Annotated in this window: 101 protein-coding genes and 1 pseudogene (2 of these 102 running past the window's edge); 63 read left to right on the top strand and 39 right to left on the bottom strand. The window is 67.5% G+C overall.

What is annotated here, in order from left to right:
- Together AC1Q7H_RS06015 and AC1Q7H_RS06010 are read right to left on the bottom strand one after the other, a co-directional pair.
- Positions 1–392, bottom strand: the 5' portion of a protein-coding gene (locus tag AC1Q7H_RS06015) for a Fe(3+) ABC transporter substrate-binding protein (RefSeq protein ID WP_211980812.1). 646 nt of this gene lie to the left of the window's left edge; 392 of the gene's 1038 nt are visible here — the first part of the coding sequence; its start codon is at positions 390–392; the stop codon falls past the left edge of the window.
- 172 nt (positions 393–564) lie between these two features.
- Positions 565–903: a hypothetical protein gene (locus AC1Q7H_RS06010; protein WP_013955813.1), complete on the bottom strand. Its 339-nt coding sequence runs from the start codon at positions 901–903 to the stop codon at positions 565–567.
- 256 nt (positions 904–1159) lie between these two features.
- Between AC1Q7H_RS06010 and AC1Q7H_RS06005 the strand changes: the two genes are divergently transcribed.
- Entirely contained in the window at positions 1160–2260 is a 1101-nt protein-coding gene (locus tag AC1Q7H_RS06005) for an NAD(P)-dependent alcohol dehydrogenase (RefSeq protein WP_211980811.1), read from the top strand.
- A gap of 16 nt (positions 2261–2276) precedes the next feature.
- Here the strand turns inward: AC1Q7H_RS06005 and AC1Q7H_RS06000 are convergent, their stop codons facing one another.
- From AC1Q7H_RS06000 to AC1Q7H_RS05990, 3 genes are all read right to left on the bottom strand, one after another.
- The gene (locus AC1Q7H_RS06000; RefSeq protein ID WP_013955811.1) at positions 2277–2714 is read right to left on the bottom strand and encodes a hypothetical protein; all 438 of its coding nucleotides are present in this window, start codon (positions 2712–2714) and stop codon (positions 2277–2279) included.
- 8 nt (positions 2715–2722) lie between these two features.
- A complete protein-coding gene (gene lolA, locus AC1Q7H_RS05995) occupies positions 2723–3358 on the bottom strand; it encodes an outer membrane lipoprotein chaperone LolA (RefSeq protein ID WP_153954852.1) in 636 nt (211 codons plus the stop codon).
- A gap of 147 nt (positions 3359–3505) precedes the next feature.
- Entirely contained in the window at positions 3506–5842 is a 2337-nt protein-coding gene (locus AC1Q7H_RS05990) for a DNA translocase FtsK (RefSeq protein WP_153954853.1), read from the bottom strand.
- 234 nt (positions 5843–6076) lie between these two features.
- Between AC1Q7H_RS05990 and trxB the strand changes: the two genes are divergently transcribed.
- The 3 genes from trxB (at position 6077) to AC1Q7H_RS05975 (ending at position 8495) form a co-directional block, all read left to right on the top strand.
- Positions 6077–7042, top strand: a complete 966-nt coding sequence (gene trxB, locus AC1Q7H_RS05985) for a thioredoxin-disulfide reductase (protein ID WP_010813000.1) — start codon at positions 6077–6079, stop codon at positions 7040–7042.
- A gap of 123 nt (positions 7043–7165) precedes the next feature.
- Positions 7166–7840 (top strand): Smr/MutS family protein, encoded by a 675-nt coding sequence (locus AC1Q7H_RS05980; RefSeq protein ID WP_013955808.1) that lies wholly within the window; start codon positions 7166–7168, stop codon positions 7838–7840.
- A gap of 13 nt (positions 7841–7853) precedes the next feature.
- Positions 7854–8495 (top strand): trimeric intracellular cation channel family protein, encoded by a 642-nt coding sequence (locus AC1Q7H_RS05975; protein WP_013955807.1) that lies wholly within the window; start codon positions 7854–7856, stop codon positions 8493–8495.
- A gap of 63 nt (positions 8496–8558) precedes the next feature.
- On the opposite strand, the gene glnK is transcribed toward AC1Q7H_RS05975, so the two are convergent.
- From glnK to AC1Q7H_RS05960, 3 genes are all read right to left on the bottom strand, one after another.
- Complete coding sequence (glnK, locus tag AC1Q7H_RS05970) at positions 8559–8897, bottom strand: P-II family nitrogen regulator (RefSeq protein ID WP_006162803.1); 339 nt, start codon at positions 8895–8897, stop codon at positions 8559–8561.
- Positions 8898–9147: 250 nt separating this feature from the next.
- Entirely contained in the window at positions 9148–10107 is a 960-nt protein-coding gene (locus AC1Q7H_RS05965) for a GlxA family transcriptional regulator (protein ID WP_153954854.1), read from the bottom strand.
- Between the two features lie 92 nt (positions 10108–10199).
- Positions 10200–10613, bottom strand: coding sequence for a hypothetical protein (locus tag AC1Q7H_RS05960; protein WP_013955805.1), 414 nt, complete (start codon positions 10611–10613; stop codon positions 10200–10202).
- A gap of 248 nt (positions 10614–10861) precedes the next feature.
- Here AC1Q7H_RS05960 and AC1Q7H_RS05955 point away from each other — a divergent pair, with 248 nt between their 5' ends.
- The gene (locus tag AC1Q7H_RS05955; RefSeq protein WP_153954856.1) at positions 10862–11851 is read left to right on the top strand and encodes an SLAC1 anion channel family protein; all 990 of its coding nucleotides are present in this window, start codon (positions 10862–10864) and stop codon (positions 11849–11851) included.
- Positions 11852–11854: 3 nt separating this feature from the next.
- Complete coding sequence (locus AC1Q7H_RS05950) at positions 11855–12181, top strand: DMT family transporter (RefSeq protein WP_153954857.1); 327 nt, start codon at positions 11855–11857, stop codon at positions 12179–12181.
- Between the two features lie 67 nt (positions 12182–12248).
- Here the strand turns inward: AC1Q7H_RS05950 and AC1Q7H_RS05945 are convergent, their stop codons facing one another.
- A complete protein-coding gene (locus AC1Q7H_RS05945; RefSeq protein ID WP_013955802.1) occupies positions 12249–14297 on the bottom strand; it encodes an NAD(+) synthase in 2049 nt (682 codons plus the stop codon).
- Positions 14298–14486: 189 nt separating this feature from the next.
- Between AC1Q7H_RS05945 and AC1Q7H_RS05940 the strand changes: the two genes are divergently transcribed.
- Complete coding sequence (locus AC1Q7H_RS05940; RefSeq protein ID WP_153954858.1) at positions 14487–15734, top strand: GNAT family N-acetyltransferase; 1248 nt, start codon at positions 14487–14489, stop codon at positions 15732–15734.
- A gap of 16 nt (positions 15735–15750) precedes the next feature.
- Here the strand turns inward: AC1Q7H_RS05940 and AC1Q7H_RS05935 are convergent, their stop codons facing one another.
- Positions 15751–16323: a cytochrome b gene (locus tag AC1Q7H_RS05935; protein ID WP_153954859.1), complete on the bottom strand. Its 573-nt coding sequence runs from the start codon at positions 16321–16323 to the stop codon at positions 15751–15753.
- Between the two features lie 124 nt (positions 16324–16447).
- Complete coding sequence (ppa, locus tag AC1Q7H_RS05930; protein ID WP_013955799.1) at positions 16448–16975, bottom strand: inorganic diphosphatase; 528 nt, start codon at positions 16973–16975, stop codon at positions 16448–16450.
- A 204-nt stretch (positions 16976–17179) separates the two neighbouring features.
- On the opposite strand from ppa, the gene AC1Q7H_RS05925 reads away from it, so the two are divergent.
- The 5 genes from AC1Q7H_RS05925 (at position 17180) to AC1Q7H_RS05905 (ending at position 22062) form a co-directional block, all read left to right on the top strand.
- Positions 17180–18616 carry an aldehyde dehydrogenase family protein gene (locus tag AC1Q7H_RS05925; RefSeq protein ID WP_153954860.1) on the top strand — a complete coding sequence of 479 codons (1437 nt, stop codon included), beginning with the start codon at positions 17180–17182 and terminating at the stop codon, positions 18614–18616.
- Positions 18609–18851 (top strand): hypothetical protein, encoded by a 243-nt coding sequence (locus tag AC1Q7H_RS05920; protein ID WP_013955797.1) that lies wholly within the window; start codon positions 18609–18611, stop codon positions 18849–18851. Before AC1Q7H_RS05925 ends, AC1Q7H_RS05920 begins: the two co-directional genes overlap by 8 nt.
- Before the next feature lie 61 nt (positions 18852–18912).
- Positions 18913–19671 (top strand): SDR family oxidoreductase, encoded by a 759-nt coding sequence (locus AC1Q7H_RS05915; protein ID WP_153954861.1) that lies wholly within the window; start codon positions 18913–18915, stop codon positions 19669–19671.
- 61 nt (positions 19672–19732) lie between these two features.
- Positions 19733–21040 carry an MFS transporter gene (locus AC1Q7H_RS05910; RefSeq protein WP_013955795.1) on the top strand — a complete coding sequence of 436 codons (1308 nt, stop codon included), beginning with the start codon at positions 19733–19735 and terminating at the stop codon, positions 21038–21040.
- Between the two features lie 248 nt (positions 21041–21288).
- Positions 21289–22062 carry a hypothetical protein gene (locus AC1Q7H_RS05905; protein WP_153954862.1) on the top strand — a complete coding sequence of 258 codons (774 nt, stop codon included), beginning with the start codon at positions 21289–21291 and terminating at the stop codon, positions 22060–22062.
- A gap of 150 nt (positions 22063–22212) precedes the next feature.
- Here the strand turns inward: AC1Q7H_RS05905 and AC1Q7H_RS05900 are convergent, their stop codons facing one another.
- The 6 genes from AC1Q7H_RS05900 to AC1Q7H_RS05875 form a co-directional block, all read right to left on the bottom strand.
- Positions 22213–28053, bottom strand: coding sequence for a hybrid sensor histidine kinase/response regulator (locus AC1Q7H_RS05900; RefSeq protein WP_492381043.1), 5841 nt, complete (start codon positions 28051–28053; stop codon positions 22213–22215).
- 145 nt (positions 28054–28198) lie between these two features.
- The gene (locus tag AC1Q7H_RS05895) at positions 28199–30412 is read right to left on the bottom strand and encodes a methyl-accepting chemotaxis protein (RefSeq protein WP_153954890.1); all 2214 of its coding nucleotides are present in this window, start codon (positions 30410–30412) and stop codon (positions 28199–28201) included.
- A 105-nt stretch (positions 30413–30517) separates the two neighbouring features.
- Entirely contained in the window at positions 30518–31075 is a 558-nt protein-coding gene (locus tag AC1Q7H_RS05890; RefSeq protein ID WP_013955791.1) for a chemotaxis protein CheW, read from the bottom strand.
- A 55-nt stretch (positions 31076–31130) separates the two neighbouring features.
- Positions 31131–31502, bottom strand: coding sequence for a response regulator (locus tag AC1Q7H_RS05885; RefSeq protein WP_010813015.1), 372 nt, complete (start codon positions 31500–31502; stop codon positions 31131–31133).
- Positions 31503–31545: 43 nt separating this feature from the next.
- The gene (locus tag AC1Q7H_RS05880) at positions 31546–32037 is read right to left on the bottom strand and encodes a response regulator (RefSeq protein ID WP_249221249.1); all 492 of its coding nucleotides are present in this window, start codon (positions 32035–32037) and stop codon (positions 31546–31548) included.
- 331 nt (positions 32038–32368) lie between these two features.
- A complete protein-coding gene (locus tag AC1Q7H_RS05875; protein WP_010813017.1) occupies positions 32369–32539 on the bottom strand; it encodes a rubredoxin in 171 nt (56 codons plus the stop codon).
- Between the two features lie 241 nt (positions 32540–32780).
- Here AC1Q7H_RS05875 and hemL point away from each other — a divergent pair, with 241 nt between their 5' ends.
- The 4 genes from hemL to AC1Q7H_RS05855 all read left to right on the top strand — a co-directional run bounded on the left by hemL (position 32781) and on the right by AC1Q7H_RS05855 (position 36199).
- A complete protein-coding gene (gene hemL, locus AC1Q7H_RS05870) occupies positions 32781–34073 on the top strand; it encodes a glutamate-1-semialdehyde 2,1-aminomutase (RefSeq protein ID WP_013955789.1) in 1293 nt (430 codons plus the stop codon).
- Positions 34074–34173: 100 nt separating this feature from the next.
- Positions 34174–34800, top strand: a complete 627-nt coding sequence (locus AC1Q7H_RS05865) for a LemA family protein (RefSeq protein ID WP_013955788.1) — start codon at positions 34174–34176, stop codon at positions 34798–34800.
- A gap of 13 nt (positions 34801–34813) precedes the next feature.
- The gene (locus AC1Q7H_RS05860; RefSeq protein WP_013955787.1) at positions 34814–35677 is read left to right on the top strand and encodes a TPM domain-containing protein; all 864 of its coding nucleotides are present in this window, start codon (positions 34814–34816) and stop codon (positions 35675–35677) included.
- 18 nt (positions 35678–35695) lie between these two features.
- On the top strand, positions 35696–36199 hold the full coding sequence (locus AC1Q7H_RS05855) for a TPM domain-containing protein (protein ID WP_211980807.1): 504 nt from the start codon (positions 35696–35698) through the stop codon (positions 36197–36199).
- A 7-nt stretch (positions 36200–36206) separates the two neighbouring features.
- Here AC1Q7H_RS05855 and AC1Q7H_RS05850 read toward each other — a convergent pair whose 3' ends face one another.
- On the bottom strand, positions 36207–36383 hold the full coding sequence (locus tag AC1Q7H_RS05850; RefSeq protein WP_492381042.1) for a hypothetical protein: 177 nt from the start codon (positions 36381–36383) through the stop codon (positions 36207–36209).
- Between the two features lie 178 nt (positions 36384–36561).
- Here AC1Q7H_RS05850 and AC1Q7H_RS05845 point away from each other — a divergent pair, with 178 nt between their 5' ends.
- A complete protein-coding gene (locus AC1Q7H_RS05845; RefSeq protein WP_371827389.1) occupies positions 36562–37125 on the top strand; it encodes a methyltransferase family protein in 564 nt (187 codons plus the stop codon).
- Positions 37126–37210: 85 nt separating this feature from the next.
- On the opposite strand, the gene AC1Q7H_RS05840 is transcribed toward AC1Q7H_RS05845, so the two are convergent.
- Positions 37211–38479: an MFS transporter gene (locus AC1Q7H_RS05840; protein WP_013955783.1), complete on the bottom strand. Its 1269-nt coding sequence runs from the start codon at positions 38477–38479 to the stop codon at positions 37211–37213.
- 81 nt (positions 38480–38560) lie between these two features.
- On the opposite strand from AC1Q7H_RS05840, the gene AC1Q7H_RS05835 reads away from it, so the two are divergent.
- The 4 genes from AC1Q7H_RS05835 to AC1Q7H_RS05820 all read left to right on the top strand — a co-directional run bounded on the left by AC1Q7H_RS05835 (position 38561) and on the right by AC1Q7H_RS05820 (position 43356).
- Positions 38561–39535 (top strand): LysR substrate-binding domain-containing protein, encoded by a 975-nt coding sequence (locus tag AC1Q7H_RS05835; protein ID WP_211980804.1) that lies wholly within the window; start codon positions 38561–38563, stop codon positions 39533–39535.
- Between the two features lie 1297 nt (positions 39536–40832).
- Positions 40833–42209 (top strand): sigma-54 dependent transcriptional regulator, encoded by a 1377-nt coding sequence (locus AC1Q7H_RS05830; protein WP_211980803.1) that lies wholly within the window; start codon positions 40833–40835, stop codon positions 42207–42209.
- Positions 42210–42235: 26 nt separating this feature from the next.
- Positions 42236–42970, top strand: coding sequence for a class I SAM-dependent methyltransferase (locus AC1Q7H_RS05825; RefSeq protein WP_492381041.1), 735 nt, complete (start codon positions 42236–42238; stop codon positions 42968–42970).
- Positions 42967–43356 (top strand): GtrA family protein, encoded by a 390-nt coding sequence (locus tag AC1Q7H_RS05820; RefSeq protein WP_492381040.1) that lies wholly within the window; start codon positions 42967–42969, stop codon positions 43354–43356. Before AC1Q7H_RS05825 ends, AC1Q7H_RS05820 begins: the two co-directional genes overlap by 4 nt.
- Positions 43357–43374: 18 nt before the next feature.
- Here AC1Q7H_RS05820 and AC1Q7H_RS05815 read toward each other — a convergent pair whose 3' ends face one another.
- Together AC1Q7H_RS05815 and AC1Q7H_RS05810 are read right to left on the bottom strand one after the other, a co-directional pair.
- A complete protein-coding gene (locus AC1Q7H_RS05815; RefSeq protein WP_492378894.1) occupies positions 43375–44397 on the bottom strand; it encodes a glycosyltransferase family 2 protein in 1023 nt (340 codons plus the stop codon).
- 64 nt (positions 44398–44461) lie between these two features.
- On the bottom strand, positions 44462–46000 hold the full coding sequence (locus tag AC1Q7H_RS05810; RefSeq protein WP_492381039.1) for a glycosyltransferase family 87 protein: 1539 nt from the start codon (positions 45998–46000) through the stop codon (positions 44462–44464).
- Positions 46001–46388: 388 nt separating this feature from the next.
- On the opposite strand from AC1Q7H_RS05810, the gene AC1Q7H_RS05805 reads away from it, so the two are divergent.
- From AC1Q7H_RS05805 to AC1Q7H_RS05730, 16 genes are all read left to right on the top strand, one after another.
- A complete protein-coding gene (locus AC1Q7H_RS05805) occupies positions 46389–47858 on the top strand; it encodes a hypothetical protein (protein ID WP_492378896.1) in 1470 nt (489 codons plus the stop codon).
- A gap of 1369 nt (positions 47859–49227) precedes the next feature.
- Complete coding sequence (locus tag AC1Q7H_RS05800; protein WP_013955771.1) at positions 49228–49416, top strand: Flp family type IVb pilin; 189 nt, start codon at positions 49228–49230, stop codon at positions 49414–49416.
- A gap of 93 nt (positions 49417–49509) precedes the next feature.
- The gene (locus AC1Q7H_RS05795) at positions 49510–49683 is read left to right on the top strand and encodes a Flp family type IVb pilin (protein WP_211980798.1); all 174 of its coding nucleotides are present in this window, start codon (positions 49510–49512) and stop codon (positions 49681–49683) included.
- 55 nt (positions 49684–49738) lie between these two features.
- Positions 49739–50272 (top strand): A24 family peptidase, encoded by a 534-nt coding sequence (locus tag AC1Q7H_RS05790; protein ID WP_211980797.1) that lies wholly within the window; start codon positions 49739–49741, stop codon positions 50270–50272.
- 86 nt (positions 50273–50358) lie between these two features.
- Positions 50359–51777, top strand: a complete 1419-nt coding sequence (locus AC1Q7H_RS05785; RefSeq protein ID WP_211980796.1) for a DUF8689 domain-containing protein — start codon at positions 50359–50361, stop codon at positions 51775–51777.
- Positions 51778–51818: 41 nt separating this feature from the next.
- On the top strand, positions 51819–52661 hold the full coding sequence (gene cpaB / locus AC1Q7H_RS05780) for a Flp pilus assembly protein CpaB (protein WP_013955767.1): 843 nt from the start codon (positions 51819–51821) through the stop codon (positions 52659–52661).
- A 65-nt stretch (positions 52662–52726) separates the two neighbouring features.
- Positions 52727–54580, top strand: coding sequence for a type II and III secretion system protein family protein (locus AC1Q7H_RS05775; protein WP_211980795.1), 1854 nt, complete (start codon positions 52727–52729; stop codon positions 54578–54580).
- Positions 54581–54614: 34 nt separating this feature from the next.
- Positions 54615–54950: a hypothetical protein gene (locus AC1Q7H_RS05770; protein ID WP_211980794.1), complete on the top strand. Its 336-nt coding sequence runs from the start codon at positions 54615–54617 to the stop codon at positions 54948–54950.
- A 24-nt stretch (positions 54951–54974) separates the two neighbouring features.
- On the top strand, positions 54975–56237 hold the full coding sequence (locus AC1Q7H_RS05765) for a pilus assembly protein TadG-related protein (RefSeq protein ID WP_211980793.1): 1263 nt from the start codon (positions 54975–54977) through the stop codon (positions 56235–56237).
- Positions 56238–56246: 9 nt separating this feature from the next.
- Complete coding sequence (locus AC1Q7H_RS05760) at positions 56247–56756, top strand: TadE/TadG family type IV pilus assembly protein (protein ID WP_211980792.1); 510 nt, start codon at positions 56247–56249, stop codon at positions 56754–56756.
- Positions 56753–57211, top strand: a complete 459-nt coding sequence (locus AC1Q7H_RS05755) for a TadE/TadG family type IV pilus assembly protein (RefSeq protein WP_211980791.1) — start codon at positions 56753–56755, stop codon at positions 57209–57211. The genes AC1Q7H_RS05760 and AC1Q7H_RS05755 overlap by 4 nt, the downstream gene beginning before the upstream one ends.
- A gap of 23 nt (positions 57212–57234) precedes the next feature.
- On the top strand, positions 57235–58428 hold the full coding sequence (locus AC1Q7H_RS05750; protein WP_211980790.1) for a CpaE/TadZ family protein: 1194 nt from the start codon (positions 57235–57237) through the stop codon (positions 58426–58428).
- A 61-nt stretch (positions 58429–58489) separates the two neighbouring features.
- Complete coding sequence (locus tag AC1Q7H_RS05745) at positions 58490–59860, top strand: TadA family conjugal transfer-associated ATPase (protein ID WP_013955760.1); 1371 nt, start codon at positions 58490–58492, stop codon at positions 59858–59860.
- Between the two features lie 45 nt (positions 59861–59905).
- Positions 59906–60883 carry a type II secretion system F family protein gene (locus AC1Q7H_RS05740; RefSeq protein WP_013955759.1) on the top strand — a complete coding sequence of 326 codons (978 nt, stop codon included), beginning with the start codon at positions 59906–59908 and terminating at the stop codon, positions 60881–60883.
- 77 nt (positions 60884–60960) lie between these two features.
- Entirely contained in the window at positions 60961–61935 is a 975-nt protein-coding gene (locus tag AC1Q7H_RS05735; RefSeq protein ID WP_013955758.1) for a type II secretion system F family protein, read from the top strand.
- Between the two features lie 210 nt (positions 61936–62145).
- Positions 62146–62931 (top strand): metallophosphoesterase, encoded by a 786-nt coding sequence (locus AC1Q7H_RS05730; protein ID WP_211980789.1) that lies wholly within the window; start codon positions 62146–62148, stop codon positions 62929–62931.
- Positions 62932–63047: 116 nt separating this feature from the next.
- Here AC1Q7H_RS05730 and groL read toward each other — a convergent pair whose 3' ends face one another.
- Both groL and groES read right to left on the bottom strand, forming a co-directional pair.
- Positions 63048–64691, bottom strand: a complete 1644-nt coding sequence (gene groL / locus AC1Q7H_RS05725) for a chaperonin GroEL (RefSeq protein ID WP_013955756.1) — start codon at positions 64689–64691, stop codon at positions 63048–63050.
- Positions 64692–64736: 45 nt separating this feature from the next.
- The gene (gene groES / locus AC1Q7H_RS05720; protein ID WP_010813047.1) at positions 64737–65027 is read right to left on the bottom strand and encodes a co-chaperone GroES; all 291 of its coding nucleotides are present in this window, start codon (positions 65025–65027) and stop codon (positions 64737–64739) included.
- Between the two features lie 347 nt (positions 65028–65374).
- On the opposite strand from groES, the gene AC1Q7H_RS05715 reads away from it, so the two are divergent.
- The 3 genes from AC1Q7H_RS05715 (at position 65375) to AC1Q7H_RS05705 (ending at position 69557) form a co-directional block, all read left to right on the top strand.
- Positions 65375–67126, top strand: a complete 1752-nt coding sequence (locus AC1Q7H_RS05715; protein WP_153954875.1) for a SulP family inorganic anion transporter — start codon at positions 65375–65377, stop codon at positions 67124–67126.
- Between the two features lie 297 nt (positions 67127–67423).
- Positions 67424–67834 carry a hypothetical protein gene (locus AC1Q7H_RS05710; RefSeq protein WP_492381038.1) on the top strand — a complete coding sequence of 137 codons (411 nt, stop codon included), beginning with the start codon at positions 67424–67426 and terminating at the stop codon, positions 67832–67834.
- Positions 67835–68015: 181 nt separating this feature from the next.
- Complete coding sequence (locus tag AC1Q7H_RS05705) at positions 68016–69557, top strand: MltF family protein (protein WP_492378897.1); 1542 nt, start codon at positions 68016–68018, stop codon at positions 69555–69557.
- Positions 69558–69635: 78 nt separating this feature from the next.
- Here the strand turns inward: AC1Q7H_RS05705 and AC1Q7H_RS05700 are convergent, their stop codons facing one another.
- The 3 genes from AC1Q7H_RS05700 to AC1Q7H_RS05690 form a co-directional block, all read right to left on the bottom strand.
- Positions 69636–69923, bottom strand: coding sequence for a helix-turn-helix domain-containing protein (locus AC1Q7H_RS05700; protein ID WP_013955751.1), 288 nt, complete (start codon positions 69921–69923; stop codon positions 69636–69638).
- A gap of 189 nt (positions 69924–70112) precedes the next feature.
- Positions 70113–70487 (bottom strand): cupredoxin domain-containing protein, encoded by a 375-nt coding sequence (locus AC1Q7H_RS05695; RefSeq protein WP_013955750.1) that lies wholly within the window; start codon positions 70485–70487, stop codon positions 70113–70115.
- A 12-nt stretch (positions 70488–70499) separates the two neighbouring features.
- Positions 70500–71378, bottom strand: a complete 879-nt coding sequence (locus tag AC1Q7H_RS05690; RefSeq protein WP_211980785.1) for a metallophosphoesterase family protein — start codon at positions 71376–71378, stop codon at positions 70500–70502.
- A 179-nt stretch (positions 71379–71557) separates the two neighbouring features.
- On the opposite strand from AC1Q7H_RS05690, the gene AC1Q7H_RS05685 reads away from it, so the two are divergent.
- Positions 71558–72190, top strand: coding sequence for an RNA polymerase sigma factor (locus AC1Q7H_RS05685; protein ID WP_153954878.1), 633 nt, complete (start codon positions 71558–71560; stop codon positions 72188–72190).
- Positions 72177–72980, top strand: a complete 804-nt coding sequence (locus AC1Q7H_RS05680) for an anti-sigma factor family protein (protein ID WP_153954879.1) — start codon at positions 72177–72179, stop codon at positions 72978–72980. The genes AC1Q7H_RS05685 and AC1Q7H_RS05680 overlap by 14 nt, the downstream gene beginning before the upstream one ends.
- A 36-nt stretch (positions 72981–73016) precedes the next feature.
- Here the strand turns inward: AC1Q7H_RS05680 and AC1Q7H_RS05675 are convergent, their stop codons facing one another.
- Positions 73017–75275, bottom strand: coding sequence for a xanthine dehydrogenase family protein molybdopterin-binding subunit (locus AC1Q7H_RS05675; protein ID WP_492381037.1), 2259 nt, complete (start codon positions 75273–75275; stop codon positions 73017–73019).
- Positions 75276–75291: 16 nt separating this feature from the next.
- Complete coding sequence (locus tag AC1Q7H_RS05670; protein WP_010813052.1) at positions 75292–75756, bottom strand: (2Fe-2S)-binding protein; 465 nt, start codon at positions 75754–75756, stop codon at positions 75292–75294.
- A 332-nt stretch (positions 75757–76088) separates the two neighbouring features.
- On the opposite strand from AC1Q7H_RS05670, the gene AC1Q7H_RS05665 reads away from it, so the two are divergent.
- The gene (locus AC1Q7H_RS05665) at positions 76089–77177 is read left to right on the top strand and encodes an acyltransferase family protein (RefSeq protein ID WP_492378905.1); all 1089 of its coding nucleotides are present in this window, start codon (positions 76089–76091) and stop codon (positions 77175–77177) included.
- Positions 77178–77186: 9 nt separating this feature from the next.
- Here AC1Q7H_RS05665 and AC1Q7H_RS05660 read toward each other — a convergent pair whose 3' ends face one another.
- Both AC1Q7H_RS05660 and AC1Q7H_RS05655 read right to left on the bottom strand, forming a co-directional pair.
- Positions 77187–78074 carry a c-type cytochrome gene (locus AC1Q7H_RS05660; RefSeq protein ID WP_013955744.1) on the bottom strand — a complete coding sequence of 296 codons (888 nt, stop codon included), beginning with the start codon at positions 78072–78074 and terminating at the stop codon, positions 77187–77189.
- A 99-nt stretch (positions 78075–78173) separates the two neighbouring features.
- A complete protein-coding gene (locus AC1Q7H_RS05655; RefSeq protein ID WP_013955743.1) occupies positions 78174–78572 on the bottom strand; it encodes a nuclear transport factor 2 family protein in 399 nt (132 codons plus the stop codon).
- Positions 78573–79422: 850 nt separating this feature from the next.
- Here AC1Q7H_RS05655 and AC1Q7H_RS05650 point away from each other — a divergent pair.
- From AC1Q7H_RS05650 to AC1Q7H_RS05615, 8 genes are all read left to right on the top strand, one after another.
- The gene (locus tag AC1Q7H_RS05650) at positions 79423–82806 is read left to right on the top strand and encodes a diguanylate cyclase (protein WP_492378899.1); all 3384 of its coding nucleotides are present in this window, start codon (positions 79423–79425) and stop codon (positions 82804–82806) included.
- Positions 82807–82852: 46 nt separating this feature from the next.
- The gene (gene hutC, locus AC1Q7H_RS05645) at positions 82853–83599 is read left to right on the top strand and encodes a histidine utilization transcriptional repressor HutC (protein WP_211980779.1); all 747 of its coding nucleotides are present in this window, start codon (positions 82853–82855) and stop codon (positions 83597–83599) included.
- 134 nt (positions 83600–83733) lie between these two features.
- On the top strand, positions 83734–85476 hold the full coding sequence (hutU, locus tag AC1Q7H_RS05640; RefSeq protein WP_492381046.1) for a urocanate hydratase: 1743 nt from the start codon (positions 83734–83736) through the stop codon (positions 85474–85476).
- 83 nt (positions 85477–85559) lie between these two features.
- A complete protein-coding gene (locus tag AC1Q7H_RS05635; RefSeq protein ID WP_211980777.1) occupies positions 85560–86858 on the top strand; it encodes an MFS transporter in 1299 nt (432 codons plus the stop codon).
- A gap of 543 nt (positions 86859–87401) precedes the next feature.
- On the top strand, positions 87402–88712 hold the full coding sequence (locus AC1Q7H_RS05630) for a dicarboxylate/amino acid:cation symporter (RefSeq protein ID WP_492381036.1): 1311 nt from the start codon (positions 87402–87404) through the stop codon (positions 88710–88712).
- A gap of 166 nt (positions 88713–88878) precedes the next feature.
- Positions 88879–90828, top strand: coding sequence for a sensor histidine kinase (locus AC1Q7H_RS05625; RefSeq protein ID WP_492381035.1), 1950 nt, complete (start codon positions 88879–88881; stop codon positions 90826–90828).
- Entirely contained in the window at positions 90818–92137 is a 1320-nt protein-coding gene (locus AC1Q7H_RS05620; protein WP_492381034.1) for a sigma-54-dependent transcriptional regulator, read from the top strand. Before AC1Q7H_RS05625 ends, AC1Q7H_RS05620 begins: the two co-directional genes overlap by 11 nt.
- A gap of 494 nt (positions 92138–92631) precedes the next feature.
- Positions 92632–93228, top strand: coding sequence for a helix-turn-helix domain-containing protein (locus tag AC1Q7H_RS05615; RefSeq protein ID WP_013955733.1), 597 nt, complete (start codon positions 92632–92634; stop codon positions 93226–93228).
- Positions 93229–93276: 48 nt separating this feature from the next.
- On the opposite strand, the gene ocd is transcribed toward AC1Q7H_RS05615, so the two are convergent.
- The gene (gene ocd / locus AC1Q7H_RS05610; RefSeq protein ID WP_492381033.1) at positions 93277–94374 is read right to left on the bottom strand and encodes an ornithine cyclodeaminase; all 1098 of its coding nucleotides are present in this window, start codon (positions 94372–94374) and stop codon (positions 93277–93279) included.
- A gap of 34 nt (positions 94375–94408) precedes the next feature.
- Positions 94409–95287 carry a dimethylarginine dimethylaminohydrolase family protein gene (locus AC1Q7H_RS05605; RefSeq protein ID WP_492381032.1) on the bottom strand — a complete coding sequence of 293 codons (879 nt, stop codon included), beginning with the start codon at positions 95285–95287 and terminating at the stop codon, positions 94409–94411.
- A 163-nt stretch (positions 95288–95450) separates the two neighbouring features.
- On the opposite strand from AC1Q7H_RS05605, the gene AC1Q7H_RS05600 reads away from it, so the two are divergent.
- Positions 95451–95870, top strand: coding sequence for an Lrp/AsnC family transcriptional regulator (locus AC1Q7H_RS05600; RefSeq protein ID WP_013955729.1), 420 nt, complete (start codon positions 95451–95453; stop codon positions 95868–95870).
- 8 nt (positions 95871–95878) lie between these two features.
- On the opposite strand, the gene AC1Q7H_RS05595 is transcribed toward AC1Q7H_RS05600, so the two are convergent.
- The gene (locus AC1Q7H_RS05595) at positions 95879–97636 is read right to left on the bottom strand and encodes a chloride channel protein (protein WP_492381031.1); all 1758 of its coding nucleotides are present in this window, start codon (positions 97634–97636) and stop codon (positions 95879–95881) included.
- A gap of 136 nt (positions 97637–97772) precedes the next feature.
- On the opposite strand from AC1Q7H_RS05595, the gene AC1Q7H_RS05590 reads away from it, so the two are divergent.
- From AC1Q7H_RS05590 to AC1Q7H_RS05565, 6 genes are all read left to right on the top strand, one after another.
- On the top strand, positions 97773–98912 hold the full coding sequence (locus tag AC1Q7H_RS05590) for an HPP family protein (protein WP_013955727.1): 1140 nt from the start codon (positions 97773–97775) through the stop codon (positions 98910–98912).
- 581 nt (positions 98913–99493) lie between these two features.
- Positions 99494–100651, top strand: coding sequence for an AI-2E family transporter (locus tag AC1Q7H_RS05585; RefSeq protein ID WP_013955726.1), 1158 nt, complete (start codon positions 99494–99496; stop codon positions 100649–100651).
- Positions 100651–101340: a paraquat-inducible protein A gene (locus tag AC1Q7H_RS05580; protein ID WP_153956884.1), complete on the top strand. Its 690-nt coding sequence runs from the start codon at positions 100651–100653 to the stop codon at positions 101338–101340. Before AC1Q7H_RS05585 ends, AC1Q7H_RS05580 begins: the two co-directional genes overlap by 1 nt.
- A complete protein-coding gene (locus AC1Q7H_RS05575; RefSeq protein WP_013955724.1) occupies positions 101337–102089 on the top strand; it encodes a paraquat-inducible protein A in 753 nt (250 codons plus the stop codon). The genes AC1Q7H_RS05580 and AC1Q7H_RS05575 overlap by 4 nt, the downstream gene beginning before the upstream one ends.
- Positions 102076–103731, top strand: a complete 1656-nt coding sequence (locus AC1Q7H_RS05570; protein ID WP_492381030.1) for a PqiB family protein — start codon at positions 102076–102078, stop codon at positions 103729–103731. The genes AC1Q7H_RS05575 and AC1Q7H_RS05570 overlap by 14 nt, the downstream gene beginning before the upstream one ends.
- Complete coding sequence (locus tag AC1Q7H_RS05565; RefSeq protein ID WP_211980768.1) at positions 103728–104333, top strand: PqiC family protein; 606 nt, start codon at positions 103728–103730, stop codon at positions 104331–104333. Before AC1Q7H_RS05570 ends, AC1Q7H_RS05565 begins: the two co-directional genes overlap by 4 nt.
- Before the next feature lie 281 nt (positions 104334–104614).
- On the opposite strand, the pseudogene AC1Q7H_RS05560 reads toward AC1Q7H_RS05565, so the two are convergent.
- Both AC1Q7H_RS05560 and AC1Q7H_RS05555 read right to left on the bottom strand, forming a co-directional pair.
- Positions 104615–105268 (bottom strand): annotated as a pseudogene (locus AC1Q7H_RS05560) (IS110 family RNA-guided transposase); the annotation flags it as partial.
- Positions 105269–105499: 231 nt separating this feature from the next.
- Positions 105500–106060, bottom strand: a complete 561-nt coding sequence (locus AC1Q7H_RS05555; protein ID WP_193351047.1) for a nucleoside 2-deoxyribosyltransferase — start codon at positions 106058–106060, stop codon at positions 105500–105502.
- Between the two features lie 177 nt (positions 106061–106237).
- On the opposite strand from AC1Q7H_RS05555, the gene AC1Q7H_RS05550 reads away from it, so the two are divergent.
- The 5 genes from AC1Q7H_RS05550 (at position 106238) to AC1Q7H_RS05530 (ending at position 109893) form a co-directional block, all read left to right on the top strand.
- Complete coding sequence (locus AC1Q7H_RS05550; protein ID WP_492381029.1) at positions 106238–107179, top strand: 2-hydroxyacid dehydrogenase; 942 nt, start codon at positions 106238–106240, stop codon at positions 107177–107179.
- A 71-nt stretch (positions 107180–107250) separates the two neighbouring features.
- On the top strand, positions 107251–107445 hold the full coding sequence (locus tag AC1Q7H_RS05545; protein WP_013955718.1) for a DUF1059 domain-containing protein: 195 nt from the start codon (positions 107251–107253) through the stop codon (positions 107443–107445).
- 211 nt (positions 107446–107656) lie between these two features.
- On the top strand, positions 107657–108430 hold the full coding sequence (gene modA, locus AC1Q7H_RS05540; protein ID WP_211980766.1) for a molybdate ABC transporter substrate-binding protein: 774 nt from the start codon (positions 107657–107659) through the stop codon (positions 108428–108430).
- 18 nt (positions 108431–108448) lie between these two features.
- Positions 108449–109159 (top strand): molybdate ABC transporter permease subunit, encoded by a 711-nt coding sequence (gene modB / locus AC1Q7H_RS05535; RefSeq protein WP_013955716.1) that lies wholly within the window; start codon positions 108449–108451, stop codon positions 109157–109159.
- An 11-nt stretch (positions 109160–109170) separates the two neighbouring features.
- Positions 109171–109893, top strand: a complete 723-nt coding sequence (locus AC1Q7H_RS05530; RefSeq protein WP_035821992.1) for an ATP-binding cassette domain-containing protein — start codon at positions 109171–109173, stop codon at positions 109891–109893.
- Here the strand turns inward: AC1Q7H_RS05530 and AC1Q7H_RS05525 are convergent.
- The 4 genes from AC1Q7H_RS05525 to fabI all read right to left on the bottom strand — a co-directional run.
- On the bottom strand, positions 109863–110402 hold the full coding sequence (locus AC1Q7H_RS05525) for a class IV adenylate cyclase (RefSeq protein WP_013955714.1): 540 nt from the start codon (positions 110400–110402) through the stop codon (positions 109863–109865). The two genes, AC1Q7H_RS05530 and AC1Q7H_RS05525, sit on opposite strands and share 31 nt — an antisense overlap.
- Positions 110403–110419: 17 nt before the next feature.
- Positions 110420–111019, bottom strand: a complete 600-nt coding sequence (locus AC1Q7H_RS05520; RefSeq protein ID WP_013955713.1) for a LysE/ArgO family amino acid transporter — start codon at positions 111017–111019, stop codon at positions 110420–110422.
- Positions 111020–111113: 94 nt separating this feature from the next.
- Positions 111114–111908, bottom strand: coding sequence for a TOBE domain-containing protein (locus tag AC1Q7H_RS05515; RefSeq protein WP_013955712.1), 795 nt, complete (start codon positions 111906–111908; stop codon positions 111114–111116).
- Between the two features lie 88 nt (positions 111909–111996).
- Positions 111997–112413, bottom strand: the 3' portion of a protein-coding gene (gene fabI / locus AC1Q7H_RS05510; RefSeq protein ID WP_013955711.1) for an enoyl-ACP reductase FabI. Its footprint extends 363 nt past the window's final position; 417 of the gene's 780 nt are visible here — the last part of the coding sequence; its start codon lies beyond the right edge, outside the window; the stop codon is at positions 111997–111999.

Genomic DNA, 112413 nt, shown 5'->3' with positions numbered 1-112413 from the left:
CGGCCGCGCGCCGAGAAGCCGAACCATTCGCCATTGGCGTCCCGGTAGTTGGCCGGGATGCGCGATTCCAGCACCTTCGACTTTACCGGCGCAAACACGCCAGCCTGCTGGGCGCGCCACAGGCGGCCGATATCCACCGTGATGAACACGTCCGCCGGGCTGTTGGCGCCTTCATTGCGGATGCGCTCCAGCAGCGGGTCTTCCTGGCCTTCGATGCGGTTGATCTTGATGCCGGTCTGCTTGGTGAAGTTGGTGTACAGCGCTTCGTCCGTCTGGTAGTGCCGCGCGGTGTAGAGGTTGAGCACCTTTTCCTGCGCCGCCGCGGCGAGCGGCAGGGTCAGCAGGGCCAGCGCCGCAGCGCGCGGCAGCAAGGTTCGGATAGTGGTCTTCACGCGGATGGCTCCCCAGCATGGTTTGGGCAGCCGCCGGGCACCCCGGGGCCGCCCGGTTATTGGATTCCGGTCAGCGGGAAACAATATTGATTCTTGTTCAGACCGTCAAATTACAATTCCGTCATGTTGGCGGCAGTTGACAGATCAATGCCCGCAGGATGCGCGCCCGGCCTCAGCCGCGGCGCACCCAGACTACCTTGCCGGCCTTGACGCCCAGGGTGCGGCGCTGCGGGTTGTAGTCCATGGTGCCGGGGAACTGCTGGCCGTCGCGCTCGCCCAGGCGCCACGCGCAGCCCTGCAGCAGGCCGATGACCTCGGCCTCGGTCTTGCCGACCAGGGCATCGTCGGCCAGCTTGTCGGCGGCACAGCCCTCGGGCGTGCCACGCGCGCCTTGCGGGCCGGTCGGCGCGGGCGCCGGCGGCTGCGCCGCGCAGGCTGCCAGCAGGACCCCGCCCGCCGCCAGCGTGGCGGCCTGGCGCGTCCAGCAGAGGATAGTTCGCATCGCAATCATGTTGTTCTCCTGATGGGTATGGCGAGTATGAGGACGCTGGGACCCGCGGCATACCGCAGCGTTCAGCTTCCTTGCACACCGATATGAAACTTTTGCCGGATTGCCATGTATTGTGCACATTTTCCGTGTGGCCTCGGCTTGATCTGGATAAACCGGGCTATAACCCATGCGTGCTATCAGTGAGTAAGCGGGCCGGCAACATCCCGCCCCACTCCACCCACCGCGCATCCCCTTGCGCCTTCCCTGGGAGCAACGCATGACCGCAATGATGAAAGCCGCCGTTTTTGTCGAGCCTGGCCGGATCGAACTGGCAGACAAGCCCATCCCGGATATCGGCCCCAACGATGCCCTGGTGCGTATCACCACCACCACCATCTGCGGCACCGACGTGCACATCCTCAAGGGTGAGTACCCGGTGGCGAAGGGCCTGACCGTGGGCCATGAACCCGTCGGCATCATCGAAAAGCTCGGCAGCGCGGTTACGGGATACCGCGAAGGCCAGCGCGTGATCGCCGGCGCAATCTGCCCCAACTTCAACTCGTACGCGGCGCAGGACGGCGTGGCCTCGCAGGATGGCAGCTACCTGATGGCCAGCGGGCAGTGCGGCTGCCACGGCTACAAGGCGACCGCCGGCTGGCGCTTCGGCAACATGATCGACGGTACCCAGGCGGAATATGTGCTGGTGCCCGACGCCCAGGCCAACCTGGCGCCGATCCCCGATGGCCTCACCGACGAGCAGGTGCTGATGTGCCCCGACATCATGTCCACCGGCTTCAAGGGCGCGGAAAACGCCAATATCCGCATCGGCGACACCGTGGCCGTGTTCGCGCAGGGCCCGATCGGGCTATGCGCGACCGCCGGCGCGCGGCTATGCGGCGCCACCACCATCATCGCCATCGACGGCAACGACCACCGGCTGGAGATCGCGCGCAAGATGGGCGCGGACGTGGTCCTGAACTTCCGCAACTGCGACGTGGTGGACGAGGTCATGAAGCTGACCGGCGGGCGCGGCGTGGATGCCTCGATCGAGGCGCTGGGTACGCAGGCAACCTTCGAGCAGTCGCTGCGCGTGCTCAAGCCCGGCGGCACGCTGTCCAGCCTGGGGGTCTACTCAAGCGACCTGACCATTCCGCTGTCGGCCTTCGCCGCAGGGCTGGGCGACCACAAGATCAACACTGCGCTGTGCCCCGGCGGCAAGGAGCGCATGCGGCGGCTGATCAATGTGATCGAGTCGGGCCGCGTCGACCTGGGCGCGCTGGTGACGCACCAGTACAAGCTGGACGACATCGTCGCGGCCTACGACCTGTTCGCCAACCAGCGCGACGGCGTGCTGAAGATCGCCATCAAGCCGCACTGACGGCGGCGCCCCAGGTTCAGCCCTTGGCCCGGGCGGCCAGCGCCTGCATGGCGTCGGCCGGCAACGGGCCGTGGCAGGTGCGCTCGCCGCCGGACTCGCTGACCACCAGCCATACCTCGCCGGGCTTGTCCTTCGGGTGCAACAGCCAGGCCGGGCCGCGCGCGCTGCTGCTCGGCGGCAGGTCTTCCAGTACGCCGGTGCTGGCCGATTGCAGCATCACCGCGCAGTCGGTGGCAGGCACGCGCGTGGCCTTGAGGAAGGCCCCATTGCCCAGTACTTCGGGCAACGCCGAGTCCGATGCGCGCAGGAAGGAATCGACATCGAACTTGCTGGCGCCGCCGCCGCTGCTGGCGCATGCCGCCAACAGCAGCGCGCCGGCACTGGCCAGCAGCACGGCGCGCTGGCGGCGCCGGGAACGGATGGTGACTGCGGGACCTTCCTGCGGATCGTTCATGGCGGGCCTCACTGCTTCATCACATCGGCGCCCTTGGGCACCGTGAACCGGAATGCATCGGCCGCCAGCGGCGGGTTCTTCTGCATGCCCGTGAAGGTCAGCAGGGTGGTGTTGCCGAACGCGTCGCGCAGCTCCATGGCCTCAAGATTGCCGGCCTTGAAGCCGATGCCGATGCGCTCGAACTGCGTGTCCTTGGCCTTGGGCGTCAGCTCCAGCCACTCTACGCCATCGCGCGTCGCGCCGTTCTTGACCACGAAGTTCTTTTCCAGGTCATTGCTGCCGAACAGGATCGCCGCCGGGCTGGAGCCGAGCGCGCCGTCGAGCTTGCGCTCGGTGACCTGGTTCAAGTCCTTGTCGTAGATATACAGGGTCTGGCCGTCGGCCTGCAGCAGCTGGTCGTAAGGCTTGGTATAGCGCCAGGTGAACTTGCCCGGGCGCGAGAACACAAAGGTGCCGCTGGAGGTGCCGGTCACCTTGCCGTTGGCGCCCTGCCCCTTGACCTGGCGCTGCGTGAACTCGCCGCGCGCGCTCTTCACGCCGGTGACAAAACTCTGCAACTGGTCGGTGGCGGCGGCATGGGCCGGCGCCTGGAGGGCAAACATCGCCAGCGCGGCGCAAGCCGACACGAGGATGCGGTTTCGCATGGTTCGGGTCCTGGTAGTTGTAGGTGCGTTGCCTGCGCCGCGTCGGGCACGGGCAACCTGTCCTTTTAGAGCCGCCGGCGGCCCGGGGATTCCGCGCACCGCACGTCGGCGGGTAACCGGATATTACGAGGGCTGCGCGAGCGGCGCTCAGTCATCTTCGCGGGCAGCACCCGCGCCCTGCACCAGGATGTCGCGGTTGCCGTTGCCCGACATGGCCGAGACCATGCCGGCCTTTTCCATGTCTTCGAGCAGCCGCGCGGCACGGTTGTAGCCGATGCGCAGGTGGCGCTGCACCAGAGAGATCGACGCGCGCCGGTTCTTCAGCACCACCTCGACTGCCTGGTCGTACAGCGGATCGGCCTCGCCACCGCCACCGCCAATGCCGGCACCGCCGCCAAACCCGTCGCCGCCGCCGGCGTCCTCGGTCAGGCCGCCTTCGAGGATGCCCTCGATGTAGTTGGCTTCGCCGGATTCCTTGAGCTTTTCCACCACGCGGTGGACTTCCTCGTCCGACACAAAGGCGCCGTGCACGCGCACCGGCAAGCCGGTGCCCGGCGCCAGGTAGAGCATGTCGCCCATGCCCAGCAGGGCTTCGGCACCCTGCTGGTCGAGGATGGTGCGCGAGTCGATCTTGCTGCTGACCTGGAACGCGATCCGGGTCGGCACGTTGGCCTTGATCAGGCCGGTGATCACGTCCACCGACGGGCGCTGCGTGGCCAGCACCAGGTGCAGGCCGGCCGCGCGCGCCTTCTGCGCGATGCGGGCGATCAGCTCTTCCACCTTCTTGCCGACCACCATCATCAGGTCGGCCAGCTCGTCGATGACGATGACGATGGTGGGCAGCCGGTCCAGCGGCTCCGGGGCGTCCGGGGTCAGGCTGAACGGGTTGGGGATCTTCTCTTCGCGGGCCGCGGCCTCATCGATCTTCTTGTTGTAGCCGGCCAGGTTGCGCACGCCCAGCTTGCTCATCAGCTTGTAGCGGCGCTCCATCTCGCCGACGGCCCAGTTCAGGGCATTGCCGGCCTGGCGCATGTCGGTCACCACCGGGCACAGCAGGTGCGGGATGCCCTCGTAGACGCTCATTTCAAGCATCTTCGGGTCGATCAGGATCAGGCGTACGCTTTCCGCCTTGGCCTTGTACAGCAGCGACAGGATCATCGCGTTGATGCCGACCGACTTGCCCGAGCCGGTGGTGCCGGCCACCATGCAGTGCGGCATGCGGGCCAGGTCGGCCACCATCGGCTTGCCGGCGATGTCCTTGCCCAACGCCATGGTCAGGCTGGACGCGCTCTCGTTGTAGACCTGCGAACCAAGGATTTCCGACAGGCGCACGGTCTGGCGCTTCGGGTTGGGCAGCTCCAGCCCCATGTAGTTCTTGCCCGGGATGGTCTCGACCACGCGGATCGACACCAGCGACAGCGAGCGCGCCAGGTCGCGCGCCAGGTTCACCACCTGGCTGCCCTTGACGCCGGTGGCGGGCTCGATCTCATACCGTGTGATGACCGGGCCCGGGTAGGCCGCCACCACCTTGACCTCGACGCCGAAGTCCTTGAGCTTCTTCTCGATCAGGCGCGAGGTGAATTCCAGGGTCTCGGCGCTGACGGTTTCCTGGTGCGGCGGGATCGGGTCCAGCAGCGACAGCGGCGGCAGGTCAGAGTCCTGGATATCGGCGAACAGCGGCTGCTGCTTCTCGCGCTCGACGCGCTCATGCTTGGGCACCGCCTGCGGGCGCACGATCTGCACCGGCGCTGCTTCTTCGATGCGCACGCGTTGCACCTCGACGGTTTCCTTGCGCTCGGTCTTGGCGGCCTCGCCGATAATGCGGTCCTGCTTGCTCTCGCGGCGGGCCTTGAAGCCCAGGAACAGGGTCTCGACAAAGCCGCCGACGTGCTCGGCCACGGTCAGCCAGGAGAAATGGAAGAACAGTGACAGCCCGATCGCCAGCAGCAGCAACAGCAGCAGGGTCGCGCCGGTGAAGCCCAGCGCCACCTGCAGCCAGCCGCCCAGCAGATCGCCCAGCACCCCGCCCGGCGCGCGCGGCAGCGCGGCGCGCAGCGGGTACATGCGGATCGCCTCCAGGCCCATGCTGGAGAACAGGGTCAGCCCGAAGCCGATCCAGCTGACGGTCACGCCCTGGCGGTGCAGGCCGTGGTCCGCGCGCTCGGGCAGCTCGGCGGTCAGCGTGCGCCAGCCGCGCCAGCAGCGGCGCACCAGCAGCACCGCCAGCCAGTAGGCGGAAAAGCCGAAGATAAAGAACAGCACGTCGGCCACCCAGGCGCCGACGCGGCCGCCCAGGTTGTGGATATCGGCCACCTGGTTGGCATGCGACCAGCCGGGATCGGTCTTGCTGTAGCTGGCCAGCACGCACAGGAAGCCCAGCGTGACGGCCAGCAGCAGAAACCAGCGGACCTCGCCCAGCAGTTTGCCGATGCGGGATGGCAAGGCTGAGGGATCGGTGCGGGTGGTCGTGGTAGCTCGGGCCATGCCTGGTTAAGACTCGCGTGTAAGGTGATTCCGGATGCGTTTCGGGCCGATGCCGGCATCGGTCAGTGGTCACTCACCGGGTGGCTGACGGTCATCGTGGCGGCCATTTTAACGTGGCCCGAGACTATCGCACTCATTGGAATTTGCAACAGTGAGCAAATGCGGCTCCTCTTATAATGTCGCTTTCGAGCAATGCCGGTGGGCAGCATGCCGCACCGGCCACAGGAACGCATCATGGCAAAACACGCAAAAGTGCTGATTCTCGGTTCTGGTCCCGCCGGCTACACCGCCGCGGTCTACGCGGCCCGCGCTAACCTGGAGCCGGTGCTGATCACCGGCCTGGCACAGGGCGGCCAGCTGATGACCACCACGGACGTCGAGAACTGGCCGGGCGATGCCAAGGGCGTCCAGGGTCCTGAACTGATGCAACGCCTGCTGGCGCACGCCGAGGAATTCAAGACCGAAATCATCTTCGATCACATCCACACTGCCAAGCTGGTGGACGACAACGGCCAGCCGGCCCGCCCCTTCCGCCTGATCGGCGACGCCGGTGAATATACGTGCGATGCGCTGATCATCGCCACCGGCGCCTCGGCGCAGTACCTGGGCCTGCCGTCCGAAGAGTCCTTTATGGGCCGCGGCGTGTCGGCCTGCGCCACCTGCGACGGCTTCTTCTACAAGAACCAGGAAGTGGCCGTGGTCGGCGGCGGCAACACCGCCGTGGAAGAGGCGCTGTACCTGTCGCATATCGCCAGCAAGGTCACCGTGATCCACCGCCGCGACAGCTTCCGCGCCGAGCCGATCCTGGTCGACCGCCTGCTGCAGCGCGAAAAGGAAGGCCGCGTGGTGATCCGCTACGACAGCGTGCTGGACGAGGTGCTGGGCGATGAATCCGGCGTGACCGGCATCCGCGTCCGCGGCACCAAGACCGGCCAGGCCGAGGACCTGAAGCTGGCCGGCGTGTTCATCGCCATCGGCCACAAGCCCAACACCGACCTGTTCGAAGGCCAGCTGGCCATGGAAAACGGCTACCTGGTGACCAAATCGGGCCTGCAGGGCGACGCCACCGCCACCAGCGTGCCGGGCGTGTTTGCCGCCGGCGACGTGCAGGACCATGTCTACCGCCAGGCCATCACCAGCGCCGGCACGGGCTGCATGGCCGCGCTGGACGCCCAGCGCTTTGTCGAAGCCCTGAAGTAAGCACAGCTCCCTCCGCCGGCCGGGCCGTCACGGCCCGCCGGCGCGTCCCCTTTGGCACCTCGTGCCGCCCTCCTGCTGCCCCGCCAGTCGATATAATCGGCGCCGAGCCCCCGGAGATTCTCAATGACGCACGGCGCCCGCAAACCCGACCGACCGCCCCAACGATTCGGCCTGAACGACCTTGCCAGGCTGCGCGACACCCTCAAGGCCGATACCGAGCGCCGAGAAACCGAGCGCGTGGCCGCCGAGCAGGCCGCCCAGCGCGCCCGCGAGGAGGCCGACGTCTTCCGCACCAGCGTGGGCCAGGTCAGCCAGCTGCGCGACCGCAACCGCGCCCCCGTGCCCGCCAGCAAGCCCGCCCCGGTGCCGGTGCAGTCGCGCCGCAACGACGAAGCGGTGCTGGCGGCCTCGCTGTCCGATGATTTCGACGTGGAAAGCCTGCTGGAAACCGACGAGACCCTGTCGTTCCGTCGGCCCGGCATCGGCATGGACGTGATCCGCAAGCTGCGCCGCGGCGAATGGGTGCCGCAGGACAAGGTCGACCTGCACGGCCTGCGCAGCGACGAGGCGCGCGAGGCGCTGGCCGAGTTCCTGCGCCGCTCGGTGCGCAACGGCGTGCGCTGCGTGCGCGTGATCCACGGCAAGGGCCTGGGCTCGCCCGACAAGCAGCCGGTGCTCAAGGGCAAGGTGCGCAGCTGGCTGGTGCAGAAGGAAGAAGTGCTCGCCTTCGTGCAGGCGCGCGAGGCCGAAGGCGGCGCCGGCGCACTGATGGTGCTGCTGCGCCAGCCGCGCACCTGACGCCTCGCCGCGGATGCACGTTCCGCTTGACTTGCTGATGGGGCGGCTGCCCCTGATCCTCCACATCATGGAGGTGATCGGCGTGCTCGCCTTTGCGGTTTCGGGCGTGGTTGACGCGCGCAAGCAGCGCCTGGACGTGGTCGGCACCTTCGTGGTGGCGTTTGCCACCGCCTTTGGCGGCGGCACCGTGCGCGACGTGCTGCTGGACCGGCGCCCGTTCTACTGGGTCGACCACGAAGGCTACGTGCTGCTGATCTTCGTGATGTCGTTCGGCGCCTCGTTCGTGCTGCGCGTGGTCAGCCGCGTGGCCTCGGACCGGGCCATGATCGTGGCCGACGCGATCGGGCTGGGGCTGTTCTCGGTGACCGGCGCCTCGCTGGCGCTGGTGGCGCAGATGACGCCCACCGTGGCGGTGATGATGGGCATCATCTCGGCCGTGTTCGGCGGCGTGGTGCGCGACGTGCTGTGCAATGAGGTGCCGATGATCCTGCGCGACCGCTCGCCCTACGCCACCTGCTCCTTTATCGGCTGCTGGATCTATGTCGGCATGAGCTGGCTGGCGGTGCAGCAGGAAGCGGCGCTGCTGACCGGGGCAGTGGCGATCATCGCCATGCGGCTGGTGTCGGTGCGCTACGGGTGGAAGCTGCCCAGCTGAACGCCACCCCGCCAACAAAAACGCCGCCTCGCAAGGCGGCGTCTTTCTGTCCTGGCCCGTGGCTCAGACCGCGGCTTCGTCCTGCTCGCCGGTGCGGATGCGGATCACGCGCTCGATCTCGGTGACGAAGATCTTGCCGTCGCCGATCTTGCCGGTGTGGGCGGCCTTGACGATGGCGTCCAGCACGGTGTCCAGCTGGTTCTCGGCCACCACCACTTCGATCTTGATCTTGGGCAGGAAGTCGACCACATACTCGGCGCCACGGTAGAGCTCGGTATGCCCTTTCTGGCGGCCAAATCCCTTCACTTCGGTCACCGTCAGCCCGGTCACGCCGACGTCGGCCAGGGCTTCACGCACCTCGTCGAGCTTGAACGGTTTGATGATGGCGGTAATCTGCTTCATGACTGGCCCCTGTTTATCGTTTGTTCACGCGCCTGGCGGCGCATCGCCGCGGTCGCGGCGCTCTCCGGCTGGCATTTTACCAGTCATTGGCGCCACGTATTCCCCGCTATCCCTCGCCCGGCGCGGCCAGAACGTTCGCCAGTGCGCACCGCGTGGCGGCCCGCCGGCGCCCAAGGCTGTGGACAACCCTGTGGATACCAGACCGGAAAACCTGTGCAAAGCCTGTGCAAGCCCTGTGCACAGCACTTGCTCAGGCCTCGCCGCGAAAGCGGCGCCGGTAGTCCGACGGTGCCACCCCGACCCGGCGCAAAAAGGCGCGGCGCAGGTTGTTCGGATCGCTGAAGCCGGCCAGCGCCGCCACGCGCTTGAGCGGATGGCGCGAGCCCTCCAGCAGCCGACGCGCGGCATCGATGCGCGCGGCCTCGACAAAATCCGCCGGCGTCACCTGGCATTCCTGCTTGAAGATGCGGGCAAAGTTGCGCGCGCTCATGCCGGCATGCGCCGCCAGCGCCTCCACCGACAGGTTGCCCGCCAGGTTCTCGACCACCCAGCCCTGCACCTCACGGATCGCGTTGCGCTCGGCGGTCTGCGCCGCCAGGTGGGCACTGAACTGCGACTGCCCGCCCGGACGCTTGAGGAACATCACCAGCTCGCGCGCCACGCGCAGCGCCACGGCGCGGCCGAAATCCTCCTCGACCAGAGCCAGCGCCAGGTCCAGGCCCGCGGTCACGCCGGCCGAGGTGTACAGGTTGCCGTCCTTGACATAGATCCGGTCCGGTTCGACCTGGACGCCCGGAAACAAGCGCGCCAGGCGGTCGGTGGTGTTCCAGTGCGTGGTGACGCTGCGCCCGTCAAGCAGGCCCGCATGCGCCAGCACCATCGCGCCGGAGCAGACCGACCCCATCCGCCGCACGGTCCGGGCCTGCCGTGCCAGCCAGGCGCTGACGGTCTCGTCCTGCTGCTGCTGCCGCAACCCCGGGCCGCCTGCGACCAGCAGCGTGTCGATATCGTCACTGCAAGTATCGAGCGTCGCGTCCGGCTCGACGCGCATGCCGTTGGAGGCAGTCAGCAGACCCGGGACCGGCGCGATGATCTCGAACTGGTAGGCGTCAGGCTGCCCGGCCTGGCGGGCACCTTCGTGGAACACGTCAATGGGGCCGGCGAGGTCCAGCATCTGGAAGCCGGGGAAGGCAACGACGGCAATCTTCATGGCAGCAAGGCAGGGGACCGGGGCGGTGGCCGGCGGTTGGCTGGCGCGTGGCTGATATTGGCAGTCTAGGCAGATTCCGCCAGCGCGGAGGGTCAGCGGTAACGCACGATGGTGATCTCGACGATGCGCTGCGACTCCGCCAGCGCGGTGTGACTGCCGGCGCGCTGCAGCGCGACCACTCGGCTGCGCTGGTCGCCGAGCAGCGCAGCGTCGCCGCCCGCTTCGCGCACGCGGCTGGCCACCCGCTTCAGCAGGAAGCGTTCGCCGATCCAGCCTTCCGGCGTTTCCACGCTGGTGTAGGCCAGCACCTCGTAGGGCCGCGGCGGTTCGCCGCGCATCCAGATATCGACCCCGTCGACATGCTCGCGTGCACCGCCCTGCCCGTGCCGCAGCACGGGTTCGCCTTCGTGGCGCCGGATCGGCGCCTGGATGCAGGCCGCGAGGCCCAGGCAGCACGCCAGCAGCAATCCAGCCATGCTGGCTCTTTTCATGTTTCGTCTAGTCATTCCTGTCTTTCCTCTCACTACGGATCAGAACCGGGGCGCAGTCTAGGCAGGAATTCCGGCGCTGCGCGGGCGCTGGCAGACATCGCGATTGGTTTGGCTGGATTTGACGTGTCTAGCGCCTTTCGGCCAGCAAGAGCGGCAACCATAATTCCTTTCACCAGGCCCCGTCCGATCCAGGACGCGGCCCCGGCAACCCTCCCGCCAGGCACGCCAAGCCGGCGCCCCCACTGAAAAGCAGACCCACCCCTATGACTCTTGCAGCCCATCCCGCGGCCACCCTGCCGGCGCCGCGCAGCTCGGTGAAACACCTTCCGGTCAACCTGTTCGGCGCCGTCATGGGCCTGTCTGGCCTGTCCATGGCATGGCGCGGCGCCGGCTCCGCATTCGGCGTCAGCCCCGTCATTGGCAACGCGGTTGGCGTGGTCGCGGTGCTCGCCTTCCTGGCGCTGGCCGCCGGCTACCTGGCCAAGTGGCTGCGCTACCCGGACGCGGTCAGGGCCGAGTTCAGCCACCCCGTCGCCGGCAACTTCTTCGGCACCATCGCGATTGCGATCCTGCTGCTGTCGTCGGTGGTCGGCGCGCATCACGAGACTCTGGGCCAGACGATCTGGACGCTCGGCACCGTGATCACCGTGGGGCTGACTTTTGTCATCGCCGGGCGGCTGCTGCACGGCCGGACCGAGGCGGCGAACGTGGTGCCGGCGTGGCTGATCCCCGGCGTGGCCACACTGGACATCGCCGTGGCCGGCGGCACCATGCCGATGGCCTGGGCGCATGAAGTCAACCTGCTCGCCGTCGGCGTCGGCACCGTGATCGCGCTGGTGTTCTTCACCATGATCATCTCGCGCCTGATCCACCACGATCCGCTACCGGCCGGCATGGTGCCGTCGCTGATCATCCTGATCGCGCCGTTCGAGGTGGGCTTCCTGGCCTACGTCAATATGACCGGCAGCGTCGACATGTTCGCCGGCATGCTGTTCTACTTCGGCCTGTTCCTGTTCCTGCTGTTGTCGTGGCGCGTGTTCCGCCGCCCGGCGCCGTTCGCGCCGTCGTGGTGGGCCATCAGCTTCCCGATGGCGGCGCTATCGAACGCGGCGCTGAAGTACGCCGGGCACGAGCAGTCCGCCGTGCTGGCCTGGCTGGCGGGACTGATCCTGCTGGTGCTGACGACCGCGATCGTGGTGCTGTTCGTGCGCACGCTGCACAGCCTGTTCACGCATCGCCTGCTGGCCGCCTGAGAGATGTCCTGGACCCTGTTGGCCGTTGCCGGCCTGCTTGAAATCGCCTTCGCCTTCGGCATGAAATGGTCGGCCGGCTTCAGCCGGTTCTGGCCCAGCGTCTATACGGTCGCCACCGGGATGGCCAGCATCCTGCTTCTGACGCTGTCGCTGCGCGTGCTGCCGGTGGGCACGGCCTATGCGGTGTGGACCGGTATCGGCGCGGCGGGCACCGCGATGCTCGGGATGCTTTGGCTGGGCGAGCCCGCATCGCTGGCGCGCATGGGCTGCATCGCGCTGATCCTGGGTGGCGTGGTGGGGCTGAAACTGGTTTCCGGCCCGGCGCCATGACAATCACGCAGTCAGAAAAATGGCCCGCTCGATGCGGGCCATTTTTCTTATCGGCAAGAAACGGTCATCAATCCGGCACCTTCTCCAGGTCCGCCAGCCACACCACCGACTCTGAATCGCTCGGCGCACGCCAGTCACCGCGCGGCGACAGTGATCCGCCCGAGCCCACCTTGGGCGCGTTCGGGATGCACGAGCGCTTGAACTGGCTGGTGCGGAAGAAGCGGTCCAGGAAGATCGCCAGGTTGCGCTTGATCTCCGGCAGCCCGTACTGGTTGCGCACCACATGCGGGCCGTTGGGCCATACGCCGCGCTCGCGGTCGCCCCAGGCGTGCAGCGCCAGGAAGGCGATCTTGGACGGCGTGAAGCCGAAGCGCAGCGTGTAGTAGAGGTTGAAGTCCTGCAGCTCATACGGGCCGATGGTGCTCTCTGTCTTCTGCTCGGGGCCGTGGTTGCTGTCGCCCGGAACCAGCTCGGGGCTGATGTCGGTGTCGAGCACGGCCAGCAGCACGTCGGAACCGCCCTCGCCCACCTGCCCGGTCTCAGCCACCCAGCGCACCAGGTGCGAGATCAGCGTCTTGGGCACGCTGGCGTTGACGTTGTAGTGCGACATGTGGTCGCCCACGCCATAGGTGCACCAGCCCAGCGCCAGTTCACTCAGGTCGCCGGTGCCGATCACGATGGCATGGTGGAAGTTGGCCAGCCGGAACAGGTGGTTGGTGCGCTCGCCGGCCTGCACGTTCTCGAAGGTCACGTCATAGACCTTCTCGCCGGCGGCGTACGGGTGGCCCAGGTCCTTCAGCATGGCCAGGCACGACGGGCGGATATCGATCTCGGTCGCGGTGCAGCCCACCATCTGCATCAGCTGGCGCGCCTGCAGCAGCGTGCGGTCGCTGGTGGCAAAGCCCGGCATGGTGTAGGCCAGGATATTGGCGCGCGGCAGGCCCAGGCGGTCCATCGCCTTGGCGCAGACCAGCAACGCGTGAGTGGAATCCAGCCCGCCCGAGACGCCGATCACCACCTTGCTGATCTTGCTGGCCGACAGGCGCTGCACCAGCGCCTGCACCTGGATGTTGTAGACCTCCATGCAGCGTTCGTCGCGCTGGCGCGGATCGGCCGGCACGTACGGGAAGCGCGCCACGTTGCGCGCCAGCGGCAGCGATTTTTCCAGGGTCAGGTCGAGCGGGAAGCGCACCACACGGAACTTGTCCACTTCTGCCTTGTGCCGGCGCACCGAGTGGCCGAAGGTCACCTGGTGCATGCGCTCGCGCGACAGCCGCTCGACATCGATATCGGCGCAGAGCAGGTGCGAGGTATCGGCAAAGCGCTCGGATTCGGCCAGCAGCTCGCCGTTCTCGCAGATCAGCGCCTGGCCGTCCCAGGCCAGGTCGGTGGAGGACTCGCCCTTGCCGGCCGAGGTGTACAGGTAGGCCGCCAGGCATCGCGCCGACTGCTGCGAGACCAGCTGGTGCCGGTAGCCGGCCTTGCCGACCACGATATTCGAGGCCGACAGGTTGACCAGCACCGTGGCCCCGGCCAGCGCCGCGAACGACGACGGCGGGATCGGCACCCAGACGTCTTCGCAGATTTCCGCATGGAAGCGGAAGTCGGGGATGTCTTCGACATCGAACAGCAACCCGGCGCCGAACGGCACGTCCTGGCCCAGCAGCCGGATGGACTCGACCGCGGCGTTGTCGGCGGCGCTGAACTGGCGCGCCTCATAGAACTCCCAGTAGTTCGGCAAGTAGGACTTGGGCACCACGCCCTGGATACGCCCGCGCGCCACCACCACGGCGCAGTTGAACAACTGGTGCTCGACCCGTAGCGGCATGCCGACGATCAGCGCCGCCGGCAGCTTGCGCGAGGCCTCGACGATGGTGGCCAGCGCCGCCTCGCAGGCGTCCAGCAGCGCGCGCTGGTGGAACAGGTCGTCGCAGGTATAGGCGGAGATGCCCAGTTCCGGGAACGCCACCAGCACGGCGCCCTGCTGTGCCGCCTGCGCCGCCAGGGCAATGGTCTCGGCCGCGTTGAAGGCCGGGTCGGCCACCCGGCAGACGGGCACGCCCACCGCGACACGCGCAAAGCCGTGGGAATACAGGTTGAAAAACGGGTTCTTCATATCGGGCCTTGGTTATCGGACGGACCATGCCGCGCGCAGGCGGGCCGCCTGAAGCATCCCGGGATGCTTCGGCAGCACTGGTGACGAGGATGCTCCATTTTACGACGGCCGCCCCGCGCCTGCCGCGGGCACAGCAACGGCGCATCGTTTCCGGTAGACTCGCTCGATCCACAGACGGAAACTGGTGCAATGCAGTCTGAATCATGCGTGCCTGGCAAGGACCAGCGCCAGCCGGCACAGCACAAGCGCAAGGCGGCGGGCGACCCTGCGCAGGAATACCGTACCGAGATCATCTCCGACCTGGGCGAGATCGATGCCGCCGCCTGGGACGCCCTGGTGGCGCACCACGCGGATGCCACGCCGTTCCTGAAGCACGCCTTCCTGCATGCCCTGCACGCCAGCGGCAGCGCCTGCGCCGAAACCGGGTGGAACCCGCGCTACCTGACGTTATGGGCGCCGGGCAAGGACGGCCACCCGGAACGGCTGGCCGCGGCCATGCCGCTCTACGCCAAGGCGCATTCCTATGGCGAGTATGTCTTCGACTGGGCCTGGGCCGACGCCTATGCCCGCAACGGGCTCGAGTACTACCCCAAATGGCTGGCGGCAATTCCCTTCACGCCGGTGCGCGGCGCGCGGCTGCTGGCCGAAGACGCCCATGCGCGCCGCCTGCTGCTGCAGATGGCGCTGGCGCTGGCCGCCGAAAGCCAGATGTCGTCGCTGCACATCCTGTTCCCCGACGAGGCCGAGGCCGCCCTGATGCAGCAGGCCGGCATGCTGATGCGGCACGGCGTGCAGTTCCACTGGACCAACGACGGCTACGGCAGCTTCGACGACTTCCTCGCCACGCTGTCGCAGAAAAAGCGCAAGAACATCCGCGCCGAGCGCCGCCAGGTGGCGCAGGCCGGCATCACTTTCCGGCGCCTGCGTGGCGCGCAGATCGACAACGATGCGTGGAAGTTCTTCAACCGGTGCTATCGCCAGACCTACCGCGAGCACCATTCCACGCCCTACCTGAACCTGGATTTCTTCCGGCGCATCGGCGCCGCCATGCCGCAGCACCTGCTGCTGGTGATCGCCGAGCGCGAGGGCCAGCCCATCGCCAGCTCGCTGCTGGTCTATGACGATACGCCCGAAGTCAGCACGCTCTACGGGCGCTACTGGGGCGCGCTGGAGTACCACGCCTGCCTGCACTTCGAAACCGCGTACTACCAGCCGCTGGAATTCTGCATCGAGCAAGGCATACGCACCTTCGAAGGCGGCGCCCAGGGCGAGCACAAGATGGCGCGCGGCTTCCTGCCGGTGGCCACGCGCTCGGCCCACTGGCTGGCGCATCCCGCTTTTGCCGATGCCGTCGAGCGCTTCCTGGAACGCGAGCGCCAGGGCATCGACGCCTACCTGGACGAGCTGGGCGAGCGCAACCCGTTCGCCCGCGCCTGAATACGCGAGCCGGCGCTCAGCGCCACATCCGCCGCAGCGTATTGTCGCCCAGCATGTAGTGGTGGAACAGCGACGCCATCGCATGCAGCCCGATCACCAGGTAGAAGGCGGTGCCCAGGGTCTCGTGGATTGCCTTGACGGTGTCCTTCAGCGCCGGGTCGGCTGCCACCAGCGCTGGCACTTCTATCCCCAGCGAAGGCAGCACCAGCAGGTGGCCGCCAGCGTTCATCGCCAGCAGCCCCAGCAGCGGCTGGGCCAGGATATACAGGTAAAACACCCAGTGCATGGCCTCGCCGACCAACTGCATCCAGCGCGCGCCCGGCTCCAGCGCAGGCGCGCCGCGCACCAGGCGCCACAGCAGGCGCGGCACCGCCAGCACCAGCACCAGAGCGCCCGCCCATTCATGGACCGTCATCGCCAGCGCGCGCGGCGGCGTGCCCTTGGCAAAACTGCCCTTCAGCTCGATCGCGGCATAGGCCAGCGCCACCAGCAGGAATACCGCCCAGTGGAAGCACACCGCCAGCCGGTCATAGCGGCGCGACGGCGACAAGGCCTGCGGCGATGCCTGGATTTCGGTGATGGAATGCATGGGGACTCCTCTTGTCAGCACCCGCACAGCGTAGCGCAAGGCACTTGCCCAGGTACTGCGGTGCGTCAAGCGCGCGGCAACAAAAAACCCCGCCGGAGCGGGGCTTCTTCAGCGGAGGTTCAGCTTACTTCTTGTAGTTGGCCACGCCGTCGGTGATTTCCTTGTGGGCTTCCTCGATGCCGGCCCAGCCTTCGACCTTGACCCACTTGCCGGCTTCCAGTGCCTTGTAGTGCTCAAAGAAGTGCTTGATCTGGTCCAGCTGATTCTGCGGCACGTCCGACAGGCCCTTCATGTAGGCGGTGGCCGGCGACAGCTTATCCAGGGGTACGGCCACCAGCTTGGCGTCCACGCCCGACTCGTCGGTCATCTTCAGCATCCCGAGTGCACGGCAGCGCACCACGGCGCCGGCCAGGATCGGGAACGGCGACAGCACCAGCACATCCACCGGGTCGCCATCGCCCGACAGCGTCTGCGGGATGTAGCCATAGTTGGCCGGATAGCGCATGCCGGTGCCGATAAAGCGGTCGACGAACAGCAGGCCGGTTTCCTTGTCTGCCTCGTACTTCACCGGATCGCTCTGGGCCGAGATCTCGATGATGACGTTGAAATCGTTGGGGATGTCCTTGCCCGGGGACACGAGATTGAAGCTCATGCGATTCTCCAGATGCCTGCGGTGTGTTGTTGGATGGCGGGCATTATAGCGGCTCGTGCCTGACCGCAGGCTGACAACTGGGCCAGGCACGGCGCATTGCACGCTGGCCGGTGTCGGCGATAATGGCGCATTCTTCAGCCGTCACTGAATAGTGCAGCCGCCGTGCTGCCCCCCCCTGTTGCACCTGCTGCCCCGGAGCCACCCATGCACGCCCAGCACTTCGTCGCCAACCGCCTGATCGCGCCCGACAACGGCCTGCGCATCAAGGTCTTCGATCCGTCCAACGGCGAGCCGTTCGCCGAGATCGCACGCGGCAACGCCACCGATATCAACGTCGCCGTCCATGCGGCCCGCCAGGCCGCCGAAGGCGCCTGGGGCCAGATGGCGCCAGCCGAGCGGGTGCGCCTGCTCAACCGCGTCGCCGTGGCGCTGATCGCCCACGAGGACGAGCTGGCCGCGCTCGAGGCCCGCGACACCGGCAAGCCGCTGCGCCAGGCGCGCGCCGATGCCCGCGCCGTGGCCCGCTATTTCGAGTTCTACGCCGGCGCGGTCGACAAGCTGCACGGCCAGACCATCCCCTACAACCCCGGCTACACCGTGCTGACCGTGCGCGAGCCGCACGGCGTAACCGGCCACATCATCCCTTGGAACTACCCGCTGCAGATCTTCGGGCGCAGCGTGGGCGCGGCGCTGGCCACCGGCAACGCCTGCGTGGTCAAGCCGGCCGAGGACGCCTGCCTGTCGCTGCTGCGCGTGGCCGAGATCGCCGCCGAGGCCGGTCTGCCCGAAGGTGCGCTCAATATCATCACCGGCTACGGCCATGAAGCCGGCGCCGCGCTGGCGCGCCACCCGGGCATCAACCATATCTCGTTCACCGGCTCGCCCCAGACCGGCAAGCAGGTGGCCCAGCTGGCCGCCGAGAACCACGTGCCGGTCACGCTGGAGCTGGGCGGCAAGTCGCCGCAGATCGTCTTTGCCGATGCCGACCTGGATACGCTGGTGCCGGTGGTAGTCAACGGCATCGTGCAGAATGCCGGCCAGACCTGCTCGGCCGGCAGCCGCCTGCTGGTGGAGCGGCCAGTCTATGACGCGCTGCTCGACCGACTGGCGTCGGTGTTCGAGTCGCTGCGCGTGGGCCCGTCAGAGCTGGACCTGGAATGCGGCCCGCTGATCAGCCGCAAGCAGCAGCAGCGCGTGTGGGATTTCGTTTCCGATGCGCAGCACGCCGGCGTGTCGGTGATGGCTCAGGGCCAGATCGTGGCCGAGGCGCCGGAGGCCGGCTACTACCAGGTGCCGATGCTGTTCCGCGACGTGCCGCCGGCGCACCGGCTGGCGCAGGAAGAAGTGTTCGGCCCGCTGCTGGCCGCCATGCCGTTCGACACCGAGGCCGAAGCCATCGCACTGGCCAACGGCACGCCCTACGGGCTCGTGGCCGGGGTCTGGACGCGCGACGGCGGGCGCCAGCTGCGCCTGGCGCACAAGCTGCGCGCGGGCCAGGTCTTTATCAACAACTACGGTGCCGGCGGCGGCGTGGAGCTGCCCTTCGGCGGCACCGGCCAGTCCGGCTACGGCCGCGAGAAGGGCTTCGAGGCCCTGTACGGATTCACCACCCTGAAAACCATCGCCATCCAACATGGGTAACATCAATTTCCTGTCCGTCGCCTTTGCCATCTTCTTCTTCTGGATGGCGTGGCATGTGCGGAACAAGCGCGCCACCAATCCTTCCGGCATGCCGCGGCTGCAGGTCTTCAAGCGCAAGTGGGGCGACGTCGTCGGCGACCGCGTGCACTGGTGCCTGTATGTGGCACTGCCCTTCCTGCTGGCACTGATGATGGTTGCCAATGCACTGCGCGGCCAGGGGCCGTTCTCGCATTAGGCATTGAGACCCCTCGCAGCACTGATCACCAGAACATAACCACAACACCAGGAGACAAGCCATGAGACTGGCCAACAAGGTAGCGATCGTCACCGGCGGCGGTTCCGGGTTCGGCGAAGGCATTGCCCACACCTTCGCGCGCGAAGGCGCCAACGTGGTGGTCGCCGACCTGCGCGAGGAAGCCGCCGAACGCGTCGCCGCCGCGATCCGCGACGCCGGCGGCCGGGCCCGCGCGGTGCGCGCCGACGTCTCGCGCGAAGCCGACACCGAAGCCATGCGCGAAGCCGCGCTGGCCACCTTCGGCGACGTGCATATCGTGGTCAACAACGCCGGCACGACCCATCGCAACAAGCCCATCCTCGAAGTCACCGAGGAGGAGTTCGACCGCGTCTACGCCGTCAACCTCAAGAGCATCTACTGGTCGGCGCGCGCCTTTATCCCGCACTTCCGCCAGCGCGGCGGCGGCGTGTTCGTCAATATCGCCTCCACCGCCGGCATCCGGCCGCGCCCGGGCCTGGTCTGGTACAACGGCAGCAAGGGCGCGGTGATCACCGCCAGCAAGGCCATGGCCGCGGAACTCGGCAAGGACAATATCCGCGTCAACTGCGTCAACCCGGTGATCGGCGCCACCGCACTGCTCGAAGAATTCATGGGCATGCCCGATACGCCCGAGAACCGCGCCAGGTTCCTTGCCACCATCCCGATGGGCCGCATGTCGACCCCGCAGGACGTGGCCAACGCCTGCCTGTACCTGGCCTCGGACGAAGCGGCCTTTATCACCGGCACCTGCATCGAAGTGGACGGCGGCCGCTGCGTCTGAGCCGGTCGTACCGTAGCTGTAAAACGCGTCACACAGAAGCGCCATATCCTCAGGAGACAGCATGACAACGACCGCAGTGAGCCCCGGCGTCAGCGACGCCGCCTTTGAAGACGCCACCTACCGCAAGGTCAGCTGGCGCCTGGTGCCCTTCCTCTTGATGTGCTACGTGGTGGCCTACCTGGACCGCGTCAACGTGGGCTTTGCCAAGCTGCAGATGCTCAACGACCTGCAGTTCAGCGAGACCATCTATGGCTTGGGCGCCGGCATCTTCTTTATCGGCTACTTCCTGTTCGAAGTGCCCAGCAACGTGATCCTGCACAAGGTGGGCGCGCGCATCTGGATCGCGCGCATCATGATCACCTGGGGCGCGATCTCGGCGGCGATGATGTTCGTCACCACGCCGACCATGTTCTACGTGCTGCGCTTCCTGCTGGGCATTGCCGAGGCAGGCTTCTTCCCCGGCATCATCCTGTACCTGACCTACTGGTACCCGGCCAACCGGCGCGGGCGCACCACCACCTACTTCATGACCGCGGTCGCGCTGGCAGGCGTAATCGGCGGGCCGCTGTCAGGCTGGATCATGCAGTCCTTCCACGGCCACAACGGCTGGTCCGGCTGGCAATGGATGTTCCTGCTCGAGGGCATTCCGTCGATCCTGGTGGGCCTGTGGGTGCTGGCCTACCTGGACGACCGCATCGCCCACGCCAAGTGGCTGTCGCCGGAAGAGAAGGCGCTGCTGGAGCGCAATATCGCTAGCGAGGATGCGCACAAGGAAGACCCGCCGATCCGCACCGTGATGTCCAGCCCGCGCGTCTGGCTGATGAGCGCGATCTACTTCTGCTTCGTGATGGGCCTGTACGGCGTCAGCTTCTGGCTGCCGACCATCATCAAGCAGACCGGCGTCAAGGGCGCGCTCGATATCGGCCTGCTGACCGCCATCCCCTATGGCTGCGCGGTGGTCGGCATGGTGCTGGTGGCCTACAGCGCAGACCGCAGCGGCGAGCGCCGCTGGCATATCGCGCTGCCCGCGCTGGCCGGTTCGCTGGGCCTGCTGCTGTCGGTGCAATGGCATAGCGACACCACGCTGGCAATGGTGGCGCTGACGCTGGCCACCATCGGCATCCTGACCACGCTGCCGCTGTTCTGGAGCCTGCCGACTTCCTTTCTGGCCGGCACTGGCGCGGCCGCGGGCATCGCGCTGATCAACTCGCTGGGCAACCTTGCTGGTTTCCTCAGCCCCTATGCGGTGGGCTGGCTCAAGGACCTGACCCACAGCACCGATTCGGGCATGTACCTGCTGGCCGCGTGCCTGGTGGTGGGCGCGGCGCTGACGCTGTCGGTGCCCAAGCGGCTGGTGAGCCAGAAATAACCCGCCCGCCAGGATCACGCGCCGTCAACGGCCCTTCCCCTGCGGGAAGGGCCGTTTTTCTTCCGGTACCTGCGAAGTCGCTCGCACGCCGCCTGCGGGCCACAATGCGCCGTCGGCTGACGCGGATGTAGGACCAACCCCGGCACTGTTGCCCACCCTTGAGCCCTAGGATGGAAAAGAGAGACCCGAAGTGATCCCACGGGGTCCTCCGGGGCATCTGATTCCGAAGCTCGCCCAAGGAGGCCACGATGCCGCAACTGCTCCCGTTTGCCCCTACCCGTTCGCTGGAAATTGTCGAAGCGCGCTTGGCACGCCGCTCGCGCGTCAAGCGCCTGGTGATCGCGCTCAGCGCCGGCGTGGTCGCGCTGCTGGCCCTGGTGCCGGCTGCCAGCCATGCGCAGGCGCCGGTGGTAGACACCAACCCTGCACCTGCCGCCCCGGCGCCAGTTGCCCCGGGCAGCACCATGGCGCCGACCCCGGGTGCCACGATGCCGGCCGCGCCGCCGGCCGACACCATGCCCCCTGCCACACAGCCCGCACCGGGCATAGCGGCGCCTGCCACGGCAGCACCGCCGCCGATGGCATCCCCGGCACCCGCGCCCACCGGCACGCCACCAGCTGCGCCGGCGCCACCGCCGATGGCAGCGCCCGCGCAGCCACGCCCGCCGCTGACCACGCCGCCCCCGCCGCCGCCGCGTGATGCCATGGTCCAGCGTACGGCCGGCTCGGTCGCCTATATCTGCGGCGGTGTCGCCGAAGACGAGCAGGTCGCGCTGCAATCGCAGGCGCGCAAGTACAACATGAGCCTGCTGTTCACGCAGGGCGCGCGCGGCGAGTACCTGTCCGACGTGGACGTCAAGCTGATGCGCGGCGGCAAGGAGGTCGCCAGCTTTATCGCCGACGGTCCGCGCTGCTTGCTGAAGGCGCCGTCGGGCACGTACAACGTGCGGGCGACTTACCAGGGCCGGACCAAGACCGCGACGGTCACCACCGGCGGCAAGAACGCGCAGATGCGCTGGTAATCAGCCGGGACGGCGCGCCGGTGGAGGGAAAAAAGGCTCGGCATCTTGCGATGTCGAGCCTTTTGCATGGCAGACCCTTGAGCGCGCCGCTGCCCTTTGCATGCCAACTGCATGCTCCCTCTCCCGCAAGCGGGAAAGGGGAGCAAACCGTCAGCCCGCCTGGCCGTCCCCCAGCATCTGCGCCACCGACCCTGCCGTACCGGCCGCCCGCTCACCCAGCAACCGATGCAGCGTGCCCAGCAGTTCATCCTCGTTGTAAGGCTTGCCCAGGTACACGTTGACGCCGATCTCCTCGGCATAGCGGCGGTGCTTGTCGGCCGTGCGCGAGGTGATCATCACCAGCGGCATATGCGCGGTGCGCGCGTCGGAGCGCACGTTTCGCGTCAGGTCGAAGCCGTCCATGTGCGGCATCTCGATGTCGACCAGCATGGCGTCCGGCATGACATCCTGCAGTTGCTTGAGCGCATCCACACCGTCGCGCGCCAGCACCACCTGGTAGCCGGCGCGGCCCAGCAGGCGCTGGGTGGCCTTGCGCACGGTCAGCGAGTCATCCACCACCATCACGGTCGGCTGCACGGCCAGGCCACGCACCGGCTCGGTGGTGCCGTCGCTCGCCAGTTCCGCGACCGCGCCCATCTGCGCCTGCACGGCAGGTAGCGCCGGCGTCTGCGGCAAGGCCTGCGGCACCAACTGGCCGCGTTCGCGCACCAAGCGCTGCGCCAGCACCACCGGGTTGTAGATCAGCACGATCTCGCCATCGCCCAGCGTGGTCGCGCCGGCAATGCCTTCCAGCCGCGCCAGGTGCGGGCCGATGTGCTTGACCACCACTTCGCGGTTGCCGACCACATCGTCCACATGCACCGCCACGCGCTCGGCGCCGCTGCGCACCAACACCACCGGCGAATACTTGCGCCCGGCCGCGACCGCGTTGCCTTCCTCCAGCAGCGCGCCGAAGTAGAAGAACGGCACCTCGGCGCCAGCCACAGTGAGGCGGCCCTGGTTGTAGGCATCCAGCAGCGCCGGGGCGCGCAGCTGCTGGACCTGGTCGATCATGCCACTGGGCACGGCATAGCGCCGTGCGCCCAGCGAGATCACCAGCACCTGCGTGATTGCCGTGGTCAGCGGCAGGTGTACGGTGAAGGTGGTGCCCTGCCCCGGCTTCGACTCCAGCGTGATGCGTCCGCCCAGCGCCACGGTCTCGGCGCGCACCACGTCCATGCCCACGCCGCGGCCGGCCAGCTCCGACACCGCGTCGGCAGTGGAGAAGCCCGGCGCAAAGATCAGCTCGGTCAGGCGCGCTTCGCTGGCGTCGTCGTCCGGCGCCAGCAGGCAGCGCTCGACCGCGCGCGCGCGGATGCGCGCCAGGTCCAGCCCGCCGCCGTCATCGACGAAATGCAGCACCACCTCGTTGCCTTCCTGCTGCACCTCCAGCGTCAGCGCGCCGGTGGCGGCCTTGCCCGCGGCGCGGCGCGGCGCGGCGGCTTCGATGCCGTGCACCACCGCATTGCGGATCAGGTGCTCGATCGGGCCGGCCATGCGGTCCAGCACCGAGCGGTCGATTTCCACGGTGCCGCCCTTGATCAACAGGCGCACTTCCTTGCCGGTCTCGGCCGCGGCCTGGCGTGCCACGCGATAGAGGCGCTCGGCCAGCGCGTCGAACTGCACCATGCGCGCCTGCATCAGCCCGCGCTGCATGCCGCGCGTCAGGCGCGCCTGCGCGGCCAGGTCGCCGGCGGCGCGGTCAAAGCCGCGCTGCAGGTTCTGCTCGACGGTGGCCACGTCGTTGACCGACTCGGCCATCATCCGCGTCAGCTCCTGGAAGCGCGTGAAGCGGTCGAACTCGAGCGGATCGAATTCCTGCTTGTGCTGCGCGTCGGCAATGCGCGACGCCATCTGCGATTCAGCCTGGATCTCGATTTCGCGCAACTGCCCGCGCAAGCGCGCGACGTTGTCGTTCAGTTCGCCCAGGTAGGCGCGCATCGCCTCCAGTTCGCTGTCCAGGCGTGCGCGCGTGGCGCCGACCTCGCCGGCTTCATTGATCAGCGTGTCGAGCGCGCGCGCCTGCACACGCACCAGCGCGCGTTGCGGCTCGGCGGGCACGGCCGGCGGCATCGCCACCATCACGTCTGCCGGCCCCGGCATGGCGGGCAGGCTGGCGGCGGGCACCGCCTCGACCACGGCATCTGCCTGCGGCAGCGGCGCATCGGCCTGCGCGTCCTCCGGCACCTCGGCCAGGCCGTTGACCACGTCCGGGTCGTCCGCGGGCAGCAGGCGGCCGGACGGCAGCGCCTCGACATGCGCCAGGATGCGGTCGTACCAGGCATAGAGCCGCTCGAACAGCTTCGGCCCGACGGCCTGCTGTCCCTGCCCGCGCAGGCTGGCGTCGAGCAGCGTCTCCATTTCATGCGCGGCCTGGCCCAGTGCCATGGCACCTGCCATGCGCGCACTGCCCTTGAGCGTATGCAGCGCGCGCAGCACCAGGCCGCCGTGGCGCGAGTCTTCCGGCGCGGCTTCCCAGCCGCGCAGCAGCTTGCCCAGCTCGGGCAGCGTGCCTTGTGCCTCTTCCAGGAAGATCTGGACCAGCGCCGGATCCGGGGCGCCGCCCTCGTCCGATACCGGCGCAAGGGGCGCCCGGTGCGGGGTCGGCAGCGCGATAACGACCGCGTCATGCGGCGTGGCCAGTGGCTGTGCGGCCTCCGGCCCGGGCGATGCCGCCGGCTCCGGCTGGTCTTCCTGCGCCGGCGGCAACTGGCCCAGCAGCTGCGCGACCGAGCCATCCGGCTCGGCGGGCACCGCCACGCGCGGACGCAGCAGCGCGCGCTCGCCAAACTCAACCAGGCTGCGGCGCAGGCCGGCATCGGCATCCGGCCAGACGCCCGCGGCAAACTGGTGGAGCATGCCACGCAGGCGCTCGACCGCCTGCTCCAGCAGGCGGAAATCGCCCGGGTGCATCGCCACCGGGTGCGAGCCCAGCTGCAGCAGCAGGGCCTCCAGCGCCTCGGCGATCTCACGCACGGGTTCCAGTCCGACGGTGGACGCACTGCCCTGCAGCGTGTGGGCGACGCGCAGCCCCAGTTCGCTCGGGCACGGATGGCCTTCATGCCGCCATTCGGAGATATCGGTGGCGAACTGGCGCAGCAGGTCGTCGGCCTCCTGCAGGTAGACGTTGTAGAGCGCCAGGCCGATGCGCACCGGTCCGATGACCTTGTAGTGGTCGTCCTCGTCCGACAGGCCGCCGGACAGGCGGAACGGGATCACATTGTCTTCGCCGTGCCCGGCGGCATCGGCGCCGGTGTGATCGGCAGTCTCGGCGGCCGGCTCGGGCGGCGCTTCAGCAGCCGCTCCGGGCAACACTGGCAGTTCGTCCGCGGCCTGCGCGGCGGCCGGGTCGCGCACCGCCTCGGCGGCTGCCACCAGCGGCGCGATGTCGTGCCAGGTCGCCGCATCGCGATGCAGCTGTGCGACCCACGCCGACAGCTCGGCATGCGCGCGGCGCAGCAGCGACAGCAGCGCCGGCACCGGCTCGCGCGCCTCGGCAATCCATAGGTTCATGACCTGCTCGACCGCCCAGGCCGCTTCGCCATAGCGATGCAGGCCGACCATGCGGCTGGAGCCCTTGAGCGTATGGAAGGCGCGCCGCACGCGGCTGAGCGTATCGGCATCGTGCAGCGCCTCAACGCCCGAGCCGAGGTCGCCGGCGATGCCACTCAGCACCTCGTCGGCTTCGTTCAGGAAGATGTCGAGCAGTTCGGCGTCCAGCGCCGCCTTGTCACCGGCAGCCGGCAGGCCTTGCGCCGCGGCCGGCGCGGCCGCGGGTGCCGCAGCCCCCGCCGGCTCGGCCAGTGCCAGTGCCAGCCTGCCTGCGGCATCATCGCTGCCGGCCAGCCAGGCATTGCATTGCATGGTGGCTTCGGCGGCCTGGCGGCGCAGCGCGGCATCGTCGTCGATGGTGGCCTGGTCGGCCAGCGCCTGCAGCGCGGCACGCAGGCGCTGCACGGGCGGCGCATCGGGCACGGGGCCGGCCTGGATCGCCTCGGCCGCGGCGGCGCGCGCGGCGGCCAGCGGATGCTGCGCGGCGCGCGGCGCATCGGGCTCGCCGGCGTCGGCAAGCGTATCGGCCCGCCGCACGCGGCCGAATTCCAGCGCATCGGCAAAGGCATGGACCGCGCCCAGCTCTGCCGCGACTTCGCCCAGCAGCGCGGCGCGCGCACTGGCATCGGCGAGTTCGCCCGGATCGGCCAGCCGCGCATTGACGGAATGCACCGCGGCGGCGGCCTGCGCGGCATCGTCCACCAGCGCTGCAGGCAGCGCGGCGGACGACTGCAAGTGCGCCAGCGTGGCGCCAAGCGCGGCAAAGGCCTGGCACGCATCGCGCAGGTGGCCGGCGCCTTCGGCGCGGGCCGCGTTGCGGTCGAAGCTGTCCAGCCACGATTCGCCGCTGTCCAGTTGCGCCCGCAGCTGCGTCACGGCCTCGCTGCGCAGCGCCTGGGCGCGCGCCTCGTCGACCATGCCCGCAAGCCACGCGGGCGCGCTCGCGGCGGGATCGGCTAGGCATGTCGCCAGCGCCTCGCACTGCGCGGCAAAACGCGCCGCCGCCGGATGGGCGGATTGCCCGTGCACGCGCCACGGCAACGCCAGCGCGCGCGCCAGAAACAACGCGATGCCGGAGGCGCCGAGTGCCTCGCCACGGTGATGCTGCCCGCCGTGCATGGCCGCCTGCGCCAGGCAGCGCTGCAGCGCCGGCTGCCCAAGCGGCTGCGCGGCTTCGGCCAGCGCGGCCAGCGCGGTTTCCCAGCCGGTCGGTTCGCCGGCGGCGGCGTGCTCCAGCCCGGCGGCGGCCTGCTGCAGGTTGCGCGTGTCGATCGGGTCGAGCCAGCCGTAATAGCGCTGGCGGAAGTCCGCATTGGCAAGCGCGTGTGCGGGGTCGAGGCGGAACGCCGCGAGCGTGCGCGCAATATCGGCACGCGGCGCAGCCAGGCCATCGCCGTCACCGGCCCCGTCGCGGGCCAGGCCGGTGCAGACCAGCAGGAACACCGCGTCGTTGAGCAGCGCCTGCGGCACGCGCACATGGCCCTGCAGGTACTGGCGCAGCAGCAGGTTGGCGCGGCCGGCAAAGCGCTTGGCCAGCAGGTCGGAAGGCAACAGGCCAAGGCCCAGCGCGCGGAACACCAGCCCCAGCACATGCCAGACCCCGCGATCCGGATGATCCGCCGCGCGGCGCGCCTCCTGCTCATTGGCGCGCACCTCGTCCAGCGCCGCGCACAGCGGCAGCCAGGCTTCGCGCAGCAGCGCCGCGTCGGGGCACGGCGCAGGCAGGCGCAATGCCTTGAGCAAGGCTGACTCAAACTGCTGGCGCGCACGCATGACCGCCGCCGGACCTCTCGCCGGCAGCAGCATGCCGGGCAGCATCTGCAGCTCATCGAGCCACAGGTCGGCCGGATGCACGCGCTCTTCGCCCAGGTGCGCCAGCACGCCCGCATAGGGCTGGAACAGGCGCAACGGCGCTTCATCGTCGCCGGCCATCAGGTCGTCGACATACTCGGCCAGCGCCTGCACGCCGGCGCGGAATACCGCCAGCGCCTCGGGGCCGGCGGCAACGGTGCCGGCGTCGATGGCTTCGAGCAGGCGGCGCAGGGCCTGGCAATACGGATCGGTGCCGCGCAGCCCGACGATATGCACCGCGCCGGCGGCCTGGTGCAGGTGCTGGCCGGCCAGCCGCAGTGAGGTGGTATCGCGCGCGCCCAGCGCTTCGGGCGCTTGGCGGACCTCGTCGACATAGTGGCCAAGCTCGGCGGCGGCGTCTTCCAGCGCGCTGCGCAGGCTCGGCGCAAGCCACGCCAGGCCGGACAGGTCGCGCGCGGGGGCGCCTGGATCGGAAACAGCTGGCGCGCTCGCGGACGGCGGCGCGGGAGCCGGCTCAGGCACGGCGCCGGCGTCAGCCGGTGCGCCGGCTGCGGCGCCATCGCGCGGGACAGGGAAATTCAGGGACATGACGGCTTCCAGTGCGGCGCCCGGAAGGCGGCCGCGGGCGACCTGCCGCAACAGGCGGCAGGCGCGGAGTTGGCATGGAGCGCGTGGCCGCTAAGCCCGGTAAGGCCGCGGTGCGCGGAAGCGGTCGCAGGCGTCATCCGGCCACTCAGGCGATCTTGAATCGCGACACGGAGTTACGCAGCTCTTCGGTCAGCAGCGTCAGCTGGCGCACCGACTGCGCGGTCTGGCGCGTGCCGGTGGTGGTCTGCTCGGTAACCTGCAGGATGCGCTCGATATGGCGGGCCACGGTGGTGGCCAGGTCAGCCTCGTGTGAGGTGGACTGCGAGATCTGCTCGATCAGCTCGGCCAGCTGGCGCGACACGCGCCCGATCTCGACCAGTGCGGCACCGGCGTTGTCCGACAGCCGCGCCCCCTCCACCACGCCCTGCGTGCTGCGCTCCATGGCGTGCACCGCGTCCTGGGTATCGGTCTGGATGGTGCGGATCAGCGCGCCGATCTGCTTGGTGGCCTCGCCGGAGCGTTCGGCCAGCCGCTGCACTTCTTCGGCCACCACCGAGAAGCCGCGCCCGGCTTCGCCCGCGGACGCGGCCTGGATGGCGGCGTTCAGTGCCAGCACGTTGGTCTGCTCGGTAATGTCCGAGATCAGCTCGACGATTTCACCGATCTCCTGCGACGACTCGCCCAGGCGCTTGATGCGCTTGGAGGTTTCCTGGATCTGCTCGCGGATATCGTTCATGCCGGCGATGGCGTTTTGCACCGCCTGCTGGCCCTGCTCCGCGGCAGACAGCGAGGCGCGCGCCACGTTGGCGGACTCGGCCGCGCCGCGCGACACCTGCGTGATGCGGTCGGCCATGTCCACCACCGATTCGCCGGTCTGCCGGATCTGGCGCGACTGCTCTTCGGTGGTTGACACCAGCTGGGTCGAGGTGGACTGCACCTGCCCCGACGCCTGCGTCACCTCGCCGGCGGTCTGCTGCACCCGGCCGACCAGCTCGCGCAGTTCTTCCACGGTGTAGTTGACCGAATCGGCAATGGCGCCGGTGATGTCCTCGGTCACCGTGGCCTGGCGCGTCAGGTCGCCGTCGGCGATGTCCTGCAGCTCGTTCATCAGCTGCAGAATCGCCTTCTGGGTGTTGTCGTTGTTGCGCTTTTCGTCCAGGCGGCGGGACTCGGCCTCGCGCTCGCGCGCCTCGGCTTCCAGCGCGCGCATGCGTGAATCGCGCAGGTACAGGGCCGCCAGGCCCACCAGGCACAGCAGCGTCATGGCCGCCGACACCACGGTCGCGCCCAGCGTCACCGGGCGGACGCGCGCCGACTGCGCGTAGGCACGCTGCAGCGCCGAGAGCTCGCCGCGCAGCGCCTCGTTGTCGTTGAAGATCTGCTGTTGCGCGCGCTTGGCGGCAATCAGGCCCGGCAGATTCTGCAGGATGGTCTGCGTGGTCTTCTGCACCGCTTCAAAGCGCTGCGACAGCTGCTTCAGGTAGCCGCGCGTTTCTTCGTCGGCGGCCGCCGACAGGCGCAGCGCCTCGCTGCCGTTGAGCAGGCCGTCCAGCGTTTCGCGGAAGGTGTTGGTGTCCTTGCCCAGCAGGAACGCGGTTTCGGGGTTGACGCCTTCGCCGGCCAGGAACTCGTTCAGGTTCTTGCCCAGGCGCTGCGTCAGCATCACCAGCTGCGCCGAGGCCGCCACCTCGCGCGCGTTGGCGCTGGACTGCAGCTTAATTGCCGCGACCTGTTCGGCGGACTCCAGCAGCTCAGGGTTGGAGGCGTTGAAGATCTGCAGCGTCTGGCCAATGGTGTTCAGCACCGGCTGCTGCGCCAGCACGTCGGCGGCGCTTTTCTCGGAGCGCTTCCACGATTGCATCGCGGTCTCGAGCAGCGGTTCGGCCGCGCCGCTGGTGGCGCGCACGCGCTTCTCGTCGCTGCCTTCCTGCAGCGCCTTCAGGTCGCCTGCCAGCGCGTCTTTCGACTGGCGCAGCTGCGTGAAGGCCTGCGCATTGCCTAGCAGCGCCACCGGCACCGCCTTGCCCAGGCGCTGCGAGTGCATCAGCATGTCGCCGGCGATCTCGATCTGCGCGGCGGCGTTGTTGGCGATGCGGTTGTCCAGGTACACCGAGCCAAGCAGTGCCACCAGCGACACCACCACGCCCACCGTTAGCAGCCGCTGCTGCGACGAGAACGGCATGCGCCCAAGCCAGCGCGTGACATGCTCCATTGGCGTGGCGCCCAGGCCGTCGGCGGATGGGGGTGCCGGTGCGGGTTCCGGGCCGCCGGCATAGGCCATGCCGGGCCCGCCCGCCAGGCCGCTGGCTGCTTCGGCTGCCGGCGTGCGCCGGCCCAGGCTGAATTTCTTGAAACCCATGGCACCCTCTTCCGTTTTTTTCGTTGTCATGCCCGGCGGCTCGTGCCGGGTGCCGCAGGCCGTGGCCTGCGCGTCATTCTTGTATCTTGTAATTGGCGGCGGGCCTCAGGCCGCAACCCGTCCCACCTGCAGAAAGGCCGGCGCGTCCAGCAGCGCGCGCACGTCCAGCACCTGCCAGTCACGCCCGTCGCGGTCGGCAAAGCGTTGCCCTTCCCATGCCGGCGTGCCGGCCGGTGGTGGCGCATCGCCGTGCGGCAGGCTCAGGTCGGCGGCATGGCGCAAACCCGCCACGCGCGTGGCCAGGATCGCGCAGGCGCGCTCCACCTGGCGCGACAGCACCACGATCTTGCTGCCGGGCTGCAGCGGCGTTGGCGCGCCGCCGCAGAACAGGCTGAAATCGATCACGCCCAGCAGGCTGCCGCGCGCATTGACCAGGCCGCTGTACCACGGCTGCGTCAGCGGCACCGGGCTGGGCGGGCGCATGTCGAGCACCTCACCGGTATCGGCCAGCGGCAGCAGCCAGTTGCGCGCGCCCACCTGCAGCGCCAGGTAGCTGTCGGCCGCGGGCAGGCTGCGCGCCTCGCGCAGGCGCCGGGCCAGCATGGCCTGGTAGTCCTGCAGGCGGGTCTGGCGGGCGCGGAGGTCTTGGCGTGGCGCATTCATCTGGCGGTCCCCGGAACAGGTGGCAGTGGCTTCCCGTACGGCCTGCGCTGGCAGCTCAGTGCGCCAGCGCGGCGATCTTGCCCAGCAGCTCTTCGCCGTCGACGGGCTTGACGATGTAGTCAGACGCGCCCTGGCGCATGCCCCAGATGCGGTCGGTGTCCAGGCCCTTGCTGGTGCACATGATCACGGGGATGTCCTTGAAGCGGTCGTCGCGCTTGATCGCGCGGGTGGCCTGGTAGCCGTTCTGGCCGGGCATCACCACGTCCATCAGGATCAGGTCGAAGCTCTCGGCCTGCAGGCGCGCGAAGGCCTGGTCGCTGTTGCTGGCAACCGAGACCTTGAAGCCGCGCTTGCCGAGCAGGTCGGACATGAACAGGGCTTCGGTGGGGGAGTCGTCGACGATCAGGATCTTGTTGATGGCAGTCATGAGGTTTTCCTTCGATTCGTACATGGCGTCGCGTGCATGCGCTTCAGGCAGGCAGCACGTGGCCCGCGGCCTGGCATGGCAGGCAGGCCTGCACGGCGTGCAGCAGCGCTTCGCGGGTAAAAGGCTTGGCTAGATGGTCGTGCGCGCCGACCAGGCGGCCGCGCGAGCGGTCGAACACGCCGTCGCGCGAGGACAGCATGATCACGGGGATGGCGTGAAAGCGCGGACTCTTCTTGATCAGGGAGCAGGTCTGGTACCCGTCCAGGCGGGGCATCAGGATGTCGCAGAAGACCAGGTCCGGGTGCAGCTCGCCCACCTTGGCCAGCGCCTCGAAGCCGTCTTCGGCCAGCACGACCTGGTATCCCGCCTGCGACAGGAAGATCTCCGCGGTGCGGCGGATGGTGCTGGAATCATCAATGACCAGCACCTTGCGGCGCGGCGGCGCCGTGGTGTCCGGAATGGAAACGCCAGGCGCCACACCCTGGGCGCCGGCGGTATTGACCCGCTGGTTTTCTTCTGTTTGAGCGACCCGCATTGTTGTTCCCGCGACCAGCTGCCCCTTGCGGAGCGCCGGCAAGCACTAGAGAACACCCGTGCGGAGCAGCGCGACCCCATGCGCGCCCCGACGGACCCCCGACAATTTTTGTTTCCCTTCCAAGGCCGGGCTGTGCCCGGCAGCGGCGGTGCGTGGAACCCGCACCTGCCTACCGTCCTCCCAGCCAGAGGCAGAGGGACGGGCAGTCATTTTGCAACAGAGTGTGACAAGACGCCGGGGGGCCGTCAATCCGGTCCGGCCGCGGCCGGCCGGCGTTCTGTCGCATCGGCGCGACGCGCGCCCGGTAATTGTTCTTCTGGGGGACGCCGCCTCAGATGGCGACCATCTCGAAATCTTCCTTGCGCGCACCGCATTCCGGGCAGGTCCAGTTGATGGGCACGTCTTCCCACCGGGTTCCGGGGGCGATGCCGTCTTCCGGCGCGCCTGCGGCTTCATCGTAGATCCAGCCGCAGATCAGGCACATCCAAGTCTTGTATTCCATAACAGGCTCTGGCCACTCTCCATTAAAATCCAGCGCAGATGGTACCGAAACCGTGCCGCCGGCGCCAGCCGGCGGCCGCCAGAATCGTGCCAGATCCGCCGTGTTCGCGCATGTTAGCGCCCTGTTAGCGCCTGATTGGCCGGCAATTGCAGTGAATTTCCGCTGTTTTTGCTGCATGTCAACGATAAGGCCCGGGCCCGCCGCACACGATCCCTGCAGTCCTTGTCCTCACCTCAACGCCATGTCCCGTAATCAGCAGCTCTTCGACCGCGCCCAGCAGACCATTCCCGGGGGCGTCAACTCGCCCGTGCGCGCCTTCCGCTCGGTGGGCGGCACGCCGCGCTTCATCACGCGTGCCGAAGGCGCCTATATGTGGGACGCCGACGGGCAGCGCTATATCGACTACATCGGCTCCTGGGGCCCGATGATCGTGGGCCACGCCCACCCGGAAGTGGTGCGTGCGGTACAGGAAACCGCCGCGCACAGCTTCTCGTTCGGTGCCCCGACCGAGGCCGAGATCACCATGGCCGAGGAAATCTGCAAGCTGGTGCCGTCGATCGAGCAGGTGCGGCTGGTCTCCTCCGGCACCGAAGCCACCATGAGCGCACTGCGGCTGGCGCGCGGCTTCACCGGCCGCGACCTGATCATCAAGTTCGAAGGCTGCTACCACGGCCACGCCGACAGCCTGCTGGTCAAGGCCGGCTCCGGCCTGCTGACCTTTGCCGACACCACCCAGAACGCGCCGTCGTCAGCCGGCGTGCCGGCCGACGTGACGCGCCACACCATGGTGCTGGAGTACAACAACGTCGAGCAGCTGGAACAGGCCTTCGCCAGGCATGCCGGCGAGATCGCCGCGGTGATCGTCGAGCCGGTGGCCGGCAACATGAACCTGGTGCGCGCCACCGATGCCTTCCTGAAGGCCATGCGCGACCTGTGCACCCGCGACGGCGCGGTGCTGATCCTGGACGAGGTCATGACCGGCTTCCGCGTGGCGCTGGGCGGCGCGCAGGCGCACTACGGCATCCGGCCCGACCTGACCTGCCTGGGCAAGGTGATCGGCGGCGGCATGCCGGCGGCGGCCTTTGGCGGGCGCCGCGACATCATGGCCAAGCTGGCGCCGCTGGGCGGCGTCTACCAGGCCGGCACGCTCTCGGGCAACCCGCTGGCGGTGGCCGCGGGCCTGGCCACGCTCAAGCTGATCCAGGCACCCGGCTTCTATGAGCGCCTGGCCACCCAGACCCGCAAGCTGGCCGACGGCCTGGCCGAGGCCGCCAAGGCCGCGGGCGTGCCGTTCGCGGCGGATGCCATCGGCGGCATGTTCGGGATCTACTTCCGCGACGGCGTGCCGTGCAGCTTCGCCGAGGTAACCAGGAGCGACACCGCGCGCTTCAACCGCTTCTTCCACGCCATGCTGGATCACGGCGTCTACCTGGCGCCGTCGGCCTTCGAGGCCGGCTTTGTCTCGGCGCAGCACGACGACGCCATCCTGGCGGCCACGCTCGACGCCGCGCGCAAGGCGTTCGCGGCGGGCTGAGGCCATGCCAGGCAGGGGGCGCCCCGGTGCGCCGCCTGCCCCTCTGGCGACAGGGGCGGTGCGCTACACTTGGGTTTTCGTCCAACCCGCGGAGTCTCTGATGCGCGCTTCTTCGTCCCCCTCCTTGTCCAGCAGCTCGCCGATGCCTGTCTTGCGCTGGCTGCTGCTGGCGGTTATGGCCAGCCTGCTGTCCGCATGCGGCTACAACGACTTCCAGACCAAGGACGAGGCGGTCAAGGCAGCCTGGAGCGAAGTCATCAACCAGTACCAGCGCCGCGCCGACCTGATCCCCAACCTGGTCAACACGGTCAAGGGCTACGCCACGCACGAGCGTGAGACGCTTGAGGCCGTGACCAAGGCGCGCGCCGCCGCCACCAGCATCCAGGTCTCGCCCGAAACCCTGAACGACCCCGAAGCCTTCAAGCGCTTCCAGCAGGCCCAGGGCGAGCTGTCCGGCGCGCTGTCGCGCCTGCTGGCGGTGTCCGAGAACTACCCGCAACTGAAGGCCGACGCCTCGTTCCGCGACCTGCAGTCGCAGCTTGAGGGCACCGAGAACCGCATCACCGTGGCCCGCCAGCGCTATATCGCCGCCGTGCAGCAGTACAACGTGCTGGCGCGCAGCTTCCCGACCAACCTGACGGCGATGGTCTTCAAGTACCCGGTCAAGCCGTCGTTCACGGTGGACAACGAGAAAGCCATCTCCACGCCGCCCGCAGTCAAGTTCTGAGACGGACCACACCATGGGCCACACCCTGCGCTCGCCCTGGCGGCACGCCTGGCTGGCGGCCGCCCTGCTATGGCTGGCGGCGTTGCTGGCCGGCCCGGCGCTGGCGGCAGACGGCTTTGTCGCGGTGCCGCCGCTGACCCAGCGCGTCACCGACCTGACCGGCACGCTGACGCCGCAGCAGCGCGGCGCGCTCGAGAACGTGCTGGCGGAATACGAGCAGCAGCGCGGCAGCCAGATCTTCGTGCTGATGGTGCCCACCACCGATCCCGAGCCGATCGATGCCTACAGCATCCGCGTGGCCGACGCCTGGCGCGCCGGGCGCAAGGGCATCGACGACGGCGTGATCGTGCTGATCGCCAAGGACAACCCGCCCGGGCTGCGCAAGATGCGGCTGGAGGTCGGGCGCGGCGTGCAGGGGTCGCTGACCGATGCCATGTCCAAGCGCATCCTGCAGGACGTGATGGCCCCCCACTTCCGCCAGAACGACTTCTACGGCGGGCTGGCGGCGGGAATCTCGGCCATCCAGGCCACCATCGACAAGGAAGGCCTGGCGGCACCGCAGCGCAAGGCGCAGCAATCGTCCGGGCTGGCCGAGTGGCTGCCGGCACTGCTGCCGCTGGCGATCATCGTGTTCTTCTTCCTGAGTGCCATCCTGCGCCGACGCGGCCCGCAGATCGTCACCACCCGGCGCGGTCGCGACGTGATCGCCGGTGGGCTGGGCGGCCTGGGTGGCTACACCATGGGGCAGGACTGGGGCCGGCGCAGCGGCGGCTGGGGTGGTGGCGGCTTTGGCGGAGGCGGCGGTGACAGCGGCGGCGGCTTTGGTGGCGGGGGCGGCGGCGGCTTCGACGGCGGCGGCGCCTCGGGCAACTGGTGACAGCAAGGAACGACGACAATGCCGAATCTCCGACGTGCCCTGCACCATATCGCCACCACAGCCGGCGCAGCCCGCAAGCACTTTCCGGCCGAAGCCCAGCAACAGCTGCATGAAGCCGTGCACGCCGGCGAAGCCAGCCACCGCGGCGAGATCCGCGTGGTGATCGAAGCCAGCCTGCCGGTGGGCCATGCTTGGGCCGGCGTCACGCCGCGCGAGCGCGCCCGCTTCCTGTTTGGCGCGCTCGAGGTCTGGAACACCGCGGACCATACCGGCGTGCTGCTCTATATCAACCTGGCCGACCATGCGGTCGAGCTGCTGGCCGACCGCGGCATCGACGCCTGCGTGGGGCCCGCCACCTGGCGCGAGCTGTGCGACGAACTGGCGCGGGGACTCAGGCAGGACCTGTCGGTACGGCCGGTGCTGGCCACGGTGGCGCGCATCCATGCACTGTTGGCCACGCACTTCCCGTCTGGCGGCGGGCCCAACCCGAACGAGCTGGACGACCGTCCGGTCATGCTCTAAGGTCTGTTCACATCGCCAGGTCTGGCGCCATCGCAATGGCCAACGACGTAACGGCCAGATAGCGATGCGCAAGCTCGTTGCCGGTTTCCTTCTGGCCTTCCCCTTGGCCTGCGCCATCGACCAGGCAATGCGCGGCTTTCATCGGCGAAACATCCTTTTTCCCGATATGACGTCTGGCGTTCACGGGCTACGCTTGGTCAACAACTGCACGACAGCCAGTGAGGCGGAGCGCCAAGACTCCGCCAGGACAAGGGGAAGCCATGCCAGAATGCCCAACGGACGAGGATCGAGGGGGCCCTGCGCCCAGAACAGACCTTCGGGAATTCCTTTTGGAGGCAAGTCTCAGAAGTGCCAGCGCCATCATGTTTGCTGCGTTCGCTTACGCGGCAATCCGGCACTGGCTCGCGGACCCGACGCGAATCACCTTGCTGCTGCTCGTGCTGGCAAACTGCCTGACCCTTGGCCTGTCCCTGTTTGTCCGGGTTCCGAAGCGACGAGACTGGAATCCGGTCACAGTCATCTGCTCGTTGGGCGCCTCATACTATTTCGTGGCAATTCAGCTGGCGCCAGGGGAGCACCTGGTACCGGAAATACTTGGCGCTGGCCTCCAGGTCATAGGAATCACCTGGCAGATCTACGCAAAGATCTCGCTCCGGTTCTCGTTCGGAATACTGCCTGCCAATCGCGGAATCGTGTCGAGCGGGGCTTACCGGTTCGTGCGGCATCCGATCTACCTTGGCTACCTCATCACCGACGTCGGCTTCCTGCTCACAAATTTCGGGCCGCAGAACTTGCTGGTCTATGCCGGGCTGTACGCGCTGCAGGCTGTGCGGATAAATCGCGAAGAAAGGCTGCTCTCCGACGACCCCGAATACTGTCGGTATCGCGAAAAAGTGCGATTCCGCGCGTTGCCAGGTGTTTACTGAGCGTGCCGAACCCGTCATTGGGATTGGGATAGCCCGCCAACCGGGGGCGACGACGCGAAGGAAATTCAGGTCGGGCCAGTCATCGTCAGCGCGGGCGGCGCGCACCCATCAGGTACCACACGGCCGCGAATATTTGCAGCGCCACCAGTCCGCCCCACGCCGTCAGGTGTGCAGCCTTGGGATAGTGTCCGGCCGTGGCAGGCCACAGATCCAGCACCAGTCCCACACCCACCTGACAGGCAAAGGTGGACAGGAACACCGTCAGCGTCAGCGCCGTGGTAGCCCTTCCGATCAGCGCATCAGGGAAGCTGCGCGCCAGCACCGCATAGGTCAGGATGCCGCTGGAGCCGAACACGCCATAAGCCACCCACAGCAGCACCGGCGGCAGCGGGACCTGCGCCATCAGCAGCAGCTGGACCACGATAAAGGCGGTCATGCCAGTGCCGGCAAAGGCATACAGGCTCACGCCGATACGCTCCAGGTGGCGCGCGGCCCAGCCCGCGCCGACGCAGCCGGCCATCATGGCAAAGCCGATCACCGAGACCAGTTGTGCGCTGCTGGCCGGATCGAAGCCGGCCACGTCGCGCAGGAAAGCACCCACCCATAGCGTCTGCACCGCCATGAACACGCCCTGATTGAGCAGTGTCAGCGGTACCACGCGCCAGAAACGTTCGCTGGCCAGGATCTGGCGCGTGCCGCGCAGTTGTTCGCGCAGGCTTTCCTTGCCGGCGCGTGGCTTGTCGGGCACGCCGAACCACAGCAGCACCGCCATCGCCAGCGATATGCAGGTCAGCCCCATGCTGACCGTGCGCCAGTCAGTCAATGACAGCAGCCACGACAGCGGCGCGCCGACCAGCACCGCGCCCAGGCCGCCAATGGCCATCACCACGCCGTTGAGCAATGGCATGCGCGACAGCGGGAACCACATCGACAGCGCCTGGATGGTGGCGCCCAGGCACACCGACACGCCCACCCCGATCAGCAGCCGGCCGGCGGCCAGCCCGGCCATGCCGGGCGCCAGCGCGAACACCATCGAACCGGCCACGGCCACCAGCAGCATCACCGCCTCGGTGCGGCGCGGGCCGTAGCGGTCCAGCAGGATTCCCGCCGGCAGCTGGGCGCAGGCAAAGCCAAGGAAGTAGAAGCTGGTGAGCAGGCCCAGGTCGCCGGCATTGAGCCCGAGTTCGCGCGTCAGGTGCGGCGCAAAGCCCAGGTTGACGCCGCGGAACAGATAGGACACCAGGAAGCCCAGCGAGAATACCGCCAGCACGCGCCAGCGGGCGCCGGCAGCAGCACCAGTGGCGAGTCGCGCTTGCGAGGGCGCAGAAGACAAGTTTGAAGTCGTAGTCGTCATGATGGCCCGAATTGTCGTTCCTCTGGCAATTCAAGGCCAACGAAAGATACCCGCCGCAATTGTGAGTAGAATTTGACGGCCATGGCCAAATCCCCCGCCAAACCCGCCCAACGCCCGGTCCACCTGCCGCCGCTGCAAGCGCTGCGTGCGCTCGAGGCCGCCACGCGCCACCGTAGCTTCTCGCGCGCGGCCGAGGAACTGGCCCTGACGCACAGCGCCATCAGCCACCATATCCGCGCGCTGGAGACCAGCCTGGGCACCAAGCTGTTCCAGCGCAGCGGCAGCCAGATGATCCCCACCAGCGTGGGCGCGCGGCTGGCCGAACAGGTGCGCGGCGCGCTCGACAGCATCGAAAGCGCGCTGCGTGAGGCCGGCAACAGCGCCGGGCCGCCGGTCGTCCGGCTGCAGGTCAGCGTGATGGCCGACCTGGCCAATGCCTGGCTGATCCGGCGCCTGCCCAGCCTGCACGCCCAGGTGCCGTCGCTGGACCTGCACCTGCGGCTGCATGCGGAAATCACGCCGCCCGACCCGTACAGCGTCGATGTCGGCATCTGGCACCAGCGCATCGACCTGCCCGGCTTTGAATGCCACAACCTGATCGAGGACCATGTGATCGCGGTGGCCAGCCCGGCGCTGCTGGCGCGCTACCCCGGCTTCACGCTGGCCGACGTGCCGCGCATGCCGATGCTGCGCTTTGCGCTGCGCCCCTGGCGCGACTGGCTCGAAGCCGCCGGCCTGCCCGGCGACGAGCCCGAACGCGGCCCGATCTTCCAGGATGCCGGCCTGATGCTGCAGTCCGCCGTCGCTGGGCTGGGCGTAGCCACTGCGCGCGCCCAGCTGGCGCACGACTACCTGGCCAGCGGCGAACTGGTGCAGATCGGGCCCGCCCGCATCCCGTCCAGCCTCCACTACTGGGTCACCTGGCGCGAAGGCAATCCGCGCGAGAAGGCCATCCAGCAGTTCCATGCATGGCTGCAGGAGCAGGTCCGGCAGGAAGCCGGCCACGTCCACCCTGCCGCCGACGGCGGCACGCCCGCCGAGCGGTTTCATGCATGAAATCGTTTGAAGCGTGGATGTTGGCAATACGAATCATTTTCGTCTAGGCCAGTGAAATCAAGGGCTTGGCGAATGGCGCAAGCCGTCCGATGACCCGCCATACGTGTGCGCCGCGGCCTTGCCGGAACTGCCCGAGTTTCACCAATGCAACCAATCGGCGCACGGTGCCAGCAACCGTGAAAAATCTACCCGGCCCATCCAAAGAGATGAGAAACGGCCGGGCCGGCCTTGGCCAGCATCGGGCAAACGCTTGTCAACGCGTCGATTCCCTCCACCCAAGCGCGCCCGCACGGCGCGCGCAGCGCCAAAAGGCTGAGGCCACCCACGGCGCGCCGGGGTGGCTACCGATGTACAGAGTTCAAATCGTTGTAAAGGAAATGAAACTACCTGGCAGCTTCACTCGCGTGCTGCATCCGAGCCCTGACGCCTGTCCATTTGAAATTTCGCTCCCCCTCCTTCGGATGGGAATTGCCGCCAAAAAGTATGTCTTTCGCCACTCTTCTGCCGCGCGGCGTGATGTTTGTGTCTCATTACCAGCTCACCAAATATTGCATTGCAGCATAAAAATCCGGCCGGACGTATCAAAAGCGGAACGTTATTGATCGTCAGCGATGGCCCGATACCAGCCGAGAATTTCTCTTTCCTTTTGTTATCAAAGAGTTAGCCATATCTGGCACGTTCGTCGCACATATGTCCGCGCGAACAGAAGCCCGGAACAGGGGGACGTCTGAAACCGAAGCGGCAACACACTGGCACGCGTTCGCCGAAGATCAGTTTCAGGACGACCCCGCATCCCAGGGCGGGATTCGGACTGGCGCTGTAAGCGTGGGCCACGCGGCAGGAACTGGCCCGCATCGGCAGGCCAGGTTGCAGGGGTCGTCGACAAGATTAGCGGAGGTCGTTCAGGAACACGGGCCGCAAGCGGACGAAACGCGGCCCGTGGTACCTGGACTATGCGGGCACGCCACGGCCAAACGGGGCGGCACGCAGACAACAAGCGGACGCATCGGCCAGGCCGGCGCATCCGGACAAGAAACGGGGTGAAGCAACAGTCTGCGATGCAGGCGAAGCGAAGCGGCAGCCGCCGTGACCGATACCAGGGAGGTAAGGTCGCGGCGGCGGCGAAAACGGGCCCACCGGCCCGCGCAGCGCAGCGCCGCGGGCAGCAATTTAGGGAGAGCGCCAGGCCGCGGCATGGTCATGATGCGGCAAGGCGCTGGCCTTAGAGCGAACGAAACCAGTGACCCGCGACAGCAGGCCGCCGGCTTTGTAAAAACAAAAGATCCGGGGAAATTTTATGAGCGCGTACACCAACCGCCCGCTGCTGTACCTGTCGCAGCACCACGACGCCATGCTCTGCAGGATGCTCGCGCAGCGTGGCTGGAAGATCAGCTTCGCCTCCAACCTGCAAGACCTCCACGCGCTGCCCCCGGGCAACCAGCCGCTTGCGGCGATGCTCGACCTGCAAGGCGGCTTCAGCGACGCCGACCTGGAATCGTTCGAGTCCTGGCTCTCGCTGCCGCATATCGGCTGGATCGGCGTCATCGCCGGCCAGGAGTCCCTGACCGAATCCGCGCGCCGGCTGCTGGGCCTGTACTTCGTCGACTATTACACCGCACCGATCCAGCACTCTCGCCTGGCGGAATCGCTCGGCCACGCGCTCGGCATGGCGCAACTGCGCCCGGGCGCGCAGCATGCCCGCCCCGGCACCGCACGCCCGGACGGCATGATCGGCAGCTGCCCGGCCATGCAATCGCTCTTCCGCGGTATCGAGAAGGTGTCGCGGTGGGACACGCCCGTGCTGATCTCCGGCGAGTCCGGCACCGGCAAGGAACTGGCCGCTCATGCCATCCACCGTTCCTCGGAGCGGGCCTCGCGCCCCTTCGTTGCGGTCAACTGCGCGGCGATCCCGCCCACGCTGCTGATGTCCGAGCTGTTCGGCTATGAGCGCGGCGCCTTCACCGGCGCGACCAAGCGCAAGCCTGGCCGCATCGAGATGGCACAGGGCGGTACCCTGTTCCTCGATGAAATCGGCGACATGCCGATCGAAAGCCAGACCAGCCTGCTGCGCTTCCTGGAAACCGGCCGCATCGAGCGGCTGGGCGGCACCGAATCGGTGGAGGTGGATGTGCGCATCATCTCCGCCACCCACGTCGACCTGGAAGCCGCGATCGCCGCCGAACGCTTCCGCGGCGACCTCTACCACCGGCTGTGCGTGCTGCGCGTGCGCCAGCCACCGCTGCGCGAACGCGGCAGCGACATCCTGCTGATCGCCGAACACGTGCTGGACAACGTGCGCAAGCAGTCGCCGGCACGCATCCGCGGCTTCTCGCCGATGGCGCTGCGCGCGATCCAGCAGCACAACTGGCCCGGCAACGTGCGCGAACTGATCAACCGCATCCGCCACGCCGCCGCCATGTGCGAAGACGGCGTGATCCAGCCCGACGACCTGGAGCTGGCCACCCCCGCCGACGACCGCCCGCTCACGCTCGCGGCCATCCGCGAAGCGGCCGAGCAGACCGCGATCGTCGAGGCGCTGCAGCGGCATCATGAACGGCTGATTGACGTGGCCGCAGAGCTGGGGATTTCGCGGGTGACGTTGTTCAGGTTGATGCGGGATTACAAGCTGCAGGTGAAGAAGGGGGATCTGGGGTTGATCTGCGTGCAGGGCTAGCCGATCCATCGCGGAGGAACCGACCGATGTCACCTGATGCCTACCTTGAAATGGCCGAAACCGAAGCCTGCCACTGGTGGTTCCGGGGGCGGCGCGAAATCGTCGGCACGATCCTGTCCGGCCTGGCGTTGCCGCGCGACGCATCCATCCTGGAGATCGGCGCGGGCACCGGCGGAAACCTTGAGATGCTCTCGCGGTTCGGCAACGTCAGCGCCGTGGAAATGGATGGCACCGCCCTGCGGCTGGCGCGGGAGAAGACCCTGGGGGCCTACGACATCCGCAGTGGCAGGTGCCCCGACGACATGCCGTTCCCGGACCACAGCTTCGACCTGGTCTGCCTGCTCGATTGCCTGGAACACATCGCCGACGATGCCGGGGCACTGGACTGTACGGCAAGGATGCTGAAAGCCGGCGGCGCCGCACTTATTACCGTGCCCGCCTACCAATGGCTATGGAGTTCCCACGACATCTTCCTGCACCACCAGCGCCGCTATAGCAAGCGGTCGCTGCATGCGCTCGTCACCCTGTGTGACCTGCGCGTGGAACGGATGTCCTATTTCAACACGCTGCTGTTTCCGCTTGCGGTGGCGGCCCGCATCAGCGACCGGCTGAGCGGCAGCCAGAAGGCAACGGGAGCGGGGCTCCCGCCCCAACCCCTCAACCAGGCATTGCACCGCCTGTTCAGCACGGAACGCCATTGGCTGGCACACGGATCGCTGCCGTTCGGCATTTCCCTGATGGCGATCGTGCGCGCATCGTGAACGCCGGCACCACCACGCCCGAACTTCGCCGGGTCGCGCGCTTTCTGGTATCGGGCGCCACCTCGACGGGCGTGCATGTCGCCATCACCGCGACGCTGGTCACAACGCTGGCGGCCTCACCGGTCGCGGCGAACTGCGTGGCCTTCGTGTGCGCGACCGCCTGCTCCTATCTGCTCAACACCTTGTGGAGCTTCTCGTCGCGGCTGCGCCACCGGACCCTGGGCCGCTTTGCCGGCGTATCCCTGCTGGGACTGGGCCTGACCGTGGGCATTTCCTGGACGGCCCAATATCTGGGGGCCAGCTATTGGGCGGGCCTGGCCGGCGTGGTCCTGACGGTGCCGGTCTTCACCTACCTTGCGCACCGGGCCTGGACCTATCGGGACTAGGGCCAGGCCGGGCTCGCATCAGCGGCCACCGCTCACATGCCCGCGGTCGATCCGGATCACGCGCCTTCCCGAGGCGATGAGCTTGTCCTGGCCGGTCTCCTGGTAACGGCGCCGCACCAGATAGATCGGCCGCCCCTTGGCTTCATCATAGATGCGGCCGACATACTCGCCGACCACCCCCAGCCCGATCAGCTGGATGCCCCCCAGGAACAGCAGCACCGACAGCAGCGACGCATAGCCGGGGACATCGATCCCCAGGACCAGGGTTCGCGCCACGATGAAGGTGCCGTAGCAGAACGCGCCAAGCGCGATCAGGACGCCGATATATGTCCAGCTGCGCAGCGGGATGGTGCTGAAGCTGGTAATGCCCTCAAGCGCGAGGTTCCACAGACGCCAGCCGGAAAACTTGGAACGACCGGCACTGCGCATCTCGCGCTCATAGCGGACGATCGCGGTCTTGTAGCCCACCCACGCGAACAACCCCTTCATGAAGCGGCGTCGCTCCGGCATCTGCTTGAGCGCATTGATCACCACCCGGTCCATCAGCCGGAAATCCCCGACGTTCACGGGCAGCTTCTGGTCGGACAGCTTGTTGTGGATGCAGTAGTACGCGCCCGCGGTCACGCGCTTGAGCCACGAGTCGCACACGCGGCTGCTGCGCTGGGCAAGCACCACCTCTGCCCCTTCCCGCCAGCGCATGAGCAGCTCGGGGATCAGTGAGGGCGGGTCCTGCAAATCGGCGTCCATGGGAATCACCGCGTCGCCAAGGGCCTCGTCGAGTCCCGCGGTCAAGGCAGCTTCCTTGCCAAAATTCCGCGTCAGGTCCACGACTCGCACGCGTGCGTCCCGGCGCGAATACGCAATGAGCTTGTCCAGCGTGTCGTCCGAGCTGCCGTCGTTCACCAGCACGATCTCGAAGCGGATCGCATCGATGGACTCGAGCACGGGAATGACGCTGTCGAAGAAGTGGCCAATGCCTTCTGACTCGTTGTAGCAGGGCACAACCAGAGAAAGCAGCCTGACGTCGTATGGGCCTGACATGATCCCCTCCCGAGACGGGGTGGCTTGTGCGCACACCGCCATGATTGCGCTGTCATGCGCCTTGTTATTTACCGGGTGCGAACCGCTCCCCGGTCCGCGCCCGGCGCAGGATTGCCATCAGCAGCAACAGCGTCACCAGCGGCCCGACCTGCGGGAAATGGCCCGCGTGATTCGCGCTCAGGACAATCGGCAGCAGCCATGCCACCACCAGGATCTCCCGCTCCCATTCCCTCCAGCCACGCGTCACCCCCTCGACCGCCAGACCCGCAATCGCGAGCCCCATCCAGGTAAGCTCGTAGTACCAGACGTATGGGCTCACAAGCAGGGTGGCCGCCGCCACTGCGGCAATACGCAGCGCAGTCGAATTCCGGCCGCGCCAGACCTTGATCAGAGCCCAGATCGCGAAGCCCGCGCCCAGGCCGTGGGCCAGGTACGCAATCGCCACCGGCGCCCCGGCGCGGCGCATCATGGCAAAGAGCGTCGGGCAATAGCGCCATCCAAACTCCCCCTGCTCCAGCACCGTCTGCCTGAAGTGCGTGCCGATATCCAGGAACGTGGGTACGATCTGCCATCCCCATAGGGCGATGCTGCAGGCAGCCATTGCCGCAGCGGTCGCGGCAGCGGTAAAGAAGGTCTTCCATGCACGGTCTGCCACCAATGCCAGCGGCAGCATCAGCGCCAGCTGCGGCTTGATGCACAGCAAGCCGATCAGCAGGCCAGACAGGACTGGCCGGGTTTTCAACTGGATCAGCGCCCACGCCGCCACGCCCGCGGTCAGCAATGAGTTCTGCCCGATCATGGCAGCCTCGTGGATTCCCGGAAAAGCCAGCACGGGCAGCCACACCACATGGCGCGGCACGCCTGGCAAGGACAGGATCCTGAGCACCGCGGCGATATACATGACGGCCGTGCCGCCGATGAAGAGCAGATAGCTCGCTGCAAACGGCAGCAAGGACAGTGGCATCACAAACAACAGGAAAGTCGGGGGATAGACCCATGGCAGGAAGAACTGCCCCTCTCTCTCAACTGCGCCGAAAGCCGCAATGACAGGTGCCAGCTTGTGGTAGTCATAGACCGCGGCGGCCTGCCCCTTGATGGCCAGGTACGACGCACTCCAGAACGCCGAGAAATCCACGCCGGGGCGGCCCATCGCATCCGTGGTGAAGCCGTGCGTCCTGAAGGCCCATATCACGATCAGCGCGCCGTATACGATCAGCATGGCAACGCTGTAGGCCCTGAGACGCTCCAGGTCCAGCCAATGCCGCGACATCACTGACCCCGGCGTTGCTGCCGGGCTATGGTCCAGGCTCATCGCTCCCCAACCCCCTGATATTCTGTGGCAGCGCCGGCCTGTGTTCTTCTTGGCAATGCAGCGGCGATGCATCGATGTACTGGCTCCATTCTGGTCAGGCGCCCACCGATGTACAAGCAGAACCACGGCCCAGGGCGAGGCGCTGGAATCTGGCTTGTGCAAGCGTTTCCAAACTGAATCACGACCCGCTTCGACCGCAATCCCGCGAGCCATTCCGGTTCTCCCTGCATTGACACCGGCGCAGCTGGTCCGCGGCGACGGCGCGCGTTTCCCCGCTGAAACGTTGGCCATCGGATGGCTTACTCCCTGCGACGCCTCGCGCGCGGAGGCCCGGCGGCGGCATTGCGTGTCGGTCTCAGCCAAATGCACTGTGTGCCGCGCGCTCCGACTCATACTTTTGGCGCAAGGATGGCCGCACGTGCGCGCTGCCTCGCATGCAAGCGCGGGCTTCAAAGAATTAAGCACGATTCGTCGTGGAAACGGGAGCACGGGCACGTTGTCGCCAGCCCAGCAAGGCGCGCACCCAGCCGGCGCCATCTCCCCGGGAAACAAGGGCATTTTCGGCAATGGCGCGGTTATTGCGACTGCCCGTCAACTGCGCCCCCGGCGGCGGCAGGCCAGCCGCGCGCCTTTCCTACCTGATCCGGATGGGTAACCACTACAGCCACCGCGAGACGCCATGAAAACCATTACGACCTGGGTGGAGACGAACAGCAGGGAAAGCCTGCTCCAGCAACTCGCTACGAAGCAGTGGTTCTGGCTCGCCCTCTTCGGACTCAGCCTGTTCTCGATCCTCTCATTTATCGGTGGGCGGTTGCTGGTGGATGCCGACACGTTCTGGCACATCGCCGCCGGCAAATGGATCCTTGCCAACCATGCAGTGCCAGCGACCGATCCCTTCTCGTTCTCTTTTCATGGCGCGAAATGGGTTCCGCATGAGTGGCTGGCCGAAGTCATCCTTGGCGCATCCCATGCCTGGCTCGGCTGGACCGGGCCGGTGCTGGTCACCGCGCTGGCGACCGCCGTCGCGCTGACCATGCTGTTGCGGTTCCTGCTGCGCTATATCGAGCCGCTGCATGCGTTCGCCGGGACCGCCCTGGCCTTCCTGACGCTGGCCCAGCATCTGCTCGCTCGCCCGCATGCGCTGGCCTGGCCGCTGATGGTGATCTGGGCCGCCCAGCTTGTGCTGGCGCGTGAGCAAGGCAAGCGACCCAGCCTGTGGCTGCCGGTCGTCATGCTGGCCTGGGCCAACCTGCATGGCAGCTTCCTGCTCGGTATCGGGCTGGCCGGCGCACTGGCCGTCGAGGCCATCCTGGCTGAAGGGCATCCACGCCGGAGCGCGCAGGCATGGGCACCGTTCCTGGCACTGACCGTGCTCGCGGGCCTGCTGACACCGAACGGCGTGGACGGCCTGCTCTTCCCCTTCCACGTTTCCGGCATGGGCTTTTCGCTCAGCATCATCAGCGAATGGAAGGCACCGGACTTCCGCCTGATCCAGCCAATCGAGCTGTGGCTTGGCTTTGTGCTGTTCGGCGCGCTCTACTTCGGGTTCCGCCTGCCTGCGACCCGGATCCTGATGTGCTTCGGGCTGGTTCACCTTGCCCTGGCCTTCGCGCGCTATGCCGAACTGCCGGGGCTGCTGGCCCCGCTGTTGCTGATGCCCAGCGTCGGCCCCCAGCTACGCGCAGCCATCCGTCCGGAAATCAAGCCGCGCCTGTCATCACGAAGTATTCGAATCATTACCGCGTTGTGCATGGCACTGTTCATGGCCAGCATCGCCTTCCTTGCCAAAGGCATCCAGCACGACCAGGGCCGGATACAGCCCCGTGAGGCCGTCGACGCGGCCATGGCGGCAGGTGCCGCCGGGCCGGTCTTCAATAGCTACAACTTCGGGGGCTACCTCATATTCTCCGGCATTGCGCCGCTCATCGACGGCCGCGCCGACCTCTATGGGGACGATTTCGTGCGAAGGTATATGGCAGCCTATTCCGGCGATGCCAAGATCCTGCAGGCCCTGATGCAGGAGTACAAGGTCCGATGGGCCGTTCTTGAGCCCACAAGCCCTGCATCAAAGCTGATCAATGGCTTACCGAGCTGGCGAAAAGTGCATGAGGATGCCAATGCCGTCGCCTACGTCCGCGAACAATAGGGCCGTCACCCGCACGCCCGTGCCCGTTCCCGTTCCCGTTCCCGGCTAGGAGGCAGCGCGCGCCGCACCTTGCGGCATGGCAGGCGTCCCGGTGCCATGCCTGGCCGTGGCGGGCCACGCCATGGCGCGCTGCATGGCCGCAGGCAGCGTTGGCCTGAACTTCCGTGCTCATGCAATGCCCCGGTCCGCAGGGCGCGTCGCTACACAACCTATAGCGCAGCCCCAGCGGCCATCGGCAGCGAGAGCTGCCCTGATCCCCCCATACCTGCCACGGCTCTCATCCTCGCGAACTCCAATCGCGATGCACACCCAATCCCCGCAGCGTCGCCCCCCCGGCAGGCCGTCGACAAGACGCGAAGCCTGCGTGAACCGCAAGCCTTGTCGCGCAGCTCCCCTTCGCAAGTCGGTTGCGCGCGCACGCCTGCGAATGCAGCGAAGAACAGCCATCCCACATGCCATGTTTCGAAGGTGAATCACGCGGCCGCGCGGGCCTGCAGCCCCCTGCACACAAGGGTTTGCAGGGACTGCCTGTGGAACCTGCCGGCACTCCAGCGGCCCTGGCGTACTTCGCAATGTTTCGATCCGGAAACGTTGCCTCGGCAGAAGACGCTCTCATCCGTCAGTCTGGCCGTCACCGGAAAAAGGGAGCGAAGCAGCCAGGAGGACTACCGACTGCGACGAATGCCGAACCTCGGCGCGAACGCTGCCTCATGCTTTTGGATGAAGTTTTTGCCCTGTTTCACCAGCGCGGCCCACGTGAGCACGTCACGCGATCTAGAACATCCGTAGCGGGGTCCGGAATGGCTTGCAAGACCCGCGTTTCCACCCAGCAACGAAGCGTGGCCGAAAAGCCGCCTGCAGGCCCGCCGAGTCTGTGGCCAGCGCGCATCGCTACCCGCAAACCCTTGTGGCACAACGGTTTGCGCTGGCCTGGCCTGGCGTTTGCCTATGTCAGGCACGCGGCACCGCAGTCCTGATTGCCGCGATGCTGGCGCAACGTTCGCCGGCATCAGATTCAAAAATACGGGGAGCCTCACCATGCCAGTCGCACATCAACCTGCGATGCCACACCGGAATATCGGCCACGCTGCTGCTGCCAGAGGCACCAGCAGCGCGCCGTTCCGTTGCATGGCTCGCGCAGGCCATGTGCAGCACGCCGCGCGGTGCATGCATGCGTCGGCACAACGCCGGCTGCAGTCACGCAACCCGCACGGTGTGCACGGCGGTCCCGGCCTGTGGCCGTTCCATGCATGCGCTATCTGCGCACCGCCCTGCTTCCGGACTTCCAGGCATTGATATCCGGTGCCAGTGTTGCCTTATCCGCAGTTCGTAGTCCTGCAGTGCCTGTTCCCAACCCAAGGAGTTAGTCATGCAAAACCTGACCACCATGCTGAAGCAATTCATCCGTGATGAAGACGGTGTGACCGCCATTGAATACGGCCTCATTGCCGCACTCATCGCAGTTGTCATCATCGTGTCGGTTCAGACGATCGGCACGAAGCTGAACATCATCTTCAAGTACATCGGCGACACCCTCACCAACGCCGCACCGGCCTGATAGTCGACCCGCACGCATGGCCGCCCTGTTCCGGGGCGGCCATGCGGCACGCACTCCCGCCCGACAAACAAACACAGACACCGGAGACGCCAAATGCCAAAGTTCTTCGCCAGGTCAAGAGATTTTCTGCGCGACGACCAGGGTGTTTCCGCTATCGAATACGCCTTGCTTGGCAGTCTGATCGCCATGGCAATTGTCCTTTCCGTGGCCACGCTCGGCGATGCCGTGGAAGCCATGTACGAGTTGATCGCCTCCAAGTTGCCTTGATCCATCCGGCCAGCGCACGCCCCAGACACCACCCAAGCCACCAGCCACTAACGCCATGCAAGCCGCCACCGCCCTCGCCCCCCTCGTCGGCCCCGCCACGATCGGCATCGTGCTGACAGCCGCGGCCATCGACCTGGAGCAGCGCCGCATTCCCAACTGGCTGACCTTTGGTGCGTGGATCGCTGCGCTGCCTGCAATGGCTGCCATTCATGGCCTGGCCGCCGGCTCGCTGGCGTGGCTCTATGGCTGGACGATGGGCCTGGCGCTGTTTCTGCCCTTCTACCTGATGCGCGGCATGGCGGCCGGCGACGTCAAGCTGATGGCAGCGGTGGGCGCCTGGCTCGGCGTCAGCATGGTGCTGAAGATCGCGCTGGCAACCTGCGTGATTGGCGGGGTCTGGGCACTGATACAGGTGCTTATCACAGGGCAGGGGCGCTCGACCCTCGCCCGAGTGGGCCACATGCTGATCGCCGCCCTGGTGCCTGGTTCACGGCCGGTACAACCTGAAGCCGGGGCCTCCGCCGGCTCCATGCCTTACGGCGTAGCGATTGCCGCCGGAACGCTGACCATGCTTTTTGCCAGCACATGACACCAGCCACAAGCGACACAACGCGCCGACCAGTCACGGGCGCCTGCAGGAACGAGAACACACTGAACAGCGAACAGGGGACGGCAATGAACGAGCATCACGACTCAGGCCACGCACCACGGCTCCTTGAGCCCGTCGCGACCGGCAGGAATGGCCATGCCGAGCATGGCACGCTGCCGATGCCGCCCTGGCACGTGCTGCCGCGCACGATTGCCGATACCGGCCTGGAGATCGCACAGTTGCTCGGGCTTCTGATGAAGGCCGCTTACCAGCACCGCACCGTCACGCTGGCAGTACTGACCGAAACGCTCAAGCTGCCGGCGCTGGTAGTCAATGACATTGCGGCCGTCGCCGTGCGCGAGCGCCTGCTGGAGATTGCGCACCGCGGCGCCAGCGACCTGGACGTGCGCTTCCGGCTCACTGACGCCGGCTATACCCGCGCGGCGGAAGCCTCGGCACGCTGCAGCTATGTCGGCACGGCGCCGGTCACGCTGGATGCGTACCTCGATGCCGTCAAGCGCCACTCGGTCAACCACGCTTCCGTGACCAAGGCGGACGTTACCGCCGCCTTCCATGACCTGGTGATCCCGGTCCATCTGCTCGACGCCATCGGCATGGCGTTGAACACCTGCCGCGCGCTGATGATCTACGGCCCGGCCGGCAGCGGCAAGACCTACCTGGCGCAACGGCTAGGCACGCTGTTGCCCGGTGCTGTGCCGGTGCCGCATGCCATCACCGTGGCCGGTGAAATCATCCAGGTGTTCGATCCGCTGGTCCATGTGCCGTTCGACGACAGCGAAGCGTCGCTGGCGCACCGCTCGCTGGACCGCCGCTGGGTCCTGTGCCATCGCCCGGTAGTGCTGTCTGGCGGCGAGCTGACGCTGTCCATGCTGGACCTGCGCTATGACCGCATCTCCGGCTTCTACCAGGCGCCCCCTCACATGAAGGCCAACAACGGCATCTACATCATCGATGACCTGGGCCGCCAGCTGGTCGGCGTCAGCGACCTGCTGAACCGCTGGATCGTGCCGCTGGATCGCAGCATTGACATGTTCACGCTGCAGACCGGCGTGCGCTTCTCGGTGCCGTTCGATGTCTGGCCAGTGTTCTCGACCAACCTCGAACCGTCGGAGCTGGGCGACGACGCCTTCCTGCGCCGGCTTGGCAGCAAGCTCTATGTGGGCCCCCTGTCCGTGGACGACTACCGCGAGGTCTACCAGCGCACCGCCGCTGACTTCGGGCTGGCCAGCACGGATGCGATGTTCGATTTCCTAGTCGACAGCCTGCACTATGCCAGCGATACACCGCTGCTGGCCTGCATCCCGCGCGACCTGCTGCGCCTGGTGGACTCGGGCGTGCGCTACCACGGCCATGCCGCACAGGTTACCGAGGCAGGCCTGCTGTCTGCATGGCAAGGCTACTACGGGCTGCGCGCTTCGGCCGACGCGATGCCATCGCTGGGCGCTGGCCATCGATGGTCGGATGACCGTCGCGCCGCAAGCTGAACTGCACCACACCATCGGACCACTGTAGGGGGAGAATCATCATGAAAAACACACGCGCAATCCTGATGCTGCTGATTGCCCTCGTCGCCGGCGTGGCGGCAGTGGTATCGGCGTCGCGATGGCTGGTCCAGCAGTCGTCCAGCTCGGTCAGGCAGGTGGTCGTCGCCGCCAACGACCTCAACCTCGGCCAGCCGCTCAACGGCAGCCAGCTGCGCATGGTCAGCTGGCCGACCGGCAGCGTGCCGCCCGGCGCGTTTGAAGACATGAAGGCGCTGGAGGGCCGCGTGGTCCGCACCAGCCTCCAGCGCGGCGAGCCCGTCATCGACGCCAAGCTGGCGCCGGTGGGCACCAAGGGTGGCTTGTCCGCCGTGATCAATGACGGCAAGCGCGCCATCACGGTCCGCGTCAACGACGTGGTGGGCGTGGCCGGCTTCGCGCTGCCGGGCAACTACGTCGACGTGATCGTCAATACCAACGAAGAAGCCAAGACCGCGCAGAGCGGCAGCATCTCGAAGATCGTGCTCGAGAAGATCCTGGTGCTGGCGGTAGCGCAACAGGTCAGCCGCGACGACACCCAACCCAAGGTGGTCAATGCGGTGACGCTGGAAGTCACGCCCGAACAGGCCGAGAAGCTCGACGTGGCACGCAGCGTGGGCACCCTGTCGCTGGTGCTGCGCAACCAGCTGGATGTGGCCGACATCAACACCGGCGGCGCCACCAAGGGAACACTGCTTGGCAAGACACCGGAGGCACCGGCCAAGGTGGTGACCAAGACCGAGACGCGCACCGTAGTCAAGACTCGCACGGTGGCGGCGGCGCCCGCACGCTCGGGCAACTGCATCGGCGTGCTGGCAGGCATGCAGGGCGGCGTCGAGTGCTTCTGAGAACCTACGCCAGGCATCCAACGAATTCTGAGCTGCAACACAGCCTCTCCGGGGGGAGATTCAAAATGAACCAGAAACGATCCGACGCTGCTGGCGGCACCCGCATCCTGGTGCTTGCCACCATCCTCTGCACACCGCTGGCCGCCGCAGCACAGGCCGCCATCGAGGCGGGCAACCTGACCAAGGCGACCGCACCGGCTGCCGCCAAGGCCCCGCAGGGTCCGATGCAGATGACCATCAGCATGACGCCCGGAGCCGCCGCGCCGGCCCCGTCGGCGCCGCCCTTGACGTCCGGGGACGCGCGCGGGCCCAACTGCACCGGCGCGATCCGCAGCGAATCCAGCGTGATGGTGGCAGTCGGCAAGTCTCAGCTGATCACGCTGCAGGAGCCGGTGCGCAACCGCACGCTGGGCAATCCCAACGTCGTGCAGGCCACCATGGTGTCGCCGCAGACGCTCTACGTACTGGGCCGCGCGGTGGGCACCACCAACATGATCGTGCAGGGCCGCAGCGGCTCTTGCAGCATCATCAACGTGGTGGTGAATGCCGACGCTGGCGGGCTGCAGACTTCGCTGGGGCAGCTGTTGCCCGGCGAGCCCGGCATCCGCGTGATGACGGCGGCGGACAACCTGGTGCTAACCGGCAGCGTCACCAACGCCCAGGCGGCGCAGCAGGCCATGGATATCGCCCAGGCATACGCCAACGCCGCACAGGGCGACGCCGCCAAGAAGGGCGGTGTGCTGAACATGCTGTCGGTGGATACACCGCAGCAGGTCATGCTGGAAGTGAAGGTGGCAGAAGTTTCCAAGACGCTGCTGAACCAGCTCGGCTCAGCGGTGAACCTGCAGGGCGGCTTCGGCTCCTGGACCGGCGGACTGGTGACATCGCTGCTGACCGGCGCCTCGGCGGCGTTCTTCGGCAGCAAGGCCAACAACCGGCCGTTCGACATCGCCATCGATGCCCAGAAGAACGACAGCCTGGTCAAGATCCTGGCCGAGCCGAACTTGGTCACCATCAGCGGCCAGGAAGCCAGCTTCCTCGCCGGCGGCAAGATCTATATCCCGGTGGCGCAGGCCAATGTGCTGAACGGTGCCGGCACCGTCACGCTGCAGGAAGAAGAGTTCGGCGTGGGTCTGAAGTTCACGCCCACAGTGTTGGCCAACGGCCGCATCCACCTGAAGGTAGCGCCGGAAGTGTCCGAACTGTCGCCCACGGGTGCCACCGTGCGCGGCGGCTCCCTGGCAGGCCAGACCGTGCTGCCGGTGATCACCACCCGCCGCGCCTCCACCACCGTGCAGATGCGTGACGGCGAGAGCTTTGCCATCGGCGGCCTGCTGACGGACAGCGCGCGCGGCTCGCTCAAGGCGGTGCCGGGTGCCGGCGAGGTGCCGGTGCTGGGCACGCTGTTCCGCAGCACGCAGTACCAGCAGGACCTGACCGAACTGGTGTTCATCATCACGCCGCGCCTGGTCAAGCCGATGCAGACCAACAACTACCCGCTGCCGACCGACAGCTTCTCCACGCCCAACCCGCTGTCGCTGTACTTCATGGGCAATATGGAAGGCGACGGCAAGCGTGTGCCGCAACCCGCGCCGGCACCGTCGCAGCCCGCCGCACCGGCCGCGGCGCCCGCCACGCCGCCCACGGCACCGCGCAGCGAAGGCACGCCCAACACCTCGGTCTCGGCCGTGCCGAATGGCAAACCGCTGGATGAGCCTGCGCCGGGTACGCGGGAACCAGTTGCCGGCGCCAGCAAGCGCCCTGCCCTGCCAGCCCCTGCGCCCGCCCGCAACACGGCAGCCGCGCCGCCGGCCGAGGACACCACCGCGCGCATCGCCCGCATCGAAGCCACCGCCGCCCGCCTGGCCCAGGCCAGGGCCGCGGCTACGGCCGGCCGCACCGTATCGGGCGGCAACTGATCCGCCGCGCCACCAGCAGAACCGGAGAACGACCATGAACAAGACACTGAAGCTTTCGCGCGGCGCCGCCGTCCTGGTGCTCGGCAGCCTGGCCTGCCTGGGACTATCGGCCTGCATGACCTCGACGCCGGTGTGGGACGGCCAGCGCGGCGTGGCGCTGGCCACCGTCACGCAGCTGCAGATCATCAATCCCGACGCGCCTGCCGGGCTGCCCACTGTCACCGGTACCGATGGCAAGACGGCTGTGGCAGCGATGAAGAACTTCGACCGTTCGCTGTCAGGGAGCCAGCAAGGCGGCGCACCCTCCATGACGATCGACTTCGGCGCCGGCGGCTATGGCGGCGTGGGCATGGGTGGCAACGGCCGCTGAGCACCAGAACCGCGGGAGACCATCATGTCTACATCGGGCTTCACACGATCCAGGCTGACGCGGCGCGCACATCAGCGTGGCGCGGTTGCCATCATCGTGGGACTGTCGCTGGCTGTGCTGATCGGCTTTGTCGGGCTGGCGCTCGATCTGGGCAAGCTCTATGTCACCAAGAGCGAGCTGCAGAACAGCGTCGATGCCTGCGCGCTGGCTGCCGCGCGCGATGTCACCGGGGCCACGCCGCTGCTCGTGTCCGAGGCGGCCGGCCTGGCCACCGGCACGAGCAACGCTGCCCTGTTCCAGGGCAAGCCAGTGGAAATGTTCGAGAACCTCAACGTCTCATATAGCGATACATCTGGCAGCACCTTCTACACCAAGAACAACATTCCGTTCTCGCTCGACAAAGTGAAGTACGTGAAATGCACCGCCGAGCGCAAGGATATCGCCCACTGGTTCATCCAGATGCTCAACCTGCTGCCAGGGATCGATATCAAGGCCAGTACCGTCAATGCCATGGCCGTCGCCACCACCACCAGCGCGCAGACCGCCTGTGCCATCCCGGTCTATGTCTGCACGCCGTCAACGGCGAATCCGCCGAAAACCGCGTACAACCGGGGCGACTGGATCAAGTCCAGGGTCGATCCGAGCAGCGACCCATACGGTCCCGGCAGTTTTGGCTGGGCCGACCTTTCGCCTCCGGCAGGCGGCGCTTCCGAACTGGCCGACCTGCTTGCCGGCAGCGGACAGTGCGATCTGCCGGTAGTGGGCTCCAAGGTGGGCGAGCCAGGCAGCATCGCATCGCTGATCGCAGCGTGGAATACCCGCTTCGGGATCTATACCGGCTCTTACAAGGGACCGAACGATGGGGCACCCGACTTTACTGGTTATGCCTACACCCTGACCACATGGAATGCGCCAAATGGTGGCAACGCCTACGCTGACTTCATTCAGAAGCGGGGCACCAACGATCCCTACCAGACGGATGCGAACAGTGGCTTGCAAACCAAGGGCACGCCCTCAACCAAGCCAGTGCATCAGGCCGGCGCCGACCGCAGGCTGGTACAGGTGCCGATAGTGGACTGCACTGAGCTCGCCACGGCCAAACAAGCTGCGGTGGTCTCCTGGGCCTGCATGCTGATGGTCGAGCCAATGCAGGAACAGAGCGCAAAGGCTGCAACCAGTCTCGAATACCTGGGGGACTCGAAGGACCCCACCAGTCCGTGCGCGACCCAGGGTGTGCCCGGGTCCAGTACGGGTGTGGGCCCTCGTGTGCCGGTGCTGGTGCAATAGGAGCGAATCATGGCGCAATGCAGGCAGCGCAGGAGCAGGGCGCGCGGGGCGGTCGCGGTGGAGTTCGCACTGGTCCTGGTGCCCTTGCTGATGCTGGTGACCGGGGTGGCCGAGTACGGGCGCGCCATCTACCAGTACAACGCCCTGACAAAGGCCACGCGCGATGCGGCACGCTTCCTGTCGCAATACGCGCCCAGCGAGCCGAATTACCCAGTGGATCAGGCCAAATGCATCGCCGTCTATGGCAAGACCACCTGCGGCGGCGCGGCACTTGTGAACGGCCTCAGCCCGTCAATGGTAGTCGTCTGTGACCGCGTTGACTCGAGCGGCTGCGGCAGCAAGCAGTTTGCCAACGTTGCCATCTACGAGGGCGGCAACAGTTCAAACCCGCCGGCAGGCACCATCAATCTGGTTGAGGTGAAGATCTCGGGCTTTACCTACTCGCCAATGCAGTCCTACCTCAATGTGGGAGCCCTGGCGTTCTCCGATATCGCAACGGTAATGAGGCAGGTGCTATGACTCCGATCCGTGCCATGCGCCCGCGTTCACGCCAGGCCGGCGCAACCGCCGTCGAATTCGCCCTGGTTGCCAGCATCTTCTTCATGCTGCTGATCGGCATTGCCGAGTTCTCCCGCGTGCTGTTTTACTGGAACACCGCCGGTGAGGCCACCCGGCTGGGTGCACGCATCGCGGTGGTGTGCGACACCACGGACACCACCATCAAGACCAAGATGACCAAACTGATGCCCCTGCTGCAGGCCACCAATATCCAGGTCGCCTATGAACCAAGCGGCTGCGACGCCGACCCCGACAGCGCGCGCAATTCCTGCCGCTCGGTCACCGTCAGCGTGGCCAACGTCTCGGTCAAGACCTTTATTCCGGTCGTTCCGATAACGGTGTCGATGCCTTCGTTCTCCACCACGCTGCCGCGGGAGAGCCTGGACTCTTCCACCAGCGGCCCGATCTGCAACTAGCGCGCATGAACCAGGAGCACACCATGCTCAGAATTCTGATCGTTTCCGAAGACGCCGAGCGGCTGGCCGAGATCAACCGGCTCAGCACCGTGGTCGGCAACTTCCAGGCCATGACGCTGCAGGAGGGCCTGGCGCGTTTCCCGTTCCATGCCAGCCGGCTGCGCATGGCCGACCTGCTCATCCTGGAACTGCCTGCCATCAATGCCCCGCAGATGCAGGCCATCGAGAGCCTGCGCCAGCAGCACCCTGAACTGCCCTGCATCCTGATCACGCAGGCGCCCAGTTCCGAGGTGCTGATCAAGGCCATGCGTGCCGGCATCCGCGATGTGCTGTCGTGGCCGCTGGACAAGGGGCAACTGGCCGAGGCGCTCAAGCGCGTGGAATCCGGCCACGTGCCGCGTGCGCAAGAGACCGCACAGGTAATTTCGGTGATCTCGTGCAAGGGCGGCGCGGGCACCAGCTTCGTGGCGGCCAACCTGGGCGATGCGCTGGCCCGGCACCTTGACAAGCGCGTGCTGGTGGTGGACCTGAACCGGCACTTCGGCGACCTGACCTATATCGTCAGCGACAAGACCCCGCCCTCCACGCTGCCCGATATCTGCAGCCAGATCGACCGTATGGATGCCGCCTTCCTGGAAGCCTGCCTGGTGCATGTGGACAACGGCTTCGACGTGCTGGCGGGTGCGGCCGATCCCATCAAGGCCAGCCAGATCCAGAAGGACAAGCTGGAGTGGATCCTGTCGGTGGTGCAGCCGGCCTATGACTTCGTGATCTTCGACCTGGGCCAGAGCATCGACCCCTTGTCGATCGGCATGCTGGACCACAGCGACCGCATCTGCGTGGTGGCCGAACCAGCAATCTCCTTCGGGCGGCCGGGCCGTCGGCTGCTCGATATCCTGCGTGCGCTGCACTACCCCACCGACAAGGTCCGCCTGGTGCTGAACCGCACCGGCCGCAAGAACGAGATGCCGCGCGCAACGATGGAGGAGATCTTCGGCATGAAGGTCGCCTTTACCCTGCCCGACGACTCCGCCGCCGTGGATGAGGCCGTCAGCCACGGCGAGCCAGTCGCCAAGCTGAGCCGGCGCAGCGCCATGGCGCGCGCGCTGCAGGCCATGGCCACGCAGTTGTGCACCACACCGGAAGCCGAGCGGCGCAACCGCGTCGAAGCGGTATCACCGCTGCGCAGGCTGATGCTGCGCGCGCGGAGCACCTGAATACCCTGACGACGGCCAGCCAGGGCGGCGGCCAACCGAAGCCGATAACGAGGAGTTGATCATGTCCATTCGCGAACAGCTGGCCAATGCCGGGCCCGCCTTCACTGCCAACGGCCACGCCGCAATCCAGTTTGCGACCTCGGCAGCCTCCGTGTCGGGTGGCTACCACCAGCTCAAGCGCGACGTGCACGAGACCGTGCTGGACCGTGTGGAGCTGGAGCGGCTGGCGCGCTATCCGCAGGAGCAGGTGCGGCAGGAGATCGCCGCGCTGGTCAACCTGATCATCGACGAACAGAAGGTGTTGCTCAACGACAACGAGCGGCGCCAGCTGACGGTAGAAATCTACGACGAGATGTTCGGTTTCGGCCCGCTCGAGCCCCTGCTGCAGGACCCCACCGTGTCGGACATCCTGGTCAACACCGCACGCCAGACTTATGTGGAGCGGCGCGGCAAGCTGGAACTGACCGACGTGGTGTTCTACGACGACGCACACCTGATGAAGGTGATCGAGAAGATCGTGTCGCGCGTGGGGCGCCGTATCGACGAGACCAGCCCGATGGTCGACGCACGCCTGCCCGACGGCTCGCGCGTCAACGCCATCATCCCGCCCTCTGCCATCGACGGGCCGCTGCTGTCGATCCGCCGCTTTTCCGTGAATCCGCTGCAGGTGTCCGACCTGGTGAACCTGCGCAGCCTGACGCCGCCGATGGCGCAGCTGTTGCAGGCGCTCTCGCAGGCCAAGGTCAACGTGCTGGTGTCGGGCGGCACCGGCAGCGGCAAGACCACGCTGCTGAACATCCTGTCGGGCTTTATCCCGGAAGACGAGCGCGTGGTCACCATCGAGGATGCGGCCGAACTGCAGCTGCGCCAGCCCCATGTGCTGCGGCTGGAAACGCGCCCGCCCAATATCGAAGGCAAGGGCGAGATCACCCAGCGCGCCCTAGTGCGCAACGCGCTGCGCATGCGCCCCGACCGCATCATCCTGGGCGAAGTGCGCGGCGGCGAGGCGCTGGACATGCTCAACGCGATGAACACCGGCCACGAGGGCTCGCTCACCACCATCCACGCCAACACCCCGCGCGACGCGCTGACGCGCCTGGAGAACATGGTCAGCATGGCCGGCCTGACCATGCCGGCCAAGGCCATGCGCCAGCAGATCTCCTCGGCCATCACGGTGATCGTGCAGGCGGCGCGCATGACCGACGGCCGGCGCAAGATCATCAGCATCCAGGAGATCACCGGCATGGAGGGCGACATCATCAACATGCAGGAGATCTTCACCTTCCAGCGCACGGGCGTGGACAAGGATGGCACGGTCCGCGGCAATTTCCGGGCCACCGGGGTGTATCCCAAGTTCGCCGAGCGGCTGCGCGTGTTCGGCGTGGGGCTGCCGGACGAGACCTATGACCCGGCCAAACGCTTCGAAGTCTGATCCGCCTGGCGCGATACAACAACAAGCAATCCCGGGGAGCTACACATGAGCACGATCTTCTACGCCTTCGGCATCCTGCTGTTCGTGGCCGTGGTGCTCTGCGTCGAGGGCATCTACCTGTGGTGGAGCAACGCCCATGGCCCCGCGGCCAGGCGCATCGAGGCGCGGCTGCGGGCGCTGTCGGCAGGCGGACATGTCAGCGCGGAACAGCTGTCGATCCTGAAGAAGCGCATGCTGGCGGGCTCGCCGCGCTTGCAGAAGTGGCTGATGAGCGTGCCCCGCGTGGGCAGGCTGGACCGGTGGCTGGAGCAATCCGGCAGCACCTGGTCGGTGGCGCAGCTGCTGGGCTACTGCGCGATGGTGGCGCTGTGCACGGTGGCACTGATTCCGCTGCTGCCGATACCGGTACCGCTGGTGCTCGCCGGCGCGGCGCTGGCCGCCATGCTGCCGGTGCTTCATGTGATGCGCCTGCGCGGCAAGCGGATCAAGCAGATGGAGGCACAGCTGGCTGATGCCGTCGACATGATCAGCCGTGCCCTGCGCGCCGGGCACTCGTTCAGTGGCGCGCTCGGCATGGTCGGGCAGGAAATGAAGGCCCCGATCGGGCCGGAGTTCCGCACCACCTTCGAGGAAATCAATTACGGCGTGGCGCTGGACGAGGCCATGACCAACCTTGCCATCCGGGTACCGGTGGGCGACCTGCGCTATTTCGTCATCGCGGTGCTGATCCAGCGTGAAAGCGGCGGCAACCTGGCGGAGATCCTCGACACCATCGGCACAATGGTGCGCGAACGGCTGAAGCTGTTCGACAAGATCCGCGTGCTTTCGGCGGAAGGCAAGCTGTCCGCGTGGGTGCTGGGCCTGCTGCCCTTCTGCACTGCCGGACTGATCCTGGTGGTCAATCCGGGCTTCATGAACGTGCTGTGGGAGGACCCGCTCGGCTTGCGCATGATCGGCGGCGCAGTGGTATCGATGACCTTCGGCGTGCTGTGGATGCGCAAGATCATCCGAATCCGGGTCTGAAGGCGCAACGCACGGTACCGGTACATGCAGTGCTCGAAGAAGCAGGGCTTGGACAGCCATCCTGACGGGAGTCCATCATGCAAGGCATTATCCAGGGGTTTCAGGCAGACCAGTTTGTCGTGCTCGCGCTGATCTTCGTGGCGGCGTTCGGCACGGTGTTCGGGGTGCTCTACGTGTTCTCGCCCAACCGCCTGCGCGGGCGGGCGGAGCAGATCGCAGGCCAGGCGGGCCAGCTCGGGGCTGATCCTGGCAAGCGGAATGCGCTACTCGAAAAGCTGGTGCAATGGGCGCAACCGGTATCGCGACTGTCACTGCCCAAGGAAGGCTGGGAGGGCTCGCAGCTGCGCGTGCGCTTCATGAACGCCGGCTGGCGCAATGCCAGTGCCGCACCGCTGTACTTTGCGGCCAAGACCGCTCTGGCGGTCGCCCTGCCGATGATCGGGCTGCTGGCAGCCGCCGGCCAGTCGGGGCTGCAAGACCGGAACATCATGTTCGCGTTGTTGGCAGTACTTGGTGCAATCGGCTACTACCTGCCCAACGTCGTTCTCGCACGCAAGGTCGCGCAACGCCAGCGTACGGTGTTTGAAGAGTTCCCGGACGTGATCGACCTGCTGACCGTCTGCGTGGAAGCCGGCCTCGGGCTCGATGCGGCATTGATGCGTGTGGCCGACGAGCTGGCGCTGCGCTGCCCCGTGCTGGCCGATGAGCTCCAGCTGATGCTGCTGGAGCTGCGCTCGGGCTTCTCGAAGGAAAAGGCGCTGTCGAACCTGTCGCTGCGCACCGGCGTGGACGACGTGGACAAGTTCGCCTCCATGCTGATCCAGGCCGACCGCTTCGGCACCAGCCTGGGCGAGTCCCTGCGCGTGCTGTCCGACATGCTGCGCACCAAGCGCCGCATGCGGGCCGAGGAGCAAGCCGCCAAGATCGCGCTCAAGCTGCTGTTCCCGCTGATCTTCACCATCTTCCCGTCGCTGCTGCTGGTGCTGCTCGGACCAGCCTTTATCCAGATCTATCGCGTTCTCCTGCCGACCATGGCCGGACAAGGAGGGTAATACTTCCGGGAAACCGCGATCGTTTCCCCCGGCTGTCTCCCGGTGCAATGCCGGCTAGACAGTCACTTGCCCGGACCTGGTTCCGGGCTTTTTTGCTTTTCGGCGGGATCCGCGGGACTTGACCAGACGGGCTGGCTTCTTAAGAATGCAGGCAACCGCCCGCCGCCGTAGCGGCCCATACAGCGAGCCCCATGCGCCTCCGGAGTCTCCATGAAGCTACGCATCCTGAGCGACCTCCACATCGAGCACAACATGCCGCAGGCCGTGCCCGCCTGCGATGCCGACGTCGTGGTGCTAGCCGGCGACATCGCCAACGGGCGCGACGGCATCGACTGGGCCGCGCGCACCTTCAGCCAGCCGGTGATCTACGTGCCCGGCAATCACGAATACTACGAAAGCAACTTCGATACCGTGGATCGCCTGATGGCCGAAGCCACCGAGGCGCACCCAGGCATACAGGTGCTCAATGGCACAGTGGCCGAATTCAACGGCGCCCACGGACGGGTACGCATCATCGGCACCACCTGGTGGACTGACTACACCCTGTTCGGGACTGACCGGCGCGATGACGCGATGCAGGCTTGCGCGGCGGTGATGCTGGACCACCGGCTGATCGAACTCCACGGCGACGACGGCCGTGCGCGCCATTTCACACCCCAGGACGCGCTGGCGCGCCACCAGGCCGCGTCGGCCTGGCTGGCGGCGCAGCTGGCGCTGCCCTACGATGGCAAGACCGTGGTGGTTACGCACCACGGCCCTGACCTGGGCAGCCTGGACCCGCGCTACTCGCACGACCTGGTCTCCGGCGGCTTCCTGTCGCGCCGGCCCGACCTGGTAGCAAAGGCGGACCTGTGGATCCACGGACATACCCACACCAGCTTCGACTACTGCATCGACGATTCGCGCGTGGTCTGCAACCCCCGCGGCTACGTCAGCCGCCGCACCGGCGAGCTGGAAAACAAGCGCTTCGACTGGTGCTGCGTGGTCGAGGTCTGACCTGGCGGCTCGAGCGCGAGACCGCTGCGGCGCCCCAAAGAAAAACCCCCGCGGGCTCGCGCCCGCGGGGGTTTTTCAAGACAGCCTGCCCGTGAGGGCAGTCGGTCGGCAATGATTTACATCATGCCTTCCATGCCGCCCATGCCGCCCATGCCGCCCGGCATTGCCGGAGCCGACTCTTCCTTCGGCGATTCGGCAACTGCGCAGTCCGTGGTCAGCATCAGCGAAGCCACCGAAGCGGCGTTCTGCAGTGCGGTGCGGGTGACCTTGGTCGGGTCCAGCACGCCCATTTCCACCAGGTCGCCGTACTCGCCCGAAGCCGCGTTGTAGCCGTAGTTGCCCTTGCCTTCGATAACCTTGGCAACGACCACCGAAGCTTCTTCACCGGCGTTCAGCACGATCTGGCGCAGCGGCTCTTCCATGGCACGCAGCACGATCTTGATACCGGCGTTCTGGTCGGCGTTTTCGCCGGTCAGTGCCGAGATCGCAGCGCGGGCACGCAGCAGGGCCACACCACCGCCGGGGACGATGCCTTCTTCCACCGCAGCGCGAGTGGCGTGCAGGGCGTCTTCCACGCGGGCCTTCTTTTCCTTCATTTCGACTTCGGTGGCAGCGCCAACCTTGATCACGGCAACACCGCCGGCCAGCTTGGCCACGCGCTCTTGCAGCTTCTCACGGTCGTAGTCCGAGGTCGCTTCTTCGATCTGGGCGCGGATTTGCTTGACGCGGCCTTCGATCGCACCTGCGTCGCCGGCGCCGTCGATGATGATGGTGTTTTCCTTGCCGATCTCGATGCGCTTGGCCTGGCCCAGGTCGTTCAGGCCAGCCTTTTCCAGCGTCAGGCCGATTTCTTCAGCGATGACGGTGCCGCCGGTCAGGATGGCGATGTCTTCCAGCATGGCCTTGCGGCGGTCGCCGAAGCCCGGGGCCTTGACGGCGGCGGTCTTCAGGATGCCACGGATGTTGTTCACCACCAGGGTCGCCAGGGCTTCGCCCTCGACGTCTTCAGCGATGATCAGCAGCGGGCGGCCGGCCTTGGCCACTTGCTCCAGCACCGGCAGCAGGTCGCGGATGTTCGAGACCTTCTTGTCGAACAGCAGCACGAACGGGTTGTCCAGCTGGACAACCTGCTTTTCCGGGTTGTTGATGAAGTACGGCGACAGGTAGCCGCGGTCGAACTGCATGCCTTCCACGACTTCCAGCTCGTCGGCCAGCGACTTGCCGTCTTCAACCGTGATCACGCCTTCCTTGCCGACCTTGTCCATGGCTTCGGCAATGCGCTCACCGATCGAGGTGTCGCTGTTGGCCGAGATCGCGCCAACCTGGGCGATTTCCTTGCTGGTGGTGGTGGGCTTGCTGACCTTCTTCAGCTCTTCCACGGCGGCGGCAACAGCCTTGTCGATGCCGCGCTTCAGGTCCATCGGGTTCATGCCGGCGGCAACGAACTTCATGCCTTCGCGCACGATCGACTGGGCCAGCACGGTTGCGGTGGTGGTACCGTCACCGGCGTTGTCGCTGGTCTTGGAAGCGACTTCCTTGACCATCTGGGCGCCCATGTTCTGCAGCTTGTCCTTCAGCTCGATTTCCTTGGCCACGGACACGCCGTCCTTGGTCACGGTCGGGCCGCCGAAGCTGCGCTCCAGCACCACATTGCGGCCCTTCGGGCCCAGAGTCACCTTAACTGCGTTGGCGAGGATGTTCACGCCTTCAACCATCTTGGCACGTGCGGCGTCGCCGAACACTACGTCTTTAGCTGCCATTCTTGAATCTCCTGAAATCTGTACGGGTGGCGGTCAGTCGGTGAATTACTTGTTCACCACGGCCATGATGTCTTCTTCGCGCATGACCAGCAGTTCCTGGCCTTCCACCTTCACGGCCTGGCCGGCGTACTTGCCGAACAGCACGCGGTCACCGACCTTGACGTCGAGGGCGATGTTGTTGCCCTTGTCATCCTTCTTGCCAGGACCGATTGCCAGCACTTCGCCTTGATCGGGCTTCTCGGCAGCGTTGTCGGGAATCACGATACCGGACGCGGTCTTGGTTTCGTTGTCCAGACGCTTCACGATCACGCGGTCGTGCAAAGGACGCAGATTCATACGGACTCCTAGATACAAAGTGAGTTTTTAATCACAATTCGGCCGGCTACCGAGGCGACGGCCGTCTGAAATGTTCAGGTGCCGCAAGGGGCGCTTTCATGCTGTTAGCACTCACCCCCGGCGAGTGCTAATTATAGGGACGGGGTATGGCCATTTCAAGACAGGGACTTAATACGGGTTTTCCCTTGGACGTGAAATTCTCGTGGGAAATGGCCTTGGAGAGCCACTGAAAGAGGAGCTTTAGCCACTTAATGTGCATTTGCCGCTCCGTGTAATTTCGACCAAACTGTACATGGGTCGCCGCACGACAACGACAAACATCAAGCCCGCCGCCCGGATCACCCTCCATGAACGTGGAATCCCACTCCCGTCGCCGCAACCGCGCCGGTGGCGATCCCTGCCGCACCTTGCGCAACTCGGCCGGCGTGCTTGCATTGCCGTGGCCCGAGTGGCTGCGTCACTACCACCGCGACTGGCTGAAGCCCGATGTCATGGCCGGGCTGACCGTTGCGGCAGTCGTCATCCCGAAGGCTCTCGCCTACGCCACCATCGCGGGCCTGCCGGTCGAGGTCGGACTCTATACGGTATTCGCGCCTATGCTGATCTACGCCATGCTGGGAACCTCGCGCCCGCTCAGCGTCAGCACCACGACCACGCTGGCGATCCTGGCAGCAGCCGCGCTTAGCGATACGACGACGGCAGGCGGTACCGCGAGCTTGCTGACGGCTTCGGCCACGCTCACCTGCCTCGTGGGCATCATCCTGGTCGCCGCGCGCTTGCTGCGCCTGGGCTTTGTTGCCGATTTCATCTCCGAGCCCGTCCTGGTCGGCTTCAAGGCCGGGATCGGGCTGGTGATCGTGGTGGACCAGCTTCCGAAGCTGCTCGGCATCCATTTCCAGAAGGGCGCGTTTTTCCACAACCTCGCAGCCATGGTCCAGGGCGTTCCCCACGCTTCGCTGGCAACCATGGCCGTTGGGGTCACGGTCCTGGCGCTGCTGATCGGCATGGAACGCCTGGTGCCGCGCGCGCCGGCACCGCTGATCGCGGTGGGGATCGGGATTGCGGCAGTCGGCCTGCTCGGGTTGCAGTCCCATGGCGTTGAAACCGTTGGCCATGTCCCGACTGGCCTGCCGCCCCTCACGCTGCCGGATCCCGATCTGGTCATGCAGCTCCTGGTGCCGGCCATGGGCATTGCCCTGATGAGCTTTACGGAAACCATCGCAGCCGGACGCGCCTTCGTGCAGAGCGGCGAACCCGCGCCGGACCCGAACCGCGAGCTGCTGGCCACGGGGTTCGCCTGCCTGGGTGGCGCATTCCTCGGCGCGATGGCTGCCGGCGGCGGAACCACGCAGACCGCGGTGAACCGCCGCTGCGGCGCCAGATCGCAGCTGGCGGGACTGATCACCGCGGCCGTCGCGCTGGGCGCGATGCTGGTGCTGGCACCGCTGATCGGCCTGATGCCGGAGGCCGCGCTGGCGGCAGTGGTCATCGCCTATTCGGTGGGACTGATCCAGCCGGCGGAGTTTCGCGCCATCCTTGGCATCCGGCGCACGGAGTTCCTCTGGGCAGTGGTAGCCTGTGCCGGCGTCGTGCTGCTAGGGACGTTGAACGGCATTGCCGCCGCCATCATTGTTTCGCTGCTGGCGCTGGCCTACCAGACTTCCGATCCGCCAGTCTATGTCCTGGCACGCAAGCCCGGCACCAATGTATTCCGGCCGCAGTCCGCCGAGCATCCCGCCGACGTGACCTATCCTGGCATGGTGATGCTGAGGCCGGAGGGCCGCGTTTACTTCGCCAATGCGAGACACATCGGGCACAAGATGCGGCCCATCATTGCTGCAGCGAATCCCCGGGTGGTGGTGCTCGACCTTGTCGGCGTCTTTGACCTCGAGTACACGGCGCTGCGGATGCTGACGGAAGCCGAAAAGAAGATGCGCGAAGGCGGCGTGATGCTCTGGCTGGTGGAACTGAATCCCAATGTGCTGGAGATGGTTCGGCGGTCGTCCCTTGGGGACACACTCGGGCGCGAGCGCTTGTTCCAAAGCATGGATCTTGCGGTCGACCACTACCTTGCAAACCAGACCGCTACGCCCACCTGAAGCGCGATGGCGCTGGGCCAGCCATCGTACTGGCGCAAGGCGACATCGCCGAGCGCGAACCGTGGCGACGGATGGCGTGCGGCGTTGGCTCCGCTGTCGCAAGTGCGCAACATCTTCGTCACTGCGCGCTTGTAGGAGTATTCCGCCCCCGCTTCGGCGCTTGCCCGACAGCGCAACACCGCCTCGCTGCCTAGACTGAGGGCACCGTTGCATTCCCGTTTCGGCAGGGATGTGCGGCCTACGCCACGTCGGCGCATCCGTCGCCGGCGTCTCGGACAACGACTCCGGAGGTTCTCCATGGATTTGAAACAGCCCGCTCGCCTTCCCAAGATCGTCGGCGCGATTGCCGCAGGACTGGCAGGCCTCACTTGCGCCACGGCGATTGCCCAGACACCGGCCAGCCCGGCCACGCCGGCAACTCCGGCCGCCGAGGGCATGCCAGCCACCCCGGCAACCTCAGCCGTCCCCGCCGCCGCGGCAGGCTCCCAAAGCGCATCGCCTGGCATGACCCAGGTTCAACCACCCAAGGATCCACTGGTCGAGCGCCGAGAGGCACGCCAGAAGGCCTCGGCCGAGTACAAGGCCAAGAAGAAGGCGGCCAAGGGCGACTACAAGCAGGACGTCGGCGCTGCCAAGCAGGAGCGCAAGGTCGAGAACAAGGCTGCGGACGCAGTGGCCAAGGACCAGATGGCCGCGCCTAAGCAATAGCGCCAGCCGGCGCAGAACGAGGTGGCCGGGATCAGCCGGCCACCTTCATTTTTTTGCCTGTCGTCTTCCCTCCTTTTGCCCGCGGGAACATCAGGGGTTGGCGGCTTGTAACAAGCCGGATCGCGCCTAGACTCGATAAGAGCAAGTCGCGGGCTTTTTCGCCCGGCTTGCCATCTGCGCCATGCCCGCTCTCCGTCCGCACCACTGGTTTACAGGCCTGCTCCTGTCAGGCCTGATGGCCGCGTTCAGCCTGGGCAGCACGTTTGCCGTAGCACAGCAGAAGCCGGCGCCGGCGTCGGCACCCGCGGCGGCGCCGGCTGCGAAAGCCGCGGCCGGCACGGCAGCGCCCGCGAAGCCGCGCGGGCTGAACCTGGCCAACAAGCCGCGCACCGGCGACTTCGACGTGATGGTCAACAGTCGCGTCATCCGCGTGCTGGTGCCTTACAGCCGCACCCTCTACTTCAGCGACAAGGGCCACGAGCGCGGAATTACCGCGGAACTGGTGCGGGAATTCGAGCGCTACCTGAACAAGACCTACACCAGTCGACTTGGCAAGCGCCCGCTCACCATCATCATCATCCCCACCACGCGCGACCGCCTGCTGCCCGACCTGGCGGCGGGCCTGGGCGATATCGCCGCCGGCAACCTGACCGAGACCGAGGCACGGCTGAAGATGGTCGACTTTGCCGCGCCGCGCGACCGCAAGCCAGTGCGCGAGCTGATCGTGACCGGCCCCAAGTCGCCGGCGCTGAAGAGCCTGGACGACCTGGCAGGCAAGACCGTCCACGTGCGCCGCGCAAGCAGCTACTACGAAAGCCTGACCGCGCTGAACGAGCGCCTGCGCCAGTCCGGCAAGGCGCCGATGCACCTGGTGCTGCTGCCCGATGCCCTCGAAGACGAAGACGTGCTCGAGATGGTCAATGCGGGCCTGCTGGCAATCGTGGTGGTCGATGACTGGAAGGCGGCGATGTGGGCGCAGATCCTGCCTGACATCAAGGTGCGGCAGGACCTGGCGGTGCGCGAAGGCGGCTATATCGGTTGGGCCTTCCGCAAGAACAGCCCGCAGTTGCGGCAGGCAATCGACGATTTCTATATCAACCACGTCAAGAGGCAGGGCGTGGCGGAATACCTGATCAAGCAATCCATGCGCCGGGTCAAGCAGATCAAGAACAACACCGAGGACGCCGAATACAAGCGCTTCCAGCAGACCGTTGCCTTCTTCGAGAAGTACGGCAAGGACTATGGCTTCGACCCGCTGATGCTGGCGGCACAGGGCTTCCAGGAGTCGCAGCTCAACCAGCAGGCGCGCAGCCGCGTGGGCGCCGTCGGCATCATGCAGATCATGCCCGCCACCGGCAAGGAACTGAATGTGGGCAATATCAAGATGGTCGAGTCCAACATCCACGCCGGCGCCAAGTACATGGACCGGCTGATGACCAAGTACTTCCCCGACGCGCACTTCTCGGAATCGAACCGGCCGCTGTTCGCCTTCGCCAGCTACAACGCCGGGCCCGGCAATATCGCCAAGATGCGCAAGGAGGCTGCGGCGCGCGGGCTGGACCCCGACAAGTGGTTCAACAATGTCGAGATCGTGGTGGCGGAGAAGATCGGCATCGAAACCACCACTTATGTGCGCAACATCTTCAAGTACTACGCGGCCTACCGGCTCATGGAGGACCGGGAAGCCGCGCGTGAGCGGGCACTGAAGGAAGTCCGGAAGTAGCCTGCCGCCGGCGCCCGCGCTGGCGGGACGGCGGTGGAACCGGGCCGCGCCGACCTGCGCCCGGCCACACAGCAAGGATCAGTCGGCCAGGCCGCTGCTGTCGATATAGCCCAGCGCATCACGCACCGCGCGCCGGGCCTTGAGCACATAGCAGACCTGGCGCTCGCGGATGGACAGTGCCACCACTTCCGCCTGCAGCAGTTCCTGGAACATGTGTGCGGCACGCGGCAGGCTCAGCCCGGCCAGTTGCGCCAGAGCGGGGGCGGGCAGCCCGTCCTCGCCGGCTTCCAGCAGCGCGCGGCAGATCCTGGCCCGCGCGGGTTCGGTCATCAGGGCAAGCGTCAGCGCGCTCTCTTGGGTCTCCATGGCCACACCTCGATCCTCTGGCGTTGTGCTCCGCCGCCCACCACGAGCGGCTGCCGGCCCTCTCCGGGTGCCGTTTCCCAACGTTCTACGCGGCTCGCAGGGCAAAGGCAATAGGGCCGCCCACGGGCTGCGCGATTACAACACCAGCCGTCACGCCCGCGGGCTCGCCAGGGATCCGGCGGGCGGCGCCTACATGACCTCGATCACGCCGTTCATGGTCTCGTGCCCCGATCCGCAGAAGATGTCGCACAGGAAGCCGTAGTTGCCGCTGCCGCGCGCCGTTGCAGGCAAACGCACGGTCGCGCCTGGCGGCACGTCGGCACGCACGCCGAAATCCGGCACGCTGAAGCCCATGATCACGTCCTGTGCCGTCAGTTCGAATACGACCGACTCGCCGGCACGCAGCGGGATGTGATTCGGGGTAAAGACGAACTTGCGCGCGTGGACGCGAATGACGCGCGGCGCCGCCGCATCGCCCCGGCCGGTGCCGGCCAGCACCGCCGCCCCGAGGCCAAGCATCCAGGCCAGCGCCGTGCGCCGCCCGACCATCGATGACATTCTCATGGCTGGCTCCGGTCAGGTCGCGATCGGCTGCTCGGCCAGCGCGAACGCGCCGGGCGCCGGTTTCGCTTCGACCTCGCGCCAGCCCAGCCCGCGATAGGGCTGCGCGGCATCCCACGGCACCGGCAGGCGCTGCGGCTGTGAGCCCGGCGGCGGCAGCGGGAACATCAGCGAGCGTGCGGCGTGATGCGCAATGTGGCCCGTCGTGTGGTGATGCTCCTGATGGATGTGGCCGTAGAACACGGTCACGTTCGGATAGGGCATCAGGGTGTCGATCACCTGCGCGCCGTCGCGCGTGGCCCAGTCCCATTGCGGATACAGATCGAACAGCGGGCGGTGCGTGAACACCACGATGCGCCCGCCCTTTGGTTGCCGCGCGAGGTCCGCCGCCAGCCATGCGCGCTGCGCATCCCCGACCCGCCCCGCCGGATCGGACACGTTGTCGAGCACGACAAAATGCACGCCTTTGTGATCGAAGGTGTAGTGCGTCGGCCCGAACAGCTCCTGGTAGGCCGCGCCCGCATCGAGGCTGGCGTCGTGCTCGCCCGGCATCAGGTGGATCGTCCTGACGCCCAGGCCGGCAATCACGGACTGGAACTCGCGCAGGCGCCGGCGGCGCTCCTGCGGATCGTCGGTGGTGTGGGTGAGATCGCCGGTGAACATGATGAAGTCGGGCGGCTGCCGCAGCGCATTGACGGCGGCGATGGCCTTGGGCAGCGTGCCGCGCGCATCGGGATTGGCCGGCCCCTGGAAGCCCCAGTGTGCGTCCGACAACTGCACAAAATAGAAGTCCTCATCGCGCCCGAAGGCCCAGCCCGGGAGCCCGGAAGCAAATACCGCGCCACCTGCGGCACCCGCCAGCCTGAGGAAATCGCGTCGCTTCAGTGTGTCCATGGTGCCTCCGTCTGGTTGCAGGGATGTGCCTGTCATACCGGCTTGCGGGAGGCTTTATTCCCGGCAATGCGGAACCGCAAAAAATCCGCCCGTACTGGGAATAAACTGAGTGGAACCCCGGTATACCCGGGACGTGCGCCACCGGCGCGGCGCCGGCGCACAAACCGACCAAGGCACGCATGGATCACGCATCCGACGATCGCCGCCGCTTCGAGGAGCTGGTGCTCCCGCAACTGGACGCCGCCTACAACCTCGCGCGCTGGTTGTCGGGCAGCGCCAGCGAGGCCGACGACGTGGTCCAGGAAGCCTTCCTGCGCGCTTACCGGCTCTTTGGCAGCTTCCGCGGCGAGCAGCCGCGGCCGTGGCTGCTCGCCATCGTGCGCAATACGTGGTTCACCACCTGCCAGAAGCGCAAATCGGCCGGCGAGGTGTGCAGCTATGACGACTTGCACGAGAACCAGCCCCTGCCGGCCTGGCACGATGGCCAGGACAGCCCCGAGCAGTCGTTGCTGCGGCAGGAAGACGTGCGTCTGGTGCACCGTGCGCTGGAGCAGCTTCCGGTGGCCTATCGGGAAGTGCTGGTGCTGCGCGAACTGGAGGAACTGCCCTACCGCGACATTGCCCGTGTCGCGGATATCGCCATTGGCACGGTCATGTCGCGGCTCGCGCGCGGGCGGCGCATGCTGGCGGCGGCGGTGACGGCGCTGCAGCAGCAGGGCACGGCGCAAGCGCCGGCACACGCTCGCTCGCCATCCGGCGCGCTGGCGCCGGCACCGCACCCCGCCGGGGAGACAGGTCATGGACTGCAATGAGGTTTGCGAACTGCTTCCCGCCTGCGCCGACGACGAACTCGGCGCGGCGGAAAGCCTGCGCCTGGAGCAGCACCTGGCGCAATGTGCCGCGTGCACGGCCGAACTGGGACGCCTGCGCGCGCTGCGCACGGCGGTACGGGAAGGCGCGACTTATCATCGCGCAAGTCCCGCCCTGCGCGCGCGGATCGCTGCCGCGCTGCCCGCGGCCGGTGTGCCGGCAGGTAGCGAGACATCGCGCCCGCGCTGGCTCGAGTGGTTTGCCTGGCGCCCGGCCGTCAACGCCGCACTGGCGGCACTGACCGTGGCCTCGATGGCGTTTGGGTTGACGTGGTTCATGTTGCGGGATTCCCCGCAAGACGCCATGGCGCGGGAGGTGGTCAGCAGTCACGTGCGCGCGCTGATCGCCGACCACGCCATCGACGTGGCATCGACGGATCGGCACACGGTCAAGCCATGGTTCAACGGACGGCTGGATTTCGCGCCGCCGGTCCATGACTTGGCGGCAGAGGGCTTCCCACTCGTTGGCGGACGGCTCGACTACCTCCACGGGCAGCGCGTGGCGGTGCTGGTCTATCGACGCAACCAGCATCCGATCGATGTGTTCGTGCTGCACGGCGCGGGCGCGCGCATGGCGGCGCCGGACTTCGACAGCCCCCTGACCCGGCAGGGCTACCAGATTGCGCACTGGCAGACAGGCGGCATGGAATACTGGGCCGTGACCGATGCGTCGGCGGCCGACCTGCAACGCTTCAGCAAGGCATGGCGCGTGGCCAGCGGCGGCACGCCGTAGCGCTCGCGCCGCCGCCGGTCATCGTGCCAGGCCCGTCTACGCCATCACGAACGGCAACTGCCGCTGGCGCTTGCCGGTCAGCGTGAACAGCGCATTGGCCACCGCCGGCGCGATCGGCGGCACACCGGGCTCGCCCAGGCCAGTGGGGTTCTCCTGCGAGGGCACGAAGAACACGTCCACCACCGGCGCATCGGTGATGCGCGGCGGCGGATAGTCCGGGAAGTTGCTGTTCTTCACGGCGCCGTTCTCGATCTCGATGGCAAACCCCGGCTTGGTCATGGCCAGTCCGAAGATGCACGCGCCCTGGATCTGGGCCTCGGCCGACATCGGGTTGACCACGCGGTTGGCATGCACGCCGGCGGTGACGCGATGCACGCGCGGCTCGCCCTTCACCACCGAGACGTCGACCACATACGCCACCACGGTGTTGAACGACTCGTGCACGGCCACGCCCCAGGCATGGCCCTTGGGCAGCTTGCGCTTGCCGTAGCCGGACTTGTCCACCGCCAGCTGCAGCGCGGCGCGGTGGCGCGCGTGCTTCTTCTCGTCGAGCCGGGCCAGGCGGAATGCCACCGGGTCCTGCTTCGCGGCCGCGGCGATTTCATCGGCCAGGGTTTCCTTGACGAAGGCGGTATGCGTATTGCCCACCGAGCGCCACCACAGCACCGGCACGTCCACCTGCGGATGGTGCACAGACATCTGCAGCGGCAGGTCATAGTCGTTCTCGACGATGCCCTCGGTCATGGTAGCGTCCACGCCGTTCTTGACCATGAAGGGCTCGAATGGCGTGCCCTTCAGGATCGACTGGCCGACGATGGTGTGCTGCCAGCCCACCACCTTGTCCTGCGCATCCAGCCCGATGCGGGCGCGGTGCAGGTGCAGCGGGCGGTAGTAGCCGCCGCGGATATCGTCCTCGCGGCTCCAGACCACCTTGAGCGGCTCGGTGTGGCCGGCGGCCACCCAGGCCTTGAGCACGTTGGCCGCCTCCACGATGTAGTCCGAGGTCGGCACCGCGCGCCGGCCGAAGCCGCCGCCGGCCATCATGGTGTTGAGCACCACCTTGTCCGGCGCCAGCCCCAGCGTGCGCGCCACCGCGGCCTGGTCCACGGTCTGGAACTGCGAGCCCACCCAGACCTTGACCGACTGCACCTTGCCGCCGGCCACTTCCGGCTGCAGCGTGCAGTTCAGCGGCTCCATCGGCGCGTGCGCCAGGTACGGGAAGCGGAAGTCGGCCTCGATCTTGCGCGCGGCACCGTTGATGGCCGAGCCGATATCCCCGCTCCCCGCGCGCGCCACCGTGCCGGGCTGGCCGGCCAGCTTTGCGTACTCATCGAACAACGCCTGCGACGACACCTTCGAGCCCGCATCTTCCCACTGGATGTCGAGCGCATCGCGGCCCATCTTGGCCGGCCAGTAGCCGCTGGCAATCACCGCCACGCCGCTGCCGCCGCGGTCGACCGGCACCTGCAGCACGCCGCGCACGCCCTGCACCGCGCGCGCCTTGTCGGCGCTGAAGCTCTTGACCTTGCCGCCAAAGCGCGGCGGGCGCGCCACCACGGCCACCACCATGCCCTTCAGGTGCGTGTCGATGCCGAACGGCGTGGTCGCTTCCATCTTGCCGCGCGCATCCAGCCGCGGCGTGGGCTTGCCGACGATGCGGAACTGCGACGGGTCTTTCAGCGTGACCCGCTGCGGCACGGGCAGCTCCATCGCCGCGGGCGCCAGTTCGCCGAAGGTGGCACGATGGCTGCCGGACGTGACCACGCCCTGCTCCACCTTGCAGCTGGCCGGATCGACCTTCCACTGCTGCGCGGCCGCCGCCACCAGCATCGCGCGCGCGCGCGCGCCCAGTTCACGGTATTGCTCGAACGAGTGGTTCAGCGCCGTGGAGCCGCCGGTCATCTGCATGCCGAAGGCGGGGTCCTTGTACGGGTCGCCAGCCGGCGCCAGCGTGGCGCGCACGTTGCGCCAGTCGGCGTCCAGCTCTTCGGCCAGCGCCATCGGCAGCGCGGTGTGCACGCCCTGGCCGAACTCGAGCCGGTTCACGGCCACGGTTACGGTGTTGTCCGGCGCGATGATCAGGAATGCTTGCGGCGCCGGCGGCGGCGCCTTGGGCTTGGCGCCCTCCTGTGCCTGCGCCAGCGGGGCCACGCCCAGCGCCAGGCCGCCGCCGGCCAGGCCGGTCAGCTTCAGGAAACTGCGGCGGTCCAGCGTGGCCACGCCGGTGTTCGGGCGCGCTTCACCGCTATTGCCGGCCTGGCCGCCTGCCAGGGCTTCGATGCCTCGGATACGCATAGTGGTTTCCTCCCGCTCAGGCCAGCGCACGGGCGGCGTCTTTGATCGCCGCGCGGATGCGCTGGTAGGTGCCGCAGCGGCACAGGTTGCCGGCCATGGCCTGGTCGATGTCGGCGTCAGTAGGGCGCGGCTTGGTGCGCAGCAGGCCGATGGCGCTCATCACCTGGCCGTTCTGGCAGTAGCCGCATTGCGCCACGTCGTGCTTGAGCCAGGCGTCCATCACCGCGCGCCCGACCTTGTCAGTGCCGATGCCTTCGATGGTGGTGATGCGCGCGCCGGCAGCGGCGGATACCGGCGTCACGCAGCTGCGCGTGGCCTGGCCGTTGACGTGCACGGTGCAGGCACCGCATGCGGCCATGCCGCAGCCGAACTTGGTGCCGGTCATTTCAAGGTTGTCACGCAGCGCCCACAGCAGCGGCGTGGACGGGTCCACGTCGACTTCACGGGTCTTGCCGTTGACGTTGATATTGAGGGTGGTCATGGGGGGACACTCCTTGGGTACGTTGCCCGCTGGTTCTTTCCAGTGCCCCCCGCCGGGCGCAATCGTGCGGCGCGCGGGCACTGCCCATGCGCCGCAGCCTGGCGCAAGGGACAAGTGAGGATAGTGCAATTTCGGTCACCTTGCCGAACACCATGCGCACTAGCCTGCCCCCGGATCGGCTTTGCACGAACTTTGGGCATATGGCGGCTGTCCCTCATGCATCCCTTCGCTTTCCGATTCCTGTCGCTGAAACAGTGCCATCGACTATTCCAGATCACACTTATCCCGGCGCCTCCGCGGCACCGGCCCCGCACGCCACCGCTGCCACGCGCGTGCCGGCGGCCCAGTCCCCGTCAGTCGCGCGGCTCGACAGCATCCAGGCCCTGCGCGGGCTGGCCGCCGCGTTCGTGGTGGTCTACCACTCCGGCCTGGCGCTGGGCGGCGCCGATGCGCCGGCGCTCAGTTGGCTGACCGACAACGTGATCAAGCGCGGCCATGTCGGCGTGGACGTGTTCTTTGTCATCAGCGGCTTCATCATCGCCTGGGTCGCGGTGCTGGCCCGGCCCCAGCCCGAACGCCCGCTCAGCTTCATGATCCGGCGCTGCTGCCGGCTGGCACCGCCGTACTGGACCATGTCGGCCATCCATGCGCTGCTGCTCAATCCGGTCACGCCGGCGGTGTTCGCGGCGTCGCTGGCATTCCTGCCGACTGCCACCGGCCACGCGCCGTACTACGGCTATCCGGCGCTGTACGTGGGCTGGTCGCTCAACTATGAGCTGGCGTTCTACGCCGCCTTCGCGCTGGGCCTGCTGCTGGCCGGGCGGCGCGCGCTGCTGGTGGTGCTGGGGGTCTTTGCGTTGACCACGCTGGTGCTGCCGTGGTGGCGCTTCGGCGCGCTGGCGGCCGATCCCTCGCAGGGCTACCCGTTCGCCACGCCGTGGCTGGCCATGGCCAGCAATCCGCTGGTGCTGGAATTCCTGCTGGGCTGCGGGCTGGCGTGGGCCTACGCGCGCTGGCGCCACCTGCTGACGCCGGCAATCGCGGTGGGCATGCTGGCAACCGGCTGCGCCGCGTTCGCGCTGTCGCTGCCGCTGGTCGGACCCGACTTCAGCCTGGCCGGACGCGGGCTGCCCGCGGCACTGCTGCTGGGCGGCGCCGTGGCGGCCGAGCACACCGGCGTGCTGCGCGTGCCGCGCGCGCTGGTCTGGCTGGGCGAGCTGTCGTATGCGCTGTACCTGACGCACCCCACCGTGATCGAGGGCGTCAAGCGCCTGATGCCTGAACTGGCGCCCGACCAGACCGCGCTGCAGCTGCTGCGCTTTGCCATCGATGCCGGCCTGGCGCTGGCGCTGGCTTTGCTGCTCCACCGCTGGGTGGAGCTGCCCGGCATCGCCGCCGGCCGGCGGCTGGCGCGGCGCTGACGCGCGCGCTCAGCGCTGCGGCATGCCGGTCAGGAACAGATAGAGCGCGGTCAGGTCGGTATCGTTCATGCGTCCGAACGAATCGAACGGCATCACGCGGCTCACTGCGCTGCCATCGGGCCGCTTGCCGCTGCGCATCATCGCGATAAAGGCCGAAGCCTGGCCGTAGCGCGACATGGCGCCGCCCGGCACGGGGCGCAGGTCCGCCGCGGGCGGCCAGTCGGGCGGCCCGCCCGGGATCTTGCCGCCGCGGAAGTCCGGCCCGTGACACCCCAGGCAGGCATTGGCGACGTAGCCGCCATAGCTGGCCGTGGGCGCCGGCACCATTGCAGGCTGCACCGGCAAGCTGTGGTCGATCTTGGCGGCCGCGTCCTGCACGATGCCCACACCGTACAACGCCCGCACCAGCCATGGCATGCGGATCTCCGCGGGCGCCCCCATCGCCGGCGGCAGGCTGCGCAGGTAGCCCACCAGCGCGCCCAGGTCCTCGTCGCTCAGGCGGTTGTAATCCTCGCTGGGCATGATCAGCAGCGGCCGGTGCGAAGGCGCCACGCCATGGCGGATGCTCCGCACCCAGTCAACCGGCTGGTAGGCGGCAATGGCCGGATTGGCTTGCGTCAGGTCCGGCGCGCGCACGCGCAGGCCGCCGGGATCGTCGATCACCTGCTTGCCGCCGGCGCCGGCGCCGTGGCACTCCATGCAGCCGCGCGATTCGAACAGGTACTTGCCGTGGGCAATGCCGGCGGCGTCTTCACGGATGGCGATGGGTGAAACCTTGACCGCGACAATGCGCGCCGCCTTGCGCTCGCCAACCCATACCGCGGCATAGGCCGCCACGGCCACGACAACAACCGTGCCGGCCAGCCCCCATGCCGCCACCCGCAGAAATCGCGCCATTTGCTCTCCCCTGTCCGCCGCACTGGATGCAGCAGCTTGCGGCCAGTGGGCGGGGGGCTGTCGGTGGGGCAGGCCACATAGCGGCGGCGCGCGCCCCGGTCAGGCCAGCCCGGCCGGGGCCCGGTCGATGAAGCCGGTCATGCGCGCGAGCCGGCCATCGGCGGAAATCGTGGCGAAGTCGGTGCCGACCACCAGCGCCGGCTCTCCCGCCGGGCCCAGTTCCCAGGTAAAGCGCAGGTGTTCGCCGTGCGCATCGACCGGGCTCACGCGAGTAAAGCGGAACCCGGGGAATTTCCCCTGTACCGCGGCGATCATTGCGTCAATGCCAGCATGGCCGTCGCCGCGCATCAGCGGATCGGCATAGCTTGCCGATTCCGTCCACGCCAGCGCGATCAGCTCGCGCCGGCGCGCGGCGTCGGTCTCGTTCCAGGCGGCAAGGTAGCGGTCGGCAAGGGCGGCGGGATCGGCAGTGACTTGGGCTTGGATGGCGGCAGACATGGCGTACTCCTGGTCTTGGTTGGGAATCCGAGAAGGGCCTGGGGTCAGGCCATGTCTGCATGATGGGCGCGGCGGGGCCGCGGCGCGATTACCGGGGAGGTTATCGGCGGGGTTATCGGGGCTGTGCTGGAACTGCCGCCCCTAAGCAGGCGAAGGGTGCCTCCTAACCGCTTGCACGCGGTGGAGGCGTTTTGCTCAGTTGCAGCAAAGCTCGAAGCCGAGCTTTCGGAATAGCTGCTGCGAGACATCGTTGCCTGGGGAAATCCTGGCCCGGCAAAAACCCTCAAGCGCCAGCGCTCGGATGCAGCAACGAAGGAAGCCGTTGGCAGGAACGGCCCGTAACGATTGCTGGCGATAGACGAGAGTTTGCGGGCCCATATCTCCAACGGCGCGCGATCTACCATACCTGCAAAGGCCGAATAAGCCAGCGGGGCGAGCTGCTCCGGGTCATGGCTGACGAAACCTCGTACCGGAAGATCGCAAGATCCAGGATCGAGCCTGGCGCAAGCGCGTTCCCAAAGAGGTTCTGCGGACTTGTCTGTTGATTGAATGCTGGCACGCATGGCCGTTTGTCCTTCCCTCATCGAGTAGCCCGCACTGCCTCTTGCGTCGTACAGCTGCCAGGCTCCGCTTCCACCTCCTACCAAAAAATCGCCCCAAACACCAGTGGCAACAAGGCCCCGAACCTGCCCGCTGTCCTGCCGATGGCCGGCCCGCCATCCCCCCTACAGTGCCCTCTACGCTGGGCGGCAGTCCGTCCGCGCTTCCGGGGCCGTGCCGCCCCGGGCGCGCCGGGCAAGCCGCCTCCTTCCCACCCAGACGCACCGCCTTTTTTGCATCGTTCTCGTCCATGACGCCCGACACGGCCCCGCCGAGCCACCAGGCCGCTCCAGGCCCTTCCGCCCCGCAGCGCCGCTGGCTGCCCTTGCTGCTGGCCGGCGCCGGCTATTTCGTGCTGGCGGCGGCTGCGCTGTGGCTGGCGCGGCTGCCCGGTACCGTGGCGGCGGTGTGGCTGCCCAACGCCTTCGGGCTGGGCCTGCTGCTGCACCGGCCGCGCGCGGAGGGGCCGTGGCTGCTGGCGGGCATGATGGGCGCCAGCGTGCTGGCTAACCACGCGGCCGGCGACAGCGTCGCCACCGCGCTGATGCTGACCGGCGCCAACCTAGCTGAGATGCTGTTCGCGCTCGGACTGCTGCGCCTGCTGGACCGGCATGCCGCCCTGGGGCGCCACGGTCCGCTGGCCGCGTTCGCGGTGATGCTGGCGGTGGGCGGCATCCTGGCGCCGGCACTGGGGGCCACTGCCGGCGCCATGGCCATCGCCACGACCCATGGCACCAGCTTCGCCTCGGTCTGGTGGACGTGGTGGCAGGCCGACGCGCTCGGCATGGCGCTGTTGCTGCCGATGATGTTGTCGATGACGGCGGTGCGCGTGCGCGCTGCCATCGCGCGGCCGCTGCTGGCGCCGCAGGCGGGCGCGCTGGCGCTGTGCCTGGCCATCGGCGCCTTCGCGCAGTGGCAGGGCCATGACCCGTTTGCCGCGATGTCGCTGCCGCTGGTGCTGGTGGCACTGGCCGGCAATCCGTTTGCCACCGCGCTGCTGACGCTGGTTGCCACGCTCTGCCTGCAGGCGCTGATGCTGCTTGCGCACCGCCATGAAGCGGTGCCGCTGTCGGCGGCGGTGATCATGGTGTTCCCGGTCTGCATCGCCTACCTGACCGAGCAGAACCGGCATGGCCGCGCCAGCCTGCGCAGCAGCGACAAGCGCTTTCGCCAGGCCATGGAGCATTCGGCCATCGGCATGGCGCTGGTCAGCATGGACGGCCGCTGGCAGACGGTGAACCGTGCCATGACCGAGCTGCTGGGCTACGGCGCGGCCGAGCTGCGCGAGCTGAGCTACCAGCAGCTGACCCATCCCGACGACCTGACCGGCGACCTGCTCCAGGTCGACAACCTGCTGTCCGGCAAGATCGAGTCCTACCGCCTGGAAAAGCGCTACCGCCACAAGGACGGCCATTACCGCTGGGTGCTGCTGGCGGTATCGCTGGTGCGCGACGAACAGACCGGCGAGCCGCAGCACTTCATCACCCAGGTGGAAGACGTCCACGCGCGCAAGCTGGCGCAGCAAGAGCTGGAACGGCTGTCGCGCCGCATCCAGCTGGCGGCTGAAGCCGGCGGCGTGGGCATCTGGGAGTGGGACTTCACCAGCACCGGCATCACCTGGGACGCGCGCATGCACGCGCTGCACGGCACCGACCCCGCGGGCGGCACGCCAGTGGTGGAGCAATGGATCGCGATGCTGCATCCGGACGACGTCAGCCGCGTCAGCGGCGAGATGCGCCAGGCCATCCGCGGCGAGGCGCGGTTCGATACCGAATACCGCATCGCGCGTCCCGACGGCAATGTGCGCCACGTGCGCGCGATGGCCATGGTCACGCGCACCGACGATGGTACCGCGCAGGCCCTGGTCGGCACCAACTGGGACATCACCGAGCAGCGGCGCCTGACCGAGGCGCTGTTCGAAGAGAAGGAACGCCTGCACATCACGCTGCGTTCGATCGGCGATGCAGTGATCTGCACCGATGCGGCCATGCGCGTGACCTTCATGAACCCGATTGCCGAACAGCTGACCGGCTGGACCATGGCCAGCGCCAACGGCCTGCCGCTGGCGCGGGTCTTCCGCATCGTCGACGAAGCCACCGGCGACCCCATTCCCAGCCCGGTCGAAGCCTGCCTGCGCACGCTCGCGCCCGCCTACCTGCAGGTCGGCGCCGTGCTGCAGAGCCTGACCGGCGAGCGCCACGACGTGCAGGACTCGGCCGCGCCCGTGCTGACCGCGCGCGGCGAGGTGCTGGGCGCGGTGCTGGTGTTCCAGGACATCACCACCGCGCGCGCGCTGCAGCGCGAGCTGGCGCGTTCGGCCATGCACGATGCGCTGACCGGGCTGCCCAACCGCACCTGGTTCGAGAAGCGTCTGCGCGAAGCCTGCGACGCGGCGCGGCTGCACGGCCACCGCGCCGCGCTGTGCTTTATCGACCTGGACCGCTTCAAGATCGTCAACGACACCGCCGGCCACGGCGCCGGCGACGTCCTGCTGCGCGAACTGGGCTACATGATCCGCAACCACGTGCGCCCCGACGACGTGCTGGCACGCCTCGGCGGCGACGAGTTCGCGCTGCTGCTCAAGGACTGCACCGTCGACCAAGCCGAGCAGGTCTGCCAGGGCGTGATCGATGCCATCCGCGGCCGCCGCTTCCCGTGGGAAGGACGCGTGTACGACGTGGGCGCCAGCATCGGCATCGCCGCCATCGACCTGGACGTGCCTCCGGTCAGCGAACTGATGAGCCGTGCCGACGTGGCCTGCTACGCCGCCAAGGCCGCCGGCCGCAGCCGCGTCTCGGTCTACCGCCGCGACGAGAGCGATGCCCGCCGCCACCACCGCGAACTGGAAGTCGCCGCCGGCATCCATTCGGCGCTTGAAGCCAACCGCTTCCGCCTGTTCGCGCAGGAGATCCGCGCACTGCAGCCCGAGCAGAACGAAGACGGCGCCGAACACCGCCATATCGAGATCCTGGTGCGCATGGTCGATGAGCACGGCGAGCTGATCATGCCCGGCGCCTTCATTCCCGCCGCCGAGCGCTACGACCTGATGGGCCACGTCGACCGCTGGGTCATCCGCAACGTGCTGCGCGGCTACGGCGAACGCCTGGGCGCCGTGCCCGGGCTGTCGGTATCGATCAACCTGTCGGCCAACTCGCTCGGCGAGCCCTTCCTGCTGCCCTTCCTGCATGCGGAGCTGGAGGCCAGCGCCCTGCCCGCCAGTCGCATCCGGCTGGAGATCACGGAAACCGCGCTGATCAACAACATGGCCGCGGCCAACCGGCTGGTGGCGGAGATGCGGCGCGCCGGCTGCACCGTGTCGCTGGACGACTTTGGCTCGGGCCTGTCGTCGTTCGCCTACCTGAAGCAGTTCCCGGTGGACTTCCTGAAGATTGACGGCAGCTTTATCCGGCAACTAGCCGACAACGCGGTCGACCGCGAGATCGTCAGTTCGATCAACGACATCGGGCACCGGCTGGGGGTGCGCACGGTGGCGGAGTGGGTGGAGGATGAACGCACCCTCGACGCGCTGCGCGCGATCGGGGTGGACTATGCACAGGGGTATGTGATCGGGCGGCCGGTGGCGCTGGACGTGTTCCTGGCCGGATGCCAGCAGCGCGACGCGCAGGCATCGTAGCCAGGGTGCCGGGCCATGATAAATTCGGCGCCTGTCGCATGGCCGAATGGCCAAACCCAAGGGGAACCCGTTGTCGCTCGTGTCCGACTCTATGCCGGCGCCGCTCTATGCGCGCGTCAAGCAGCACATCAGCAGCAGGATCGCTGACGGCAGCTGGCCGCCGCATCACCGCGTGCCGTCCGAGACCGAACTGGTCGAGTCTCTGGGCGTGAGCCGCATGACCGTGCATCGCGCGCTGCGCGAGCTGACCGCGGAAGGCATGCTGGTGCGGCTGCAGGGCGTCGGCACCTTCGTCGCCGAACCCAAGCGGCGGACCGCGCTGTATGCGGTCAACAATATTGCCGAAGACATCGCTTCACGCGGACACCGGCATCACGCGCAGGTCATCAGCCTGGAGGCGGAACGCGCCGGCCCGGCACAGGCCGCAGCACTGGAGGTGGCGCTGGAGGAACGGGTCTTCCATTCCGTGATCGTGCATTACGAGGACGATGTGGCGATCCAGCTTGAGGACCGCTATGTCAATGCCGCGGTGGCGCCGGACTACCTGACGCAGGACTTCACCAGCGAAACGCCCTACCAATACCTGTCCCGCATCGCGCCGCTGACCGAAGGCGAGCATGTGGTCGAGGCCGTGCTGGCGCTGCCGGAAGAGTGCGGGCTGCTGGCCATCCAGCGCGGCGAGCCGTGCCTGCTGATCCGGCGCCGCACCTGGTCCGCGGGCCGGGTGGTGACGTCGGTGCGGCTGGTGCATCCCGGCTCGCTGCATCGCCTGGAAGGCCGGTTCACGTCCTAGGCCCGGAGCTGGCCGCCCGCGAGGGCACAAGGGACTCCGACATCATTTGTGATTAAAGCGCCGCGCCGGCGCTGACCAATCTACGGGATTACCCCGATTTATACGTACTTGTATATACAGGAATATACATGCCTATGCGTCGCCCGAAAAAGCGAGCGTTCCAGACCAGCACGACCGAAGGAGTTCCCGTGACCAAGACCACCACGCGTTTCCGCGACACCGAAATCCGCGCCCCCCGCGGCACCACGCTGACGGCCAAGAGCTGGCTCACGGAAGCCCCGCTGCGCATGCTGATGAACAACCTCGACCCCGAGGTGGCGGAGAACCCGAAGGAGCTGGTGGTCTATGGCGGCATCGGCCGCGCCGCCCGGAACTGGGAATGCTATGACCGCATCGTCGAGGCCCTGACCCGCCTGGAAGACGACCAGACCCTGCTGGTGCAGTCGGGCAAGCCCGTGGGCGTGTTCCGCACCCATCGCGACGCGCCGCGCGTGCTGATCGCCAACTCCAACCTGGTGCCGCACTGGGCCAACTGGGAACACTTCAACGAACTCGACGCCAAGGGCCTGGCCATGTATGGCCAGATGACCGCCGGCAGCTGGATCTATATCGGCAGCCAGGGCATCGTGCAGGGCACCTATGAGACCTTCGTCGAAGCCGGCCGCCAGCACTTCGGCGGCGACCTGAAGGGCCGCTGGGTGCTGACCGCTGGCCTCGGCGGCATGGGCGGCGCGCAGCCGCTGGCCGCGACGCTGGCCGGCGCCTGTTCGCTGAACATCGAATGCCAGCAGAGCCGCATCGACTTCCGCCTGAAGACCCGCTACGTCGACGAGCAGGCCACCGACCTGGACGACGCGCTGGCCCGCATCGACCGCTATACCTCGCAAGGCAAGGCCATCTCGATCGCGCTGTGCGCCAACGCCGCCGAGGTGCTGCCCGAACTGGTGCGCCGCGGCGTGCGCCCGGACATGGTCACCGACCAGACCAGCGCGCATGACCCGCTCAACGGCTACCTGCCGGCCGGCTGGAGCTGGGACGAATACCGCGAGCGCGCGCAGCGCGAGCCCGCGGTGGTGGTCAAGGCCGCCAAGGCGTCGATGGCCGAGCATGTGCGCGCCATGCTGGCGTTCCAGCAGATGGGCGTGCCGACCTTCGACTACGGCAACAATATCCGCCAGATGGCCAAGGAAGAAGGCGTGGCCAACGCCTTCGACTTCCCCGGCTTCGTGCCCGCCTATATCCGTCCGCTGTTCTGCCGCGGCATCGGGCCGTTCCGCTGGGCCGCGCTGTCGGGCGACCCGCAGGACATCTACAAGACCGACGCCAAGGTCAAGGAACTGATCTCCGATGACGAGCACCTGCACCGCTGGCTCGACATGGCGCGCGAGCGCATCAGCTTCCAGGGCCTGCCGGCGCGGATCTGCTGGGTGGGCCTGGGCCTGCGCGCCAAGCTTGGCCTGGCCTTCAACGAGATGGTGCGCAGCGGCGAGCTGTCGGCGCCGGTCGTGATCGGCCGCGACCACCTGGACTCGGGCTCGGTCGCCAGCCCCAACCGCGAGACCGAAGCCATGCAGGACGGCTCGGATGCGGTGTCGGACTGGCCGCTGCTGAACGCGCTGCTCAACACCGCCAGCGGCGCCACCTGGGTCTCGCTGCACCACGGCGGCGGCGTGGGCATGGGCTTCTCGCAGCATTCCGGCGTGGTGATCGTGTGCGACGGCACGGATGAAGCCACCGCCCGCATCGCCCGCGTGCTGCACAACGACCCCGCCACCGGCGTGATGCGCCATGCCGACGCCGGCTACCAGATCGCCGTCGACTGCGCGCGCGAGCAGGGCCTGGACCTGCCGATGCTGAACCACGCATCGCGCGACTAACCCCGCGGCCAGCAAGAGCCGTTCTGCCGCCGGGGCCGCCACGTGCGCCCCGGTCGGCGCCTTATCGTTTTACGGAGACACCCATGTCCATCGACACCACCGCCGGCGTGGCGGTCGCTGCGCCCCAGGCGCAGCTGTCACGCACGCGCGCCATTGCCGCCATCACCATCGGCAATGGCCTGGAGTTCTACGATTTCGTCGTCTACAGCTTCTTTGCCACGCTGATCGGCCGGCTCTACTTCCCGGTCGACAACCCTACCGGGCAACTGCTGATGTCGTTCGCCACCTTTGGCGTCGGCTTCCTGATGCGCCCGCTGGGCGGCCTGCTGATCGGCATGTACGCCGACCGCGCCGGGCGCAAGCCGGCGGTGGCGCTGACGCTGTGGCTGATGGGGCTGAGCTCGCTGATCTTCGTGGTGACGCCGCCGTACGCGCAGATCGGCATCCTGGCGCCGGTGCTGGTGGTGGTGGCGCGGCTGGTGCAGGGCTTTGCCATCGGCGGCGAGATGGGCGCATCGACCGCGCTGCTGCTGGAATACGCCGATGACCGCACGCGCGGCTTCTATACCGCATGGCAGCCGTTCAGCCAGGGCCTGGCGGCGCTGCTGGGCGCGATCACCGGCCTGGTGCTGAGCAACGTGCTGGCGCCGTCAGACCTGGAAGCCTGGGGCTGGCGCCTCGCCTTCATGATCGGCATCCTGGTGATCCCGGTCGGGCTGGTGATTCGCCGCCGGCTGGAAGAAACCGCCACGCCCGTGCGCCATGGCGAGCACGCCGCGCAATGGCCGCTGCTGCGCCGCCATGGCCGCGAGGTCATCGCCAGCATCCTGCTGATGATCGGCCTGGCTTCGTCGACCTATATCGTCGTGTACTACCTCAGCAACTACGCGGTCAGCGTGCTGAAGATGCCGCTGTCGCTGGGTATCTGGGCCGCGTGCGTGGCAGCGCTGGTGCAGGTGGCGCTGTCGCCGTTCGCGGGCTGGTTGGCTGACCGCATCGGCCGCAAGACCGTGGTGCTGTGGTCGCGCGTGACCTTGCTGGCAATGGTCTACCCGGCCTTCGTGCTGATCAACGCCGAGCCGTCGCTCACGCGCCTGCTGGTGGTGGTGGGCTGCCTGTCGGTGCCGATGTCGATGACCGCGCCGGCCTCGATGGTGCTGGTCAGCGAAGTGCTGCCGCAGCGGCTGCGCGCCACCGGGCTGTCGATCGCCTATTGCGTCGCGATCGCGATCTTCGGCGGCTTTGCGCAGTATTTTTCGACCCGGCTGATCCAGGTCACCGGTAATGTCAATGCGCCCGCGCTGTACGTGATCGGCTGCGGCCTGGTGTCGCTGATCGGCCTGGCGATGGTGCCGGAAACGTTGGGACGGCGGCTGAAATGAGTTCCCTGGCGCCGGCGCAGACCGCTCGCGCAGGGTGCGCCAACGCCACCCAAGCTTGTCTGGGCCTTGCTCTCCCTGTCCCGCGTGCGGGAGCGGGGAGCCTGCTGCCAGCCCCTTAAAACCGGGGGTTAACACCTACAACGCCGTTCGGATTCCCGAACGGCGTTGTCGCATTCCGGTCCGGATTCCCGAACCGTGCGCCGGAATCACATCCTTTTTCCCTTTGTATTCAATAAGTTGTGCAACGCCTGCAGCCCCTTCGGCCTGGCACGGCGCGTGCAATATAGGCCGCCGCCCACAGCGCCAGACGGGTATGCCGGCACGCCGCCCGGCGTCCCGGCCGATGCCAAAAACAAAGGAGGACACACATGACCGACCCCGCCTTGCCCACCCCCTTCGCCATCCCGGCGAGCCCCCGGCACCTGTTGCCGCGCTGAACCACGACAAGGCCGGCCCGGCGCCCCGACATCGCCGCCCAGCCTTCCCGCAATACACAGACGCCCGTCCCTGCCACAGGAGACGGACGCAGAGGCCTGATCCACGATGAAACTGAATCGACTGCCCACCCTGATCTTCATTGCGATGCTGCTAGGCGTGCTGGTCGGCACCGCCGCGCACAACATGGCGCCGGACACCGCCACCGCCAAATCGATTGCGGACCACCTGTCCATCCTGACCGATGTATTCCTGCGGATGATCAAGATGATCATCGGCCCGCTGGTGTTCGCCACGCTGGTGGCCGGCATCGCCAGCATGGGCGATGGCCGCGCCGTGGGCCGCATCGGCCTGAAGGCGATGATGTGGTTCGTTGGCGCCTCGATCACCTCGCTGCTGCTGGGCCTGGTGATGGCCAACCTGCTGGAGCCCGGCCACGGCATGAACCTGCCGCTGCCGCCGGCTGACGCCGCCTCGAACCTGAAGACCGGCGCGCTGAACCTGCGCGACTTCATCGCCCACATGTTCCCCAAGAGCTTTGTCGAGGCCATGGCGAACAACGAGATCCTGCAGATCGTGGTGTTCTCGCTGTTCTTCGGCTTTGCGCTGGGCACGGTCAAGGACGGCGTGGGTAAGCCCGTGCTGCAAGGCATCGAAGGCCTCGCCACGGTGATGCTGAAGGTCACCAACTACGTGATGGCATTTGCCCCGGTGGGCGTGTTCGGCGCGATCGCCGCGGTGATCACCGCGCAGGGCCTGGGCGTGCTGGTGGTGTACGCCAAGCTGCTGGGCAGCCTGTACCTGGCGCTGGCGCTGCTGTGGGTGGCGCTGATCGCCGGCGGCTACTTCTTCCTGGGCCGCGACGTGTTCCGCCTGCTCAAGATGATGCGCGCGCCGCTGATGATCGGCTTCGCCACCGCCAGCAGCGAATCGGCCTACCCGAAGGTGATCGACCAGCTGACCCACTTCGGCGTCAAGGAGCGCATCACCAACTTCGTGCTGCCGCTGGGCTACTCGTTCAACCTGGATGGCTCGATCATGTACACCTCGTTTGCCGCGCTGTTCGTGGCGCAGGTGTACGGCATCCAGCTGTCGCTGACCCAGCAGATCACCATGCTGCTGGTCCTGCTTGTCACCAGCAAGGGCATCGCGGGCGTGCCGCGCGCCTCGCTGGTGGTGGTCGCCGCCGTGCTGCCGATGTTCGGCCTGCCGGAGGCCGGCATCCTGCTGGTGCTGGGCATCGACCACGTACTCGACATGGGTCGCACCGTGACCAATGTGCTCGGCAATGCGATTGCCACCGCCGTCGTCGCCAAAAGCGAAGGCGCCATCGGCGCGCCGGTACCGTCCGAGGAGGATGAACCCGCCGCGGATACCACCACCGGCCTGGCACCTGCCCAGGTCCTCGCGGGCAAGTAATACCGTCCGCCAGGCGTGCCAGGGCCCGGTTGCCGATACGGCAACCGGGCCTTTTTGCATTCTGGCGCGGCACTGCCCCCCTGGTGTGGTAAAAGTAGGCACCCGCGCCGGCCCCCGCCCGTCCTGCCCGCGCGGCGGCTTTGCCACCTGCCTCACCCAACACCTGATGACCGGTCCGCTACACCCTCCCGGCGATACCACCCGCGCCACCGCACCTGCGTCCGCCGCACCCGCCGGCTCGCGCCTGCCCCACGGCCTGCGCGGCCTTGCGCCGCTGCTCGCACTGCTGGCGCTGACCGTGCTGGTGGGCCTGGCCGGCTCGCTCGGCTACCGCTACAGCTACGACACCGCGCTGGCGCGCCAGGCCGAACGCGGCCAAGTGCAGTTGCGGCTGTACACGCAGGCACTGGAAAGCGAGCTGGCCCACTACGACTACGTGCCCGGCCTGCTGTCGCTGGACGAGCGCATCGCCGCGCTGCTGCTGCGCCCGGACGACGCCGCCCGCGCGGCACGCGCCAATGACTACCTGAGCGCCCTCAATACCCGCGCCGGCACGCGCGTGATCTATGTGCTGGATGCGCACGGCAAGGTGCTGGCCAGCAGCAACTGGCAGCGCCCGGACAGCTACCTGGGCGAAGCGCTGAGTTTCCGCCCGTACTTCCAGTCGGCCATGGACGGCCAGCTGGGCCGCTTCTACGGCGTGGGCACCACCCGCAGCGAATCGGGCTACTACCTGTCGGCGCCACTGGGCGAGCGCGACAACCCGGTCGGCGTGGCGGTGGTCAAGATCGGCCTGGAGCCGCTGGAGAACCGCTGGCAGGGTGCCGACAGCCAGATGCTGCTGACCGACGAGAACGGCGTGGTGATCCTGGCCTCGGACCCGTCGTGGAAGCTGGCCGCGCTGCGCCCCCTGTCACCCGAGGCGCGCGAGCGGCTCACGCGCAGCCTGCAGTACAACCGCGCCCCGCTGCCGCAACTGCCGCTGACCCTGGTGCGCAAGCTGAACAACGGCAACGGCGGCAGCAGCGACGAACTGGTGCGCCTGCACCGCGGCCCGCCGATGCTGGCGCAGCATGCCGCGCTGCCCGGCACCGACTGGCAGCTCACGCTGCTGACCAATACCTCGCAGGCGCGCGTGGCCGCGCTCAACACGGCGGCGCTGGCCGGCGTGCTGACCGCCTTCGTGCTGCTGCTGGGGGCGGCGTGGAACGTGCGCCGGCGCATCGTCAACGAGCGCCTGGCGGCGCGCGCCGCGCTGGAGGCGGCCAACAGCGAGCTGGAGCGCAAGGTGGCCGATCGCACCGCCGACCTGTCCACCTCCAACCAGCGCCTGCAGGCCGAGGTAGCCGAACGCATCCGTGCCGAGACCGTGCTGCGCCAGGCCCAGGACGGGCTGCTGCAGGCAGGCAAGCTGGCCGCCGTGGGCCAGATGTCGACCGGCATCGCGCATGAACTGAATCAGCCGCTGGCGGCGCTGCGCACCATCTCCGGCAACACCGGCAAGTTCCTCGAGCGCGGCGACTACGCCACCGTGCGCACCAACCTCGACACCATCATCGGGCTGGTCGAGCGCATGGGCCGCATCACCGGCGCGCTCAAGTCGTTTGCACGCAAGTCCGGCAACGGCCGCCGCCAGGCCAGGCTGGCCGAAGCGGTGGACAACGCGCTGTTCCTGCTGCAGACACGCGTGGACGCGGTCCAGCCCGCGCTCCAGCGCGATATCGATCCGACGCTGGCGGTGGTGTGCGATCCCAACCGCCTGGAACAGGTGCTGGTGAACCTGCTCGGCAACGCGCTCGATGCCGTCGCCGGCCAGTCCGCGCCGCGCATTGCGCTGCACGCGCACGTGGCGGGCGCCATGGTCCACCTGACCGTGCGCGACAACGGCGCCGGCTTGTCCGAGGAAGCCTTCGCACGGCTGTTCGAGCCATTCTTCACCACCAAGCCCGCCGGGCAAGGCCTGGGGCTCGGCCTCACGCTGTCGGCCGGCATCCTCAATGAAAACGGCGGCAGCCTGTCCGCCGCCAACCACCCGGACGGCGGCGCCTGCTTCACGCTGGTGCTGCCGCTGGCACGGCACGACGCCAACCCACAGGATGCAAAGCATGCCGGCTGACCTGACCGTACTGATCGTCGAGGACGATGCCGATGTGCGCCTGGGCTGCGAGCAGGCGCTGCGCCTGGAGGGCATCGCCACGCGCGGCGTGGGCAGCGCTGAGGCCGCGCTGCGCGAGGCCGGACCGGGCTATGCGGGCGTGGTCGTCAGCGACATTCGCCTGCCGGGCCAGGACGGCATGGCGCTGCTCGCGCAACTGCGCGAGCGCGACCCGGCCCTGCCGGTGATCATGATCACCGGCCACGGCGACGTGGGGCTGGCGGTGCAGGCGATGAAGCAAGGCGCCTACGACTTCCTGGAAAAGCCGTTCTCGCCCGAGCAACTGGTAGACGCCACGCGCCGCGCGCTGGAGCAGCGCCGGCTGGCGCTGGAAGTGTCAGAACTGCGAGAACGGCTGGCGGGACGCCAGAAGCTGGAAGCCCACCTGATCGGCCATTCGCCCACGGTCGAGCGGCTGCGCCGCCTGATCGCCGACCTGGGCGACACCGACGCCAATGTGCTGATCCACGGCGAGACCGGCACCGGCAAGGAGCTGGTGGCGCGCTGCCTGCATGAGGCCAGCCAGCGCCACGCGCGCAACTTTGTTGCCATCAACTGCGGGGGCCTGCCAGAGCAGTTGTTCGAGAGCGAGATCTTCGGCCATGAAGCCGGCTCGTTCACCGGTGCCGCGCGCCGCCGCATCGGCAAGATCGAGCACGCCGAAGGCGGCACGCTGTTTCTCGACGAGATCGAGAGCATGCCGATGCCGCTGCAGATCAAGCTGCTGCGGGTGCTGCAGGAACGCGTGGTGGAACGGCTTGGCTCCAACCTGCCGGTGCCGGTCAACACGCGCGTGGTGGCCGCCACCAAGGCCGACCTGCGCGCGCTCTCCGATGCCGGCCAGTTCCGCGCTGACCTGTACTACCGCCTGAACGTGATCACGCTGGAGCTGCCGCCGCTGCGCGAGCGGCGCGAAGACGTGCCGGCATTGTTCGAACATTTCGTCGCGCAGGCCGCGTTGCGCTTCAGCCGCGAGGCTGTTCCCGCCACCCCGGCCGAGCTGGCCGCGCTGGTAGCCTACCCATGGCCCGGCAATGTGCGCGAGTTGCGCAACCTGGCCGAGCGCCACGTGCTGGGGCTGGGCTGCAACCCCGGCCACGGCACCACCGCCCCCGAAGCCCTGCCGCTGGCGCAGGCAGTCGAGCAATTCGAGCGCGCACTGATTGCCGATGCCATGCGCCGCCACGACGGCAACCTGAGCCGCGCCAGCGAAGCCCTGGGCGTGGCCAAGACCACGCTGTTCGACAAGGTGCGCAAGCACGGGCTGTGAAGTGCCGCGGTGAAGCGCGGACCGTGAACCGAGGGCAGCAGCGCGGGCCATGCCACGCGATCTGTCACGTCACGACAGGACTCTGAAGCGGCCGCTGTATTCAGCGGATGCTTCAGACGCTGTGTCCAGCCATGGGGAACCACCCCTGCAAATCCATGTCTGCGTTACTGTCGTGTCTGCCTGCAAGCACCAATGTGCGTTAAACAACCAATACGCGATGGAATTATGTTTTTTCTTACAGATCGATTGGCGTTTGCGGCATATTATTGGCTTCCAGCAGATCAGAGTCCCAGACATTCAATATGTCCAGAAAGTCGCTGATCGACTGGAAATGAAAGAAATAACAAATTTATAACGAAAGCCGTCCGGCCGGCGGGGGAGCGGGCCAGGACACAGGGTCAGTCAACCATTGGCAGTGACTACCGCGCGGCGCTTGTGCCTGGCGCCGCGGGCGCCGTCCCGGCGCGGCTGCCTTCAGGACCACGGGTGATGGGATGAAACTGGATCCGGCACTGGCTGAAAAGCCTTATTACAGCACGCGTACAGCGGCAAAACTGCTTAACGTCTCTCTGGGCACCGTCCAGAAGATGGTCGAGCGCGGCGAACTTGGCGCCTGGAAGACCAACGGCGGCCATCGGCGCATCCACAAGGAAACCGTGCACCGCCTGCTGGCGACGCGCATCGGGCCGGAATCGGCGTCGCCGCACGGCCTGGACCTGGTGGTGTTCCACCCCAACCACCAGGAAGCGCAGCGCATCCACGCCCAGCTTGCCAAGTGGGGGCTGCCGCTCAAGAGCGTGGTGGTCGACGATGTGCTGGATACCGTCATCACCTCGGTCAGCGAGCATCCGCGCGTGGTGCTGTACTACGTCGACGAACTGAACGACGCCGAGTCTGCCACCATCGAGAAGCTGCAGAATTTCTTTGCCAGCCAGCACGTGATCTTTGCCGTGATCACCAACCGCCAGGCCTATGAAGGCGTGGCCGATGCCCTGCAGCACTGGGGCATCATGGTGTTCCTGAAGACGCCGTCGCTGGAAGAGGTCAAGGGCTTCCTGCGCGCCCAGCTGATGATGGGCCGCACCGCCTGAGCACGGCTGCATACCGGGGCCATGCCGGCCCCGGTATCGCCTGCGGCCTCAGGCCACTGCCGCCTGCCGGGGCGTTGCCAGCCCGGCTTCGTCGCCGTCGGCCTGCGCCATCATCCACCCGTACAGGTTGCGCGGATCCGGCGGCATCGCCACCAGTTCAACCGCCCTGCCCGCCCGGTGCGCCTGCGCTGCGGCGTAGAGCCAGCGCAGCGCGGCGTAGTCTTCCAGCGCAAACCCAACCGAATCGAATACGGTCACCTCGTCCGCCGCCGCGCGGCCGGGCGCGTGGCCGGCCAGCACCTGCCACAGCTCGGTCACCGGCGCGTCGGCGGGCAACTGCTGGATCTCGCCTTCGATGCGCGTCTGGGCTTCGTACTCCACCACGATGCGCGCGCGGCGCAGGATATCGGGATGCAGTTCAGTTTTGCCGGGGCAGTCGCCGCCTACCGCATTAAGGTGCATGCCAGGCCGCACCATTTCCGGCGTGAGGATGGTGGCGCGAGTCTTGTCGGCGGTGACCGTTGAGACAATGTCCGCCCCGGCCAGGGCGGCCTCGATCGATCCGGCGCGGCGGATCGAAAGACCGGGTACGCCAGCAAGGTTGCGCATCAGCCGGGTGGTGGCGGCCGGATCGATGTCATAGGCGGCGATCTCGCGCACGCCCAGCATCGCCTGAAAGGCCAGCACCTGGAACTCGGCCTGCGCGCCGTTGCCGATCAGCGCCATGGTCGCCGCACCGGGCCGCGCCATGGCGCGTGCCGCCAGCGCCGAGGTGGCCGCGGTGCGCAGCGCGGTGGCCAGCGTCAGGTCGGCCAGCATCAGCGGGAAGCCAGTTTCCACTTCGGCCAGCAAGCCGCAGGCCATCACCGTCGGCATGCCGTGCAGCGCATTGCGCGGATGGCCGTTCACATACTTGAATGCATACTGGACGCCGTCGCTGACCGGCATCAGCTCGATCACGCCACGCGCGGAATGGCTGGCCAGCCGCGCGGACTTGTCGAAATCGTGCCAGCGCAGGAAGGCCTGCCGGACCTGCCCGGCCAAGTCTACGATAGCGACCTGCGGGCCGATGGCGGCCACCAGCCGGGCCACGTCACTGGCGTCCAGGAACAGGGATAGGGATAGGGATAGGGCGGTGCTTTTCATGACCGTCTCCTTTGTGTCGGTGCGGTGCCTGCGCTCAGGCCGCCACCGCGGCGATGCCCGGCCCGCTGCGGCGATCCAGGCGCAGCGTCATGCAGTAGGCGCCGCCGCCGGACAGCATGAAGGGCGACAGGTCGACCTCATGCAGTTGGTAGCCGCGCCGGCCCAGCTCCGTGCGCAGGTGCGGCGTGGTGCGGGTCATCACCACCTGGTCGTCGAGGTTGACGGCATTGACGCTGAAGTGGCGCAGGTCGTCGGCGCTGGCCTCGATACGCAGCCGCGCCGGCACGCGCGCGCGCAGCTCGCGCAGCGCCGCTTCGCTAAAGGCGGGCGGGTAATACAGCACCTCGCCGCCGGATAGCGGGCAGAAGCAGACATCGAGGTGGTAGCTCTGCTCGGTGGCCAACTCCAGTGCCACCACGTCCTTGCCGAAGTAGTCCGACACCGCCACGGCCGCCTCATGCGACGAGCGCGGACCAAATCCGGCCCAGAAGTGGCCGCGGCCCGCATCCCAGATGCAGTCGCCCGCGCCTTCCTGGAAGCAGCCCTCGGGCAGCAGCGCGACTTCGTCGAGCAGGCCGCGCTCGCGCAGCGTGCCGAAGATGTCGGCGAACGGCGCCTCTTCACCACGGCGTTGCGGGTAGCGGAAGCGCGCCAGCAGCGCACGTCCATCGAGCACCACCGCGGAGTTGGCCGGGAACACCATGTCGGGCAGCCCCGGCGCGCCGGGGGCCACCTCCACCGCAAAGCCGGCCCGGCCCAGCGCCTCGCGCAGCGCGTCGAAAGACTGCATGGCGCTGCGGTGCATGCCGCGCGGGTCGCGCGCCCAGGCAGCCGGATCCATCCACGGATTGATGCTGTACGACACGTCGTAGAAGGTCGGCTCGACCAGCAGGATCGTGGGGGTGTGGGTCACGGGGGGCTCCTCTTTTAATGGCAGGCGTTGGGAAAGCAATCGGTTGATTGAATTCTCGGGCAAGCTGGTGTTAACTAATAGCCAGCAACTTGCGCAATTTGCGCGATCCATTTATCAAAATGCCAGCCCATGCTGGCGCTTTGCAAAGCCGTTTGCCCACCCCATGGATGCCACCGATCACCAGCTGATTTCCCTCCTGCGCGACAACGCGCGCATGCCGGTCACGGCGCTGGCGCAGGCGCTGCGCGTGTCGCGCGCGACCGTGCAGAACCGCATCGACAAGCTGGAACAGGAAGGCGTGATCGTTGGCTACACGGTGCGCCTGCGGCCCGAGGCCGAAGCGCACCGCATCCGCGCCTGGATGACGATTGCCGTGGAAGGCAACAAGGCCCGCGCCGTGCTGCAGGCGCTGCGCGGCGAACCCAATGTGCAGGCCCTGCACACCACCAACGGCCGCTGGGACATCATTGCCGAGCTGCGCGCCGATACGCTGGAAGCGTTCGACCGCACGCTGGACCGGATCCGGCTGATCGACGGCATCAGCGCCACCGAGACCAGCATCCTGCTGTCGACCTACAAATAGGAATCCGTTCAGGCTGCGGCGCGGCCGCGCAGGCGCTCGCGCCGCGATTCCTCGTGGAACACGCTGCCGCTGGGACGCAGCAGGTCGCGCAGCGACAGGATGCCGGCCAGGCGCATGGTCTCGGCGCTTTCCACCACCGGCAGGCGCGCCACGCTCAGCGCGGCCATGCGGCCCGCGGCGGCGCGTGCGGTCTGGCCAGGCAACAGCACATGCGCCGGCGCATTCAACAGGTCGCGGCAACGCATGCCGGGCGGGATCTCACCAGCGGCCAGGCCCCGGATCGCAGCGCGCTCCAGCATGCCCAGCACGCGCCCTTCGGCTACCACCGGGTAGGCGCGATGGGCCGCATGCTCGCCAAAGTAGCGCACCATCGCCTCGGCCACCGGCAGCTCGGCGTCGATGGCAACCACCTCGCGTGTCATCAGCTCGTCCACATGGGCGCGCTCGAGCGGATCCACACCGTATTCGCGATAGATATGCAGGCCGCGCCGGGCGATCTTCTCGGTCATGATCGAACGCTTCATGGTCAGCACCGAAAAGCCATAGGCCACTGCCGTGGTCAGCAGCAACGGCAGCAGCGCCTGCGTGTCGTGCGTGAGCCCGAAGGCAAATACGATCGCCGTCAGCGGCGCGCCCAGCACGCTGCCCAGCACGCCGGCCATGCACACCAGCGCCCACAACTGCGGCGAGCCGCCCGGCAGCCACGGCGCCAGCACCACGCCCAGGCCCGCGCCCAGCATCAGCAGCGGCGCCAGCACGCCGCCCGAGGTGCCCGAACCCAGCGCCGCAATCCAGATCACGGCCTTGACCGCCAGCAGCGCCAGCGCAATCTCGATGGCGATGCGGTTGTTCAGCAGGTCGCCGATCACGTCATAGCCCACCCCCAGCGCGCGCGGCTCGAAGTAGCCGCCGATGCCGACCACCAGCCCGCCCAGCGCCGGCCACCACATCCAGTGCAGCGGCAGGCGCGAGAACGCGTCTTCGGTGCGGTACAGCGCCAGCGTCAGCCCTGCTCCCAGCACGCCACAGAGCAGGCCGGCCAGCACGCAGGACAGCAGCGCCGGCGTGCCCGCCGCGGCCGTCTGCAGCGGAAACAGCGGACCGGCCTCGAAGAACAGCGGCCGCAGGAACCCCGCCACCGCGCAGGCCAGCGCTACCGGCAGCAGGCTGCGCGGGCGCAGCTCGAACAGCAGCAGCTCGATCGCAAGCAGCACCGCCGCCACCGGCGTGCCGAAGATCGCGGTCATGCCCGCGCACGCACCCGCCACCAGCAGCGCCTTGCGCTCGCCCGCAGTCAGGTGCAAGTACTGCGCCAGCAGCGACGCCAGCGAGCCGCCGGTCATGATAATCGGCCCCTCGGCGCCAAACGGCCCGCCACTGCCGATCACGATGCCGGACGACAGCGGCTTGAGCACCGCCACTCGCGGCGACATCGTGCTCTTGCCGAACAGCACCGCCTCGATCGCCTCGGGAATGCCATGGCCACGGATCTTGTCGCTGCCGTAGCGCGCCATCAATCCGACGATCATCCCCCCGATGACCGGCATCGCGATCACCCACGCACCCAATGCATGATTGGCAGGCGAGCGCTCGGCCAGCGACAGTGTCTGGTAGAAAAACAGGTTGGTGAAGAAACGGATCAGGTTCACCAGCACATCCGCCGCCACGGTGCTGAGCGCACCGATGCCCAGCGCGATCACGGACAGCATCAGCAGGCGACGATTGACGGCATAGTCGCGTTTCTCGACCGGCAAAACAGACGACATTGGGGGCTCCTTGCTCTTATGCGCTCTTGTGCGGTGCGCCATGCCCCACGATTGGGATGCACTGCACCAAAGGCGGCCAAATATATCACCCCGTGATATATTACGCGCACCATTCCAAAGCGCCCCCGTCACAAGAATGCCAACCGCCCCCGCCGTCTCCGCCCTGGCGCAGAATGCCCGTGCATGGCTGCGCACATTCGTTCCGCTGCCCGTCCCCGCCAGCCGCAAGGAGCGCTTCAAAAGCTGCCTGGGCGCCCTGCTGGGCCTGATCTGCACTGAATGGATCAGCCACCAGACCCTGGGCGGCTTCAATCCCTGGTTTGTCGCGCCGATGGGTGCCTCCGCGGTGCTGCTGTTCGCCGTGCCGTCATCGCCGCTGGCACAGCCCTGGTCGATCATTGGCGGCAACCTGATTGCCGCGGTGATCGGCGTGGCATGCGCGCGCTGGATCCCGGACCCTGGCCTGGCCGCAGCGGTCGCCGTGGCCGTCGCCATCGCCCTGATGTTCCAGTTCCACTGCGTGCACCCGCCCAGCGGCGCCGTGGCCATCACCGCCGTATTCGGCGGGCCGGCGGTCAGTGCGCTGGGCTTCGGCTTTGTTGCGGTGCCGGTGCTGTTTAATTCGATGCTGCTGCTGATGATGGCGCTTGCCTTCAACAACCTGTCGCGGCGGCGCTACCCGCACCGCCCGCCCGAGCCTGCCATGCAGCACGGGACCAAGGACGTGCCGCCATCCCAGCGCGTGGGCGTCACCCGCGCCGACCTCGATGCTGCGCTGAAGGTGCGCGGCGAATTCCTGGATATTGAAGAAGACGACCTCGAACAGATCCTGGTGGCCGCGCAGTTGCGCGCCTACCGGCGCCACTTCGGCAACGTGCTGTGCGGCGAGATCATGTCGCGCGACGTGATCATGGTGACCCCGGACCAGCCTGCGCATGAGGCCGGACACCTGCTGTCGCGGCACCGCATCAAGGCCCTGCCGGTGGTGGACGCCACCCGGCGGCTGGTGGGGATCGTTACCCAGAGCGACTTTTTCGCGGCGCAGCGTGATACCGGTGCGCGCCGGCTGGCTGGTACCGTGCGCAACCTGATGACACGGGCGGTAGTGACAGCCCGTGCCGACCAGCCGATGGTGGAACTGGCACAGGCCTTTTCCGACGGCGGGTTGCACCACGCGCCGGTGATCGATGATCAGCGGCGCGTGGTGGGGATGGTGACGCAATCTGATCTTGTTGCTGCACTGCTCAAGAGTGGGGTGATGGCGGTGCCAGATTGATGGCATTCCACGGACATCGCATCAACACCTCCGCTGCCGCGCAAGCACCCAATGACCGCCAGCGCACTTTGAGCCTGCGCAGCAGTCGTAGGCGTCCCCGCGATGCCGTTTGCAGCAGGCGGCCTATGCCCTGCATGGGGATCGTTCAATAGTGGGTTAACGCAGGCACTGCCCCACACTCACATGGCGTAGCAGGGTCGAACGGGCACTCACGCCCAAACGGCAAGCACCACCGCTCGAACCACCAGCGCCGTGGAATTGATTGCCAGCCGCATAGGCGACGCGTTTTTTGGTTACTTTTTGTCACTCGGACAAGAAGTGACTCCCGGCTACGCCGGCGAAACAGCCCACGCCCACCAAGCGCCACATACCGCCCCCTGTCGAAAAGCCAAACACCCCACCCGCTATCCACCTTCACAAACCTATGGCACTGTGCCCCCATCAGGGGGAACACGCCGCACCCAGCGGCCCACCGCCATAGTGACGACTAACCCACCTTCCCCCTTCCGCATCGCCCCACCCAACGTAAGCTATATTTACGCCGTTCCCGTCACACCGGCGGGTCCAAGGGAGAGCCATCCATGAGTTCAGGCCAGTTAATTGAGAAAATCGCAGCCGTCTTCGCGCTGATCGTGCTGATCGGCGGCTCACTGCTGGTGCTGGCGCCGTTCACCACCGCGCTGCTGTGGGGCGCGATCCTGGCCTTCAGCTCGTGGTACCCCTACACGGTACTGTCGCGCTGGCTGGGCAACCGGCGCAGCCTGGCGGCGCTGATCTGCGTGCTGCTCGCCACCGTGGTGGTGCTGGGTCCGTTCGTCTACGCCGGCGCCAGCTTCTCGGCGCACCTGGACGAGCTGTCCGCGCTGGTCGACCGCTATATGGAACACGGCATCCCGCAGTTACCCGCCTGGCTGAGCAGCCTGCCCTATGTCGGCTCCTACCTGCAGAATTCCTGGAACAGCGTCATCAATGCCGATTCCGAGATGGTCGCCAACCTGCGCAAGCTGATCGCCCCGGTTGGCCACGTGGTGCTGGGCGCCGGGCTGTCGATCGGCGCCGGGCTGGGCCAGCTGGCGCTGTCCATCATCCTGGCGTTCTTCTTCTACACCGGCGGCGAGTTCGCCATTGCCTGGCTGCGCGCGGGCATGCACCGCATCGCCGGCGAGCGCGCCGACCACCTGCTGGAGCTGGCCGGCAGCACCGTCAAGGGTGTGGTCTACGGCGTGCTGGGCACCGCCTTCATCCAGGCGGTGCTGGCCGGCGTCGGCCTGTGGATTGCGGGCGTGCCGGGCGCGGCCATCCTGGGCTTCGTGACCTTCTTCCTGTCGGTGATCCCGGTCGGCCCGCCGCTGGTGTGGCTGCCGGCCGCGCTGTGGCTGTACCACACCGGCGCCACCGGCTGGGCCGTCTTCCTGGTGATATGGGGCGTGGGCGTGGTCAGCATGGCTGACAACATCGTCAAGCCGCTGCTGATCAGCAAGGGCACCGGCATGCCGCTGATCTGGATCATGCTGGGGGTACTCGGCGGCGCGCTGGCGTTCGGCTTCCTGGGCGTGTTCATCGGCCCGACGCTGCTGGCCGTGGCCTATGCGCTGCTGCGCGACTGGACCATCGGCTCGCAGGCAGAGCTAAAGCAGGACCTGAAGCAGGGCGAGGCAGTGGCGGCCCCGCCGCCGGCGCCGGCCGTGGTCGACAACCCCGACGTCCCGCCGGCCTCGACCGGCAAGCACCCCGGCTGATGGCAGGACACGACGCGCCCGGCGCGCCCGCCACCCCCGACCTGTCGCCGGCCATGCTGCACCGGCTGGTGGCGTGCGAATACTGTGACGCGGTCTACGAACGCACGCCGATCTCGCCCGGCGAGCGCGCGCTGTGCCTGCGCTGCGGCGGCGAGCTCTACCGCGAAAGCCGCCGCCAGTATCAACGGCTGCTGCCGCTGGTGATCACCGCGCTGATCCTGTTCCTGGTCTCCAACGCCTACCCGATCGTCGAGATGGACCTGCAGGGGGTCCGCACCCAGACCACGCTGCTGGGCGCCGTGCAGGCCCTGTACACCGACAAGATGGGGCTGGTGGCGGCACTGGTGTTCGCCACCACCATCCTGTTCCCGCTGGCTGAAATGCTGATGATGGCCTACCTGCTGGTGCCGATGGCGCAGCACCGCATGCCCGCAGGCTTCGACCGCATCGTGCGCGGCATCCGCCAGACCCGGCCCTGGGGCATGATCGAAGTCTTCATGATCGGCGTGCTGGTGACGCTGGTGAAGCTGTCCAGCATGGCGCGCGTGCTGCCCGGCGTCGCGCTGTGGTCGTTCGCTGCGCTGGTGATCGTGCTGGCGGCGATGCTGTCGTTCGATCCGCGCGACCTGTGGCGCCATCTGGAAACACCCGATGACAATGCCACGGCCGCGGGCGAGGAAGGCCGATGACAGACCAGACGCAACGGCCGACGCAGCGTCCCCGCCAGCCGGGCGGCCGCCTGGCCCGCCCGCGCCAGCTGGCGCGCGAGGTGGTGGCCGAACTCACCGACGACGACGAGCGCAACCCGCTGCCGCAGGTCCCGACCGCCAGCCGGCTGGGCCTGCTGTCGTGCCACGCCTGTGACCTGGTCAGCCCGCGCACACTGGAGGGCGAGCCCTGCCCGCGCTGCGGCGCCACCCTGCACCATCGCAAGCCCGACAGCCTGGCGCGTACCTGGGCCTTCCTGCTCGCCGCCTTTATCCTCTATATTCCGGCCAATGTGCTGCCGGTGATGGTGACTCAGTCCATCCTCGGCACGCAGCAGGACACCATCCTGTCCGGCGTGATCTACCTGTGGCTGTCCGGCTCGCACATGCTCGCCGGGCTGGTGCTGATCGCCAGCATCATCGTGCCGCTGCTGAAGATGGTGATCCTCACCTTCCTGCTGCTGTCCGTGCATTTCCGCTCGACCTGGCGGATCCGGCAGCAGACCCGGCTGTACGGGCTGGTAGAGGTGATCGGCCGCTGGTCGATGCTCGATATTTTCGTGGTGGCGCTGCTGGCCTCGCTGGTGCGGGCCGGGGCGCTGGCCACCATCATCCCCGGCGGCGGCGCCATGGCCTTCGGCGCGGTCGTGGTCATGACCATGCTGGCCTCGCTCAGCTTCGATCCGCGCCTGCTGTGGGATTCGCTGGAAGACGACAATGCCCGACACTGACAACCAAGCCACCACGCCCGCGGGTTCGCCCCCGCCGGCACCGCCGGGCCTGCCGCGGCCCGAACGCCGGCGCCGCGCGCGCTGGCTGCCCTCGCTGGTGTGGCTAATCCCGATCGTAGCCGCGGTGGTCGGCATCTCGCTGCTGGTACATACGCTGACCTCGCGCGGGCCGGAGATCACCGTCACCTTCCGCACCGCCGAAGGCCTGACGCCCGGCAAGACGGCGGTGCGCTACAAGGACGTCGACATCGGGCTGGTCAAGTCGGTGCGGCTTGCGCGCGACCGCTCGCACGTGGTGGCGTCGATCGACCTGACCAAGGACGCCGAGAACTTCGCCGTGGCCGACACCCGCTTCTGGGTGGTGCGCCCGCGCTTTGCGGCCAGCGGCGTGTCCGGGCTGGAGACGCTGCTGTCGGGCGCCTATATCGGCGTGGATGCGGGCAAGTCGCAGGACTCCGCGCGCGACTTCAAGGGGCTGGAAGTGCCGCCGGCGGTCACCACCGATGCCTCCGGCAAGCAGTTCGTGCTGCGCGCCTCCGAGCTGGGCTCGCTCGACATCGGCTCGCCGGTCTACTACCGGCGCGTGCTGGTGGGCCAGGTGGTGGCCTACCAGCTTGACCCCAACGGGCGCGACCTCACGCTGCGCGTGTTCGTCAACAAACCCTATGACAAGCTGGTCACCGCCGACACGCGCTTCTGGCATGCCAGCGGCGTCGACCTGAAGCTCGATGCCGGCGGGCTCAAGCTGTCGACGCAGTCGCTGGTGACGGTGCTGCTGGGCGGCGTCGCCTTCCAGGCGCCGGACCACACCACCGCCACCGACGCCGCGGCCGAGAACACGCAGTTCCTACTGGCCAACGACCAGGCCGAGGCGATGAAGGAGCCGGAGGAACTGGCGCCCACGCTGGCGGTGCTCAATTTCGACCAGTCCGTGCGCGGGCTGTCGCCGGGTGCACCGGTGGACTTCCGCGGCGTGATCGTGGGCCAGGTGCGTTCGATCGGCATCGAATACCAGCGCGACAAGAAGGCGTTCCGCATGCCCGTGGTGGTGGAGCTGTACCCGTCGCGCATGGGCTTCCGCGAACGCGATGTCGAAGACCGCGAGCGCGCGCGCAAGATCATCCAGGGGCTGCTGCAGCGTGGCATGCGCGCGCAGCTGCGCACCGGCAACCTGCTCACCGGCCAGCTCTACGTGGCGCTCGACTTCTTCCCGAAGGCGCCGCCGGCCAAGGTCGACCTGGACGCTCCGATTCCTGAGTTCGCCACTACCCCAGGCACCTTCGATCAGATACAGGCGCAGGTCGGCGACATCGTCAACCGCATCGACAAGGTGCCATTCGATCAGATCGGCCAGGACCTGCGCAGCACGGTGGCTAGCCTGAACAAGACGCTGGCAACCGCCGACAAGCTGGTGCAGCAGCTCAACGGCGACGTTGCACCACAGGTGCTGGCCGCGCTGCAGGACGCGCGCAAGACGCTGACCGCGGCCAACGGCACGCTGGCCTCGGACGCGCCGCTGCAGCAGGACACGCGCCGCATGCTGCAGGAGCTGACGCGCACCGCCACGTCGCTGCGCACGCTGACCGATTACCTCGAACGCCACCCTGAAGCGCTGCTGCGCGGCAAGCCGGAGCAAGAATGATGAAGCGCCTTACTCTCACCAGCCTCCTCGCCGGCGCGCTGGTCGCGGCCGTGCTGGCCGGGTGCGCCTCGCCCGAGCCGCGCTACTACACGCTGGCGCAGGGCGCGGTCGCGCCGCTGCCGGCCACGACGACACCGGCATCGACCAACACGCTATGGCTGGAAGTCGCGCCGGTGCGCGTGCCGGAGCGGCTCAACCGCCCGCAACTGGTGGTGCGCGATGGCGGCGAGGCCGGCCTGCGCCTGCTGGACCTGGCGCGCTGGTCCGCGCCGCTGCCCGACGAGCTGCGCGACGCGTTGTCGCAACGCCTGCAGGCCACGCTGGGCGCGGTCGACACCTATCAGCAGGGGATGTCGGACGTGCAGCCGCTGTACCGGATCACCACGGAAGTGCTGCGCCTGGATGCCGACGTGGGCCAGCGTGCCGGCGCCACCATCAACTGGACCGTGCGGCGGCTGCCGGACGGCAAGGTGGTCAGCGGCCGCACCCAGGCAGAGCTGCCGGCGCCCGGCGCGGTCGATGGCGTCGTGGCGGCGTACCGCGAGATCGTCGCCAGCACGGCGGCCGATATCGCGGCCGGGGTGCAGTCGCTGCGGCCCTAGATACTCCGTTGTCAATCGGATTGGTTCGGTTTCTGGTCAGTGCATTTGATCTGAATTTCCTGAGGGCGACGTAGCAGTAATTCTCGACGGTGGATCACACTGATATTCGCGGGTTGGCTACCGCATTACAGAGGTCCGTCCAACGAGCCTGCCGCTACCTATGGTCGCAAATCGGATGACATTCCTTGCGTAGTATCTTCGCGGGTTACTCGGATGCCCGGGCTACGCCGCCTTCAGGAAACTCTTCCAGTGGGTTGCGGGGTGGTTGACGAAGCGCTGTGTTACACGGCGGGCGCCTCTTCCGATACGGCCAACGACATGGACAGCCGGCTGATGTCCCAGATGAAGCCGGCCAGCTCGCGAGCCGTCGCGACTACCGCGATGTTCGCGTTTTTGCCTCGCGCGGCCAGCTTGCGATAGCGCCGGCATAGCCGGACCTGCGCGTCCCAGGCGCGATCGATGATAGCCTTCGGGATGCCTTCGTGCCGACGTTGAATGTCGGGACTTACGCGTGCCGGATGCCGGTAGCTCCAGGCGGCCTCCACGAGCAGCTTCCTTGCATAGCTGTTGCCGGTCTTGGTGATGCTGCCCTGACGGCGCCTATCGCCGGAGGAGTGTTCGGATGGTGTCACCCCCAGCCATGCCATCAATTGGCGCGGATGCTCAAAGCGCGAGAGATCGCCCAACTCCGCGAGCATGCCAACTGCTGTGGTGAATTGCACGCCGCGCATCGTTTGCAGGCCGAGCACGGCCGGATAGAAGTGCCAGTTGACGACCGCCTCGCGCAACGCGGCCTCCAGCCGGGCGCATTGCGCGAGACGGTCCTCGATCGTGCGCCGATGCTCCTCGAACGCCAGTTGCTGCCACGCGCTGTCGAACGCATACGTGCTCAGCCAGCGCCGGTGCGCCGGCCCCCAGTCGGCCCGGCCCGCATGCGCTTCGCGCATGCGGTATGTGGTGACCCGGCCTTGCGCCGGGCACGGATAGAAGGTAGACCGGGGCTGTTTCCCCGGCCTTACGTAACCCCGACCTCGGTTTCAAGCCGTGTCAGCCCACGAAGATTCGAGGCTTGCAAGGAGAAAGCATCGCGCCAGTCATGTCTATGGAAATTCAATCCCCGAGGAGCTTGACATCCTCGCCCTCATAGAAGGGCCTGTTCACAGGCTCTAGTCGTCGCCCCACACCGCGGTGTCGCGCTCGCGGCGCGCGGCGGCTTCAGCGGCGCGCCGGTGAATCGCCTCGGCCATCGCCGCCAGGCACTCGGCCGCACCACCGTGCACCAGCTTCGCCGCACACGCCAGCATCAGGTTCTTGCCCAGCCCGAAATCCTCCACCACGAAGCCGCGCGCATCCAGCGGCGTGCCATCCTCGTCGGTGGCCACGGTGACGCGCGCGCGCAGCGTTCCCGCGTCCGCGCTGTAGGCCCAGACCGGCTTCTGCAGCGCCACCGCAAAGCCCACCTCGAACGCCGTGCCGGAATCCGGCTCGCCCGGTCCGCGGAAATCGTCAAGGTTGGCCATCACCATGTCGGCGCGCCGCAGCAGCGCGAGATTGGCGTCATAGATCCAGCGCGCGGTGTCGGCACCCGACAGGCCTTCGGGCGCGGATTTGTCGAGTGGATACAGGCCACTGAAGCCATGCGCTGCGCATAGCGCCTTGAGGTGCTCGCCCCAGGCGCGCGCATCCTTGCGAAAGACATCGAAGCCAGCCAGGTAGATGGTTTTCATGGCACGTGAAGTAGTGCAACAGGGATCAGGATCGCAGCATAACCCGCCGCCCGCGGGCGCGATACCACCGGCCTGCACGAACATCGCACAACTTGCGCGCGCACGATTTGCCCGCTTCCTGCGCATGGGGGACCCTTGCGCTACCATTGCCCGTCCCCTCCTTGCATCCCGCATCCCATGCCTGCTCCCCAGATCCTCCAGGTCGGCCCGCTCGCGCCGCAGACCAACGCCACCCTGCAGCAACAATACGGCGCCGCCGCGCTGTGGCAGCAGGCCGATCCGATCGCGTGGGCGCGCAGCGAGGGCCAGCAGGTGCGCGTGGTGGTGACCTCGGCGCGCCACGGCTGCAGCGTGGCGCTGATCGATGCGCTGCCGCGCCTGGAAGCCATCGTCAGCTTCGGCGTCGGCTATGACGCGATCGCGCTGGACGCGGCCCGCGCGCGCGGCATCCAGGTCAGCAACACGCCCGACGTGCTCAACGACTGTGTTGCCGACCTGGCCTTCGGGCTGCTGCTGGATGCGGCGCGTGGCATCGCCCATGGCGACCGCTTCGTGCGCGCCGGGCGCTGGCCGCAGGGCGGCTTCCCGCTGACCACGCGCGTGTCGGGCAAGAAGCTCGGCATCCTGGGGCTGGGCCGCATCGGCGAGATCGTCGCGCGCCGCGCGCAGGGCTTCGACATGGAGATCGCGTACAACAACCGCCGCCTGCGCGAGGGCGCGCCGTGGCGCTTCGAGCCTGACCTGAAGGCGCTGGCGACGTGGGCCGACTTCCTGGTGGTGGCCACCATCGGCGGGCCGTCGACGGCCGGGCTGGTATCGCGCGAGGTCATCGACGCCCTCGGCCCCAGGGGCATCCTGGTCAATGTGTCGCGCGGCAGCGTGATCGACGAGGCGGCAATTGTCGCGGCGCTGGTTGACGGGCGCCTGGGCGGCGCCGGCCTGGATGTGTTCCAGGACGAGCCCAACGTGCCGCCCGCGCTGCTGGCGCTGGACAATGTCGTGCTGGCGCCGCACATGGCCAGCGGCACGCATGAAACGCGCGCCGCGATGACCGCGCTGACGCTGCAGAACCTGGATGCGTTCCTGGCTGACGGCAGGGTACTGACGCCAGTGCTGTAGAAGGCTACCCGCGTGCCTATACTGGATGCACCGGCCCCAGCCCACTCTGCGGGCCGGCGTCAGGAGGCATCATGGCACGCAAGTTTATCGATTGCCGCGAGTTCCCGAGCGACACCCACTGCACGGTGGCAATGAGCGCCGACAGCGAAGACGAACTGCTCGAAGCCGCGGTCCAGCACGCGGTAGCGGTGCACCAGCATCAGGACACCCCTGAGTTGCGCACCCAGTTGAAGTCATTGTTCAAGGAAGGCATGCCGCCGGCGTGAAACCGGCACGGCTGGCGCCCGGGGGCGCCGGCCCCCACCCCTGGGGCTCATTCGCAGTCCCTGATACAGCACTTATACCACTTCGAATACCCATGACGGCCGTCATGGCACATCATTGACGCAGCGCTATATACAGACGTATATTGCGCCTGACAGCCCACCCGCACAGGCCTTGCCGCACACGCCGGCTGGCCGAATCCCGAGGATTCCGATGTCTGCCCTCCGTTCCTGCCGCCGCGGGTTCCTGCTGGCCGCCTCCGTCGCCACGCTGGCGCTGGCCGCGCCGCCCGCCTTTGCCGCCGACCTGGTGGTGTCCGCGGCATCCAGCCTGACCAACGCCTTCAAGTCGCTGGCCGAGTCGTTCGAGCGCGCCCATCCTGGCACGCACGTGGTGCTGAACTTCGGCGCGTCCGACGTGCTGACGCAGCAGATCATCAAGGGCGCGCCGGCCGACGTGTTCGCCTCGGCCGACCAGGAAGCGATGAACAAGGCCGAGGCCGAGAAGGTGATCGCGCCGGCCTCGCGCCGCAACTTCGCCGCCAACCAGGTGGTGCTGATCGTACCCGCGGACAGCAAGCTGGCCATCGCCTCGCTGCAGGACCTGACGCGCCCGGAAGTGAAGCGCATCGCCTACGGCAACCCGGCCTCGGTGCCGGTGGGCCGCTACACCCGCGGCGCGCTGGAAGCGGCCGGGCTGTGGGACGCCGTCGCCGCCAAGGGCGTGCCGGCGCAGAACGTGCGCCAGAGCCTGGACTACGTCGCGCGCGGCGAGGTCGAGGCCGGCTTCGTCTTTGCCACCGATGCCGCGGTGATGCCGGATAAGGTCAAGGTGGCCGTGCGCGTGCCAAGCCGCACGCCGGTGACCTACCCCATCGCCATCACCAGCCTGACGCGCCAGCAGAAGGAAGCGGCGCAGTTCGTCGACTACGTCGCCTCGCCGGAAGGCCAGGCGGTCCTGTCGCGATTCGGCTTCCAGAAGCCCTGACGGAGCGTTGCGCGCACCATGGACGCCGTCTGGGTACCGCTGCTGCTGTCGCTGAAGGTGGCCGGCTGGGCCACCGCGCTGAATGCCGTGCTCGGCGTCGGCGCGGCCTGGGCGCTAGCGCGCTGGCGCTCGCCCCTGCGCGACGTGGTCGATGCGGTGCTGACGCTGCCGCTGGTGCTGCCGCCCACGGTGCTGGGCTACTACCTGCTGGTGCTGGTCGGGCGCCGTGGCGTATTCGGCGAGTGGCTGGCGCGCCTGGGCATCGAACTGGTCTTTACCTGGCAGGGCGCAGTGCTGGCCTCCACCATCGTCGCCTTCCCGCTGGTGCTCAAGTCCGCGCGCGCCGCCTTTGAAGGCGTGGATCATCAGCTGGAAAACGCCGCCCGCGTGCTGGGCGTGCCAGAAGCCGGCATCTTCTTCCGCGTCACGCTGCCGCTGGCCGCGCGCGGCATCATCGCCGGCGTGCTGTTGGCCTTTGCCCGCGCACTGGGCGAGTTCGGCGCCACGCTGATGATCGCCGGCAACCTGCCCGGACGCACGCAGACGCTGTCAGTCGCCATCTATGAGGCGGTACAGGCCGGCGACGACAACACCGCCAACCTGCTGGTATTGGTGACCTCCGTCACCTGCGTGCTGCTGCTGGTGGTCGCCGGGCGCCTTGTGCCGGCCGCCACGCGCAACCCCGCTGAACTCTATGAACGCCGGCGCCTGCGCCCGCGCATCCGCTAAGCCGAGTCGCCATGAGCATGCACGTCAGCATCCGCAAGCAGATGGTCTCGGCCGACCGCCACTTTGCACTGGATATCGATTTCGATTCGGCCAGCCGGCGCATTGCGTTGTTCGGGCCCTCGGGCGCCGGCAAGAGCCTGACGCTGCGCGCCATCGCCGGCCTGCTCGCGCCAGACAGCGGCCGCATCGTGCTGAACGGCCGCACGCTGTTCGATGCCGACGCCGGTATCGACGTGCGCCCGCAAGAGCGCCGTGTGGCCTACCTGTTCCAGGAATACGCGCTGTTCCCGCACCTGAACGTGGGCCAGAACATCGGCTTCGGCCTGTCGCGCGGCTGGCGCAACCCGCGCCGCGGCGCCGTGCATCCGGAAGCGCAGCGCTGGATCGACGCCTTCGGCCTGGCCGACATCGTCGGCAACTACCCGGCCGAGATCTCCGGTGGCCAGAAGCAGCGCGTGGCACTGGCGCGCGCGCTGGTGGCGCAGCCCGACATCGTCTTGCTGGACGAACCCTTCTCCGCGCTGGACCCCGCGCTGCGCGCGCGCATGCGCGCGGAGTTGCGCACGCTGCAGGCCAGCCTGGATGTGCCGATGCTGGTGATCTCACACGATCCCGCCGATGTCGAGGCGCTGGGCGACCACGTGCTGGAAATCCGCGAGGGCCGCATCTTCGGCAGCGGCACCAGCCGCCACCATCCGCCGGTCTACGCGCCGGTGTCGGCGCGGGTGGCCTGAGCCGAGCGCAGCAGGTCGACGTAGGCGCCTTCAATCAGGTTCGACGCGGGAATGCCCAGCCGCGCCAGCAATGCGTGGGCTTCGGCCACGCCGTCCTCCAGGCGCTCGCCGTCGGCCAGCACCACTTCCAGTTCCAGGAAATCGCCCAGCGCCTCGACCCGGTCCAGGTGCACGCGCGTGCGGCCAGCCAGGTACAGCGTGCGCAGCTTGCGCACCCGCCCGCCCTCGCCATGCGCCGCGGCCAGCGCCGCGCGCAAGGTATCCGGCGATTGCGTCGGCGACAGGATGTAGAAGCTCTCCTTCGGCCCCGCCTCGTCGGCACGCGCATAGAAGATCAGCTCGCCGCGGTCGGGGGCGAACTCGCGCAGCTTGAGCCGGCCGTTGGCGCAGGGGAAGAAGGTATCGTCCTGGCGGATGTATTCGGGACCGCTGTCGGCCAGTGCTGCCGCATGCGGCAGCAAGGCTTCTATACTGTCAATGCGAGCCTTGATCTCGATGTTTCTTGGCATGCGTCTCTCTCCTGCGCTCAGCCCAGCAGCAGCCGCGCGGCAATCACCCACATGGTGATGCCGATCACCACTTCCAGCACCTGCCACGCGCGCGGCCGCGCAAACACCGGCCGCAGCAGCGCCGCGCCATAGCCCAGCGAAAAGAAGAACAGGAACGACGCGGTCATGGCACCCGCGGCGAACTCGCGCGCGTTCCCTGCGAACTGCGTCGACACCGAACCGATCAGCATCACCGTATCGAGATACACATGCGGATTGAGCCAGGTGAACGCCAGGCACACCGCCAGCGTGGCTCCAAGCGGCCGCGGCGCGGCGTCGCTGGGATCCAGCACCGCGTTCGAGCGCCACGCGGCCAGGAAGCTGCGTGCGCCATACCAGATCAGGAAAGCCGCGCCGCCATAGCGCATCGCCGCACCCAGCCAGGGCAGCTCGCGGATCATCACGGCAAAGCCGGAAACACCCAGCAGGATCAGCAGCGCATCGGAAAGCGCGCACACCAGGCAGACCCAGAACACATGCTCGCGCCGCAACCCTTGTCGCAGCACGAAAGCATTCTGGGAACCGATGGCAAGAATCAGGGAAAGACCGAGGGAGAAGCCGGCGAGAGCGGCGTGCATTTGTTGTGGAACGGCTGTTTTTTTGGGTGGCTATTATTGCACGCCGGGGGCAGCCGATGCCCGCCCATCTTCCCATTCCTGCCGCAGGACTACCTCACGCCACTACACCCAGGATTACACTTGACGCCTTGAACACCGCCACCGCAGCCACCCCCACTTCCAGCCCCAGCGCTTCCACACTCCCATTGGTCACGATCGCCGCAACCGTACCGCCGCCGTCGAGTTCGATCACCACTTCGGCGTTCACCGCGCCAGGCATCACGCGCGACACCACCCCCGGCAACTGGTTGCGCGCCGACAGCCGCATCCCCGGATCGGGCAGCCCCACCAGCACCGACGATGCCTTGATCAGCGCAAACGCCTCGGTGCCCTCGGCCAACGCCAGCGTTTCGACGCTTTCATGCGTGATGGTGGCCACGATCTGCTGCCCGCCGGGCAGTGCCAGCACGACCTCGTCATTGACCGCGCCGCCGCGCACACTGGCCACGCGCCCGAACAGCTTGTTGCGTGCACTGGTCTTGATCATCATTCGCCTCATCAGGTGGATATCGTCGGCCGCCCCCTCGCCCAGGCGCGACAGCTGCGCGACAAAGCGCTGGTGTTCGTCTTCCAGCGCACGATAGGTGCGGATCAGTTGCTCGCCGCGCGCGGTCAGGTGCGTGCCGCCGCCGCCCTTGCCGCCGGCGGCGCGCACCACCAGCGGCTCGCCCGCGCTGTTGTTCATGGCATCGATGGCGTCCCACGCGGCCTTGTAGCTGATGCCGACCGCGCGCGCGGCCGCGGTGATCGAGCCGTGTTCGCCGATGGCGGCGAGCAGCGCGATGCGGTCCTTGCCGCCCCAGTCTTGTGAGCCGGAGCGGAACCAGATGGCTCCCTGGAGTTCAAGCATGGATGTCGGGTGCCGGTGGCCGGCACCGCAATGGAGTTCGAGACGCGGCTATGGTAATCCGAATTGCGGATCGGTCCAGCGCAGGACACTAGGCCATGATGTGCACGCCACCATCCACATAGACTGTGTTGCCCGAGATGCGCCGCGCATACGGCGTGGCCAGGTAGGCAGTGGCAAAGCCCACGTCCATGATGTCGACCACCTCGCCCAGCGGCGCGCGCCCGGCGGCGTCGGCCAGCAGCAGGTCGAAGTCCTTCAGGCCCGAGGCCGCGCGCGTCTTCAGCGGCCCGGGCGAGATCGCGTGGACGCGGATACCCAGCGGCCCCAGCTCGTGCGCCAAGTAGCGGCAGCTGGCTTCCAGCGCCGCCTTGACCGGGCCCATCAGGTCATAGTTGGGCACGACGCGGTTGGCGCCCTCATAGCTCATCGCGAACAGCGTGCCGCCCTGCGGCATCAGCGGCACGGCCAGGCGCGCCATGCGCACGAAGGAGTGGCATGAGATGTC

It is taken from the genome of Cupriavidus sp. GW823-FHT06D04 (assembly GCF_058795055.1).
Note: the sequence above shows the minus strand (reverse complement) of the source record. Positions and strands in the feature narration are given on the sequence as shown.

Excerpts from the sequence above, each read along its gene's own strand:
- AC1Q7H_RS05900 (WP_492381043.1), bottom strand. The coding sequence starts at position 28,053 with ATGTCCCTGAATTTCCCTGTCCCGCGCGATGGCGCCGCAGCCGGCGCA.
- AC1Q7H_RS05875 (WP_010813017.1), bottom strand. The coding sequence starts at position 32,539 with ATGGAATACAAGACTTGGATGTGCCTGATCTGCGGCTGGATCTACGAT.
- AC1Q7H_RS05975 (WP_013955807.1), top strand. The coding sequence starts at position 7,854 with ATGCACGTTCCGCTTGACTTGCTGATGGGGCGGCTGCCCCTGATCCTC.
- modA (WP_211980766.1), top strand. The coding sequence starts at position 107,657 with ATGTCTGCCCTCCGTTCCTGCCGCCGCGGGTTCCTGCTGGCCGCCTCC.
- AC1Q7H_RS05625 (WP_492381035.1), top strand. The coding sequence starts at position 88,879 with ATGACCGGTCCGCTACACCCTCCCGGCGATACCACCCGCGCCACCGCA.
- cpaB (WP_013955767.1), top strand. The coding sequence starts at position 51,819 with ATGAAAAACACACGCGCAATCCTGATGCTGCTGATTGCCCTCGTCGCC.
- hutU (WP_492381046.1), top strand. The coding sequence starts at position 83,734 with ATGCGTCGCCCGAAAAAGCGAGCGTTCCAGACCAGCACGACCGAAGGA.
- AC1Q7H_RS06000 (WP_013955811.1), bottom strand. The coding sequence starts at position 2,714 with ATGAACGATCCGCAGGAAGGTCCCGCAGTCACCATCCGTTCCCGGCGC.
- hemL (WP_013955789.1), top strand. The coding sequence starts at position 32,781 with ATGTCCCGTAATCAGCAGCTCTTCGACCGCGCCCAGCAGACCATTCCC.
- AC1Q7H_RS05855 (WP_211980807.1), top strand. The coding sequence starts at position 35,696 with ATGCCGAATCTCCGACGTGCCCTGCACCATATCGCCACCACAGCCGGC.
- AC1Q7H_RS05690 (WP_211980785.1), bottom strand. The coding sequence starts at position 71,378 with ATGGACACACTGAAGCGACGCGATTTCCTCAGGCTGGCGGGTGCCGCA.
- AC1Q7H_RS05825 (WP_492381041.1), top strand. The coding sequence starts at position 42,236 with ATGTCACCTGATGCCTACCTTGAAATGGCCGAAACCGAAGCCTGCCAC.
- AC1Q7H_RS05860 (WP_013955787.1), top strand. The coding sequence starts at position 34,814 with ATGGGCCACACCCTGCGCTCGCCCTGGCGGCACGCCTGGCTGGCGGCC.
- AC1Q7H_RS05895 (WP_153954890.1), bottom strand. The coding sequence starts at position 30,412 with ATGGGTTTCAAGAAATTCAGCCTGGGCCGGCGCACGCCGGCAGCCGAA.
- AC1Q7H_RS05715 (WP_153954875.1), top strand. The coding sequence starts at position 65,375 with ATGAACGTGGAATCCCACTCCCGTCGCCGCAACCGCGCCGGTGGCGAT.
- AC1Q7H_RS05950 (WP_153954857.1), top strand. The coding sequence starts at position 11,855 with ATGTCCTGGACCCTGTTGGCCGTTGCCGGCCTGCTTGAAATCGCCTTC.
- AC1Q7H_RS05630 (WP_492381036.1), top strand. The coding sequence starts at position 87,402 with ATGAAACTGAATCGACTGCCCACCCTGATCTTCATTGCGATGCTGCTA.
- AC1Q7H_RS05700 (WP_013955751.1), bottom strand. The coding sequence starts at position 69,923 with ATGGAGACCCAAGAGAGCGCGCTGACGCTTGCCCTGATGACCGAACCC.
- AC1Q7H_RS05735 (WP_013955758.1), top strand. The coding sequence starts at position 60,961 with ATGCAAGGCATTATCCAGGGGTTTCAGGCAGACCAGTTTGTCGTGCTC.
- AC1Q7H_RS05830 (WP_211980803.1), top strand. The coding sequence starts at position 40,833 with ATGAGCGCGTACACCAACCGCCCGCTGCTGTACCTGTCGCAGCACCAC.
- trxB (WP_010813000.1), top strand. The coding sequence starts at position 6,077 with ATGGCAAAACACGCAAAAGTGCTGATTCTCGGTTCTGGTCCCGCCGGC.
- AC1Q7H_RS05915 (WP_153954861.1), top strand. The coding sequence starts at position 18,913 with ATGAGACTGGCCAACAAGGTAGCGATCGTCACCGGCGGCGGTTCCGGG.
- AC1Q7H_RS05805 (WP_492378896.1), top strand. The coding sequence starts at position 46,389 with ATGAAAACCATTACGACCTGGGTGGAGACGAACAGCAGGGAAAGCCTG.
- AC1Q7H_RS05760 (WP_211980792.1), top strand. The coding sequence starts at position 56,247 with ATGGCGCAATGCAGGCAGCGCAGGAGCAGGGCGCGCGGGGCGGTCGCG.
- AC1Q7H_RS05745 (WP_013955760.1), top strand. The coding sequence starts at position 58,490 with ATGTCCATTCGCGAACAGCTGGCCAATGCCGGGCCCGCCTTCACTGCC.
- AC1Q7H_RS05935 (WP_153954859.1), bottom strand. The coding sequence starts at position 16,323 with ATGCATTCCATCACCGAAATCCAGGCATCGCCGCAGGCCTTGTCGCCG.
- AC1Q7H_RS05575 (WP_013955724.1), top strand. The coding sequence starts at position 101,337 with ATGACAGACCAGACGCAACGGCCGACGCAGCGTCCCCGCCAGCCGGGC.
- AC1Q7H_RS05945 (WP_013955802.1), bottom strand. The coding sequence starts at position 14,297 with ATGAAGAACCCGTTTTTCAACCTGTATTCCCACGGCTTTGCGCGTGTC.
- AC1Q7H_RS05840 (WP_013955783.1), bottom strand. The coding sequence starts at position 38,479 with ATGACGACTACGACTTCAAACTTGTCTTCTGCGCCCTCGCAAGCGCGA.
- AC1Q7H_RS05750 (WP_211980790.1), top strand. The coding sequence starts at position 57,235 with ATGCTCAGAATTCTGATCGTTTCCGAAGACGCCGAGCGGCTGGCCGAG.
- AC1Q7H_RS05515 (WP_013955712.1), bottom strand. The coding sequence starts at position 111,908 with ATGCTTGAACTCCAGGGAGCCATCTGGTTCCGCTCCGGCTCACAAGAC.
- modB (WP_013955716.1), top strand. The coding sequence starts at position 108,449 with ATGGACGCCGTCTGGGTACCGCTGCTGCTGTCGCTGAAGGTGGCCGGC.
- AC1Q7H_RS05555 (WP_193351047.1), bottom strand. The coding sequence starts at position 106,060 with ATGAAAACCATCTACCTGGCTGGCTTCGATGTCTTTCGCAAGGATGCG.
- AC1Q7H_RS05885 (WP_010813015.1), bottom strand. The coding sequence starts at position 31,502 with ATGACTGCCATCAACAAGATCCTGATCGTCGACGACTCCCCCACCGAA.
- AC1Q7H_RS05695 (WP_013955750.1), bottom strand. The coding sequence starts at position 70,487 with ATGAGAATGTCATCGATGGTCGGGCGGCGCACGGCGCTGGCCTGGATG.
- AC1Q7H_RS05585 (WP_013955726.1), top strand. The coding sequence starts at position 99,494 with ATGAGTTCAGGCCAGTTAATTGAGAAAATCGCAGCCGTCTTCGCGCTG.
- AC1Q7H_RS05520 (WP_013955713.1), bottom strand. The coding sequence starts at position 111,019 with ATGCACGCCGCTCTCGCCGGCTTCTCCCTCGGTCTTTCCCTGATTCTT.
- AC1Q7H_RS05655 (WP_013955743.1), bottom strand. The coding sequence starts at position 78,572 with ATGTCTGCCGCCATCCAAGCCCAAGTCACTGCCGATCCCGCCGCCCTT.
- AC1Q7H_RS05965 (WP_153954854.1), bottom strand. The coding sequence starts at position 10,107 with ATGAAGATTGCCGTCGTTGCCTTCCCCGGCTTCCAGATGCTGGACCTC.
- AC1Q7H_RS05755 (WP_211980791.1), top strand. The coding sequence starts at position 56,753 with ATGACTCCGATCCGTGCCATGCGCCCGCGTTCACGCCAGGCCGGCGCA.
- AC1Q7H_RS05740 (WP_013955759.1), top strand. The coding sequence starts at position 59,906 with ATGAGCACGATCTTCTACGCCTTCGGCATCCTGCTGTTCGTGGCCGTG.
- groES (WP_010813047.1), bottom strand. The coding sequence starts at position 65,027 with ATGAATCTGCGTCCTTTGCACGACCGCGTGATCGTGAAGCGTCTGGAC.
- AC1Q7H_RS05865 (WP_013955788.1), top strand. The coding sequence starts at position 34,174 with ATGCGCGCTTCTTCGTCCCCCTCCTTGTCCAGCAGCTCGCCGATGCCT.
- AC1Q7H_RS05815 (WP_492378894.1), bottom strand. The coding sequence starts at position 44,397 with ATGTCAGGCCCATACGACGTCAGGCTGCTTTCTCTGGTTGTGCCCTGC.
- AC1Q7H_RS05595 (WP_492381031.1), bottom strand. The coding sequence starts at position 97,636 with ATGTCGTCTGTTTTGCCGGTCGAGAAACGCGACTATGCCGTCAATCGT.
- AC1Q7H_RS05525 (WP_013955714.1), bottom strand. The coding sequence starts at position 110,402 with ATGCCAAGAAACATCGAGATCAAGGCTCGCATTGACAGTATAGAAGCC.
- AC1Q7H_RS05800 (WP_013955771.1), top strand. The coding sequence starts at position 49,228 with ATGCAAAACCTGACCACCATGCTGAAGCAATTCATCCGTGATGAAGAC.
- AC1Q7H_RS05660 (WP_013955744.1), bottom strand. The coding sequence starts at position 78,074 with ATGGCGCGATTTCTGCGGGTGGCGGCATGGGGGCTGGCCGGCACGGTT.
- AC1Q7H_RS05545 (WP_013955718.1), top strand. The coding sequence starts at position 107,251 with ATGGCACGCAAGTTTATCGATTGCCGCGAGTTCCCGAGCGACACCCAC.
- AC1Q7H_RS05920 (WP_013955797.1), top strand. The coding sequence starts at position 18,609 with ATGGGTAACATCAATTTCCTGTCCGTCGCCTTTGCCATCTTCTTCTTC.
- AC1Q7H_RS05775 (WP_211980795.1), top strand. The coding sequence starts at position 52,727 with ATGAACCAGAAACGATCCGACGCTGCTGGCGGCACCCGCATCCTGGTG.
- AC1Q7H_RS05580 (WP_153956884.1), top strand. The coding sequence starts at position 100,651 with ATGGCAGGACACGACGCGCCCGGCGCGCCCGCCACCCCCGACCTGTCG.
- AC1Q7H_RS05785 (WP_211980796.1), top strand. The coding sequence starts at position 50,359 with ATGAACGAGCATCACGACTCAGGCCACGCACCACGGCTCCTTGAGCCC.
- AC1Q7H_RS05795 (WP_211980798.1), top strand. The coding sequence starts at position 49,510 with ATGCCAAAGTTCTTCGCCAGGTCAAGAGATTTTCTGCGCGACGACCAG.
- AC1Q7H_RS05955 (WP_153954856.1), top strand. The coding sequence starts at position 10,862 with ATGACTCTTGCAGCCCATCCCGCGGCCACCCTGCCGGCGCCGCGCAGC.
- AC1Q7H_RS05845 (WP_371827389.1), top strand. The coding sequence starts at position 36,562 with ATGTTTGCTGCGTTCGCTTACGCGGCAATCCGGCACTGGCTCGCGGAC.
- AC1Q7H_RS05910 (WP_013955795.1), top strand. The coding sequence starts at position 19,733 with ATGACAACGACCGCAGTGAGCCCCGGCGTCAGCGACGCCGCCTTTGAA.
- AC1Q7H_RS06010 (WP_013955813.1), bottom strand. The coding sequence starts at position 903 with ATGATTGCGATGCGAACTATCCTCTGCTGGACGCGCCAGGCCGCCACG.
- AC1Q7H_RS05670 (WP_010813052.1), bottom strand. The coding sequence starts at position 75,756 with ATGACCACCCTCAATATCAACGTCAACGGCAAGACCCGTGAAGTCGAC.
- AC1Q7H_RS05615 (WP_013955733.1), top strand. The coding sequence starts at position 92,632 with ATGAAACTGGATCCGGCACTGGCTGAAAAGCCTTATTACAGCACGCGT.
- AC1Q7H_RS05675 (WP_492381037.1), bottom strand. The coding sequence starts at position 75,275 with ATGCGTATCCGAGGCATCGAAGCCCTGGCAGGCGGCCAGGCCGGCAAT.
- AC1Q7H_RS05680 (WP_153954879.1), top strand. The coding sequence starts at position 72,177 with ATGGACTGCAATGAGGTTTGCGAACTGCTTCCCGCCTGCGCCGACGAC.
- AC1Q7H_RS05620 (WP_492381034.1), top strand. The coding sequence starts at position 90,818 with ATGCCGGCTGACCTGACCGTACTGATCGTCGAGGACGATGCCGATGTG.
- ppa (WP_013955799.1), bottom strand. The coding sequence starts at position 16,975 with ATGAGCTTCAATCTCGTGTCCCCGGGCAAGGACATCCCCAACGATTTC.
- AC1Q7H_RS05685 (WP_153954878.1), top strand. The coding sequence starts at position 71,558 with ATGGATCACGCATCCGACGATCGCCGCCGCTTCGAGGAGCTGGTGCTC.
- AC1Q7H_RS05980 (WP_013955808.1), top strand. The coding sequence starts at position 7,166 with ATGACGCACGGCGCCCGCAAACCCGACCGACCGCCCCAACGATTCGGC.
- AC1Q7H_RS05730 (WP_211980789.1), top strand. The coding sequence starts at position 62,146 with ATGAAGCTACGCATCCTGAGCGACCTCCACATCGAGCACAACATGCCG.
- ocd (WP_492381033.1), bottom strand. The coding sequence starts at position 94,374 with ATGAAAAGCACCGCCCTATCCCTATCCCTATCCCTGTTCCTGGACGCC.
- AC1Q7H_RS05960 (WP_013955805.1), bottom strand. The coding sequence starts at position 10,613 with ATGACTAGACGAAACATGAAAAGAGCCAGCATGGCTGGATTGCTGCTG.
- AC1Q7H_RS05890 (WP_013955791.1), bottom strand. The coding sequence starts at position 31,075 with ATGAATGCGCCACGCCAAGACCTCCGCGCCCGCCAGACCCGCCTGCAG.
- AC1Q7H_RS05650 (WP_492378899.1), top strand. The coding sequence starts at position 79,423 with ATGACGCCCGACACGGCCCCGCCGAGCCACCAGGCCGCTCCAGGCCCT.
- AC1Q7H_RS05565 (WP_211980768.1), top strand. The coding sequence starts at position 103,728 with ATGATGAAGCGCCTTACTCTCACCAGCCTCCTCGCCGGCGCGCTGGTC.
- AC1Q7H_RS05635 (WP_211980777.1), top strand. The coding sequence starts at position 85,560 with ATGTCCATCGACACCACCGCCGGCGTGGCGGTCGCTGCGCCCCAGGCG.
- AC1Q7H_RS05570 (WP_492381030.1), top strand. The coding sequence starts at position 102,076 with ATGCCCGACACTGACAACCAAGCCACCACGCCCGCGGGTTCGCCCCCG.
- lolA (WP_153954852.1), bottom strand. The coding sequence starts at position 3,358 with ATGCGAAACCGCATCCTCGTGTCGGCTTGCGCCGCGCTGGCGATGTTT.
- AC1Q7H_RS05790 (WP_211980797.1), top strand. The coding sequence starts at position 49,739 with ATGCAAGCCGCCACCGCCCTCGCCCCCCTCGTCGGCCCCGCCACGATC.
- AC1Q7H_RS05835 (WP_211980804.1), top strand. The coding sequence starts at position 38,561 with ATGGCCAAATCCCCCGCCAAACCCGCCCAACGCCCGGTCCACCTGCCG.
- AC1Q7H_RS05925 (WP_153954860.1), top strand. The coding sequence starts at position 17,180 with ATGCACGCCCAGCACTTCGTCGCCAACCGCCTGATCGCGCCCGACAAC.
- AC1Q7H_RS05905 (WP_153954862.1), top strand. The coding sequence starts at position 21,289 with ATGCCGCAACTGCTCCCGTTTGCCCCTACCCGTTCGCTGGAAATTGTC.
- AC1Q7H_RS05705 (WP_492378897.1), top strand. The coding sequence starts at position 68,016 with ATGCCCGCTCTCCGTCCGCACCACTGGTTTACAGGCCTGCTCCTGTCA.
- AC1Q7H_RS05590 (WP_013955727.1), top strand. The coding sequence starts at position 97,773 with ATGCCAACCGCCCCCGCCGTCTCCGCCCTGGCGCAGAATGCCCGTGCA.
- AC1Q7H_RS05990 (WP_153954853.1), bottom strand. The coding sequence starts at position 5,842 with ATGGCCCGAGCTACCACGACCACCCGCACCGATCCCTCAGCCTTGCCA.
- AC1Q7H_RS05940 (WP_153954858.1), top strand. The coding sequence starts at position 14,487 with ATGCAGTCTGAATCATGCGTGCCTGGCAAGGACCAGCGCCAGCCGGCA.
- AC1Q7H_RS05530 (WP_035821992.1), top strand. The coding sequence starts at position 109,171 with ATGAGCATGCACGTCAGCATCCGCAAGCAGATGGTCTCGGCCGACCGC.
- AC1Q7H_RS05765 (WP_211980793.1), top strand. The coding sequence starts at position 54,975 with ATGTCTACATCGGGCTTCACACGATCCAGGCTGACGCGGCGCGCACAT.
- AC1Q7H_RS05880 (WP_249221249.1), bottom strand. The coding sequence starts at position 32,037 with ATGCGGGTCGCTCAAACAGAAGAAAACCAGCGGGTCAATACCGCCGGC.
- AC1Q7H_RS05600 (WP_013955729.1), top strand. The coding sequence starts at position 95,451 with ATGGATGCCACCGATCACCAGCTGATTTCCCTCCTGCGCGACAACGCG.
- AC1Q7H_RS05550 (WP_492381029.1), top strand. The coding sequence starts at position 106,238 with ATGCCTGCTCCCCAGATCCTCCAGGTCGGCCCGCTCGCGCCGCAGACC.
- hutC (WP_211980779.1), top strand. The coding sequence starts at position 82,853 with ATGGCCAAACCCAAGGGGAACCCGTTGTCGCTCGTGTCCGACTCTATG.
- groL (WP_013955756.1), bottom strand. The coding sequence starts at position 64,691 with ATGGCAGCTAAAGACGTAGTGTTCGGCGACGCCGCACGTGCCAAGATG.
- AC1Q7H_RS05810 (WP_492381039.1), bottom strand. The coding sequence starts at position 46,000 with ATGGCCAACGTTTCAGCGGGGAAACGCGCGCCGTCGCCGCGGACCAGC.
- AC1Q7H_RS05710 (WP_492381038.1), top strand. The coding sequence starts at position 67,424 with ATGGATTTGAAACAGCCCGCTCGCCTTCCCAAGATCGTCGGCGCGATT.
- AC1Q7H_RS06005 (WP_211980811.1), top strand. The coding sequence starts at position 1,160 with ATGACCGCAATGATGAAAGCCGCCGTTTTTGTCGAGCCTGGCCGGATC.
- glnK (WP_006162803.1), bottom strand. The coding sequence starts at position 8,897 with ATGAAGCAGATTACCGCCATCATCAAACCGTTCAAGCTCGACGAGGTG.
- AC1Q7H_RS05770 (WP_211980794.1), top strand. The coding sequence starts at position 54,615 with ATGAACAAGACACTGAAGCTTTCGCGCGGCGCCGCCGTCCTGGTGCTC.